We start from the raw sequence: 115,343 nt of genomic DNA, 5'->3' as shown, positions 1-115,343 counted from the left end.
CGGCGGCCTCGGCCTCGCCGGCGGCCTCGAGGGCGGCGATGCGCGCCCGCCCGAGCAGCGCCGACTGGGGCAGCCGCTCCGCGGCGCGCTCGAGGAGCGACGCGAAGCCGCCCGTCCCCGCGCGCTGCGTCAGCTCGGCGGCGCGGAGCCACGCGTCGGCCGCGTACTCCGGCTTGCGCATGTACCGCGGGACGCCGTTGGCCTCGCCGCTCGCCTCGTCGTCGAGCGCGTCGGCGATGAGCTCCGCCTGGCCCTCGAGGGCGCGCGCGAGCGCGCCGAGGTCCTCCTCGCGCCGCGCGATCGCCTCGAGCGCGAGCTGCGACCGGAAGCGCGCCCGCCCCTCCAGGGCGGCGGCCGCGTCGAGCAGCTCGTAGGCGCGCTCCACGTTCTCGGTCGCGGCGGCGAGGTCGGCGAGCTCGATGAAGAGCAGCCCCTTCCACGTCGCGTCGGTCGCGAGCTCGGCGCGGGCCTCGATCGCGCGCATGCGGCCGGCGAGGTCCCCCTCCTTGGCCGCGATGAGCTCGAGCTCGAGCCACGGCGTCGCGTCCTCCGGGTTGCTGAGCGCCGCCTCCTCGAGCGCCTCCTTGGACGCCGCGAGGTTCTGCTCGTGGTCCTGGAGGTACGCCGCGCGCTCCCAGAACGCGCGCGCCCGCTCCTCGGGCGTGGCCGCGGCGCGCGTGAGCGCGTCGAGCAGCTTGCCGAGGTTCTTGATCGACTTGCGGCGGGTGAGGATGCGGACCAGCGCCTCGAGCGGCTCGCGGAACTGGGGGTCGGCGTTGAACGCGGCGAGGTAGTCGCGCGCGGCCGTGGGCTCTTCGCCGAGCGCCTCCTCGAGCGCGCCGAGCTCGTGCAACAGGAGCGCCTGGAGCTGTCGCTCCGGTTGGTCGCCTTGCTCTGCGCGGAGCCGCGCGATCAGGGCCGTCATGCTCTCCACGTGCCCCTCGGGTACCTGAACCGTCATCTCGCTCGCGTCGCCTCCGCAGGGGGTCTCATGTGTGCGCAACGCATGACGATGGCGGAGAGTAGCGAACCGAACGTCGCGGAGTAAAGCTCGCTGGGCAGGGGGTGGGTTCGGTTGGCGCGGCGCGCACGGCGCGCGCGGCGCGCGCGGCCGCGCCTCGGGCATGGCCGCGCCGCGCGCGGCCGCGACCGCCGCGCGCGCGCCCCTGGAAAGCGAGGTGCTCGCGGGCGCTGCCACGCGCGACCTGCGCGGCGCTTCGGGTGGAGGTCGCTCGCCGGCGCGGGCCTGCGCGGGCGATGGAGCTGGAGAGGAGGAGGCGAGGACGGCGGAGCGCGGGGCGACGATGCGCCTCGGGCAGCCGCGCGGCCCGGCGGGCGATCGAGGCGCCGGGGCCGCCCTCCGGGTCGAGCCCGGCCGCCGCGGCTAGGCCTTGGAGAGCACGGCGTCGAGCTTCTCGTTGACCTTCGACTCGACCATGCCCTTCATCGCCTTCAGCAGGAACGGGAGATCGATGTCCACCTGGACGGCGGAGGCCTCGACGCGCACGAGGCCCGTCGTGCCCTTCGCGGCGCCGCCCGGGGCTTCGAACCGGATGAGATCGCCGTCCCATCGCCACCGGATGCCGAGCTTGTCCTCCATGCCCCGCGCGAGCTCTTCCGCGCGCTTCTTGGCCTCGTCCTTGGTGAGCGCGTGCTGTCGGCGGATCTCGATGGTCGCCATACGGTATCTCCACTCGTTCGCGCGCGCGGCGACGCGCCGCGCGGTAGGCCCTACTTACTCGATCCGCCGCGCGATCCAAAAGCCGCGCGGCGTGTCGACCGGGCCGCTCACGCCCCCCTTGGGGAGGCTGAACAGCTCGTACTCCGGGGCGGGCTCGAGCACGCCGCGCGGGATGTAGCCGAGATCGTCGGTCGAGCCCTTGTCCCCCTTGTCGATGGCGGCCTTGAAGTCCGTCTTGGCGACCTCGGCGAGCTCCCTGGCGAGCGCCAGCGCGGCGTCCTTGGAGCGCGCGCTCTGCGGCGCGCCCTGCGCCCCGCGGTACTGGACCAGCACCACGCCGAAGCGCACCTTCTTCGGCGCCTCGGCCGCCAGCGCGGGCGGCGCCTCGCCCGAGAGGAGCGTGACGCCCGCGTCGGATCGCACGGCCAGCTCCGGGCCGCTCTCCTGGACGGGCCCCTCTGCGCCGGCGTCGGTCCCGGCGTCGCCGTCGCCGGCCGCCGTCGCCGCGGGCGAGCCCGCGTCGGCGTCGGCGTCGGCGCCCGCGTCGGCGGGAGCGCTGGCCGCGCCGCGCGCCTTCGGACCGCCGTTCGCGATGACGAACGCCAGCGCGCCCGCAAAGAAGAGCGTGTAGAGGACCGCGGTCGAGCGCTGCATGGGCGGCAGCGCGTTAGCACAGGTGGAGGACGCTTGGCGAGGCCTTCACGCCGGTGCCGTCCCGGGTCCACGACGGCGCCGTCCCGGCTTCACGCCGGAGACAAGCACGCGATATGCCCGAGGAAATCGCCGATTTGAGGACGGCCCGTAGAAGAGGCGATCCAAGGACCACAAGCCCTGCTAGTAAGGAGAGCGGATGTCGGGGCATCCCGGCCTTTCGCAGGCCGAATGAGCGTGAAGGCGCGCCTGCGGAAGCCCTCGCAGCGCCGGCATTGGGTCGGGGAGCATGATCAAGGTCGAGTGCGACGGATGCAAATCGCCGTACCAGGTCGACGAAAAGCGCGTTCCCCCTGCGGGGCTCAGGATGCGCTGTCCGAAGTGCGGTACGAGCCTGCTGGTGACCAAGGGGGGCGCGACCGCTGCGCCGACGCCCGCGCCTGCGCCGCCGCCCGCGCCTGCGCCGCGGGCTGGAGCGGGAGGCTTGCAGCTCTCGGAGCGGAGCGCGCCGACGCCGCACGACGACGCCGATCTGCCGGTGGCGGCCCCGGACGACGTCGCGTTCCCCGCGGTCGCACCGCCTCGGCGTCCGGCGCCGGTGGCCACGCCGCCGCGCCGCACGGCGACCACGGTCCCCCAGCGGCCCGCGCCGCCGGCGCCGCCCGCGCCGGCTCCTGAGCCGCCGGGCCCCGAGGTCTTCGGCGAGATCGGCCTGCCCGACGTCCCCGATCGCCCCGCCCCGTCCGATCGGCGCAACGCCAAGACCGTGCCGCAGCGGCGCGGCTTCGGCGAGATCGACCTCATGGTCGAGCTCCCGAGCCCGACGGACGCCGAGGTGCAGGGGCTCGATCCCGACGACCTGCCGGTCGTCTACGGCAACGCGCCCGCCGCCCCGGCGCCGCTCTCGGCGCGGTCGCGCGCGCAGTCGCGCACCGCACCGGCGACGCCCACCGCGTTCGCCGACGCCGACCTGCCGGCGCGGGTCGATCCGCTTCCTCCGAGCAGCCGGCGCACCCTCGGGTTCGGCCTGCGGGACTCGCGGCCGAGCGCTCCTTCAGCGCCCGGCGTGCCCACCGCGCGCGACGCCGGGGCCGCCTCGCAGCCGCTCGGCCGCGGGCGCACCCGCGGGATGGGCGACGTCGCGCCCCCGCGCGTGGCCCCGGAGTACGACTTCGGAGACCTCGACGACGACGCGCCCCCGGCGCCTCCGGCGCGCTCCAGCGGCGGCTCCATGTCGTTCGGCTTCGGCGAGCTCGAGCTGCCGCTCGAGGGCGACGGCGAGGCCGAGCTGCCCTCGTCGGGCGACCTGCCCGTCGTCGCCGGCGATCTGCCGAGCTCGGTCCCGGGTGTCATCGGCATGCCCGCCCCGTTCCCGGACGCGGGCCTGCCCATGCCGGCCTCTGCCCCGCTCCCCTCCCCGGTCCGCGCGGGGCTCCCGGCCACGGCGTCCGCGGGCTACCCCGCCCCCGCGCACGCAGGCTTCCCCGCCCCGGCGCCCGCGGGCTACCCCGCCCCCGCGCACGCAGGCTTCCCCGCCCCGGCGCCCGCGGGCTTCCCGGCCGCGGCCCCCGCGGGCTTCCCCACGAAGGCCACCGGCGCCGCCCTCCCCACGAAGGCCACCGGCCCCGGCTTGCCCGCCGGGCCGGGCACCATCGTCGGCGCCGAGCTCTTCGACGAGGCCCCGCCGGACTACGACGACTCGCGCGTCGGCGCCGCGTTCCAGGCGCCCGGCCCGCGCCCGCTCCCGCCGGCGCCGCCCGAGCCGCCGAGCAGCGGCGCGATGCCGCCGGCCGACTTCGGCCCGAGCGCCGGCGCGATGCCGCCGGCCGACTTCGGCCGGAGCACCGGCGCGATGCCGCCGGCCGACTTCGGCCGGAGCACCGGCGCGATGCCGCCGGCCGGCTTCGGCCGGAGCACCGGCGCGATGCCGGCCGATTTCGGCGACGAGATCGCGCTCGGCGAGGGCGCGACGCACCTCGCCGCCGGCGCCGCGCCCACCGCCTACGATCCGTCCGATCGCTCCGCGAACTTCACGCAGACGCCGATGGACGCCGACGATCGGGGCATCGAGCTCAGCGCGCCGCACCCCAGCGTCGGCGACGAGGTCGATCTCACGGGCGCGGGCACCGAGATCGGCGACCTGAGCGCCGGGACGGAGGCGCAGGTCGAGAAGCCCGCGCCGGCCCAGGAAGCCCCGCAGCAGAAGTCGAAGGTCAAGCGCTACGTCGTCGCGGCGCTCGCCGTCGCCGCCGTCGGCGGCGGCGCGCTCGCGCTCGTCCCGGACGTCGGCGCCTTCGGCGTGAACCTCATCAGCGATCGGCTCAACGCCTTCGCGTACGAGGGGGCGCTCGCCGATCTCCGGCAGCGGACCCAGTCCGCCCTCGCCAAGGACACCGCCTCGGCCGCGAACGGCGCGCTGAGCGACGCGAAATCCACGCGCGCGAACGCGCCGCGCCACCGGCCGACCATGGCCTACGCCGCGTACGTCGCCTTCGCGCGCAGCATCCGCTTCGGGCACCGGACCGTCGACGACGCCTTCGGCAAGGAGATGGTCGCGCTCGCGAGCTCCCGCCCGAGCGACCTGCTCACCCTCGCCGTCGCGGCGCAGGACGCGGCCACGGGCCAGCTCCCTCGCGCGCGACAGGCCGCGCAGGCGCTCGGCGCCCAGCTCAAGGACGACATCGACGTCGCCGTCCTCGCCGCCGAGATCGAGCTGCTCGCCAAGGACGCGCCCAAGGCGGCCGCGGCGTGGCAGCGCGCGCGCGAGCTGCAGAAGAGCGCGCGCACGCTGTTCGGCACGGCCCGGGCGCAGCTGCTCGCCGGCGACGCGTCCGGCGCCGAGGCGAGCGCCAGGGGCGCGCTCGAGGCGTCGCCGGACCACGTGGGGGCCCGCACCCTCATCGCGTCGCTCGTCTGGCAGACGCCGGGCCGCGACCAGGAGGCGCTCGACCTGCTCGGCAAGGTCACCGGCGACGGCCCGGTCCGGGCCGCCGCGAGCGACCCCGAGATCGTCGAGGCGTACACGCTGCTCGGCACCATCCACCTCGCGCGGTCGCGCATGAGCGCGGCCGAGCAGGCCTTCGCCGCCGCGGTGAAGATCGACCCGCAGGCGGTGCGCGCGCTCATCGGCAACGGCGAGGTCCTCTACCGGTCCGGCCGCTACTCCGAGGCGCAGGCGCGCTTCGAGGCCGCGGCCCGCGCCGACGCGCAGAACCTCGCCGCGCACATCGGCAAGGCGAAGACGTGGCTCGCGCAGGAGCGCATGAAGGAGGCGAAGGACCTCCTGAAGGGGCTGCAGAAGACCCACGCCGCGGATCCGCAGGTCGCCTACTGGCTCGGGCGCACCGAGCTCGCGCTCGGCAACAAGAAGGAGGCCGAGCAGGCGTACCTCGACGCGGTGAAGTCGAGCGAGAACCGCCCGGAGGTGGTCGACGCTTACGTGGCGCTGTCGTCGCTCCTGTCGAGCCTGGGCCGCAACGAGGCGGCGGCGGCGAAGCTGTCGGAGGCGACGGCGAAGTTCCCGGACCTGCCCGCGCTCCACAAGGCGAAGGCCGAGGTCGCGCTCCAGACCGGGAGGAACGAGGAGGCGCGGCAGGAGCTCGAGCTCGCGCTCGCCAAGGAGGACGACCTCGGCAGCCAGTTCAAGCTGGGGGTGGCCTACCGCCGCCTGCGCCGGTTCGAGGACGCGGCGCGGCTCTTCGACAAGGTCACGGCGGCGGACAAGGACTACCCCGGCCTGGCGCTGGAGCGAGGGCTCCTGTTCGAGGAGACCGGGCAGAGCGAGCGCGCGCTGGAGATGTACGCCGACGCGCTCCGCAAGGCGCCGAACGACGTCGATCTGAAGCTGCGCGTCGGCTCGACCCAGGTGATGGCGGGGCACGCGAGCCAGGCCGAGCCCATCCTGCGCGAGGTGATCCAGAACCGCCCGAACTCCGCGGAGGCGAACCATTTCCTCGGCCGCGCGCTCCTCGGGCGCGGCACGAACATGGCCGAGGCGCTGCGGTTCCTGGAGCGCGCCGCGGAGATCGACCCGAACCGCGCCGAGTACCACCTCTACGTCGGCTGGGGCGCCAACGAGACGGGCCAGACCGCGCGCGCGGAGATAGCGCTCAAGCGGGCGCTGGAGCTCGACGCGGAGCTCGGCGACGCGTACTGGCAGCGCGGCGTCCTCTTGCAGAAGCAGGGGGCGAGCCGCGACGCGCTGGCGGATCTGCAGATCGCGCTCGAGAAGCGGCCGTCGCGCTACGAGGCCTACGCCACGATGGCGCTCTGCTACCAGGATCAGGGCAACTGGGCGGCCGCGGAGGAGGCGTGGCGCAAGGCGATCGCGGCCAACGACAAGGTCCCCGAGTGGCACTACCGGCTCGGCAAGATCTACGCGTCGCGCGGCAACCGGGCCGGGGCCGCGGCCGAGATGGAGCGGGCGGTCACGCTGGCCGAGGCGCCGGAGCGCTCGACCCCGCCGTGGCTGTTCGACGCGCACTTCCTCCTGGCCGAGGCGCTCCGCGCGACGAACGACCGCGAGAAGGCCATCCGCCACTACCAGCGCTTCCTGGAGACGGCGCCGACCGACAACGCCTACCGGCGCGACGCGCAGCAGGCGCTGGAGAGCCTGGGCGCGGGCAAGGGGCGGTGAGCGAGGGAGACCTGGGCGCCTGCGCCGCGGGTCAGGCCCCCAGGCAAGTCGGCCAGGCGCAGCTGCCTCGCGCGTCACGCCCCCGGGGATGTCGCGACATGCGCAGGTGCGTCGCCGCGCAGGCGGCGGGCATGTCGCGACATGGGCGGCAGCCTCGCCGCGCAGGCGGCGGGCATGTCGCGACATGGGCGGCAGCCTCGCCGCGCAGGCGGCGGGCATGTCGCGACATGGGCGGCAGCCTCGCCGCGCAGGCAGCGGGCATGTCGCGACATGGGCGGCAGCCTCGCCGAGCAGGCGGCGGGCATCTTGAGATAGGGTGTAGCGCTCCTACTGACAGCCGAAGCACCTCCGGTGGTCGCTGAGCGCGACGTCGAGCGCCACCACTTTTCCGAGCGCAGCCGCCGCGACTTCGCGGGCCCTCAGTCCGCCTGCTCCGCAAAATCAAATTTCTCCTATCTCGGCATGCGAGCAGGCGGGTGGCGTGGGCAGCGCCAAGCCGCAGTGGTACGACCGACTTCCGGTGCCGAGCCTCTACCTCTGACTATAATCGAATTCGCTGGTTTCACGGGCGAGCGAGCAAGGTGGTCGATGATCCTCGGGAAAGGCTATTCGATCCTTGAGAAGGCCGAGGAAACTGTCGATTTCAGTCTGATCCGCGCGTGCCGCAAAGGTGACGACGTCCCGATCTTGCTGAAGGTCCTGCGTACGGAAGAGGCGACTCGCGCCGAGGTCGCGCGCTTCAAGCACCAGTGCGAGCGCATCGCGCAGCTCGCCTCGCCCCGCCTCGTCGCGCTGCACGGCGTCGAGGAGCTCGCCGGCGCCCTCATCGTCGTTCTCGAGGACTTCCCGGGCCGCGATCTCGCGCGCACCCTCGCCGAGCGTCCGCGGCACAGAATGCCCCTCAGCGAGGCGCTCGCTCTCGCGGTTGCGATCGCCGAAGGCCTCGCCGCCGTGCACGCGGCGGGGCTCATCCACCGCGATCTGCGCCCGCACAACGTGCTCGTCGGCGCGTGCGGCGCGGTCAAGCTCACGAGCTTCGGCGTCGACGCCGAGATCACCCGCGCGCACGAACGGCTCTACGCGCCGGCGGTGATCGCCGACGTGCTGCCCTACGTCTCCCCCGAGCAGACAGGCCGCATGAACCGCGGCGTCGACTACCGGACGGACCTCTACGCGCTCGGCGTCATCCTTTACCAGACGCTCACGGGGGAGCGCCCCTTCGAGGCCCTGGACCCGATGGAGCTCATCCACGCGCACCTCGCCCTCGCTCCCGCGCCGCCGTCCCGCGTCGACCCGACGATCCCCGAGGCCGTCTCCGGCGTGGTGCTCAAGCTGCTCGCGAAGAACGCCGAGGACCGCTACCAGAGCGCCGAGGGCCTGCTCGCCGACCTCGAGCGCTGTCGCGAGGCTCTGCGCGGCACGGGGACGATCGAGCCCTTCGTCGCGGGCCAGCACGATCGCCAGGACCTGTTCCGGATCCACCAGAAGCTCTACGGCCGCGAGCAGGACATCGAGGCGCTGACTGCCGCGTTCGGGCGCGCGCTCGAGGGCAGCCGCGAGATCGTCCTCGTCTCCGGCTACTCGGGCATCGGCAAGTCCTCGCTCGTGCACGAGATCTTGAAGCCGCTCGCGCGGCAGAAGGGCTATTTCACGAGCGGCAAGTACGACCAGTACAACCGCGACGCGCCCTACAGCGCGGTGATCCAGGCGTTCGACGGCCTCGTGCGGCAGATCCTCACCGAGAGCGAGGCGCGCATCCACCGCTTTCGGAGCGCGATCCTCGAGGCGCTCGGGCCGAACGCGCAGGTCGTCTGCGACGTCATCCCCTCGCTCTGCCATGTGCTCGGCGCGCAGCCGCCCGTGCCGGCGCTCGACCCGCTCGAGGCGCAGAACCGCCTGAACCGGTGCTTCTTGCTGTTCGTCTCGGTGTTCGCGCGCGGCGCGCACCCGCTCGTCCTGTTCCTCGACGATCTTCAGTGGATCGACCCCGCGAGCCTGGGGCTGCTCCGCACGCTCCTCGCCGACGACTCGCTCGAGGCGCTCTTCTTCTGCGGCGCCTACCGCGACAACGAGGTGTCGCCCGGGCACCCGCTCGTCCGTGCCATCGAGGAGCTCAAGCACGCGGGGCTCGTCGTGCGCGACATCGTCCTCGCCCCGCTCGCGCGCCGGCACCTGCTCCAGATGCTCTCGGACAGCCTCACGTGCGACGACTGCGGGCCGCTCGTCGATGCGGTGCAGAAGAAGGCCGGTGGGAACCCGTTCTTCGTCAAGGAGTTCGTCCGGTCGCTGCACGACCACGGCGCGCTCACGTTCGCAGCCGGGTCAGGCTGGAGATGGGACCTCGCCAGGATCGACGCGCTCGCGTACACGGACAACGTCGTCGACCTCATGGTGCGCACCATCGCGCGCCTGCCGCCGGACGCGGTGGAGGCGCTCAAGCTCGCCGCGGCGATCGGCAACCGGTTCGACCTCGACGTGCTCGCCACCGTGAGCGAGTGCTCGCTGGAAGAAGCGTACAGCCGCCTCGATCCCGCCGTGCGCGAGGGGCTCGTGACGCCCGGGCGCGCGGTATACCGCTTCGCTCACGACAAGGTCCAGGAGGGCGCCTACGCGATGATCCCGGCGGCGGACCGGCCGGCCTTCCACCTCCGGATCGGCCGGCTGCTCGCGGGCAAGGTGGACCTGTCCGAGAGCCAGAGCCTCTTCGACGTCGTCGGCCACCTGAACAGCGCGGGCGACCTCGTGTCGCACCCCGCGGAGCGCCTGCGCCTCGCCCACATGAGCCTCGAGGCCGCCTGCCGCGCCGAGGACGCGGCCGCCTTCGGTGCCGCCCTGCGCTACCTGGAGCTCGGCCTCCTGCGCCTTCCAGAGGACGCATGGACGTCGCAGTACCCGCTCCGCCTCAGGTACGCGATGAAGACCGCCCTCATGCTCTCGCTCTGCGGCCGGCACGACGACGCCCTCGCGCTCCTCTCCGATTGCCTGGAGCGGGCCGCGAGCCGGCTCGATCGCACCGAGGTGTTGCGGCTCAAGCTGAGCGTGCAGGTGCTCAGGAACGACCTGCCCGCCGCGCTCGCGGAGGGGCTCGCGGCCCTGCGCCCGTTCGGGCTCGACCTGCCCGCGTTCCCCGACGAAGCCATGGCCGACGCCCAGATCCGAGCGACGATGGACCTCGTCCGGGAAAAGACGATCGAGGCGCTGCCGGCGCTGCCGCAGCTCGAGGACCCGGAGATCCGTGCCATGCAGGACGTGCTCGTTGAGCTCTTCCTCCCCTGCTGGTTCTTGAGCCTCAACAATCTCAGCATCACGCTCGCGAAGCTCGTCGAGAACACGCTGCGCCACGGGGTGTCGAAGCACGCGATCTTCGGTTACATCCAATTCGGGGCGTTCCTCTGCGGCCGTGGCGACATCGCGCTCGGCTACCGCTTCGGCCGCGCCGCCATCGACCTCTCGGAGCGCTTCACGGACAAGAAGTCCGAAGCGGTGCTCCGCGACATGTGGGGCACCTTCGTGCAGCACTGGAGAGAGGGCTATCCCGCCTGCAAGGATTCGTTGCTCGCGGGGATGCACGCCGGGCTCGAGACGGGCCAGTACATCTGGGCGTTCTACAGCGCGGTAAATGGCATGACAAACAGCGTCCTCCGCGGCCTCCCGCTCTCCGACCTCCTCGCCGAGGCGCAGAGCTACCAGCCGATACGGAAGCTCGACAAGTTCAACGCCATCACCTGGATCATCGCCGCGGCCGGGCAGCTCGCGCACCAGCTCTCGGTCGAGACCGCGTGCCCGGCCAAGCTCGCGGGCGCGTGGATCGACATCGACGAGGTGATCGAGGAGGCACGCCGGATCGACAGCCAGGGCTCGCTCGTCTTCGCCAACTTCTACGTCGTTCTCCTCGGCGTCTTCCAGGGCGCGTTCGAGGAAGCGGCGCGAGCGGCTCTCCCGCTGAACGTCGAGACCCCGACCGTGGCGGCCTGGCACGGCGTCCCCGCGTTCCATTTCTACGCCGGTGTCGCGTTCACGCGGGCGGCGGACGTGGTCTCCCCGGACGAGCGCGCGCTCTTCCTCGAACGCGCGGAGATTTTTGCTGAAAAACTCTCGCGCTGGGCGGACCTCTTCCCGGAGAACCTGGCGCACCGCAGCGCCCTGCTCTGCGCCGAGCTCGCGCGCGTCCGCGGTGACGCTCGCGCCGCGGCGGGAGATCGCTACGACGAGGCGATCGCCCTCGCGCAGCGCGGCGGCTACCTCCACGACGAGGCGCTCGCCAACGAGCTCGCCGGCCTCTTCTTCCGCGCGCTCGGCAAGACCACCATCGCCCGCGCCTACCTCTCCGAGGCGCACAGGGCCTACGGCCGATGGGGCGCGACGGAGGCGATGCGGCGCCTCGAGCGCGCGTACCCCGACCTCGTCCCCAGCGAGATCCTCCGCGGCGCGAGGTGCCCGGAGGCCGCCGCGCCCGCCAGCGCCGCGCTCGACCTCGGCTCGGTGCTCAAGGCCTCCCAGGCCATCTCGGGCGAGATCGTCCTCGACCGCCTGCTCGACGCGCTCATGCGCATCCTGGTGAAGAACGCCGGCGCGAGGCGGGGCTGCCTGCTCCTCGCCCGCGCCGAGACCCTGTTCTTGGCTGCCGAGGCGAGGGCGGAGGGGCCCGAGATCGAGGTGCGTATTCCTCACGAGCCCGAAGCCTCCCCTTCGGATCTGCCGGCGTCCCTGCTCAACTACGTCCGGCGGAGCCGGGAGAAGGTGATCCTGGACGACGGGACGGCACGGAACCCCATCATCGCCGGCGACGACCTCTATCGGTACGCCAGATCCGCCCTCTGCCTGCCCATCCTGCGGCAGGCGGAGCTCGTGGGGTTGCTCTACCTGGAGAACGACCTCATCGCCGGCGCGTTCACGCCGGACCGGCTTTCGGTGCTGGAGCTGCTCTCGGCTCAGGCCGCCATCTCTATCGCCAATGCCACGCTCTACGCCGACCTGCTCCAGGAGAACAGCGAACGCCGGCGAGCGGAGCAGGCCGTGCGGGACAGCAAGGAGCTGCTGCAGTCGATCGTCGACAACTCGACAGCGATCATCTACCTCAAGGATGTCGAGGGGCGCTACCTGATGGTCAACCGGCGCTACGCCGAGCTGTTCCACGTCGGTGAGCAAGCGATCGTCGGCCGGACCGACTACGATGTCTTCCCCAGGGAGCGGGCCGATGCCTTCCGCGCCCTCGACCAAGAGGTGCTGGCCACCGGAACGGCGCTGCAAGTCGAGGAAGAGGCTCCCCAGGACGATGGGCTGCACACCTACATCTCCCTCAAATACCCCCTGCGCAATGCGGCGGGGCAGCCCTATGCCCTCTGCGGCATTTCCACCGACATCACCGAGCGCAAGCAGGCCGAAGCGGAACGCCAGGCCCGCAAGACGGCCGAAGCCGAGAGCCGTGCGAAGACCGAGTTCCTCAGGAACATGAGTCACGAGCTGCGCACGCCGCTCAATGCCATCCTTGGCTACGCCCAGATCCTCAAGCGCTCCCCGGGGCTCGACGACCGCCAGGCGACGGGACTGAACACCATCCAGCAGAGCGGTCAGCACCTCTTGACCCTCATCAACGACCTGTTGGACCTGGCCAAGATCGAGGCGGGCAAGCTCGATCTCTACCCCGAGCCGATCCACCTCTCGACCTTCCTGAGGGGCGTCGCCGACATCATCCGCGTCAGGGCGGAGCAGAAGAGCCTTTACTTCGACTACGAGGTCACGCCCCACCTGCCCCAGGCGGTGCTGGCCGACGAGAAGCGCCTGCGCCAGGTGCTGCTCAACCTGCTGGGCAACGCGGTGAAATTCACCGACCGGGGGCGGGTGAGCTTCGGGGTGCAGCCCCTTTCCCAAGACGGGGCCTCGGCGCGGCTGCGCTTCGAGGTGGAGGATACCGGCGTGGGAATGGCGCCGGAGCAGCTGGCCAAGCTCTTCCAGCCTTTCGGGCGGGTGGGGGACGTGCGGCGCCGCGCGGGCAGCGGCCTGGGGCTCATGATAAGCCACCAGCTGGTGCACCTCATGGGCAGCGAGATCCAGGTGGAGAGCCGGCCCGACGAGGGCAGCCGGTTCTGGTTCGAGGTGATCCTGCCGATGACCCAGCTCGCAGCCCCCCTCCGGCCCTCCGAGCGGGCCCCCATCGGCTACGAGGGGCCGCGCCGGAAGGTGCTGGTGGCCGACGACGTGGTGGGCAATCGGGCGGTGCTCTTGGACCTGCTGAGCGGCCTGGGCTTCGAAGTGTGCGAAGCGGCCAACGGCCAGGAGGCCGTCGAGCAGGAGATGGCGGCGTCGCCGGATCTGGCGGTGATGGATCTGGTCATGCCGGTGATGGACGGCCTGGAGGCCATCCATTGCATTCGTCGCAATCGCCGGGCTCGGGGGCTCGCGCGGCTGCCGTCCATCACGGTCTCCGCGAGCGCCAACGAGGAAGACCAGGCTGGGAGCATGGCGGTCGGCGCCGACGCCTTCCTCGCCAAGCCGATCGACCAGGAGAGCCTTCTGCGGATCATCGGGGCCCAGCTGGGGCTCACCTGGGTCTATGCCAGATCGGCTGAGGAGCGAGCCGGGGGCGGGGAGGCCGCGGAGCTCGTGGCGCCGCCCCCAGAGGAGATGGACGTCCTGCATGCCCTGGCCCTGGAGGGCAACATGCGCGACATCCGAAAGCGGGCGGACTATCTGATCACGCTCGACGAACGCTATCGTCCCTTCGCCGACCGCCTGCATCGCCTGGCGCAGGACTATCAGTCCCAGGCGATCCTCAGCCTGGTCGAGGAGCACCTGCAGGGGGTCGAGCCGAGGGCGATGGTGGCGCTGGAGCCGCCGCGGCGCAGGGAGGGCGGGCAGCGACCATGAGCGGAGCCACAGCAGCCGGTGCGCGCACCGGCACCATCCTGATCGTGGATGACATGCCAGCCAATCTCGGCGTGCTGGTGGATAGTCTGGAATGCATAGGTCATCGAGTGCTCGTCGCTCAGGGCGGTGAAGAGGCTTTGAAGCGGGCCAGCTTCACGAGCCCCGACCTGATCCTGCTGGACGTGGTGATGCCTGGCATCGACGGGTTCGAGACGTGCCGGCGCCTGAAAGCGGATGAAGGAACCCGAGACATCCCGGTGCTCTTCATGACCTGTGTGACCGATGCGGCTGACAAGCTCGCGGGGTTCAAGCTGGGGGGCGTCGATTACATCACCAAACCATTCGACACTGGAGAGGTGATAGCGCGCGTCACGACGCACCTGAGCCTGCGCGAGGCGCAAAAGGAGCTCGAAGCGAAGAACGCGCAGCTGCAGTGCGAGATGGCGATACGCCAGCAAAAGGAGGCGGCGCTGCAGCGCGCCCATCAAGAGCTGGAACAGCGGGTGCGAGAACGCACGACCGAGCTGGGCAGCTCGAACGCCGCTCTCCGCGAGAGCCAGCAGCTGCTTCAAGCCATCGTCGACAATACGGCCGCCGTCATCTTCGCCAAGGACCTCGAGGGGCGCTACATGCTCGTCAACCGCGGGTTCGAAGAGCTCTTCCACATGGGTCGCGAGCAGGTCCTCGGCAAGACCGACCACGACGTCTTCCCACGCGAGCAGGCCGACGTGTACCGCGCCAACGATTTGCTCGTCCTGCAGCAGAATCGGGCCATCGAGCTCGACGAGCTGGCTCCCCAGCGCAACGGCGCGCGCACGTACATGTCCCTCAAGTTCCCGCTCCGCGGTCCCGCCGGAAGACCTGAGGGCATTTGCGGCATCTCGACCGAGATCACCTCCCGCAAGCACGCCGAGGACGTGCTGCGCCATTCCTACTCGCTCCTCGAGGCCACGCTCGAATCGACAGCGGACGGCATCGTGGTCGTCGACGGCGCGAGGCGCGTCGTGCTCCATAACCACAAGCTCGCGCAGATGTGGCGCATCCCCGAGGACGTCCTCGCCAGCAGATCGGCCGACACCTTCTTCGCGTTCGCCGGCGGCCGGCTCCGCGAGCCCGACCTCTTCCTGCGAAGCGTCGATGAGCTCTACGCCGAGCCCGAGGCGAGCGCCGTCGATACGTTCCCGCTCCTGGACGGGCGGGTCTTCGAGCGTTATTCGCAGCCCCAGCGCCTCGGCGGGCGCGTGGTCGGTCGGGTCTTCAGCTTCCGCGACATCACCGCGCGCGTGGACGCCGAACAGCAACGGAATCGGGTCCTCCTGGAGGAGCGGCGCGCGCGTGCGGCGGCGGAGGAGGCCATCGGTCTGCGGGACGAGTTCCTCCTCGTCGCCTCGCACGAGCTCCGCACCCCGCTCACCAGCCTGCAGCTCTCCATTCAAGCGCTGGGGCGAAGGCTCTCGCAGGGCATGGACGTCGGGCGCGTGCGATCCGCGGTCGCCGTCTCCGGCCGCCAGATCACGCGCCTCGCCACCCTCATCGATATGCTCCTCGACGCCTCCCGGATCCAGGCGGGGAGGCTCGATCTGAACAGGGCGTCCGTCGATCTACGCGAGCTGGTCGCCGAGATCGTCGCCCACCTCGGCGACCAGGTCGCGCAGTCGGGCAGCACGCTCGCCATGCGCACGGAGCAGCCCGTCATCGGCTGGTGGGACCCGTACCGCCTGGAGCAGGTCGTGACCAACCTCCTCACCAATGCAATCAAGTTCGGGGGAGGCTCACCGATCGAGATCGCCATCACCGGGGAAGATCGGGTCGCACGGCTCTCGGTGACGGACCACGGGATCGGGATCCCGGCCGAGGTGCAGGAGCAGCTCTTCGAGCGGTTTCGCCGCGGCGTCTCGTCGCGGAATTACGGAGGGCTCGGGCTCGGCCTCTATATCACGCGCACCATCGTCGAGGCGCACGGCGGGCGAATCCGCGTATCGAGCGAGGTCGGCCGGGGCTCGACCTTCTTTGTCGAGCTGCCGCTCTCGGCCGAGAGCGCGGCGCGCCACCACGGCGAGCCAAGGCAGCCGGAGCCCGCAGGCTGTGGAGTCGAGGTGGCCCGTTCGACGGGCAGATGAGTCGTGGACAGGGCGTCGACGAGCGAAGGCTCCGCGACGCGCTCACGACCTGCGCCCTGTCCCTAGTGTCACGCCCACGCCGGCGAGCTTCCGGGCCGGCTATCTCCGGGACCCAGTTCGGGTCCAATTTCCGCGGATCTGGGTGGCCGCTCACAGCCGGGCGCCGGGCGGGCGGCCCTCGCTCGGCTATCCTGGGGGATGACCTCCGCCCTTACGGTCCGCGCGGCGGTGCGCGCCGACATGCCCGAGGTGGCGCGCTTCGCGGCGCAGCTCGTCCGCCTCCACCACGCCCTGGATCCCCACCGCTTCCTGTGTCTTGAGCCGCTCGAGCCGGGCTACGAGCGATGGCTCACCCGCGAGCTCGCCGACCCCGGCGCCGCGATCGTCGTGGCCGAGCGAGGTGGCGCCGAGCCGGCGCTGGTCGGCTACGCCTACGGCCGCCGGGAGCCACGCGACTGGAACAGCCTGCTCGACGCCTGCGGCGCGCTCCACGACCTCTACGTCGACGAGCCCGCGCGCCGGCTCGGCGCGGGCGCGCTCCTGCTGGAGGCCGTGATCGCGCGCCTCCGCGCCCTCGGTGCGCCGCGCGTCGTGCTCCACACCGCGACGCAGAACGCCGCCGCGCAGCGCCTGTTCGAGCGGTTCGGCTTCCGCCGCACGATGATCGAGATGACGCTCGAGCTCTGATCGCCGCAGCGCGCCCCGGGCTCCTCGCTCCGAAGGCGATGGTGCCTGCGGTGCGCTGGCCGAGCGCGGTGGTCTCCTGGACGTTGGCCTTCCTCCGGGCAACGGTGCTGTCACTCGCCCGGAGCGATGTCCCATGAAGACGGGTGCGCGGCAAGATCATGGGTATTCTCCATGACTCCCCGCCTTCATGCTCAGGGGGCTTGCTCCCGGCTTGGCCCCAGGCCCGCGGCGGTCTGCTCCCATACCATGGTGTCGCGCGGCTCGCCCGCCGGCGTCAGGGCGTTCGCCTCGAGCGTCGTCACGTGCCGATACCCGAGCCGCCGGGGCACGGCGGCGCTCGCGGTGTTCCGCGGGTCGCACCGGATCTCGACGCGGCTCCACCCGACCTCCTCGAGCGCGACCCGGGTCAGCCGCGCCACGGCCTCGGTCGCATAGCCGCGGCCCGTCGCGGCCTCGCGGAGCCAATAGCCGATCTCGATCGCGCCCGGACCGATCCGCGGGTGGAGCCCCGTACCCCCGAGCACCTCGCGCTCGTCGCGCGTGAAGATGCCGTAATGAAAGTCGCGTCCTGCCGTGAAGTCGTCCCGGAACTTCTCCAGCAGCGCGGTCGTCGCCTCCAGGGAGGCCGGCTCGTTCACGGCCCACGGCATCCAGGGCCGCAGGTGCGCAAGGCTTGAGTCGATCGCTGCCCTGATCGACGGGGCATCCTCGGGACGCCACGCGCGCAGCGTCAGCCGCGCGGTCAGGATGCACGCCGGCGGGCGCTCACCGGCCATCGCCCCGCTCCGTACCCGCGCTCGTCGCGCCCCCGACGCCGGTGGCTCCCCCCTGTCGAACGCGGCAGGCCCCGCGAAGGACAGGTCCCCCACCGCAGATCGCTCCAGCAAGGAGGCGAGCCGTCATCATGCCACGGAGCTTACAACGATGACCTCCCCCGCACAGCCCCGCACGTCCGCACCTGCCCCCCCGCGGCGCCATTCCCACCACCGCACACCGTCCCGGGCGCTTCCGACGGGCGCATCGACCTCCTGACGGGCGCATCGAGCCCCTCGCGGCGCGGCTTGACACTTCCGTTATAGCGGACTAACTTCCGTCCCAGAAGAGTAAGGCGGAAAACAGCAACGCTCCCTCCGTTGCGCCGGTGAGGAGGTCCTGCGTCCATGCCCGCGCGTGGATGACCCGCTCGAGCAGAGACGCCACCCACGCGGTGGCGCCGACTGCGCCTCTCTCTGTGTCGCATCCGCGACCAGCAAGACACGAGGAGGAAGGATGAAGATCTGAACCCGCGCCCCCCGAGAGGCCCAGCGCCTCCCGGGCGTTTGACGTCATTCGCCCCTTCCCTCACGGCGATCCATCCCTGCGCCCGGCGCTCCGCGGAGCGCCGGACGAGCAAGCCGACCCCCGATCACCTCGAACGCGCCGCCCCGGCGGTCCCTGAAGCCCTCTCGGCATCCCAGGATGCCGCCAACACGACCCCCACCGCGCGCCGCATCGACTGCTGCCGCAGCAGCACATCACCAGCATCGCCTTGCTCCTGTCGCAGCAAGTCCATGTCCACCATGACGGATTGCGATCCGTTCCTGCGACAGCGCTCTGGCACGTTACCTGCTCTTCCGCCGGCTCGTGAGATGACGCGTACGCAATCGACGATCGCCGCCGACGCCGGCGCGCGCTCCGAGCGTGGAGCCGCGCGGCGCACCTGGAACGAGGTCCGATGGGCCAGGATCCTGGTGCTCCTGTTCCTGCTCTTCGCATGGCAGGCCGTGACGTCGCTCGGCCTCGTGTCGCCGCGCGTGCTCGCGTCGCCGACCACGGTGGCGCAGACGGGGCTCGCGCTCCTCGCCAGCGGGGAGCTGCCGCGCCACCTCTGGGTGTCGCTCGGCCGGGTCAGCCGGGGGCTCGCCCTCGGCGTGAGCGCCGGCGTGACGCTCGCGCTCGTCGCGGGGCTGTTCCGGCTCGGCGAAGACCTGCTCGACGCTCCCATCCAGATGCTCAGGACCCTCCCCGTCCTGGCGCTCGTGCCGCTCTTCATCCTCTGGTTCGGTATCGGCGAGACGCCGAAGATCGCGCTGGTCTCGCTGGGCACGTTCTTCCCCGTGTACCTGAACACGTACGCGGGCATCCGCAGCGTCGACAACAAGCTCGTCGAGGCCGCGACCACGCTCGGGCTCGGCCGCATCGGGCTCGTCGCCCACGTGGTGCTCCCCGGCGCCCTCCCGAACGCCCTCGTCGGGCTGCGCCATTCGATGGGCGTCGCCTGGCTCGTGCTGGTCATCAGCGAGCAGATCAACGCGACGGCCGGCATCGGCTACCTCATGACGAACGCGCGAGAGTTCCTGCGGACCGACATCATCGTCCTCGGCCTCGCGATCTACGCCCTGCTCGGGCTCAGCACCGACCTGTTCGTCCGATGGCTCGAGCGCAACGTCCTCGCCTGGCGCGCGGCGTTCGCCGGCCGGTGAGGACGAGAATCCCATGGAGCGCATCGTGGAGGCTTCTCGGATGAGCACGATCCCTGGTCCCGCCGTGCGCCTCCGCGACGTCCGGCGGGCGTTCGGGGCCCGCCCGGTGCTCGGCGGCGTCGACCTCACCGTCCGCGCCGGCGAGTTCGTCGCGCTGCTCGGCGCGAGCGGCTCCGGGAAGAGCACGCTGCTGCGGGTGCTCGCCGGGCTCGACGCGCACGCGAGCGGCGACGTCGCGGTCCCGGACCGGCGCGCCGTCGTCTTCCAGGAGCCGCGGCTCTTCCCGTGGAAGCGGGTCTGGCGGAACGTCGCGCTGGGGCTCCCCTGCCCGCCCGACGAGGCGAAGCGGCGCGCGCTCCTCGCGCTCGCCGAGGTGGGGCTCTCGGCCCACGCGGACGCCTGGCCGCTCACGCTCTCGGGCGGAGAGGCCCAGCGCGCGGCGTTGGCCCGCTCGCTCGTGCGCGCGCCGGAGCTCCTGCTCCTCGACGAGCCGTTCGGCGCGCTCGACGCGCTCACGCGGCTCCGCATGCACGGCCTCCTGGCCGAGCTCTGCGCCCGGCACCGGCCCGCCGTGCTGCTCGTCACGCACGACATCGACGAGGCGCTCCTCCTGGCCGATCGCGCGCTCGTCCTCGCCAGGCCGTCGCCCGAGGCCGGCAGCGTGATCACCGCGGACCTCGCCCTCGATCTTCCGGCGCCGCGGCGGCGCAGCGGCCCCCGGTTCGCGGCGCTGCGCGGCGCGCTCCTCGGCCACCTCGGCGTCGAGGGCGACGAGCCGGACGACGCGCCCATCCCCCGATCGGCCCCGCGCGCCCAGCGATCGGCCTCGCCCCCCCCTGCTCCCGCCGAAGCGCGGGCCCTACCGTCTGTCGTCTCCTGAAGGAAGGCCCATGTCCATCGCCGCCGCTCTCCTCGACGCGCTCGCCCCGCTCCGCCACGCCGCGGCGGCGCTGCTCGCCCTGTCCGTCGCCGCGTGCTCGAAGGCGGGGGACGCGCCCGCTCCCCCCGCGGCGGGCGAGCCGGCCGCGGTCGACCTCGCGACGGTGACGCTCCGGATCGGCGAGCAGACGGGCATCGTGAAGAGCGGGCTGGAGGCCGCGGGCCAGCTCGAAGGGATCCCCTACACGATCGAGTGGGCGACGTTCACCGCCGGCCCCCCGCTGCTCGAGGCCATCAACGCCGACGCGGTGGACATCGGCGCCGTCGGGGATACACCGCCGATCTTCGCGCAGGCCGCCGGGGCCCCGATCCGGATCGTCGCGGTCACCCGCAATCGCCCCGAATACAAGGCGATCCTCGTCCCGAAGGGGTCGAGCGTCCGGGCCCTCCGCGAGCTCAAGGGCAAGAAGGTGGCGGTGGCCAAGGGCTCCTCGGCCCATTACCTGCTGCTGGCGGCGCTCCGCCGGGACGGCCTCGGCATCGCGGACATCGTGCCCGTGTACATGAACCCGAACGACGCCCAGCCGGCCTTCGCCAGCGGAGACGTCGACGCCTGGGCGGTCTGGGAGCCCTATGTGGCGAGCAACGTGCGGCAAGGGGCGGTGAAGCTCCTCGACGGCGCCGGGCTCACCGACGCGCTCTCGTTCCAGGTGAGCAGCGACAAGGCCCTCGCCGATCCGGGCAAGGCCGCCGCGATCGCGGACTACCTGGCCCGCTCGCACAAGGCCCACGAGTGGTCGAACGGCCACAAGGACGTGTGGGCGCGCAAGTTCGCCGAGGTCACAAAGCTGCCGCTCGAGGTGGCTCAGGACATGTTCGAGCACCACGAGCCGAGGTACGTCCCGCTCGACGACGAGATCGCGAGAGCGCAGCAAACGATGGCGGACGCCTTCTTCCAGGAGGGGCTCTTGCCGCAGAAGATCGAGGTCTCGCGGGTGTTCGACGGGCGATTCAACGACCGCGTCCCGCCCCGTTGAGGGCGCCCGCGGGCACGGACGACAGGAGCGCTTTTCGCGTGGCAGACGCCACGAAGGAGGACAGGATGACGAAGCTGCGACTCTACAGCGCGAAGGCGTGCCCCTTCGCCCACCGCACCCGGCTCGTGCTCAAGGAGAAGGCGATCGACGCCGAGCTGATCGAGGTCGATCTGCAGAACAAGCCGCGGGCGTTCGTCGACGCCTCGCTCTACGGAAAGGTCCCGGCGATCGAGCACGAGGGCCACCGCATCTGGGAATCGGCGATCATCAACGAGTACCTCGACGAGGCGTTCCCCGATCCGCCGCTCCTGCCGAGGGAGCCGGGCAGGCGCGCCCTGGCGAGGATCTGGATCGATTACGCGAACACGCGCCTCGTGCCGGCGTTCGCCCAGCTGCTCCGGGCCGAGACGCCGGACCAGGAGGCCGAGGGGCGCAAGGCGCTCGGCGACGTGCTCGCGTTCATCGAGCGGGAGGCGCTGGAGAGGTCGTCGGGCCCCGGGCCCTACTGGCTCGGCGCCGACGTCAGCCTCGTCGATCTCGCGTTCTATCCGTGGTTCGAGCGGCTGCCCGCGGTGGATCGGCTCCGCGGGTTCTCCATCCCGGCAGAGCTCACGCGGCTCCGGGCGTGGATCGACGCCGTGGCGGCGCGCGACGCGGTCCGCGCCGCCGCGAGCCCGGTCGATTTCTACGTGGAGCGTTACGCGAAGTTCGTGAAGCCGGCGAAGGCGACGGCCGCCTGAGCGGCGCCGGGAGACAGGAGACATCATGTTGAAACTCTGGGGTCACAAGAATTCTTCGAACGTGCAGAAGGTCCTCTGGGCGCTCGACGAGCTGAGGCTCGATTTCGAGCGCATCGACGCCGGCGGGCCGTTCGGCCGCGTGAAGGACGCCGACTATCTCACCCTCAACCCCAACGGGCTGGTGCCGACGCTCGAGGACGGGCCGCTGGTGCTCTGGGAGTCGCACGCGATCGTGCGTTACCTGTTCTCGCGGTACGGCTCGCCGCCCCTCCAGCCGAGCGATCTCGCGGACAGGGCGCGCGCCGACGCGTGGACGGACTGGCAGTTCGGGACCCTGTGGCCCCCGGTGCGGACGCTCCTCGTGCAGCTCCTGCGCACGCCGGAGGAGCGCCGCGATCAGGGCGCGATCGACGGCGCGCGCAAGGCGGCGCTCGCCGCCCTCGAGATCCTCGATCGGCAGCTGTCGAAGCAACCGTGGGTCGCCGGAGAGTACTTCACGTTCGCCGACATCCCCCTCGGGGTGGCGGCGCAGCGGTGGTACAACCTGCCGACCGAGCGGCCCGCGCTCCAGCACGTCGACGCGTGGTACGGCCGCGTCAAGCGCCGGCCGGGCTTCGAGCGCTGGGTGGATCTCCCGCTCACGTGAGGCGCGCGCCGGCCGCGGGCGCGCGACGGCTCGCCCGCTCCGGCCGCTCGTCTCCGCCTCTCCCCTCTCGGAGACGGCCCTTCAGAACATCGGTACTTCGGTGTCCAGGCCGAGGAGAACGCGGCCCTGGACATCGCGCGTGTGCGGGGCGACGAGGGCGTGCTGCGTGACGGCGTGAACGTCGCGGAAGCAGCGCTGGAGCGGGCTCTCCGCGTAGAGCGCCGCGGCGCCGCCCGCCGTGAAGGCCAGATCGACCGCGCGGGCCGCGCCGAGGGCGGCGTTCGTCGCGGCCAGCCGGACGCGCGCCCGATCCCGGATCGAGATCGGCTTGCCGGACAGGGCGGCATCCCAGAGGGCAGAGGCCGCCTCGACGAGGTACGCCCTGGCCGCGCCGAGCGTGGCCTCGGCCTCGGCCACGGCGAGCGCCGTCGACGGCCGCGCCGCGAGCGGCACCGCGGCGCCGACCGGCCGCTTCGCCGCCGCGAGCCGGAGGAGCTCGTCGAGGGCCGCGCGCGCGATCCCGAGCGCGGTCGCCGCGACCGCGCTCGCGAGCAGGCCGAAGAGGGGGAACGCGAACAGGGGCGCCGGATGGGTCGGCGCCGCCATCGGAAGGCGGATGCACCGGCGGCTCGGCACGAAGACGTCCGCGACCGCGAAATCGTGGCTCCCGGTGCCCGCGAGCCCGGAGGCGCTCCACGTATCCAATATCGTGCACTCCGAGGCGCGAAACATGGGCACGACGGCCTCCGGCACGCCCGCCGGCGACAGGCGCGGCGCCAGCCCGTCGAAGACCACCGCGGTGCCGCCCAGCCAGTCGCAGTGCTGACAGGCGCTCGCCATCGCCCACCTCCCCGTGACGCGAACCCCTCCCTCGACCTCGACGGCGCGGCCGCCCGGCGCGAAGACCCCGGCCGTGACGACATCCGGGCGCGCATACATCTCTTTGCCCCCCTCTGCGGGGAGATACGCGTCGAAGGCGCCGGTCGCGCCGCAGATCATGGCGCACCATCCCGCCGCGCCGTCGGCGCGCGAGAGCTCCTCGATGGCCTGCATCGCCGTGAGGGGGTCGGCCTCGAGCCCGCCGAGCGCGGCCGGGCGAAACATGCGAAAGAACCCCGCCTCCCGGAGCGCCCGCGCGACCGGATCCGGCAAACGGCGCTCGCGCTCCCCCTGCTGCGCGTGCTTCTGGACGAGCGGGACGAGGGTGCGCGCCGCGTCGAGGAGCGACGCGGGCTCGGCGGAGGACGTCGTGGCCATGGTCAAAGGCTCATCCCTTCCTGGGCGGCTGCGCGTAGCGCCCCTCTTCGGCATAGTACTCGGGGAATCCGACGATCTCCTGGAGCGCCTCGAAGCGCGTCCGGGGGTCCGGGTGCCGGCCGGCGCGCAACGCGGCGAGCGCCTCGCGCATGGCGGCGGCGGCGACCGAGAGCAGGGTGAGCGGATACGCCGCGATCTTGTAGCCGATCACCTCGAGCTCGGCCGGCGGCAGCACCGGAGTCCTGCCGTGATCCACCATGTTCGCCATGGCCGGCGCGCGCACTTCCCGGCAGAACGTGCGCATCTCCTCGACGCTCTCGGGCGCCTCCAGGAACACGATGTCGGCCCCGAGATCGGCGAACGCCTGGGCGCGGGCCAGCGCCTCGTCGAAGCCGTGCGTCTGCCGGGCGTCGGTGCGCGCCAGGATGAGCACCCCGGCGCCCTCGTCGCGCGCGTCCACGGCGGCCTGGATGCGGGTGAGCGCCTCGTCGCGGGGCACGACCTGCTTGCCGCGCGTGTGGCCGCAGCGCTTCGGCGCGACCTGGTCCTCGATCATGACGCACGCGAGCCCGGCCTGCGCGTAGCCGCGCACCGTGCGCTTCACGTTCATCGCGTTGCCGTAGCCCGTGTCGCCGTCGCCGAGCACCGGGATCGACACCGCGGCGCAGATCGCCCGCGCCTGGTCGACCATCTCGCCATACGAGATGAGCCCCGTGTCCGGGGCGCCGAGGCGCGCGGCCGAGACCGCGAAGCCGCTCATGAACGTGAGCGGGAAGCCCGCCTGCTCGATGAGCCGCGCCGACAGCGCGTCGAAGCAGCAAGGCATCACGAGGAGGCCGGGCGTCGCGAGGAGCTCGCGGAGCGTGTGAGCGGAGGACACGGCGCAGACGATACCGCGCCCGGCGGCCCTCCGGGCAAGCGCGATCGCCCCCGAGGCGCGCCGGCGCGGAGGGCGCGCAGGCGGCGCGCTCGCCGCAGCAGGGCGCGCCGGGGTTTCTATCGCCGGCGCGCGCCGCGGGGAGGCGACTCGCCTCTTGCCAGATCGCCAGAGCGCCTGATCCCGGCGCTCACACCCCTGTCGGGTACGTCTCCGCCTCGGGCTCGCGCCGCTCGGCGGTCCACTCCAGCGGCCTCACCGCGGTCGTCTCGTCGACGTGGATGACCGCGTCGAACTGCTCGCCGAGCCTCGCGTGGAAGTAATGGCTCGCCCGCTCGGTCTCCGGGAGATAGAGCACGCCGATCGCGCGCTCGAGCGAGCGCTCGCGCAGCGCCTCGACGAGCTCGCGGCGCGCGCCCGCCTCGGGCCGCAGGTCGAGCCAGAAGCGCGAGAGCTCCGTGTCGTGGAAGAGCCGCTCGTAGCTGTTCGGCAGCGACGGCCGGACGCGCTTGATCTCCGCGGGATCGCCCCACTCGGAGGCGGCCATCACGGTGCCGGTGTGCGTCGAGAAGCCGACGAGGAACGTGGCTTCGCCGAAGCGCTCGCGCAGGAGCTGGCCGACGTTCCACTCGCCCGCCTCGCCCATCTGCGTCGCGCGCGCGTCGCCCAGGTGCGAGTTGTGCGCCCAGAGGACGGCCCGCGTCGGCGCGTGGAACCGGTCGAGGTGCGCGACGAGCGCCTCGACGGTCTCGGCCATGTACCGGTCGCGGAGGTTCCACGACGACACGGGGCCGCGGAACATGGTGCGATAATACTCCTCGGCGCTCTGCACGAGCCGCGCGTTCTGCTCGACCTGGAAGTACTCGTCCTCGGCGACGCGCCCGTCGAGCCTCGCGTACTCGGCCTGCTTCTTCATCAGCTCCATCAGCTGCTCGACGACCTCGCGCTCGCACGACCCGCTGAGCTCGAAGCCGGCCGCGTACCCGTACACCTGCGGATCCTCGCTGAACCGGTCGAAACAGCCGTAGCGGCGCCGCGCCCGCTCGGCGGCCTCCGGATCGACGCGGTCGAGGTACTCGAGGACGGCCTCCATCGAGGCGTGCAGGCTGTAGAGGTCCATGCCGTAGAAGCCCGCCTTCGCCTGCCCGCGCGGCACGCCGGCGTTGTGCTCGCGGAGCCAGCGGACGAGGCCGAGGACGTCCTCGTTGCGCCACATCCACTGCGGGAACCGCTTGAAGCCGGAGAGCGCCTCCTCGGCGCTGCCGTCGTCGTCCGTCCCGCGGACATAGCGGTTCACGCGGTACGCGTCCGGCCAGTCGGCCTCGACGATGACCGCGGTGAAGCCCTTCTCGGCGATGAGCCGCCGCGTGATCTGGGCGCGCGCCTGGTAGAACTCGTGGGTGCCGTGCGTGGCCTCGCCGAGCAGGACGAAGCGGCGATCGCCGATCGCGTCGAGCAGCGCGTCGTAGTCGCGCGCGCCGCCGCGCAGCGGCCGGGCGGCGTCGCGGACGAGGGCGGTCACGGGTTCTCGAGAGCTGGGCATGGTGTCACTCCTTGGTCCGTGGCGGCCGCGGCGGCCTCGGGACACGGCAGCTCCTCTCCAGCCCGCCGGATCGACGCCTCCGGCGAACGGCAGAGGATGCCCGTGAATTGCCGCTGTGCTCGCTGTTCCGTGGATCCGATTCGGTGTCTGGACAGGCGCCATGAGTTGCAAAACCCGCGCCGGGACAGACCACGACCTCAGGAGCCGCCCGACTCCCAGAGACTCCGGAGCTCGGCTCGGCGCGCCAGCTCCGCGCCGGTGCGTCCGATCGAGCCGATACCGCTCACGGCAGGGTGTCGCTCACGGCATGGTGGAGACGCGCGCGCGCTTTCCGAGCTGGACCGAGGCGTAGAGGAGATAGAGGCCGGCGAGCCCGACGAGCACGTAGACGATGCGGCTGATCGTGCTGAGCCTGCCGAAGATCGCCGCGACCAGGTCGAACTCGAACAGCCCAACGAGCCCCCAGTTGACGGCGCCGATCACGGCCAGCACGATCGCGGCCCACGTTAGCCCTGAAATCCCACGGTTGACCTGTTCCATGCCCCCGGGAGAAGCACGAGCCGCGCCGCGCGCGACGTGCACCGCGCGCCCGCTGCGGCGCTGACGCCGCCGGTTCGCTCGGCGGGCGCTGGGCGGTCATGCGTGCGCCGGCGCGACGTCGAGCAGCGAGGGGAGGATCTCTCCCGCGCCGCCGGTGAACACGAAATCGCAGAGGCTGGTGACCGCGCTGGGCTCGACGTTGACCTCGGCGATGAGGGCGCCGTGGCGCTTGGCCAAGGGGACGAACCCCGCGGCCGGGTACACCACGGCCGAGGTGCCGACCACGAGCAGGAGATCGCAGCCGTCGACGCCGGCGGCCGCCGCGGCGAGGTCGCTCTCCTTCAGCGCTTCGCCGAACCAGACGACGTGCGGGCGCTGCACGCCGCCGCAGGGGCAGTGGGGCAGCTCCGCGGCGGTGAAGCGGCGAGCGCGGGTCTCCGGATCGGGGGAGCCGCTCCCCGCGAAGGCGGGGGTGATGGGCACGTCGCGGTTCTCGGTCACGCTCCCGCACGAGAGGCAGCGCACCTGCCACAGCGAGCCGTGGAGCCGCACCGGATCCTGCGAGCCCGCCTGCTCGTGCAGGCCGTCGATGTTCTGGGTGATCAGGGTGAAGGCGCCGCCGGCCTCCCGGAACCGCGCCTCCAGCCGCGCCAGCGCGTGGTGGCCCGGGTTCGGCTGGCAGCCGCGCGCGCGCTCGCGCCGGTGGTTGTAGAACTCCCACACGAGGCCCGGATCGCGCTGCCACGCCTCCGGCGAGGCGAGGCTCGTCGCCTCGTAGCGCCGCCACAGCCCCCCGGCGCCGCGGAACGTGGGGATGCCCGACTCCGCCGAGACGCCGGCGCCGGTCAGGACGGCGATCTTCCTGGCGCGGCGCAGGCTGGACTGGAAACGCTCGCGGCTCGTTGCGCTCATGGCGGACCTCCTGAGAATCGAGCAGGGAGGGCGATCGCGCCTGCCGGTGCTCCCCGCGTTCCAGCGCACTCTAGCGCACGCCGCGGGGCGACGTCTGCGCCGCGGCCGGCGCGCGCCGCGCCGCGCCGCGGCCGCGCCCCTGATTGCCGGCCGCGCCCCTGATTGCCGGCCGCGCCCCTGATTGCCGGCCGCGCCCCTGATTGCCGGCCGCGCCCCCGATCCAGGCCGCGGCGGACGCGCCGTCGACGCGCCCTCGATTTCGGGTGTAAGCCGCCGGAGGCGACCGCGTTTTCCTGGCACTCGGACGCGCCGGGGCCCGCCACCGCGGGCCCCGGCCGCGCCGGTCCCTCCGTCGACCGCCGGACGATCAGCGGCTCGCGGCTCTCGCGGGCGAGAGCGGCGGAGGGATCCGTCTCGCCCCTGAACGGGGGCCGCGCGTGCGGCCCTCGCGAGGACGTGTGTCGGGGTCGGCGATGGCCGCCCCGCGAGAACGCACTGCGGGGATCCGCGCTCGCGATCCCCTTCAAGGAGGACACCTCATGCGCATCCGGCCCCTCGATCTCGTCGCCCCTGCTCTCCTCGCCGCGCTGCTCGTCGGCTGCGGCGGCGCCGCGCCTGTCGCCAGGGAGCCGGCAGCGCCGGCGGGGGCGGCAGCGCCGGTGGACACCGCCACCGCGCCGTCGATGCAGCCGGAGTTCGATGCTCCGCGAGAGGAGGGCCGCGCGTCGGCCGCCGCGGAGAAGGCCGAGGAGGCGGACGCCTCCGGCGCCCCGGCCGTCGCGGCGGCGCCGCCCCCGCCTGCCTCGCCGTCGCCGGCGGCCCCGTCGGCCGGCGTGACCGCGGCTGGCAAGCCGGAGGCGCGCCGCAGCGTGGCGGGCGCCGCGTCGGCGCCGAAGAAGGTCTCCGCCCCGGCGCCGGCCGCCGCGCCGCGTCCCGCCGCCCCGCCCGCGGCGGTCGCCGTGACGGCGCCCGAGCCCCAGGGCAGCGAGTCGTACCGGGACTACGGCGTCAACCCGGTGGAGGACCCCGCGAAGGACAGGCTCTCGACGTTCGCGATCGACGTGGACACGGCCTCTTACGCGATCGCGCGCCGCAAGATCCTGGACGGCGCGCTGCCTCCCTATCAAGCCGTGCGCGCCGAGGAGTTCCTCAACTACTTCGATTATGGCTATGCGTCTCCCACGGCCGGCCCGTTCGCGGTGCACCTCGCGGCCGCGCCCTCGCCGTTCACGGTGGGCCATCACCTCGTGCGCGTGGCGGTCCAGGGCAAGCGCGTGCCGGCCAAGGAGCGGACCCCGGTGCACCTCGTGTACCTGGTCGACACGAGCGGCTCGATGCACGCGCCGGACCGGATCGAGCTCGCGAAGAAGAGCTTGAGAATGCTCACCGAGTCGCTCAAGCCGGGGGATACGGTCGCGCTCTGCACCTATGCGGGCAGCGTGCGGGAGGTGCTGGCGCCGACCGGCATCGAGAGCAAGGGGAAGATCCTCGCGGCGATCGCGGACCTCACGGCCGGCGGCTCCACCGCCATGGCGAGCGGGATCGATCTCGCCTACAGCCTGGCGGAGCGGACGCTCGTGAAGGGGCACATCAACCGTGTCGTCGTGCTCTCCGACGGCGACGCGAACGTCGGTCCGACCTCTCACGAGGAGATCCTGAAGACCATCAAGCGCGCGCGGGACAAGGGGATCACGCTGTCCACGGTCGGCTTCGGCCAGGGCAACTACAAGGATGTCATGATGGAGCAGCTCGCCAACCAGGGCGACGGGAATTACGCGTACATCGACAGCGAGGCGCAGGCGCGGCGGGTCTTCTCCGAGCAGGTGGGCGGGATGCTCCAGGTCATTGCGCGCGACGTGAAGATCCAGGTCGAGTTCGATCCGAGCTTCGTGAAGAGCTATCGGCTGATTGGCTACGAGAACCGCGACGTGGCCGACCGGGATTTCCGGAACGACAAGGTGGATGCGGGCGAGATCGGCGCCGGTCACAGCGTGACGGCCATCTACGATGTCGAGCTCAAGGACGCCGCGCCGAGGGGCGCGGGCGCGGCGCCGCTCGTCGTGCGCCTCCGCCACAAGGCGCCGCTCGGCTCGGACGTGGCCGAGGAGACGCTGGTCAAGATGGCTCCGGGCGCCATCGCCCCTACCTTCGACGCGGCGCCGGCCGATCTTCGCTTTGCGTCCGCGGTGGCCGGCTTCTCCGAGATCTTGCGCCACAGCCCGCATGCGCGCTCCTGGAGGCTCTCCGACGTCGAGAAGATCGCGAGGGCGTCGGCCTCCAGCAAGGGAGATCAGCAGGAGTTCATCGGCATCGTCCGCCGCGCCGGCGCGCTCGCCGGCGGCAAGACGGACACGGTGGCTGCGAGGGGCGGCGACTGACCGGCCGGGGAGGCGGCGGTGCTCGCCGGGGGGGACGCCATCGCTGAAGCAGCGGTGGCTCGAAGGGCGAGCTGTCTGGATGCCAGGAGAGGGAGATAGAGAGAAGAGAATTTAAAGCAAAGGCGCAAAGGCGCAAGGGGAGAGAGAGAGCTCGCACCTTCTCTCTCTTTCTTTTTTGCGCCTTTGCGCCTTTGCTTTGAATTCTTCGAATCTTTACCTGCCTCCGGAGCATCCAGGCACGCCGCAGGACGCAGGCGATCCCTCGTCGGCAACCGGCACACCGATCCGTGACAGGAAACGACACGCCAGAGCTCGGCCGTATTTCGAAGCGCACTCTATTGTACACGCGCTCACCGCGGATCACAGCGCCGGCTCTCCCCAGCGGCCCCCTCGCGGCACCGAAACCGCGATATCGCAGACCCGCGCCGCGTGGAAGCGCAACGCACGCCACCCGCGACGAATGCCGACGAATGCCGACGAGCGCGGACGAGCGCGGACGAAAACCGACCGACGAGAGCAACCGGCAGACTGGATTCCAGCGCGGCGCAGATCCAATGCAGTTTCTCGACTGGAATCCGCGGAACTGTGACTTGACATCTCGTCACCGATGTCGCTTTTATCATTCACCGTCCTCGGGCGTGTCGCGCGGGACGAAGGCGGGAAGCGAGGACGCTGCCGTGGAAGCGCTGTGCGTAACGATGCGGGGGCGGTGCCAGTATTGCCAGGCGATGCTGCCCATCAACCGGGTCGACACGAAGATCTTCTGCTCGGGGTGCGGCACGTTCACCGAGATCGCCAACCGCGTGTGGCATCGCATGCTACGCGAGCCGCTCTACCGCGCTCCGCGCCTGCTGCCAGGCGAGGTGCAGCGCGTGCAGGAAATGTCGCTGTCACTCGAATTTTCTCGGTCGAAGCCCGCGTGCCGCTCTTGCCGGACGCCGCTCGCCGTGGATTCGAGCGCGCTCACCCCCCTCTCGTGCTCGAGCTGCGGGGCGCAGCACGCCCGCCGCCGCTGGCCGGCGGACATCCCGATCGCCGGGCTCGATCCCGAGGCGGTCCTCGTCGGAGAGGAGCCCGAAATCGCGCCCCCGGACGAGCGCCCGGACGCCCCAGGGCTCGATCCGTCGCCTTGCGCCCTTTGCGGCGACGCGCGCGACTCCAGCGCTCCCGCGGAGGGCTGCGAGCGCTGCGCCGCGGCCCCGCACGTTTCCGAAACATCCTCGCGACGACCCCGTGACCGCGCGCCGATAACGTGGCTCATCGCGTCCGGGCGGTTCGCCCCGATCAGCGGGCACGCCGCGCCCGTGCAAGAAGGGCTCTTCGACTGGCGAGAGGCGCCCAGGGTCGCTCCGCTCGACGACGGAGGGTTCGTCCTGCTCTCGCTCTCCAGCGGAGAGTGGACCGGGCCGCGGCGGAGCCTCGACGAGGTGCACGAGCGCGTCGTCATGGCGCTCGACCCGGACCTCCGGGTGCGGTGGCTCCGGCGCGAGCGCGTCCCCGGCAGGCTCGGCAAGCAGGCGCTCGGCCTCGCGTCCGACGGCGAGCGCATCGTCCTCTATTCCTCCCGAGAAGGGCACGAGGTGCTCGACGGCAGGACGGGCGCCTCGCTCGGAAAACATGCGACGAGCGACGCGATGATCGCGTCGCTCCACGGGCGGGAGGCGCGCGCCCTCGGCCTCCACCTGCGGATCGACAGGGGACGCCTCGCCGTGGTGCACGGCGACGCCGCCGCGCTCCCCGGAGCGGTCCTCGGCCGGCGCGGCGTGAAGGTCATCCGGCGCCTGCCCGGCGGCGGGCTCGGCGTCCTCTCCCGCCACCGCGGGGTGCGGCTCGACGTGGTCGATCCGCGCGGCGGGCTCAGGACGTTCCTTGTCAATCCGAAGGACGGCTCGCTCGACGGGCTCTCGTTCTCGGTCAGCCGGAGCGGGCTCGTCGGCGTGCTCAACCACCGCCGCCTCTGGGTGGCCCGGCCCGGGGACGAGGAGCTCCGCACCTGCCTCGACGGCCCGGCCGATCGCGTGTGGCGCGACTCCGTGCTCCTCGCCGCCGACGACGGCGTCTGGCTCTTCGAGAACGGCTCGGGCGCGCGCCGCTACGCCCCAGACGGCGCCTTGCTCTTCGACGCCGAGATCTGCCCGCGGCCCAAGGCGCGCGCGCCGGCGCAGCTCGCCAGCGAGTCGACGCAGAAGCGAATGGAGAGGGCCCGGAGACACCGGCTCTCGCGCGCCGGCAAGGCGGAGCACGAGCTCGGCGAGGGCACGCGGAGCGAGGCGGCGCGCCAGACGAAATGGCCGCTGCGCGCGCTCGCATGGCTGCTCGGCCGCACGACGCTGCTCGCCCTCGGGCTCGCGCTGGGCTCCAGCGGCGCGCTCGGCGGCTGATCTCGAGCGATCGGTCGCCTCATCGGCGCAAGGGCCCGCCCCGCGCCGCCGCGCCGCGCCGCGCCGCCGCGTTCGTGGTATGCGGCGGACATGGGGTTGCTCGCGATCTGCGGCTCGATCACCGCCGATCTCCTCGGTTACGGCCCGCGGCTGCCGCGCCCGGGCGAGTCGGTGCTGGGCCGCCGCTTCCTCGTCGCGCCGGGCGGCAAGGGCGCGAACCAGGCGGTCGCGGCGGCGCGCTCCGGCGCCCGCGTGCGGCTCGCGGGCGCGCGCGGCGACGACGCCCACGGCGAGCTCTGCGCCGCCGCGCTCGCCACCGACGGCGTGGACCTCTCCGCCGTGGCGATCCACCGCGGCGCGACGACCGGCGTGGCCCTCATCTGCGTCGACGACGCCGGGGAGAACCAGATCCTCGCGATCCCCGGCGCCAACGCGCTCGTCGCGCCGCCCGCGCCGTGCGGGGCCTCCGTCTGGCTGTGCCAGGGCGAGATCCCGGCCGAGGCCATCGCCGGCGTGCTGTCGGCCGCGCGGGCGGACGGCGCGCTGTCGATCTGCAATCCATCGCCCGTCAACGCCATCGACCCCGCGCTCGTCGGCCGGTTCGATCTCGCCGTGGTCAACGAGCTCGAGCACGAGGCGCTGCGAGGCCACCTGCCGGAACGCGTGGTGCTCACCCGCGGCGCCCGCGGCGCCGTGCTGCTGCCCTCGGGCGAGGAGCTCCCCGCCCTCCCCGCGCGCGCCGTCGACACGACCGGCGCAGGGGACGCGCTCGCGGGCGTGCTCGCCGGCGGGCTCGCCGCCGGGATGGCCATCGAGGCCGCGCTGCGCCTCGCGATCGCGGCGGCGGGCATCTCGGTCGAGCGCGAGGGGTGCCAGCCCTCCTATCCGACCCGCGCCGAGGTGGAGCGCCGCCTCGGCGCCTCTCCGGGCCCGTGATCGCCGCTCCGCCCGACCTTCCCGGCGGGGGGCGCCCCCCTCACGCCGGATGAACGCTCGCCTCCGCCCGGGCCGGGTGCTCCGCGATCCATCGATTCAGGAACGCCGCGCTGTCGTCCCAGCCCGCGCGCATCTCCTTCTCCATGATGCCCTCGAGCATCCTGCCGAACCCGAAGATCTTCGCCTCGATCGTCGCCCTCGCCACGCGCGTCACCTGGCCGGGGCCCGACGGCTCGACCCGCAAGGTGCCCGAGTTGCGCAGCCGATCGGAGAGCAGGCTCGGCGCCATGGTCCAGCTCCACGTCCGCGCGGCCTTGTCGAAGACGCTCTCCTCGACGTAGCGGAAGTTCGGCCCGAGCATCGATTGAATGGCGGCGGGCAGCGCGTGGATACGGGGCTGCCCGACCGCCTTGCGCACCCGCGTGCGCTCGTCCTCCCGCTGCTCCAGCACCTCGAACGAGGGGAATTTGAGGACGTCGCGGTACATCTGTTCGTTGACCTCACCGCTGAAGAACAGCTCCCAGAAGGTGTCCTCGTCGCAGCGGATCACGTGCCTCGCCTCGATGTGGATCATGCGTTTTCCCTCTCCTGCGCACACCTTGGAGCCGGACGAGCCGACTGACAACCGGCGCGAGGAAGCTCGGCGCAGATGTTTTGACGCCGCCCGCGCGCGGACGCCGCGTGCGCGCGGATGCCCGCGCGCCGCGAGAGAGGCAGAGGACACGAGGGCACGCCGTCGATCCGCCGAGGTGCGGTTTCTGCTGGCGACACATCTCAAGGCCGCCTGCGCTCAGCGGCGCGGCGCTCCGGGCTCATCGGTAGAGGCCGCTTGACCGAGGTCGGGCGCCGGCCAATGATGGATTGATGATGATGCGAGAGAGGCTCTCCTCCTCTGCGAGCTCTGCGAGGAGAGGCGAGCGCGGCGAGGCCCGGCGCCGCCCTTCACCGCGGCAGGTCGAGCGCTGGTGATGCGGGTGAAGCGCGCTCGTGGGGGTGCCGCCCTCGCGCTCTCGATCTCCCTCTCCCTCGCCGCAGGCGCGCTCGCGGCATCCGGCTGCGCCGAGCCCGCCGCGGTCCGCGCGGCGCCGGCCTCGGCCCACGGCGCGGCGCCGGCCTCGGCGCACAGCGCGGCGCCGGCCGGAGGCGCCGCCGGCGGGCCTTCGCCCGCGGAGCCGGCTCGCCCGGCGGCGCCGGCGCCGGCGAGCGCCGGGGGGCGCCGCGCGAGCCTCCAGTTCGAGCTCAACGAACGCCCGTTCCCCTCGCCGCTCATCGATGCCGTCGTCGCCGGCCAGCCGACCGCGCTGCTCGTCGACACCGGCGCCTCCCACCACGTGCTCGCCCGCTGGCTGGCCGACGAGCTCGCGCTGCCGCTCTCGACGGCCGGCGACGTCGCGGTCGATCACGCGGGCAGGCCCCTGCCGGTCTCCCGCATCGAGCGCGCGACCATCGCGCTCGCCGGGTGGGGCTCGGTGGACGCGCCCGCGCTGCTCGTCGTGCCCGTCCCCGACGCGCTGCAGCGGCTCGGGATCGGCGGCGTCCTCGCGCCGCAGGCGCTGGCGGGGCCGGGCCGCGCGGTCGTGCTCGACCTGCGCGAGGGCCGGATGATCGAGGCGCCCCGCGACGAGGCCGCCCGCGCGCTCCGGGCGCGGTTCGGCGAGGCCGCGGTCGCGGAGCTCGGCCACTGCGGCGGCCCGAACCAGGGCCACGAGATCACCGCCGCGGCGACGGTCGACGGGATCGCCGTGACGCTGAAGGTCGACTCGGGCGCGTCGCAGACCTCCCTCTTCGCCGCCTCGCCCGCGGGGAGGCGGCTGTCGCACCGGGCGGCCGGCGGCCGGAGCGCCTACGCCGCCTCCGGCAAGCACACCGTTCCCGTGCTGTCAGGCGCTCGCCTCCACCTGGCGGGGTTCGACGCCGCCGCGGAACTCGATCTCTTGCCCGGCGAGCGGCGGGGGGCCTGCCCGTCGGACGGATTTGCCGGCATGGATGTGCTCCGCAGCTGTGTGCTGCTGCTCGCCGAGGACGGCGGCCTCGCGGCCTGCGCCCCGCGGTGAGCGGAGCGCGCGCGCTGGCGCGTTGAGGGCCGCGGCCCTGGCCGGGGCCGAGCCGCCGAGGGGCGCGCCATGCCCCAGCGAGGTCGCGATGCGTCGTGGTAGAAGAGGCGCACGCGTGGACGTCCGGTCGCCGCGGCGGGGGAGGGATCCAGCTCGCCGCGGCGCGGAGGCGTCGCGCGGTGGTCGGGAGGCATCATGTCGACAGGTTTCGAGTTCTTGACCCAGGATGACGAGCGGCTGCTGCTGGAGAAGTCGACCTGCGTCACCTACCGACCGGGCGAGCAGATCCTCGAGGAGGGCTCGCGCAGGCAGGGCATCTTCATCGTGCGCAGCGGCCTGGTCGGCGTCGAGGTCGCCCACCTCGGGCGCGGCGTGGCCCTCCGCCAGCTCGGCCCCGGCGCGATCTTCGGCGAGATGTCGTTCCTCGAGAGCGCCGCCGCGAGCGCCTCCGTCGTCGCCCGCGAGGAGTGCACCCTCGACGTGATCGAGGGCCCGTATGTCCACTCGCTGCTTGCCTCCGTCCCCGGCCTCGCGGCGCGCTTCTACCAGTCGCTCGCGATCATGCTCGCCCAGCGCCTCCGCGAGAACACCGCGATGCTCCCCCCGCTCCTCGTCGAGGACGTGCCCCAGGTCAACCGCTTTCACGCGGCGAGGACGGGCCAGGCCGGCACCAACAACATCCCTCCGAAGCTCATCGACACGGTCGAACAGTTCAAGTTCGAGATGATGATCGCCGACAGGATGGTCAAGGAGGCCAAGCACCCCGAGGCGGAGATCCAGGAGAAGGTGAGCGCCGCGTGCCAGACGATCGTGTCCGCGCTGCGCGAGCACATCGAGCGCGAGCGCCACCTCGAGAAGGGCATCGGCGCCTACGTCTTCCGCGAGACCTTCTCGCTCTTCATGCTGAGCCGCACCGTCGACCGCTGCTACACGAAGCCGCGCGGCTACGCGGGCGATTTCTATACGATCGAGATGATGTACAACGACGAGCCCGCGGGCGACGGCCGCCTCGGCCGCTTCATCGACCATTGGGGGCTCGAGCTCGAGGCCTGCCGCGCCGTCAAGAACAGGCGCGGCGTGCTGAGCCGCGCGCTCCGGGAGGCCTGCCGCGTCCACGGGCCCGGCCAGGTCCTCGTGACCAGCCTGGCGAGCGGCCCCGCCCGCGAGCTGTTCGACCTCTTCGCCGAGGGGGGCGAGCCGCCCGACATCAAGGCGACGTGCATCGATATCGACAACCAGGCCCTCGCCTACGCCGCCGGCATCGCCGAGGAGCTCGGCGTCATGGACCGCTTCAGCTTCGCCCAGGACAACGTGGTGCGGCTCGCCCACGGCCGCGGCAGGACGGTGCTCAAGCCCCAGCACATGATCTACAGCATCGGGCTCACCGACTACCTCCGCGACGACCTCGTCGTGAGCCTCCTCAACTGCATGCACGACAAGCTCCTCCCCGGGGGCATCGCGGTCGTGGGCAACTTCGGGGTGAACAACCCGAGCAAGGCCTTCATGGACCACGTCCTCGAGTGGGAGCTCATCCATCGCAGCGCCGATGATCTCAAGACGCTGTTCACCCGCTCCAAGTTCGGCAGCACCCCCGTCGAGGTGCGCGCCGAGGAGGCGCAGGTCAACCTGTTCGCGTTCTGCACCAAGACGTGACGCGCCCGCGGCGGCGCAGCGCGCCTCGCGCGGCGGCGCGCCCGCGCCGCCGCGGCCTCAGCGGAGCCAGCGCACCTCGTACTCGCAGGTGGGGTGTCCCTCGAAACGGCACCTCGTGTGGAGGCTCTGCCCGCCCCGCGCGCCCGAGAGCCGGAGCGCGTTCTCCTGCCACGCCGGCACGGCGTCTCTGCAGATCTGGCGCCCCGGATCGGACTGAGGATCGACGCCGAGGTAGAGGATCAGGCGGAAGAACCGCTCGCCCTCCGCGAGCGGGGCGAGCCGGCCCCCGTTGAAATACATGCCCCACATCACGCCGGCCTGCCGCATGACGAGCGCGGGCGTGCCGAGCTTGATGAGCACCTTGTGCGCCAGCGTCAGGTCCTGCTCGGCGACGTAGGCCGCGAGATCGCGGATGACACCGGTCTTGTTGGGCCACCTCGAGATCTCGTCCGCGATGGCGTTCCAGACCGCGACAGGGTACCAGCTGTGCGCCACGAGATCGGGCGAGGAGAAGACCGCGCGGGCGGCGGCGGGCAGCTTGGCGTCGAGGACCGACATGGCCTGGCTCCCCCACCGCGTCTGCAGGTAGGTCCTCGTATGCATGAGCGCTGAGCCCCGGATCTTCATCGAGACGGCCGCCCGTCCAGGATAGATGCTCCCCGGCCGCTCGGGCCAGCGCGGAGCGGTGGCGCCGGAGCGCGTCGCGGCGCGCGCGCGGACACACGCGCGCACACGCGGCGCCCTCCGGCGCCGCCGCTCCGGCGTGTGTGCGCGTGTGTCCGCGCGCGCGCGCTCACTGCAGGCGCTCGGCGGCCGCCGGCGGCGGCGCGTCGCCCGGGCCCTTCGCCCGCCGCGCCTGCGCGGACGCGTCGAGCACGGCGCGCACCGCCTTCGCGAGCTGCGTGGGCGTGTACGGCTTGGAGAGGAAGTGGACGGACCCGTCGAGCAGATCGCCCGGGAAGAGGGAGTCCTCGGTGTAGCCCGACGCGTACAGGACGGGCAGCGGCGCGCGCGCGCGGGCGAGCGCCGCCGCGAGCGCGGGGCCGCGCGCGTCGGGCAGGACCACGTCGCTCACGAGCAGGTGGATGGCGCCCGCGTACGTGGCCGCGAGCGCGACCGCCTCCTTGCCGTTCCGCGCCGCGAGGACCGAGTAGCCGAACGAGCGCAGCGCGGTGACGCAGAGGTCGCGCACCTGCGCCTCGTCCTCCACGACGAGCACCGTCTCCCCGCCCCCCGAGACGGCGCAGGGCGCCCTCGCGGGCTGCTCGGACGGCGCGCCGCGCACGCGCGGGAAGCAGATCGTGAAGCGCGTCCCCTGGCCGGGGGCGCTCGAGAACCAGATGTGGCCGCCGTGCTGCTTCACGATGCCGTGGCACGTCGCGAGCCCGAGCCCCGACCCCTTGCCCGGCTCCTTCGTCGTGAAGAACGGCTCGAACACGTAGTGCCGGATGGCGTCGTCGATGCCCTGCCCGGTGTCCGTGACCGTGAGCTCCACGTAGTCGCCGGGCTCGATCTCGGGCCTCGACGCCGCGTCGCCCGCCTCGATCGTCGTGTTCGCGGTCTCGATGGTCAGGCGCCCCCCGGCGGGCATCGCGTCGCGCGCGTTCACGGCGAGGTTCATGAGCAGCTGCTCGAACTGGCCGCGATCGATGTGGATCGCCCAGATCTCGCTCCCCGGCAGCACGGCGAGCTCCACGTCCTCGCCGACGAGCGGGCGGAGGAGCGGCTCGACGCCGAGGATGAGCGCGTTCGGGTCGACCACGGTCGGCTGGATGAGCTGCTTGCGCGCGAACGCGAGCAGCTGCCGCGTGAGCGCCGCGGCGCGCTCCGCGGCGGTGCCGATCTGCGTGAGGTGATCGACCACGGGCGACGACGGCGGCACCTTGCGCACCGCGAGCTCCCTGTGCCCGAAGATCGCGGTGAGCATGTTGTTGAAGTCGTGCGCGACCCCGCCGGCGAGGCGCCCGATCGCCTCGAGCTTCTGGCTGTGCAGGAGCTGCTCTTCGAGGCGCCGGCGCTCGGTGATGTCGAGGCTCGTGCCGACGAGCCCCGTGATCGCCCCGGCGTCGTCCGTGAGCAGCTGCGCCGCCATCTGCACGTGCCGCAGCTCCCCGGTCGACGGGCGCACGACGCGGCACTCGACGGGGCTCGCGATGCCGAGCGGCGACGCGCTCTCCGCGCCGCCGAAGACGCGGTGGCGGTCCTCCGGGTGGATGAGGCTCGCGAAGAGCTCGAACGTCGGGCGCACCGACGGGTCGACGCCGAGGATGTGGAAGAGCTCCTCGGACCAGCGGACGGTCCGCGACGCGAGGTCGTAGGACCAGCTGCCCACGTGCGCGATGCGCTGCGCCTCGTTGAGCATGCGCTCGCTGCGGCGGAGCTCCTGCTCGGCGCGGCGGCGCTCGGTGAGGTCGACGACCGCGCCGAAGAACCGGGTGGGCGGGCCCGCCCCCTCGACGACGGGCAGGCTGCTCAGGAGGCACTCCCGCACCGCGCCGTCCCGGTGGCGCACGCGGAACGCGCTCGCGCCCGTTCCCTCGCCGGTCTCGATCGCCAGCTCCAGGCCGGCGCGCATCTGCTCCCGGTCGTCGGGGTGGACGGCCGCGAGAAACGCCTCCGTCGACGGCTTGTCCGTCGCGGGATCGCAGCCCAGGATCCGGAACAGCTGCCGCGACCACGTGACGTGGTTCGAGCCGATATCCCAGAGCCAGTTGCCCATCTGGGCCGCCTGCTCGGCCTCGTCGAGCTGCGCCTCCGACCCGATGGCGACGGCGCCCCGCGCGCTGCCCGGCTCCGCGGGCCGGTCCGGGCTGGAGCCGCGCTGGCGTGACGCCTCGGCGCGGGACAGCGCCTGCTCCAGCTCGGCGACGCGCGCGCGGAGCGCGTCGAGCTCACGGCTCGCAGCCGCGCTCATGGCCGTTCTGTCCCTCGTCGCGGAGCGCCGGTGCTCATGACGCGCATTGTATGCCGCGGCGCGCCCCGCGGGGGATCCCTCTTCTGCGGCGCGCCCCGCGGTCGCGGCGCGCGAGCGCGCCTAGCCCCTTCGCCGCACGAGCAGCGTTCGCGTGATCTCCACGACCTTTTCCTTGACCCTGCCGTCGGCCTTGCCGAGCTCGGGGGTGAACAGATCGGCCCCCTGCTCGAGCAGCGCGCGCGGCGGCGTGTTCTTCACGCCGACGATCCGGAACGTGACGCTCCCCGCGCCCGCGCCGGCCTCTTCCCGGGCGATCACCTTGGACGCGGCGAAGAGCGTGTCGCCCGCGAGGACGCCGCTCGGGTGGGCGCCGTCGTCGAGGCCGAGGTCCCACACGCCGCACCCGGCCGTGTCCCGGCTCGAGAGCGCGAGCACCCACGACAGCACGAGCCCGCCGTGGACGACGCGCGTCTTCGCGAAGGAGCTCGCCCTGCAGTACTGCTCGTCGAGGTGCAGCGGGTGGGAGTTGCGCAGGAGGGTCGCGAGCTGCATGTGCTCGCTGTCGCCGACCGTCCGGCCGACCTCGTGGGTGAGCACGTCGCCCACCTCGAAGTCTTCCCAGGAGCAGGCGAAGCCGCCGTGGCGCGCCGGCGGCGCGAGCGGGCCGCCGAGCTCTCTCGGCAGGCGCCCCGGGGGCTCGTCCGGCTGCACGACCGCGTGCGGCGCGTCCGCGGGGCGCTCCGCGACGCGGCCGGGGGGCACGAGCGCCTTGCGCTCGAACGAGCAGACGAGCTGCCCGTCCTGGTTCACCACCTGCGTCCGGACGTGCACGACGCCCTTGTCGCCCGTCGACACCGGCTTCTTGCCGATGACCATCGAGCTCGCGCGCAGCGTGTCCCCTGGGTAGCAGGCCTCCGGGAACCGCACGTCGATGTACGCGAGGTGCGCGATCGCCTGCTCGCTCACATCGTGGACGCTGAAGGAGATCCCGAGGTTGAGGAGCAGCAGCGGGCTCACCGGCCTGTCCCTGAGCCCCACCGCGCGGGCGGCGACGCGGCTCGAGTAGGTCGGGATCGCGTCCTGGAACGAGGCCGCGAAGAGCGCGAGCATCCCCTCGTCGACGGTGACGTCCCAGGGGTGGGCGTACACCGCGCCGACCGTGAAATCGTCGAGCTTGCGGCCGTAGCGGGGAGAGCGGACGCGGACCATCGGTCCGCGCGATCATGGCACAGGCGCGCACCGCTGACGACGGCGCCGCCCGCGCGCGCTGGCCCGGCGGGGCGCGGGCGCCCACGGCCGCGTGCGCCCGCGCGCTCCTCCGCGCCGGCGCGGGCCCGCTCAGGGCAGCGATCCTTCGAGCAGGGCGCGCGCGATGCCCTGCGCGAGCACCTCGCGCGTGCCGAGGTGGAACGCGAGGCTGCGCGCGTCGAGCAGGAGCCGCGCCGGGACCGAGCTCTCGGCATAGCCGTTCGCCCCGTGGATCTGCATGCAGGCGTCGGCCGCGTCCCACGCGGCGCGGCTCGAGAACAGCTTCGCCATGGCGGACGTGAGCTCGCACGGCTGCCCCGTGTCCGCGGCCTGCGCCGCGGCGCGCGTGAGCTGGCGCGCGGCCGCGACGCGGGCGATGAGCCCGCCGATCCGGTGCGCCACGCGCGGGAAGGAGATGAGCTGCGACCCGAACTGCACGCGCGTCCTGGCCCGCTCGAGCGCGAGCTCCAGCGCGGCCTGCGCCACGCCCACGCCGCACGCCGCCGCGTAGACGCGGCCGATCGCGAGCGACCGCTGGACCTGGGCGATGCCCTCGCCCTCGCGCTCGCCGAGCAGCGCCTCGCGGCCCACCTGGAGCCCATCGATCCGGAGCTCGTAGTGGCCCATGCCGCGCTGCCCGAGCGCCCGCAGCTCGGCCCCGGCGATCCCCGCGTCCGGGAAGTCGGCGCCGGGCGCGCCGCGCCGCTTGGCGATGGCGAAGAGGCTCGGCCCGAGCGGCTGCTGCCCCTGTCCGCCGGGCGCCGTCGTCCTCGCGAGGGTGAGCACGAGGTCGGCGCGCGACGCGCCGGTGACCCAGGTCTTCTTGCCGGTGATGAGGTAGCTGCCGTCGGCCTGGCGCTCGGCGCGCGTGGCGACGCGCGCGAGGTCCGACCCGTAGGCGGGCTCCGAGAGCGCGAGGGCGCAGCGCGCCTCGCCGCCCGCGATGCGCGGCAGCCAGGTCCTGCGCTGGAGGTCCGTGCCGGATCGGGCGAGGAGATCCGCCGCGATGGAGGCGGTCATGGTGAGCACGCCGAAGCCGAGCGACCCGCGCGCGAGCTCCTCGACGGCGGCGGCCATGGCGGCCGCGCCGAGCCCATCGCCGCCGTGCTCCGGCGCGGTGGCCAGCCGGAACACCCCGAACTCCCCCATGCGGCGGACGATCGACTCCGGGATGAGCCCGTTGCGCCGGTGGATCTCCGGGGCGAGCGGCTCGACGAGGCGCTCCACGAAGTCGCGCATGTTGTGCCGTATCCAGCCGACGCGCTCGTCCTCGGCGCCGCCGCAGCCGGGGATCCCTTGCTCCGCGGCCGTGCGCGCGAGCGCCGCCACGGCCGCGCCCGACCCCGCGTCGCGCGCCCACGCCGTGACCGCGGGGTGCCCGATCGCCTTGGCGACCTCGTCGTCGCGGAGCTCGAGCTCGCCGAGCGGCGCGATCTCTCCGCCTCCCAGGTCGACGCCTCCGCGCAGCGAGAGCAGCAGCGCTCCGGCGTGCGCCTCGGCGACGGCCCTGGCCTCGCCGCCCGCCTCGCACGCCCAGCTGGCGAGCGATCTGCAGGCCTCGATCTCCGCGTAGAGGTGGGCGAGCGCGTGGGCTGCGAGCTGGTGTCGATCGAGCAGCATGCGCGACACGTGCAGCGGCACGGCGGCGCTCGGCCGGACGAAGCTCGCGCTCCTCGGCGCGCCCCGGAGGCCTGCGTTGGTCGGGCTCCCGACGTCCACCACCCGGTCCCGGAGCCGCCCTCGCGCGACGCGCGCGAGCTGCTCGACGGAGGTGATCGCCTCGCGCATGCCCCCTGGGCTGTCGGCCTCGAGCTTGCGAGAAACGATGGTGGCGTGCTGCTCCCGAATCGCCCTCATCCCCAATCCCCCCGATCGCGGACTACGACCCACCCCTTGCTTCACGAGGCGCAGGGCATACCCCCTCTGCGCCGCCCCACGCTCATGCCCGCCGCGGCAGGCGCGGAAAGGTCTGCCGAGGATGGCACTCCAAACACCGTTCGTCGAGCCGGCCCGCACGCCCTCTGTCTCGAATCGACGTCGCATTAAGGCCTTTCCCGAAGCCCGTTGTTCGCTTCCGTCCGGCGACGCGCAGACAGCCCTGTTCCTCCGCAACCCCTAAGTCTCGGACGGCCCGCGAGCTCCCTCTTTCAAACCATCGTAGGCCCCTCGGTGTGTGTTCGCGCCGGGCGCGGACGGGCTGATGTCTGGAGCCCGGCCATAAGCCTCGGACGGCCCCCCTTTGAACAGCCGTAGGCCCCCTCGGTATGTGTAGTCGCGCCGGGCGCGGACGGGCTGATGTCCGGAGCCCGGCCATAAGCCTCGGACGGCCCCCCTTTGAACAGCCGTGGGCCCTCCGGTCGAGGCCGGCTACGCCGAGCTCACGTTCGGAACTGCCGCCCGCACAGCGCACGCCCGGAGGAGCCTATCCCCCAGCTCGACCGCCCACGACCGCACGTCGTCGGCCCGCGGGCACTGCGGCACCGACTCGACCGCGTCCTGGATGAGCCGCTGGAGCAGCCGCGTCGTCCCCGAGAGCCCGAGCTCCAGCGCCGTGTTCGGCCGCCCCAGCGCCTCGTCCCGCCCCGCCGGCTTGCCCATGTCCTCCGGCTGGCCGATCAGGTCGAGCACGTCGTCCGCGACCTGGTACGCCTCGCCGATGCGCTGCCCGAGGTCCCGCCAGGCCGCCCCATCCTGGCCCGCCGAGAGCGCGCCCAGCGTCGCCGCCGCCTCGAACAGCGCCCCCGTCTTCGCGCGCCGGTACGCCGACAGCGCGACCTTCCCCTCCGACTCCCACGCCTGCCCGGCGATGATCCCCTGGGGCATCCCGACGCCGCCCGCGAGCACCTCGAAGAACCGGATCGCCCGCCGCGCGTCCGACACGCCGCTCGCCACCGCGTGGAAGGCGCCGCGCGCCAGCGCCTCGAAGGCGAGCACGATCAGCTGATCGCCGGCGAGCACCGCGATCGGCTCGCCGAAGGCCCGGTGGACCGAGGGCTGGCCGCGCCGGATCGGCGCGTCGTCGAAGCAGGGGAGGTCGTCATGGACCAGCGACGCGCAGTGGATGAGCTCGACCGCCGCCGCCGCCGCGTCGGCGACCTCCGGCGCCGGATCGCCGTACGCCGAGGCGACGGCCAGGCAGAGCCGTGGCCGGATGCGCGCGCCCCCAGGGAAGACGGCGTGGTGGGTCGCCGCGAGGAGCCCGGGAGGCGACGCGGGCGAGGAGAGCGACTCGATGGCGACTAGAAGGACGCGCTCGATCCGGCGATCGAAATCCATATCGGCCGAGTTTTGGGCGATGATCGAGGGATTGTCAATAGTTTGAACACTAGTTAAACAAAGTATAGACAAACCACCCGCGCCGGGTACACTGCGGCTCCATGGTGGACACAAGAGATCGCGTCGTGGTGATCGGCGGGGGCATCGGCGGGCTGACCGCGGCCGCGCTCCTGGCGTCGAACGGGCTCGACGTCGTGCTACTCGAGCGGGCGCCGCGCGTCGGCGGAAAGATGCGCGAGCTGGCCATCGGCGATCGCCGCCTCGACGTCGGCCCGACGACGCTCACGATGCGGTGGGTCTTCGACGAGATCTTCGCGTCGCTCGGGCTCCGCTTCGTGGACTGCGTGCCGCTCCGCCCGGTCGAGACGCTCGCGCGCCACGCCTGGCAGGACGGCTCGACGCTCGATCTCTTCGCGGACCTCGAGCGCAGCGCGGACGCGATCGGCGCGCTCGCGGGGGCGCGGGAGGCGGACGGGTACCGCCGGTTCTGCCGGTACGCGCGCGAGATCTTCGACGTGGTGGAGGCGCCGTTCCTGCGCGCGGAGCGGCCCACGCTCAAGACGATCCTGAGCACGGCGGGCAGCTTGGGCCTCGGTGGGATGATGAAGATCGACGGGCACCGCACCCTCCACCGCGCGCTCACCGACTTCTTCGCGGATGCGCGCCTGCTCCAGCTGTTCGGGCGGTACGCCACCTACTGCGGCTCGTCGCCATACCTCGCGCCGGCCACGCTGAGCTTGATCGCGCACGTGGAGCGCGAGGGCGTCTGGTCCCCCGAGGGCGGGATGTACCGGGTGGCCGAGGCGCTCGCCGCGGCCGCGACCCGCGCCGGGGCGACCCTGCGCTGCGGCGCGCACGTCGCCGCCATCGAGGACGGCCGCGGCCGCGCGACGGGCGTCGTGCTCGAGGGCGGCGAGCGCATCGAGGCCGACGCGATCGTGATGAACGCCGACCCGGCGGCGCTCCGGAGCGGCCTCTTCGGCCAGCGCGCAGGCCGCAAGGCCCCGGCCGAGGCGCCGCGGTCGCTCTCGGCGCGCACCTTGGCGCTCGTCGCCGAGGTGAGCGGCTTTCCCCTGCTCCGGCACAACGTCTTCTTCTCGAGGGACTACGAGGCCGAGTTCCGCGACCTCTTCGATCGCGCCGAGACCCCGCGCGACCCCACCATCTACATCTGCGCCGAGGACCGCTGGAACCAGCCGTCCCCCGAGCTCGACGCGGCGACCGCGCCTGCGCCCGCACCTACAGAAGAGCGCCTGTTTTTCATCGTCAACGCCCCTGCGACCGGTGATATGCACACCCCCTCATCCACGGAGATCCACGAATGGGAACAGCGCGTGTTCCAGCAACTGCAGCGGTGCGGCCTCTCGCTGAGGAGCACCAGCCCCTCCCCGGTGTCGACGACGCCGGCGGACTTCGAGCGCATGTTCCCGGCGACGGGGGGCGCGCTGTACGGGCCGGTGTCCCACGGGTGGAACTCCACCTTCGCGCGCCCGGCCTCGCGCTCGAAGCTCCCGGGCCTGTACTTCGCCGGCGGGAGCGCGCACCCGGGGGCGGGCGTGCCGATGGCGGCGCTGAGCGGCCATCTCGCGGCGCGGAGCGTGATGGAGGACCTCGCTTCGACCTCGAGATCCCGAGCGGCGGCTACGCCTGGTGGTACCTGGACGCGGTGAGCGACGACGGCCGGAGCGCGATCACGATCATCGCGATGCTCGGGAGCGTCTTCTCGCCGTACTACGCCAGGGCCCGCGCGCGCGGCGCCGCGGACCCGCTCATGCACTGCGCGATGAACGTCGCGCTGTACGGCCCGCGCGCCGATCGCTGGGCGCTGACCGAACGGCCGCGGGGCGCCGTCGTCAGGGCGCCGCGGTCGCTCGCCATCGGCCCGAGCGTGATGGAGTGGTCCGGGGGCGAGCTCCGCGTCGCCTTCGACGAGGTCACGGCGCCGGTCCCCTCGCGCCTCGCCGGGACGGTGCGCCTCCGCCCGTCCGTGCCCGAGCCCGCGGCGCTGGGCGCGCGCGCCGGGGTCGCGCTGGACCGGTGGGGGCGGCACCGCTGGTCGCCGCTCGCGCCGATCGCGCGCGCCGAGGTCGAGCTCGCGCACCCGTCGCTGCGCTTCTCCGGCAGCGCCTACCTCGACACGAACGCCGGCGACGAGCCGCTCGACCACGCCTTCGAGCGCTGGACCTGGTCGCGCGCGGTCGGCTCGGACGGCATCGCCCTCACCTACGACGTCCGGCGCCGCGACGGCACGCGCATGCTCCTCTCGCCCGCGTTCGACGCGAGGGGCGGCGCGCGCGAGCTCCCGCCGCTCGCCCCGCGGCCGCTCGGCGACACGCGCTGGGGCATGGCGCGGGACATCGCCGCCGACCCGGGCTCCGCGCCGCGGCTCCTCCGCACCTACGAGGACACGCCGTTCTACGCGCGTTCCCTCGCGGCCGCGACGTTCGGCGGCAAGCCGGCGACGGTCGTCCACGAGGCCCTCTCGCTCGACCGCTTCGTCAGCCCTTGGGTGCAGCTCCTCCTGCCGTTCCGCATGCGGAGGGCGCGATGACGCTCTCGCTCGCGATCTGGATCGCCACGGCGCTCGCCGCCTTCGCGATCATGGAGGTGTGGGCCGCGCTCCTCCACGGCAGGGTCTGGCATCACGCCCTCTGGAGCATCCATCGCTCCCACCACACGAAGCGGCGCGGCGCCTTCGAGCAGAACGACGCGCTCGCGTTCCTCCACGCCCCGATCGCCGCCGGGCTCATCATCTACGGCGTCGACGGCGCGCCTGGGCCGCTGCGCGAGGCCGCGTTCGGCTTCGGCCTCGGCATGACCGCCTTCGGCCTCGCGTACGTCCTCGTCCACGACGGCCTCGTCCACCGGCGGCTCCCGGTCTCGGGCCTCGCGCGCATCCCCTACCTCGCGCGCGTCCGCGACGCGCACCGCGTCCACCACAGCACCGGCGGCCCGCCGTACGGCCTGTTCCTCGGGCCCCTCGTCCTCGCGCGCCGGGCAGCGACGGGCGCCGCGGAGGACGCGCCCCCTCAGCGCGCGCGGTAGAGCTCCCGCGCGAGCCCCGCGCCCCAGCGGCCGATGGCCCGGAGCGGCAGCGCGCTCACGACCTCGCGGTACACCTCGGGCCGCCGCGCCGCCGTCTCCCGCAAAAAGCGAATGAAGTCGGCCGGTTGCATCTCGTCGCGCAGCAGCGCCGCGTAGGCGTCGTCGCCCATCGCGTGGAGCACGGCGAACGCCGTGTTGAGGAGCGCGTTCATCTCCCCTGCCCTCGCCCCGCCGGCCGGCCTCGCCATGAGGGCCGCGAGCGCGCCCGTGCCCGCGTGCACCGGCGCGTCGCGCGCCGCGCTCGGCGCGCTCGGGTCCGCCACCGCGCGCGCCAGGTCGGCCGCCGTGGTCGCGAGTTCGCGGACGTTCGCGCCGAAGCCGCAGAACGTCAGCGGCGAGTGCCGCGCCGCCGCGTCCCCCACGAGCCGCACCCGCCGCCCCGGCGCGCGCGGCGCGGGCGACAGCCGCGACCAGCCGGGGATGAACCCGAACGTCGGCCGGACGAGCCGCGCGTCGCCCTCCTTGTACCGCGAGAGGAGCCGGAAGAACCGCGCGTACAGCGACAGCAGCGCGCCCGGCCCGACGTCCCCGGAGCGCGCGTAATAGAAGAGGTAGACCGTCGTCTCGCCCGGCCGCCCCGGGAACGCCTCCCAGAGGTGCTGCCGGCCCTCCTCGACGTCCTCCGTGGTGGCGAGGATCTCGCCGACGTCCGGCCGGATCCGCCGCTCGCCGTCGCCCTCGGCGAGCCCCGCGAGCACGCCGCCCACCGTCGGACAGACGAGGTCCGCGGTCGCGTACGGGCTCGCCGCGCCGCGCGCGTCGACGAGGAGCCGCGCGGACAGGCCGCGCGGCGCGGCGCCCGGCCGCGCCTCGGCCACCGCGAGCGCGACCGCGTCCGGCCCCTCCGCGTGCCCCAGCAGCGCGTGCCCGTCGAGCAGCGTCACCCCGAGCGCCTCGGCCCGGGCCCGCGCCGCGGCGAGCAGGCCCCCCGCGTCGATGGCGTGATCGAGCACGCCGCGCACCGGGTACGTCCCGCCGCCGTGCCAGCGGCACAGCCCCTCGACGTAGCGGGCGATCACGAGCCGCTCCACCTCGCCCGGCGCGAAGATCCTCGACGCCTGGAGCGCGGCCACCTCGGCCGTCCCGGCGTTCCACTCGCGGTGCGCCGCGCCGATCCGCGCCCGGTCGAGCACCGCGACCCGCAGCCCGGCCGACGCGAGCATCGGCGCGAGCAGGAGCGACAGCCCGCCGCCCGCGATGACGACGTCGAAATCGACGGCGGCGCCCCGGCCCGGCGGCCGCGGCGCCGCCGCCGGCCGCGAGGGCTCGGCCCGCGCCGCGTCGAGGTGCTCGAGGCGCGCGAGCAGCGCCTCGCCGCCCGCCTCGCGCACGCGCGCCCGCGCCGCGTCGAGCTCCCGCGCCGCCGCGCCGCCCGCCCCGGCGCTCATCGCGCCGCCTCCAGGAGGAAGCGGACCTCGTCGAGCGGCGGGGCCGCGCCGTGCTCGCGCTCCTCCGCCGGCGCGACCGGCCTGCGGACGAGCGCCTGCAGCACGAGCCACAGCTTGCGGCCGGGCGACACCACGGCCCGCGCCGACACCGAGTCGAAGCCGCGGCGCGCGATGGCGCGCCCGATGTCCGCGTAGATCAGCCGCGCCGCCTGGATCGCGGCGCGGCAGTCGCGCGGCAGCATCGGGATCCCGGCGCCCGCGCGGCGGTAGAGCACCTCCGCCTCGTCGAGCAGCCGCGCGACGATCCGCCCCAGCCGGTCGTCGAAGGCGGGCCGCAGGAGCCACGCGTCCGGCTCGATCCCGGCCTCCCGCATCCACGCGAGCGGCAGGTAGATCCGCCCGCGCCGGGCGTCCTCTCCCACGTCGCGCGCGATGTTCGTGAGCTGCATGGCGACGCCCAGATCGCACGCCCGCGCGAGCGCGTCGGGCCCGCGCGCCCCCATGAGCGTCGACATCGTCGCGCCCACGGCGCCCGCCACGCGCGCCGCGTAGGCGTTCAGCTCCGAGAGCGTCTCGTAGCGGCGCCCCTCCGCGTCCCACGCGAACCCCTCGAGCAGCGCCTCGATGAACGCGCGCGGCAGCGCGTGCGCCGCCATGACGTGGGCGAGCGCCCGGTCGACGGGGCCGTCGTCGGGGTTGCCCATCGCCGCGCGCGCGAGCCGCTCGCGCAGGGCCGCGACCGCCGCCGCGGCCGCGGACGGCGGGGCGTGCTCGCCGAGCTCGTCGACCGCGTCGTCGGCGACGCGGCAGAACGCGTAGAACGCCGCCGCCGGCTCCCTCACCCGCGCGGGCAGGAGGAGCGCCGCGGCGGCGAAGCTCTTCGACCCCTTGCGCAGGAGCGCCCTGCACGCGGCGAAGTCCGCCGCCGACGCCTCAACCGAAGGTCGATGCATCCGGCACCACCCGATCCAGCACGCGCGCCGACGAGAGCACCCCGGGCAGGCCGGCCCCCGGGTGCGTCCCTGCCCCGACGAGGTAGAGGTGCTCGACGTCCTCGCTCGCGTTGTGGGGCCGGAAGAAGGCGCTCTGCGTGAGCACCGGCTCCGGCCCGAACGCCGCGCCCCGGAACGACAGCAGCCGGTCCTGAAAATCCTGCGGCGTGAGCAGCCGCGAGCTCGCGAGCGCGCCCTCGAGCCCCGGCAGGAGCGTCGCCTCGAGCAGCGCCGCGATCGAGCGCCGGTAGCGCTCCTGGGTCGCGGGCCAGTCCGTGCCGCTGAGCAGGTTCGGCACCGGCGACAGCACGTAGAACGCGTCGCACCCGGGCGGCGCGAGGGCCGGGTCCGTGGCGGTCGGCCGGTGCAGGTACAGGCTGAAGTCGTCTGCGAGCACGTGCCTCTGGAAGATGTCCTCGAGCAGCGGCTTGTACCGCGGGCCGAGGAGGATGGTGTGGTGCGCGACGTCCGGGTACTGCCGGCGCGTGCCGAAGTACCACACGAAGAGGCTCATCGAGTAGCGCTGCCGCTCGATGCGGCGGTCGGTCCAGCGCCTCCGCGCCTCGGGCGCCACGAGGTGCCGGTACGTCCACGCCGAGTCCGCGTTCGAGACCACGACGTCGGCCGCGAGCCGCTCCCCCGACGCGAGCTCGACGCCCCGCGCGCGGCCGCCCTCGACCGAGATGCGCCGCACCTCGGCGCCGCACCGCACCGACCCGCCGAGCCCCTCGATGAGGGACACGAGCCCGCGCACGAGGGCGCCCGTGCCGCCGATCGGGAAGTGCACGCCCCAGTTGCGCTCGAGGAACGCGATCAGGCTGTAGATCGAGGTCGTCGAGAACGGGTTCCCGCCGACGAGCAGCGGGTGGAAGCTCAACACCTGGCGCAGGCGGTCGTCCTTCACGTGCTTCGCGACGAGCCCGTAGACCGTGCGGTAGCTCTCGAGCCGCATCATGTCGGGCACGATGCGCGCCATGTCCGTCCACGACCCGAACGGCACGTGCGCGAGCTCCTCGAACCCGACGCGGAAGATCGCCTCGCTCGTCTTGACGAAGCGCTCGTAGCCCGCGACGTCGCCGGGTGACAGGCGCGCGACCTCGGCGCGCATCGCGGCGGCGTCGCCCGTGTAGTCGAAGGTCACGCCGTCGTGGAAGCGGATCCGGTAGAACGGCGTCACCGGCCTGAGATCGATGTCGTCGGCCATCTTCCGGCCGCAGAGCTGCCAGAGCTCCTCGAAGAGGAACGGCGCCGTGATGACGGTCGGCCCCGCGTCGAAGGTGAAGCCGTCCTGCCGGTGGACGTACGCGCGTCCGCCCGGCGCGTCGAGCTTCTCGACGACCGTGACCTCGTAGCCCCGCACCCCGAGCCGCACGGCCGCCGCGAGCCCCCCGAAGCCGCTGCCGATCACGACGGCGCGCGGCCTCGGACCCCGGCGGCCCGCCGCGCGCGGCGCTCGCGCCGGTGCAGCCCCGTCCTCGCCTGGCGAGGCGCCAGGCCGCTCTTCCTGCGCCGACGAAGCGCTGGTGTTTTGCATGGCGGCGAGTATAATGTTTGTCCCAGCCTTTGACAAAGGCGAAAACATCTGCACAAGATGGCCTTCCTGGGCCTCGCTGCCCGTCGGCTCGGCGCGTCGAGCCGGCGCAGGCGGCTGGGGTCCGGCGGGTTGACCAGGGTTGTCCACGTGAGCCGCTACAGAATCCATGCCGTCTCCAAGATGTGTGGCGTGTCGTCGGCGACGCTGCGCGCGTGGGAGCGCCGGTACGGCGTGCCGTCCCCTGCGCGCACGGCGTCGGCGTACCGCCTGTACAGCGATGACGACGTCGCGGTGGTCAAGAAGATGCGCGACTACGTGAACGGCGGGATGGCGGCCGCCGAGGCGGCGCGCATGGTGCTCGAGACGGAGGCGCCGCGCGCGCCGGCGCCCTCGAACGGCGGCGACGCGTTCGCGGGCGCGAGCGAGCGCATCGTCGACGCCGCGATCCGGTTCGATCCCGACGGCCTCGAGGCCGAGGTGAACCGGGCCCTCTCGCTCGGCCCTGCGGTGACGATCTTCGAGCGCGCGCTCGGCCCTGCGCTCGAGCGCATCGGCGATCTCTGGCACGAGGGGAAGATCACGGTCGCGCAGGAGCACCTCGCCTCGCAGGTCCTCGGCGCGACGCTGCTGCACCTGCTGCGGCTCGCGCAGCCGGGCGAGAGCGGGCGGCGCGTGCTGCTCGCCGCCTTCGCCGACGAGGATCACGTGCTCGGGCTGTTCGGCATCGGCCTGCGCTTCTGCGCGTGGGGTTTCCGCTCGATCGTGCTGGGCCCGCGCACGCCGCCCGCCGCGATCGCGCGCGCGGTCGAGTCGCTCGCGCCGGACATGGTCGCGCTGACGGTCGCGATCCCGCCGCCGCCGCCGACCGCGCGCGAGCTCATCGACGCCTACGCCGACGCCTGCCGGGACGCGGCGTGGATCGTGGGCGGCGCGGGCTCCGAGGCGCTCCGGCCGTTCATCGAGGCGCGCGGCGGCATCGTGGCGGCCCCGGACGTCGGGGAGATCCGCGCGCAGGTCGAGTCCGCGCTGCTCTCGCGCCGGCGCCGCAAGGACGCGAGCTGAAGGCGCGCCGCGGCCGGCCCTCGATCTGACGGAGCGCGCGCCGCGGTCAGCCCTCGACCTCTTTGCGGAGCAGGTCGAGGAGCTTCGCCTGCGCCTCGGGCTTGAGCTTGCCCTCGGCCGCGAAGAGCACCTGGCCGTTCTTGCCGACGAGGATGACGTTGCTGATGCCGCGGCGGAGGCGGTAGGCCTCGCGGAAGGTGCCGTCCCAGTCGCAGTAGATGGTCGCGCCGACCTTCCGCGACTCCTCGCGGATGGCGTCCTTCACGAACCCCTTCGCCGGCCAGAAGTCGTAGGAGCTCACGTCGGCGACCGCGGCGACGGCGATGGCTCGCCGGTAGCGGTCGCCCTTCGCGAGCTTCGCCACCGCGTCCTTGAGCGCCTGGTTCTGCGTCGCCGAGTCCTTGTCCTCGTACATGATGAGGACCGGCTTGCCCCACAGCGCCTTGAGCTGGAGCTCGCGGCCGTCGGCGTCCTCGACGCGCGCGTTCGGCGCCCGGTCGCCCACGGGCGGCAGCGCCAGCGCGGCGCCCGCGATCAGCGCGAGGGCCAGCGCCGCGGCGGACGCGGCCGAGAGGAGGCGGGCGGTCCGCGAGCGGCGGGCGGCGGGCGGGCGGTTCGGCATGTCCATGGTTTGTAGCATTTCCGGGAACGTGCTCCCAGGGTTGTTCAAGTTGGTCGATGGGCCGGGCGGGCGCGGCAGGAGCGTCGTGCTGGAGTTTGCCCGGAGGCGTCTTGCGGGTGTCCTGGAGGTCCTTTGCCGGGAGGCGGGCCGCGGCTGTTGTGTCCGCTTTTCCTGCCGGTCTGGTGCGGACACGGGCGGCTGGCCCGGCTCTTGACACCCCCGGCGGCGTGCGAAGATTGGGCGGTGCGAAGAGACCGGCTCTCGGAGCCAAGGTCCCGTAACGCTACAACAAAACGGCCGTCGCGAGCAGGGTGACGGCGCCGCGGGCGAGGCCCCGGCGCGCGCCGCGCGCGGGGGTCACGGAGGAGTCGTCATGCTGAACCGTTACACGGATTTCGATCGCACGTTTGCCATGATGGATGAGCTTCGCCGGCGGATGGATCGGGTGTTCGAGGAGTACGACGCGCCCCGCTCGTCGCTCCGCGGCGAGTTCGACCAGTCGCCCCGGTACACGGCTGGGCCGCGCATCCACCTCTACGACACGGGCAGCGCGCTGGTCGTCAAGGCGGACCTTCCTGGGCTGACGGAGAAGGACGTGCAGATCTCGCTCAACCAGGACGTCTTGACGGTGAGCGGCGAGCGCAAGCCGGACGCGCCCGAGGGGTATCTGGTCCACCGCAAGGAGCGGGGCGGGGTGCGTTTCAGCCGGAGCTTCACGCTGCCGAGCAAGGTCGATCCCGAGAAGACGACGGCGGTGCTGAGGAACGGCGTGCTGACGCTGACGCTGAACAAGGCCGCCGAGGCGCAGCCGCGGCAGATCACGGTGACGGCGCGCTGAGGCGGGCGGGAGCCGACGGAGAGGGAGGCTCCCGCGAGCAGCGGATTTGGAATGCGTTGAAGGAGAGAAAGCGAGGAAGGAGTGAAGAAGATGAGCACCGATCGCAACTTGACGAACCGCGCTGAGACCAGCCCTGAGAAGATCCAGCAGCGCCCTGCGGTGGCCCCGGCGGTGGACATCTACGAGAACGCCGAGGAGCTCCTGGTCGTGGCGGATCTCCCGGGTGTGACGCAGGATCATCTGGCCATCCGCCTGGAGAAGGGGGAGCTGAGCTTCGAGGGCCGGCGGACCGACGCGGCCGAGCGCGAGCAGAGCGCGGACAACCTGCCGGACTTTCGTCGCAGCTTCGTGGTCCCGCAGGGCATCGACTCGGACAAGATCTGCGCGGAGCTTCAGGCGGGCGTCCTGCGGATCCACCTGCCGAAGAGCGCGTCGCTCAAGCCCCGTCAGATCCCGATCAGCGCGAGCTGATGTGGCGTGTGAGCGGTCGAGGCACCGCGTCGCCGGCGACCGGCGGGCCCCTCGGGGCGCGTCGGGGCGGCGCGCGGTGCCTTTCGCGCGCGCGACATACCCTCTGGGCTGGAGGGGTTCGCTTCGGTTACTGTTCCCGTGTGCCCCTCCTGCGTCAACGTCATCCCCTTCCCTCCCGTCCCCTCCTCGCCTTGATCACGCTGCTCGCCTCCGGGTGCAGCACGATCCTCGGCCTCGACGACTTCACCGACGCCACGACGACCGGGGCCGGGGGCGACGACACGGCGCCTTGCAAGCTGGGCGACGCGCGGGCGTGTTATGGCGGCGCGGACGAGACCGAGGGCGTCGGCCTCTGCGTGCCCGGCACGCAGACCTGCGGCGCGGACGGGACGTGGGGGGCCTGCGAGAAGCAGGTGCTCCCGAGCGAGGAGGACTGCAATCGTCGAGGTGACGAGGACTGCGATGGCGTGGGCTGCAGCGACGTCCTGTGGGCGAGGGTGTCCAGCGGGGGGGCCTTCCGGTTGGCGACATCGGTGGCGATCAGCCCCAAGGGCGATCGCATCGCGATGGCGGGCATCTACAGAGGCGAGATCAACTTCGGCCCGGATGCCACGAAGGCCTTGCCAGAGCATCCTCGCGGTGGCGCCTTCCTCGCCGTGTTCGACGGCGACGGCAACCATGTGTACAGCCGTGGGGTGCCGGTCCCGGGGGACAGCAATGCCGTGGTGGCGCTGGATGCGGAGAGCAACGTGCTGTTCGCGACCAAGTACGCCGGGACCGTGAACCTCGGTGGCTACGATCTCACGGCCAGCGGTAGCAGCGATCTGCTGGTCGCCAAGCTGGACGCGGACGGCGGACACGTGTGGAGCGAGCAGTTCGGCGACCTGGAAGGCGAGATCGGACCGTGGGACATGGCCGCGGCGCCGAACGGTGACGCCGTGATCACGGGGGCCTTCAGTCAGACCGTGACCTTCGGTGGCTCGGCGCTCGAGGCCGCAGAGAGTCCGGACAGGGACGGCTTTCTGGTGCGCTTGAGCGGAAAGGACGGCGGACACGTTTATAGCGTCCAGATCGGCGATAACGAGCTCTACCCCCCGGGCAACCAATATGCCACAGGGGTCGGGGTGGATGAGAAGGGACGTGCAGTCGTCGCCGGCACGTTCGTGACATCCGTCGATTTCGGCGCTGACCGCACCCGCTATTCCGACAGCATAGAAGCGTCCGGCTGGGTGGCCCAGTACGATCCGGAGGGAACGCTGCTCTGGAATACGTTCTTCGACCATCGAGACGGCAGCACGTTCGAGATCGGCGGCGTCGGCGTCGACTCTGCGGGCAATGCTGGTATTGTCGGACTCTTCTCCGGCAAGGTCACATTCCACGGCACAAGCAATTCGGTGAGTGTAACACGCGAGACGACCGGCACGGACGACGACGATCTGTTCGTCGTCCGCCTCTCAGCGACCGGCAACCACTCGTGGTCGAAGCGGCTCGGAGACGCGAACAAGCAGAACTGGGCCTTGCCGATGCAGGGTGTAGCGTTCGACAGCGAGGGCGAGCTCGTCTTCACCGGCAGCTTTCTCGGGAAGGTGGATTTCGGCGGCGGGGAGCTGATCGCAGACGACGCCGACTGGTTCATCGCCAAGTTCGACGCTACGGGAGCGCATCGATGGAGCCATCGCTACGGCAGCGGCGCGGCCGCCCAGACGGCGACCTCCGCGGCGATACATCCGGAGACGCGCGAGATCGTCGTGGCGGGCGTGAGCGACGGCGCGATCGACCTGGTGGACCCGCCGCTGATGTTGGATAGTCTCAGCGTGGTAATAGCGCGGATGGCTCCCTGAGCGCGGCGCTCAAGGAGGAGCGGAGTTCCATAAAACGCAAGTTGGAACCGAGCGGCCTCGCGGCGTCGTGCCGCTGGCAACCGGTCTGTGCGGCGCGGTGCGACGTCTCGTCCTGCATCGCTTCGCGTGCAGGCTTAAGGGTCCGGTGACGGCGGCTCCCTACCTTCCATCGTCAGCGTCCACTTCGCCCCCTCGCCGCACGCGGTGCCTTCCACATGACGCACCTCGAGGATGAACCAGAGATGGTCATCCGGGCCAATGCGATCATTCCAGGTTATCATGAACGACTCAGGCGTTCCTTGCCCCCTCACGCCGGACGCGAAACAATCCGGCGCATTCACTTCGATATCCCCTTGGTAGACAATCAGATCGAAATTCATCCCCGGCGGAGAAGTGAGCGTCGCCTTGAAGCGCTCGGAGGTGGGCCAGTTCGCCTCATCCACGACACGGACCTTGAACCACTTCGATGTGGTTCCCGTCGCTGTTTTCATCGCCCAGTCGGCGCCGTCATCGCCCGGAACCGTTCCGAGGTCCTCTGCCCCAACGCACGTGTTCGGCGAACCATAGTCGCATTCGCCCGCCGTTCCCCCGTCCCCGCCCTCGCCCCCGCCTCCATCGCTGCTCCCGCCCTCGCCTCCGGCGCCGCCGACCCCAGCGGAGCTCGAGCTTGAGCTTGAGCTCGCTCTCGAGCTCGAGGACGCGTCCACCCCTCCGGCGCCGCCCTCGCCTCCCCCGCCGCCGCTTCCGCCTCCGCCGGCTTGCTCCTCGTAGTACCCGGGCATCAACTCATCGGTGCCGTTGGCGCACGCAGCGAGCATGACGAGGAGCGCAGGAACGACCAGCTGCCGGTGGGGCGTGAGCATTGAGAGCATTCTATCTGCTCTCGCGAGAGCGGTCCAAGGAAGCCACCCGGTCGAATGCGATACCGTGACGATGCGCACCACGGGCCCGTAACGCTGGCGACCCGCCGAGTTGCATCCATTACCATAGACCTGAATTTCCCAGGAGATGACGAAGGCGCACCGCACCGCAGCACGGACGGCCACAGCAACGTCCTCGATACACACCTGGAACTCGGCACCTGGCACGCTGAACGGGACCGCCGCCTGGCGCACTGCGTGGGCCGGGAGGACATCGCCCCCTCCCGCCCCGTCCAGCGTCGAGTAGGCCCGTCCAGACGAGCGCCAGATCCCCGGACCCACGCTCTCCCCCGGACCCCGCTCGCACCGCGCTCGCCCCGTCCCACCGGCGCGCGTCCGCCTCGGCCCCCAGCATCGGCCCAGCCCGCCTCCGCCCCGTCCGCCGCCCCATCCGCCCTCCGTCCGCCGCGCTTCCGCGCCGGCGCGCATTTCGATAGGCTCGGCGTCGCTGACGCTGAAGCCCGCCCTCGACGCCCTGCTCTCGCTGCGCGCGAAGACGCTGCTGGCGATCGCCGCCACGCTGCTCGGGCTCAGCTTTGCCCTGTACGGCGTCTCGTCGCGGGCGCTCCTCGCCAACTCCATGGCCGCCGAGGCGCAGGACACGCGCCGCACCGTCCAGGTCGCCCTCAACCTGATGAGCCAGGCCGTCCACGACTTCAACGCCCGCTGGACCGACTGGAGCCAGTGGGACGACGCCCACGGGTTCGTGCAGGACGGCAATCAAGAGTTCGTCCGCTCGAACCTGGTCGCCGAGCTCTTCGACATCGCCCGCATCGATCTCGCCGTCTTCGCTGACGCGGACGGAATCCCCGTCTACAGCACCGGCTACGATCGCGCCGGGAAGCGCTGGGCCCCGCTCCCTCGAGGCATCGCCGAGCGGCTCCGCGTCGGCGATCTCCTGTTCGGGCCCGATGCGCCGCCGAGCGCGGTCCGGGGCGGCATCGTCCTCCTGCCGGACGGGCCCATGCTCGTCTGCTCCCAGCCGAGCGTCGGCAGCTCGGGTCGTGGACCCGTCGCCGGCACCGTCACGTTCGGCCGCTTCCTCACCGACGCCGAGATCAAGCGCCTCACCGAGCCCGCCGGCCTCTCGCTCGCCGTGCGCCGCCTCGACGACCCCGACCTGCCCGCCGACTTCCGCGAGGCCAGCGCCGCCATGGCCGGCCCCGAGGCGATCCTCGTCCACCCGCTCGGCGAGGACCGGATCGCCGGGTACACCGTCCTCGACGACATCGACGGCCGGCCGGCGCTGCTCCTGCGCGTGGACAACGACCGGGCGATCCTCAGGATGGGCCACGACACCCTGCGCTATCTCGTCCTGGTGACGGTGCTCGTCGGCCTCGTCTTCGGCGGCGTCACCCTGCTGCTCCTGGAGAGGCTCGTCCTCTCCCGGCTCGCCCGGCTCAGCCGGGAGGTCACCGACATCGGCGGCGTCGGCGACCTCTCGGCGCGGGTCGCCATGCCGGGCACCGACGAGCTGTCGCGCCTCACCGGCTCGATCAACGGCATGCTCTCGGCCCTCGACGCGAACGCCCGGCGCCAGAGCCAGCAGAAGACCGCGCTCGAGCAGGCGAAGGCGGCGGCCGAGCGGGCCCACGAGCGCTCGGACCGGCTCCTCCTCAACATCCTGCCGCGATCGATCGCCGAGCAGCTCAAGGAGCACGAGCAGCTCATCGCCGAGCACTTCGAGGACGTGACCATCCTCTTCGCGGACATCGCCGGCTTCACCTCCCTCGCCGCGCGGCTCAACCCGACCGAGCTCGTCGGCCTCCTCAACCGCATGTTCTCGTCGTTCGATCAGCTCGCCGACCAGCACGGCCTGGAGAAGATCAAGACCATCGGAGACGCCTACATGGTCGTCGGCGGCCTGCCCGCGCAGCGCCCCGACCACGCGAGGGCGATAGCGCGGATGGCCCTCGCGATGACGCGCGCCATGAGCCAGTTCCTGGCCGACGACGGCGAGCCGTTCCGGCTCCGGATCGGCATCAACACCGGGCCTGTCATCGCCGGCGTGATCGGCAGGAAGAAGTTCAGCTACGATCTCTGGGGCGACGCGGTGAACGTGGCGAGCCGCATGGAGTCGAGCGGAGAGCCCGGGCGCGTCCAGGTGAGCGAGGCGAGCTATGCCCTGCTCCGGGGGGACTTCCTCCTCGAGGAGCGTGGCCTCGTGGCGATCAAGGGCAAGGGCGCGATGAAGACCTATTGGCTCCTCGGCGAGAAGACACCGCAGTAGCGCGGCGGCCGCGCGACGCGCGACGCGCGACAGGCGATGCGGGGCGCGCTTCGCCCGGCGCGGCCGCGCGGACCGCAGCGTCCGCGCCCGAGGCCGCGATTGACAAGGCCTGGCGGGCGTGCAATGGCTGCCCCCCGCCCGATGTCAGACCTGGAGCGACGCGCCCTCATGGACAAGCAGGCACTGAACGAGACGACGCTTCCCGTCACCGTCCGCGAGCCGGGCCCCGGAGAGGACCGCGACGAGCTCGTGCGCCTCCTGTTCGGCGATGCCGCCGCGTCGGCCAAGCGGCCCGAGGAGTACGAGGCGCGCTATCCCCGCCGCCCCCTGCCCAAGGGCGCGATGGTCACCCGCTACGCGCCGAGCCCGACCGGGTTCATGCACATTGGCGGCATCTTCGTGTCGCTCATCAACAAGCGGCTCTCGCTCCAGAGCGAGGGAGTCTTCTTCCTCCGCCTCGAGGACACCGACGTGAAGCGCGCCATCCCCGGCGCGCTCGACACCATCGTCGACTCGCTCGCGCGCTTCGATCTCTCGCCCCAGGAGGGCGTGCTCCGCGCGCCGGCGAAGGAGGGCGGCGGGCCAGAGGCGCGGGGCGAGTTCATCCAGCAGGGCAGCTACGGCCCCTACATCCAGACGGAGCGGGTCGAGATCTACCGGGATTACGCGATCGACCTCATCCGCCGCGGCTTCGCCTACCCCTGCTTCTGCACGGTCGAGGAGCTCGACGCCATCCGGCAGGAGCAGATGGCGCTCACGGTGAAGCCCGGATACCACGGCCGGTGGGCGAAGTGGCGCGACGCGCCGCTCGCCCGGGTGAAGGAGGCGCTCGCGAGCGGCACCCCGTTCGTGCTCCGGCTGCGCGCCCCGGACGACGTCTCGGGCCGGGTCGAGTGGAAGGACGGCGTGAAGGGCGTCATCTCGATGCCGGTCAACGATCTCGACACCATCCTCCTCAAGTCGGACGGCATCCCGACCTACCACTTCGCCCACGCCGTCGACGATCACCTGATGCGGACCACGCACGTGATCCGCGGCGACGAGTGGATCTCGTCGATGCCCCTCCACCTGCAGCTCTTCCGCGTGCTCGGGTTCAAGCCGGTCGAGTACGCCCACGTCCCGCCGATCCAGAAGCTCGATCGCGTGGAGGAGACCGACCCGGAGACGGGCGAGCAGAAGGTCTCGGACGCGCGGCGCAAGCTGAGCAAGCGCAAGGACCCCGAGGCGAACATCGAGTATTACCGGGAGATCGGCGTCCCGGAGACGGCCACGATCGAGTACCTGCTCAACATCGCCAACTCCGCGTTCGAGGACTGGCGCAAGGCGAACCCCGACAAGCCCTATTCCGCCTTCCCCCTCAAGCTGAACAAGCTCGCCCCCGGCGGCGCCCTGAGCGACCTGGTCAAGCTGAAGAGCGTCAGCCAGGCGGTCGTGAGCCGGATGAGCGCCGAGGACGTCTATGCCCAGGGGCTCGACTGGGCGAGGACGTACGACAAGGAGCTCGCGGCCCTGATGGAGCGAGATCCGGAGTACACGAGGCGCGCGCTCGGCATCGAGCGCGGCGGCAAGAAGTCGAACAAGCGCATCGTCACCTGGCCCGACCTGCGCCCTCAGCTCTCCTTCTTCTACGACGAGCTCTATGACGGCCTGACGTCGTTCGATTTCCCCGAGAACGTCCCGGAGGCAGACCGCTCGGAGGTGCTCAAGCAGATGCTCGACGCCTTCGATCCGGCCGACTCGAAGGAGGCGTGGTTCGAGAAGGTCCGGCAGATCGGGGTGACCCTGGGCTACGCCGGCGAGGTGAAGCAGTACAAGGCCTCTCCCGAGTCGTGGAAGGGCCATGTCGGCGACGTCTCGATGGTGATCCGGGTCGCGATCTGCGGGACGCGCAACAGCCCCGATCTGGCCGAGGTCATGGCGGTGCTGGGCGAGCAGCGCGTGCGGGCACGCATCGCGCGCTTCCTCTGAGGCGCGGGGGGGGTGGCGAGCCCGCGGGCGGCGCGCCCAGGGCGCGGGCGGCCGCTGCGCCGCGGGCGGCGGCGGCAGGAGGAACGATGAGCGAGGTGTGCCGGTTCGCCCCGTCGACCACCGGGCCGGCCCACCTCGGGACGCTCGCCGCGGCGCTGCTCGCGTGGCTCGACGCGCGGTCGCGGGGCGCGCGGCTGCTGCTCCGGCTGGAGGACCTCGATCCCGACCGATGCCGGGCCGAGTTCGCGCGCTCCCTGGAGGAGGATCTCGCGTGGCTAGGGCTCGATTTCGACGAGCGCGTCGAGCAGCACACCCGGCAGGCGCACCACGAGGCGGCGATGGACCGGCTGGAGGCGCTCGGCGCGCTGTACCCCTGCTCCGCGACGCGCGAGGAGGTGCGCGCGATCGGCCGGCGCGCGCCCGACGGCGGCTGGGCCTACGACAACCGCGGTCGCGGCCGCGCTCTGCCGCCCGGCGGGTGGCGCGCGAGCGCGGAGCCGATCCGGGCACGGCTGCCGGACGGGGTGTTCCGGCCCGTCGACGAGGGCGGGCTCGATCTGTCGCAGGAGCCCGCGCTGGCGATGGGCGATCCGGTGGTGCGCCGGCGCGACGGGGCGTTCTCGTACCAGCTCGCGGTGGTGGTCGACGACGGGTCGGCGGGCGTGACGCGCGTCGTCCGGGGGCGCGACATCGCGCCGAGCACCGCGACGCAGGCGGCGCTCCAGGCGCTGCTCGGGCTGCCGGCGCCGGTCTACCGCCACCACCTGCTCCTCCTGGAGGAGCGCGGCGGCAAGCTCGCCAAGACGCACGGCGCGGCGCGCGGCGCGGCGCTCGCCCGGAGCGCGCCCGCGCTCTCTGGCGCGCTCGCGTGGTGCGTCGGCCTGCGAGATCGGCCGGAGCCGTGCACGCCGGCGGAGCTGCTGCGGGAGTTCAGCTGGGCGCGGGTCGCGACCGCGGACCGGGTCGTGGCGTGGCGGGACGGGGAGCTCGAGGTGCGTTCCTGACGAGGTCGCGTCGAGGAACGGCGCCGCCGTCTCAGGCGCTCGATGGCCGGGCGGGCGGAGGTCAGCCCGGCAGCGGCGAGACGGCGAAGCTCAGCAGCGGAAACAGGGCGACGATCGCGTTCGGACGCGGCAGATCGTCGTCGTCGTCGTCATCGCGCCGGCCATCGCGCCCGCGGCGGGAGCGGCTCCCGAACAGCATCCAGGCACGCCGCGCCTGCGCGGCCAGGTCGCGCGCTAGGCCCGATGAGGTGTCGTCTCCGTGGGGCATCATGTCGGGCAGCCGCTTACCACGATTCCGGGCCGACGCGCCAGGTTTCTGCGCGCAGGCTCGACCGCTGCGCCCTCCGAACGGCGGACCGCCCCGAACCGAGGATCGCCGAGACACAACGCGCTCTCCGTTGAGGAGAACAGCCGCACTGATTTTTGATGAGGTGGGCGCAGGGCGTCCCTGGCGGCACGTGCTCGAATGCGCCATGAACGTCGCCCGGACTTTTCATGGCCGCCGATCTCACCGCCCTGAAGCCTTCGTCGCCTTTCGCCGCCTTCGAATCGCACGATTTCCGCGTGTACGCGGCGGCTCGCCTGCTCGCCACCATGGCTTACCAGATGCAGTCGGTGGCCGTGGGGTTTCAGATTTACGACCTCACGCGCGATCCGCTCGCGCTCGGCTACGTGGGTCTCGCCCAGTTCCTCCCCATCGCGGGGTTGTCCCTCGCCTCCGGGCACGCGGCGGATCGCTTCGATCGGCGAGGGATCCTCCTCCTTTGCTACCTCACCTCGTCGCTCGCGGCGCTCGCGCTCTTCGTCCTCGCGCGCTCGCCGACCCCGAACGTGTCGGCCATCTATGGCGTCCTCGTGCTCCTCGGCACGGTGCGCGCCTTCCAGGGGCCGGCCGGCGCGTCGCTCCTGCCGTCCCTCGTGCCCGCGGCGCACTTCCAGAACGCCGCGACGTGGCAGTCGACGCTCTGGCAGGTCGGGGCCATCGGCGGACCGAGCGTGGGCGGGGTGCTCTACGGCGTCTGGAAGGCGCCCGCGCCCGTCTACCTGACCGCGAGCCTCGCGCTCGGCGCGGCGTCCGCGGGCCTCCTGGCCGTGCGGGCGCGCACGGGGCGCATGGAGAAGAAGCCGCCGTCGCTCGCCACGGCGCTCGCCGGGCTGCGCTACGTCTACCGGAAGAAGGTCCTGCTCGCGTCGATCTCGCTCGACTTCGTGGCGGTCTTCCTGGGCGGCGCCGTCGCGCTCCTGCCCATCTTCGCGACCGACGTGCTCCGCGTCGGCCCCCAGGGGTTCGGCCTGCTGCGCGCCGCGCCCGCGGTGGGGGCCGGGCTCATGGCCGTGCTCCTCGCGTTCCGGCCGATCCGGCGCCACGCCGGGACGAAGATGCTCCTCTGCGTGGGGGTGTTCGGGCTCGCCACGGTCGTGTTCGGCCTGTCGCACAGCTTCCTGCTCTCGCTCGTCGCGCTGACCGTGATCGGCGCCGCCGACATGGTGAGCGTCGTCGTGCGGATGACCCTGGAGCAGCTCGCGACGCCGCCCGAGATGCGCGGCCGCGTGAGCGCGGTCAACATGGTGTTCGTCGGCGCCTCGAACGAGCTCGGAGAGCTCGAGTCGGGCACGCTCGCGAGGCTCATCGGGACGGTCCCTACCGTGATCGTCGGCGGCCTTGGGACGATCGCCGTCGTGCTGCTCTGGGGATGGCTGTTCCCCGAGCTGCGCGCGGTGGACAGGCTCGAGGACACGCGCGCGACCTCCGAAGAAGACGCCGCCGCGAAGGCGTGATGAGCGCCGCGCGCGACGTGCGCCGCGCGCCCGCGCGGGCTCACGTTCGGCAGAGCGCAGCGCACCGCCGATGCCGCGCTCGCGCCGCTAGATGAAAGATGAAAGATGAAAGATGAACGATGGGCGCGAGTCGCCCTCGCGGAGGACCGAAGGGAGCCAATCCACGCTTCGGCCCCGCGATAAACGCGCGGAATGACTCTGCTGCGAAAACACTTGCGCACCGCGTACTGCCGTCCACACGATTGGCAATTTGACAAGGACGGTATAAATGCACGCTGGGCGGCACGCAATCATACAATGCCTGGCGATAATCCCAGCCAGGCTGTCCTAATTGCTTGACACAGAGGGACAACAGGACCTTACATATGTCATGGACTCGATTATCGCGTGGGCGGTCGGTATCATGATCACATGGGCCCCGCCCGGGACGAGCCACATCAAGGACGCGGTCGAGACGCCCGAGGACGGCCGCGCGCGCTATCACGAGATCGCGCGCGCGGCGGCGAAGGTGGCGTATGATCCCGAGTTGAAGCCGCTCTTCGGCGGCCCGCGCGGGCGAGCCGATACGATGGCGCTGCTCCTGTCGATCGCATATTTCGAGAGCGGCTACCGCCGGGACGTGGACCTCGGCCTCGGGAAGCTCGCGCGCGGCTCGGGGGTCGACTCCTGTCTGCTCCAGATCCGCGTCGGCGCCGGCAAGACCCGGGAGGGGTGGTCGCACGAGGACCTCGTGTCGGACCGTGAGAAGTGCTTTCGCTCGGGGCTCGCGCTGATCCGGAGGTCCTTCGGGGCGTGCCGCAAACAGGAGGCGCTCGACCGGCTCAGCGCATACACGCGCGGCAGGTGTATCGCCAACGACAAACACTCGAGAGCACGTATCGGACGCGCGCAGCACGTGCCGCGCGCTCCGATGACGGACGAGGCGGTGCTCGCCTCCATGCTGGGGGGCAAGGCCAAACCCGCTCCGCGGCCGGCGCCGGCGGCGGCGGCGGCGGCCGGAAACGATAGCTAGCTCGGAAGATCGGCAGATCGAGCGATCCTCGTCCAGCAACGTCCGACGCTGCGCGAAGCAGAGTCGGGCTCAGGCCGGTCCGATGCCCGTTGGCTCGGGGAGCCGAGTTGCTGTAGAGTCCCTCGCCAACACCGGAGGACGAGGATGAAGCTCACCTATTTTGCAGTGCGCGGACGCGTGGAAGTCGCCAGGCTCATGATGGAGCTGCGCGGCGTGCCTTACGAGAACGAGCTCATCCCTCTGGAGCGATGGATGCAGCCAGACACCAAGGAGCGATTCCAGAGCTGTACCCCGTTCGGGCAGTTGCCCGTGCTGCAGGACGGCCGGCTCACCCTCTGCCAGTCCCAGGCGATCAACCGCTATCTGGCGCGCAAGCTGGGGCTCTACGGCGACACGCTCGAGGAGAGCGCGCGCGTCGACGAGGTGACCGAGACCGCGCTCGAGGTGGTCCTGGACGTCGGCGCGCTCTTCTGGAACCCGCGCTTCCATGAGGTCCGCGCCGATCACCGCGCCGCCACCGGGAAGAAGCTCGAGCGGCTGGAGGACTATTTCGTGCGCACGCGCGCCGACGCCGAGCACTGGATCCAGCCGGGCCGCACCACCCTGGCCGACGTCGCCATGGCCTTCGCCGTGGAGACCATCATGCCCGTCCATACCGGCCTCGTGAAGGAGTTCCCGGAGCTGCTCCGCGCGACGACCGCCTTCTTCTCGGCCGACCGCGTCCGCGAGTACGTGCGCAGCGAGCGACGGCCCCGCACGTGGACCATCCCCATGGCCACCTTCGGCGGGAAGCCGGAAGAGACCCACCAGTGGACCGACTGAGGTCCGGCGGGGCGGAGACGCCGCCGGCGCCCTCGACCAGCCCGGCAGCGACGGCTCGCCGCGGCGCGCGGCTCAGCCGCGGAGCAGGGCCATGGCCGCGTCGGCGGTGAGATAGCTCTTGCTCTTCATGCCGAGGCGGATCGACGACAGGCTCACCTCGGACTCGCCCTGGAGCGCCGCGAGCGTCAGCGCGTTGTGGCAATAGATGTTGATGAGCTTCGGGCTGCCGCCGCTCCTCGCGTGCAAGAGCTGCTGCGACGCGAGGTCCAGCTTGAGCCCCCGCCCGCTCCCGCCGACCGACCGCATCCTGAAGTCGATGTACTCGATCATCTCCTGCTGCGTCATGCCGGGCAAAAGGAGCGATTGCGCGCCGGTGTAGAGCTCGCGCGGCACGCCGTTCGACGCGAGCGTCGCAGGCAGATCGGGGGCGCCCACCAGGATCATCGACAGCCGGCCCAGGGGGGCGCAGCGGAGGATGTCATGGAGCTCCATCAGGAGGTCGTGATCCTCCGGATCGACGCCGTCGATGACCAGGACCGCGATCGCGTCCGGCCCGGCGCGGAGGAGCGCCTGACCGAGGAACGCGTCGACGAGGAACTGCTGGCTCAGGGTCGGAGAGATGGCCGTCGCCCCCACCTGCCTGCACAGCGACACGAGGGGCCGCGTCCCGAAGAGCAGCTGCGGCTCGATCGTGAAGACCTGGATGCGAGGGACCTTGTTCTTGATCATCTCGCACACGAACGTCCGGCCGCTCCCGGGCTCGCCCACGAGGATCGCAGGGCGCTGCCCGGCCACGATCTGCGACGCCAGGGTCCTCAGGATCCAGGCATACGGGCCCGCATCCCAGAAGAAGCTCGGCTGCCGGATGTCGCTGAACGGATACCCGGTCAGCCCGAAATGGTCGCGGTAGCTGTACTGGCCGGTGAAATGCCCGAGCGCGGTCGAGCTGCTCACCAGGATCGTGCCCGTCGGCGTCGCGACCGAGCCCTTGGGCGCCGGCGGCAGCTCGCTCACCCGCGTGTCGGAGAGCTCCATCGTGGAGAGCAGGCTCGGGCGCTTGGGCTCCGGCAGCTCCCGCGGCCGCACGCTGCTGCGCCGGAGCATCAGCATGTCCTCGAGGAACGCCACGATGTGCCCGGCGGACGGCCGCTCCTGGGGCCGCTTCGCCATGCAGCGGCGCAGGAGCTCCGCGAGGAGCGGATCGATGTCCGGCATCGACAGCTTCGGATCCGGGACCGGAGCGTGGCAGTGCGCCTGGAAGCAGCCGGCGAGATCCCGCGCCGAGTACGGCGTCCGGCCGACCAGCAGATGGTAAAAGGTGCAGCCGAGGCTGTAGATGTCGGACGGGGGCGCGATCTCCTGCCCGGTCCACTGCTCCGGGCTCATGTAGAACGGCGTGCCCTCCAGCGTTCGGGAGGCGCTGGCGCTGCCGAGCGGGCCGCTCTCCGGGTGCGACGCGAGGCCGAAGTCCGCGATCTTGAGCGTCCCCGACGCGTTGAGGAGGAGGTTCGCGGGCTTGATGTCGCGGTGGGAGATGCCGAACGAGGCCGCGAGCTCGAGCGCCGCCGCGGCCTCGCGCATCTTCTCGATCCCGAACTGCTCCGGCAAGCGTCCGCCTTGCTGCTTGGCCGCCTGCGCCATGGTCAGGCCGTGGACGTACTCCATGGCGATGTAACGGACGTCCTCGTCCTCGCCGACCTGGAAGATCTGCACCACGTTCGGGTGGAGGAGGCGCGCCGCCGCCCGCGCCTCGCGCAGGAAGCGGTCGCGCCGGTCGGGATCCGTGTCCGCGCTCCCCTTCGCGATGATCTTCACCGCCACGTCGCGCTGGAGGACGGTGTCCCGGGCCAGGTAGACGGCGCCCATCGCGCCGATGCCGAGCAGCTGGATCAGCTGGAAGGGGCCCAGCCACTGTCCCGCCAGGTGGGTCAGCGTCATCGCAGGATCCGCGATCATCGGAGAGTTATTCCCATCTTGACATCAAACCCCTGCGCTCGCCCGGCGCATGCGTCGGCCCGAGGTCACCGGTGATCACCCGCGCGCGGGCTCACAGCCGGCCCCCGCCCGGCCCCGCGTCGCTCCGCGCCCGGCCCCGCCCCAGGAGGTGGCCCATCGTGAAGGCGGAGAGGACCAGGACCGTGACGATGATCGGCACGGCGTAGGTCGCGAGGGACGCGATGTTGGTCGACGCCCGGTCCGCCGCGGCGCCCGCGCCGGCCGCGGCCCGGTCGGGCCCGCCCACCGTGAGCAGGATGGCCGTGGCCATCGAGGCGGCGATCGAGAGCAACCCGATCGCGAGGCCGGCGACGAGGCCGCTCGGCCCGGTCGGCTCCTGCGCGACCGAAGCGGCGGGGGCCATGACCGGCGCAGCGGCGGGGACCGTCACGAGCGGGCCGTCCAGCTTGACCTGGACCTGGAGGACCATGTCCTGCCCCGACAACGGGACGACGAGCCCCTGCGGGCTCGCCGGCACGCCGGCGGCGGGCCTCGGGCCCCGGGGCGCCTCGTGGTCGATGCCGCTGCTGGCCAGGGCCTCGTGGGCCGGGTTCGTCTGGTAGTGCAGCGTGTCGGCGTCCTCGTCGATCGGGCTCCGCGGGCGCTTCTTCTGCGGCATCACCTCCGTCACGCTCTGCGGCGCGGGCGCCCGCGGCTCCGACATCGGCGGCCGCTGCGGGCGCTCGCGGGCCGGCGCCGCGTCGGCCTTGCCCGGGGCCCCGCCGCCGGCGACGTGCTCGGCGGCCGCCTTCTTCATGACGTCGGCGATGACACCGTAGACGTCCTTCCACGCCGTCTCGACGTCGCGCGTGAAGCCGTCGCCGAGCCCCTCGCGCAGCGTCCAGAGCAGCGCCTCGCCCACCAGGTCGTAGTGGCGATCGACGACCATGTACCCGTGGTGCCGGACGCCGAGCGCCTGGAGCACGGGCACGAGCCTGTTGAGGTTGCTCAGCCCGTCGACGGCCACCGCGAGCGTCTGCATGAGCTTCTTCTTCTGCTCGGCCATGTCGTTCTTGAAGAGCGGCCGCACCGACGGATCGAGCTCGAAGAGGCGGTCGTAGAAGAGCGCCGACGCCGCGTCCGAGATCGGCATCACCTTCGCCCACGAGCGCTGCACGAGCTCGATGGTGCGCGGGGTGATCGGCGCGCCCGCGCTCGGGCCCGCTGCCGCCGGCGCGGCTGCCGGTGGAACCGGGGGCGGCTCGCCCTGCCACGGCGGGACGACCCCGACCAGCGTCCGCGCGGCCTGGGCCGACGAGGGCGGCGGCACCGACTTCGGCCGATGCACCGGGTCCGCGGCGCCCAGGCGCGCCGCGGGACCCGGCGCCGGCGGGGCGTTGCCCCGGGCGGCGTCCCTCCCGCCCGGCGCGGGCGTCGGCGGGAGCGCCTGCGTGGTGCCCACGGCCGCGTGCGCCGCGGCGGCCTTCTTCATGACGTCGGCGACGACGCCGTAGACCTCTTTCCACGCCGCCTCGACGTCGCTCGAGAAGGCGTCGCCGAGCCCCTCGCGCAGCGTCCAGAGCAGCGCCTCGCCCACGACATCGTAATGGCGCTCGGCCACCATATAGCCCTGGTGGCGGACGCCGAGCGCCTGGAGCACGGTCACGAGCTTCGGCAGGTTGTTCAGCCCGTCCACGGCCACCGCGAGCATCTGCATGAGCTTCTTCTTCTGCTCGGCCATGTCGTTCTTGAAGAGCGGCCGCACGGACGGATCCAGCGTGAACAGCCGCTCATAGAACAGGGACGCCGCGGCATCGGAGATGGGCATCACCTTCGCCCAGGACCACTGCACGAGCTCGATGGTGCGCGCGCTCAGGAGCTCGGCTGGCGGCGCGGTGCGGGCGGCCTTGTTCAGGAAATCCGGGGCGCCGTAGGCCCCCGGCCCTCGCTGGGTGGCGGGCCCGGCCGACGCTGCGGGCAACGCGCGCGCCGCGGGCGCGGGCGCGCTGACCCCGCGTTGCGGCTTCGCGGCATCCCCCGGCGTCGCGGAGCCGCGCGTGTTGGTCGGGGGTGCGAAGGGATCGTTCGGTTTGGCCATCGTGAGTTGTCCGCTGGGGGTTACCGGGATTGCATCGGTGGGTTGCGCGCTGTGGCGCGCGCATTCAGAGCGCAGGAGCTGCCGCTACCGCCATCCTACATCAGGGAGCCGGCGCCTGCCTACGGCGCGACGAGGACCGCGGGGCGACGAGGACCGTGACGCGACGAGGCCGTGGCGCGACGGCGGCGCGGCGCCGGCGGGGGTGCGCGATGCGGCGCCCGGTCGCGCGCGTCGCGCCGACGAGGGGAGCGGAGGTGACGTGCCGCCCGGCCGGCCAGCGCGCGGCAGTCCGCTGTCCCGGCGCAGATCCGCGGTGGACTGCCGGCCGGGCCTGCCGGCGGCGGACGGAACGTCGCCGGCGGCGCCGCTGGGCCCTCGCGCGACGGTGCCGCACCTCACGCGGGCCGTTGCCGCGTGCTGGACCAGAGGCGAGCTCGGACCTAGCGAGCAGGGCGACGGCCTGCAACCGCTCGCCGGCGAGGCCTGGGCTCCAGAAGGCGCGAGGTGCTGCGCGGCGCCCGAGAGCCCCCGTGCGGGCGCGAACAACGCCTCGAGTTGCGCCCGACGGGCGATAACGAATGAGGAGAGAAAACCCTGGCGGGCACGCAGGTGGCCGATGAAAAGCTACCCCATCGCCTGGTGCGGCGAGCGAGCGCGCATACGACACGTCGTGGGCGCCGAGGGAGAGCTGACCTGGGAACCGAGCTCATTGCGAGCAGCGTGTGGTCGCGCATCACCACGCTCGCGCGGCGCGCGCCGGGAGATGTCGCCGTCGCCTGAGGTGACGGCTCTCAAGCCCGATCTCGAAGCCGATGCCCTAGGCGAGCGGTCCTCCCCCGCTTCCGCGGACCGTTTCACGATGCCGCGGCCGCAGTCACGGGTGCTCTCGACGGCAGCGTCCCAGAAACGGCGAAGCCCCAGTCTTTCGACCGAGGCTCCGTTCCATCGCTTCGCGATGGTATCGCGTGGTTCACGCGACCAGTTGCGCGGGCGGGATTTGAACCCACGACCTTCGGGTTATGAGCCCGACGAGCTACCAGGCTGCTCCACCGCGCGGGAGGGAATGTACTCACGGCTCTGCGCAGGTCAAGGATTCTCTCACGGCACACGTCGCGGCCCCTGCCGTGGCGATCGCGCAGCAGCCCCTCAGGCTGGCTGACGGTGCGCCGGGCAGGCTCATCGTTGGGGTATCGCGGGCACCGCGGGCGTGCTCGACGCCGAAGCAGCGCTCGCCTGGACTCGTGGAACGCGCCCGGGTCGAGGGACGAGCGCTCGATCCCGACGGCTCCTGCTGGCCGGACGCGCCCTCGCAGGCGGGACTCACGGCACGAGCGAGCTCAGATACTCCTCGAGGTTCGTGTAGCCGTCGCCGTCGCGGTCTCCGTTCCGATCGTCCGCGTTCGCCGGGTCGAGATCTCGTGCGCTCTCCCAGGCGTCTGGCATGCCGTCCCGGTCGGCGTCGCGCGGAGCGCTGCCGCCGGGCAGGGCGCCGACACCGTTCGCGAAGCCGAGGCTCGATTCGTTGCTGATCGTCGCGCCCCGCTCGCCGAGCGACGCCAGCTCGTCGAGCACGTAGCGATCCGCCTCGTCGCGGTGGATCGACGCTCCGGCGTGCGCGCTGACGTACGCGTACGCCTCTTGCGCGGTCATGGCGGGCACGTCGGGGAACTCGACGGAAGGCGCGTCGAGCCAGGTGACCGTGCCGAAGTCGCCCTTGCCGAGGAGCCTGCCGTCGAGCGTGCCGTCCTTGTCGCTGTCGTAGTAATTGCCGTCGGCGTGGAGATTGTACGCGGGAGTGGGGCTATCCAGCGTGCCGCCTCTCGTCTCCGGGCCGGCGATGAAGTAGTTGCCCAGCATCGAGCCGTCCGAGCGGCCGCTGGTGTCGCCCAGGATGTAGCCGGACACGACCCAGTTGTAGACAACGTTGTTGACGAACTGCAGCGTGCCGCGCGCCTTCGGGTTGCGCGAGTTGTTGTCGATGTAGAGCGACCGGATGATCGACGTGCCGGCGGTGTTCACCAGGCCGCCGGTGCTGTGCGACTGGAGCCCTTGCGCGACGATCGAGTCCTGAAGGGTCAAGTTGTAGAGCTCGGCGCCGCTCTCCTTGTTGAGATCGAACGTGCCGTCGCGCCCCCAGCTGAGCGAGCAGTGGTCCCAGATCACGTCGTGCCCGTTCGCCATGGTCACGGTGTCCTTGCCCGAATCGCCCCCGGCGCCCATGCGGAAGCGGACGAAGCGTACGACGGTGTTCGACGCGCCGGAGAACGAGGTGCCATTGCCGTAGATGGTGATACCGCCGCCCGGGGCCGTTTGACCCGCGATCGTCTGGTTGCTCTTGAACACCAGGCGCGACGAGATCTCGATCACGCCGCCGACGTCGAACACGACCGTTCGGTTCGGCTGGCTGATCGCGTCACGCAGCGAGCCCGCGCCGGAGTCGTTCAGGTTCGTGACGTGCACGACGTCGCCGCCGCGCCCGCCGACCGCGTGTCGTCCGAACCCCTGAGCCCCCGGAAACGCGAGCACTTCGCCGCTCGGCGGCGCCCCGCCGCTGCCGGCACCGGAAGCCGCAGGGCTCCCGCCGGCAGAGGCGCCGTCGCCTGACGAGCCGCCGCTGCCGGCGACGGTCGCCCCGCCATCCCCCGCGGCACCACCGCCCGACGCGACGCCGGCGCTCGCGCTCGATCTGCCTCCGCCGCCCACCGATCCTGCACCGCCGTCCCCCGGCGCTCCAGCCGCGCCCGAGCCCGGGGGGCTGCCACCGCTGTCGCCGCACGCGGGCGTGACGAGCGCCGCGAGCACGAGGAGAACAGCTGGGGTCGTGCTCGAGGCTCGGAGCATGACCCCACGCGAACGATCGCTGAGTCGCTTCATCGGCACCCTCCACGTGTCAGAGCCACGGGTCCGCCGCCGGTCGTTCGTGGTGAGAACGGTCCGCCCCCGACCAGCGCACCATACGGCACGGGGGTGAGGAGCGCGCGGGCAGCGGCAGAGGCGCCGTGGTCCATGTCGGACCTAGTTGCGCGAGGGAGCGTGCACCCGTCACGAATCGTCAGGTCCCAAGGACGATTGACGCGCCGCCGCGCCACGACGGCGGCAACCGCAAGGTGCGGCCAGCGCGGTACGAGGCGACCGCGCGCCGAGCCCCCGGATGCCCTCGACGCGAGTTCGCGAAGAATCGCGGAGCGCGGACAGCAAAAAGCCCCGGGGGATAACCACCGGGGCTGCTTGGGTTGGTCCTCGAGACCGTTTGGTTGCGCGGGCGGGATTTGAACCCACGACCTTCGGGTTATGAGCCCGACGAGCTACCAGGCTGCTCCACCGCGCGAGAGGGAATCTACTCGCGGCCCCCTGAAGGTCAAGGATTCTCTCACAGCGCCATGTCGATTGTGTCGAGCTCGCCTCCGAGCCGGTTAGTCCCGGCTCCGCGGCGCCGGTTAGTCCCGGCTCCGCGGCGCCGGCCGGCCTCAGCCCAGCCAGTCCGGCAGGAGCGGCGACGGCGCCGCCGTCGACACCACCCAGAGCTGGTGCGCCGCGCGCGTCGCGCCGATGTGGAGCAGGTGCCGCGACTCGTCGTCCGCCGGGTAGGTCGACGCGTTCACGTCGACGAGCACCACGTAGTCGTACTCCAGCCCCTTCACCTGCCGGATCTCCGTCACCTCGACGCCGGGGCGGAACGCGAACTCGTAGGCGCGCACGCGCCGGAGGTTCGGGATCTCCGCCATCCTGAGGGCGTCGTAATAGACGTCCGCCTGCTCGGGGTGGCGCGCCAGGATCGCCAGCGTCGCGCGGGGCTCGCGGGCGAACAGCGGGCGGATCGCGTCGGCCAGGAACGCGACGGCGGCGCCGGCGCTCGGGAAATGGTGGTGCTCGACCGGCGCGCCGCTGCGCGGCGCGAGCGGCGGCGTCGGATCCGCGAGCGGGCCGAGCACCGCGCGGGCGAACGCGAGCACCTCGCGCGTGGAGCGGTACGCGATGCGCAGCGGCTCGACGTCGACCCGCGACAGGCCGAGGTCGTCGAGCGTCGCGCGCCAGTCGCGGAAGCCCGAGTCCATGAAGAGCCGCTGCGCCGTGTCGCCCGCCAGCGTCACGCTGCGCGGCTCGGCCACCACGCCGAGCAGCACCGCGAGGTCGATCGGCGCGAGATCCTGCGCCTCGTCCACGAAGAGGTGCTCGTAGGTGAGCACGTTCTTGCCCTTGCGGAGCTCGCCCCGGAGCAGCTGGTACGCCCGCAGGAGGAGCGCGTCGTCCTCGGGGTCGAGCACCGCGCGGTCGTCGCTCGAGACCTCGCGCGCGTCGGCGCCGCGCTCGTCGTCGCCGTCGTCCGCGGGCTCGTCGGCCATCGCCGCCTTGCGCTCGGCGCGATCGCCGGGGTCGAGATCGAGCACGGCAGGGCAGCGATCCGCGCACCAGCGCCACGCGCGCTTCACCTGCTCCGGGCCGAACTCCGGGTCCCCCGCCGCCTCGAAGGCGGCCAGCGCCCGGTCGAGATCGGTGAGCAGGTCGGCCCAGAACGCGAGGGTGCCGCGCGAGTCGCGGCGCGCCCGCGCGTCGTCCTTGAGCTCCGACGCGCGCTGCTCGAGGAGGTGCAGCATCGCCGGGTGGGTCTTGTACCGGGTCACGACCGAGGGCGTGTTCTCCTCGACCGGCGCCTCGAGCCACGGGAACGCGCGCTTCCTGGCCGCGCGCGCCCACTCGGAGAACGTCTCCACCGCGATGCCGCCCAGGCCGAGCGCGGGGAGCGCCTCGCTGATGTACGCGCGGAGCGCCGGGCTGCCGACGATGACGAGCATCTTGTCGGCGGTGAAGCGGCGGCCGCCGTTGTACGCGAGGAAGGCGAGGCGGTGGACGCCGATCGTCGTCTTGCCGCTGCCGGCGCCGCCCTGGATGACCACGATGCCGCCGTCCGGCTTCGAGATGAGCTCGAACTGCCGCGGGTCGAGGAGCGCGGCGATCTCCGGCAGGTGCCGGTCCTCGCGCGCGTGGAACGCCGCCCCGGTCCCGAGCCCGCCGCGCGCGCCGGCCGCGAGCGCGATGTCGCGCATGTCCTCGGGGCGCACCGCGCTGCCCTGGCCGCCGGCGAGCTCGGTCGCCCGCGTCGCGATCTCGCGGAAGCCCGAGGGCCCCCGCACGAACGTCCCCTGCGGCGCCGCGATGCGGTAGAGCTCGCCGTCGTCGATGGTCACGGTGCGCCGCACGAGCACAGTGCCCTCGACCTCGCGCTCGCCGAAGGTCTCCTCGTACTCCGCGCCCTCCTCGTAGCGGTAGTAGATCTGGCTGACCGGGGCGTGGCGCCAGTCGACGATCCGCACGCCCGCGCTCGCGTCGACGAGCGTCGTGCGCCCGATGAGCACGTCGCGCTCGGGACGGCCCTTCTCCCGCAGGCGCAGGTGGCCGAAGTAGGGCGACTTCGGATCGACGGGCTCGACGACGTTCTCGTTCCGCCGCGCGGCGATCCCTTGCAGGCGCTCCATCTGCTGCACCAGCGCCGGCACGTCCTCGAGCCGCGCCGCCGCGATCTGATCGCGCAGCGAGAGGAGCTGCTCCTCGTAGTTCTCGACGGGCGGCGGCCGCGACGGCTTGGCCGCGACGGTGGCGAGGTGCGCGGTCACGCGGGCGAGCAGGGCCTCCTCCTCGCGCACGATCGCCTCGCCCTTCGCGCTCAGCCCGGCGCCGGGCGCGCCGGCTGCGGGCTGGGCGGACGTGGTCACGACGGTGGCCGAGGTCGGCGCGGTGGACTGCTCTTCGGTGGGCGTGGGGCTCGTAGAACGATTCGCGGTCACGGGAATGCCGGTGCGGTGAGGATCAGGTGACAGGCTGAGCGACAGCGCCAGCGCGCCGGACATCCGTCGAGGCCCGCTGGCGCAGGAGGGTCGGACCTATTGACCGATCCGGCCCAGCTCCGCAACCGCCGCGTGGGGCCCCCCACCGGGGCGGCGCTCCGGCGCGCCGGCGGCGGCCGTGCAAGCGCCTTCGCGGCGTAACGCGCCCTGCGTCCGCGGGTGGATCCACCGAGGGCGGTGGCGTTCTGGATTGAGGTCGCGTGGGTGAACACCGTAAAAGGCAGCGATGCAAAACTGCGCGACCCGGTCCGACCGGCTCCTCGAGCTGATCCTCTTCTCGCTGCGCGATCGCGGGGCGCTCTGCGCGCTGGTCCTCGCCGCCTACCGCGCCGAGCTGACCAGCCTGCTCGATCGCGTCTCCGCGAGCTCGATCGGGGACGATGAGGAGCGGGACGTCGCGTCGTCGTTCGTCCAGAAGGGTCGCGCAGGCGGCGCCGGGGCGCGCGGGCGCGCCGGGGCGCGCCGCGCGGAGCCCCGGATCAGCGAGGAGGACGCGTTCCTCGTCTACGATCTCGCCGGGTGCATCGCCGAGGCGGCGTCCGCGGCCCGCCTCCCGGTCGTCCGCCGCGACGCGCTCGCGCTGCGCGAGAAGGCGGCCGAGGTGCACGCCGGGGGCGAGCGCGCTGAGCGGGAGATGTTCGCGGCCGGCCTCAGGGTCATCGAGCGGATCCTCGACGCGGCGCGCGCGCAGCCCGCGCCCCGGGACGAGCCGGCGAGCAAGGACCTGAACTGAGCGCGGCCGGCGGGCGGCGGCGCGCCGCTCCTGCGATCTCCGTCCACGACCGAGCCGCACCAGGGCCGCGCGGGCGCGTGCCCCTCTGGACGACGGCGCTCGAGGGCCGCGGCTCGCTCCCTGCTCGGGCGCGGGCGTGCGTGCACGCCGGGCGCTCCATCGCTGGCTCGCTCCCTGCACCGGGAGCCGCCGCGGGGCGCTCCACCTCGGTCCCTGGGCTCCTCTCGCGTCCCGTCGGGTCGCTCCCGCGCCGAGGCGTTGCGCGTTGAAGCGTTGAAGCGTTGAAGACGACATGAGCACCCCCTGCGCCGGCTCCCTCCTCGCGCCGCGAGCGCTGCGAACCCCGCTCTGGCGCGCGGCCGCGAGCGCCCCGATGCGCGTCTCCTTCGCCGGAGGCGGCAGCGATCTGCCCGGCGTCGCCCTGCTGGACGGCGGGCGCGTCGTGGGCGCGGCGATCGATCTGCGCGTCCGCGTGGTCGTGGAGCCGTTCGATCGGGGCTGGGTGCGGATGGAGCTCGCCTCGCGCGGCCAGAGGCCGCCTGGTTGGGGCGCCGAGGCCGCCGAGGCCGGCGCGCCGCGCGTGCTCACGCGGCGCCGCACGGATCCTCCGCGCGACGATCTCGCGTTCCGGCTGATCGAGGCGACGCTCGCCGCGACGGGCGTGGGCGACGGGGTCGCGCTCCGGGTCGAGACCGAGATGTCGCCCGGCGCCGGGCTCGGAGGCAGCGCGTCCGCGGCGGTGGCGGCGCTGTTCGCGCTGCGCGCCTCGGTGGGCGAGGTCGCCTCGCCGGAGGAGCTCTCGCGCGAGGCGGTCGCGATCGAGCGCGAGCGCCTGGGCAACGCGTGCGGCGCGCAGGATCAGGTGTTCGCGGCGTTCGGCGGGCTGCTCGATCTCGCCTTCGACGCCCGGGGCTGCTCGGCCGTGCGGCGGCTCGCGATCGGCAGCCCGGAGCTCGTGCCGGCGCTCTCGGCCGGGCTCTTGCTGGTGGACACGGCGGTGCGGCGCGTGTCCGGCGAGGTGCTGGATCGGGTGGACGCCGGCGCGGCGTGCGGGGCCAAGGGCGAGCTCGTCGCGGCGGCCGGCGACGTCGCGCGCGGGTTCGAGATCGGCTCGCTCGCGCTGGTGCTCTCGGGCATGCGCCGCGGGGCGGCGGCCAAGGTGCGGCTGTCGGAGGCGGCGAGCGCCATCGCGGTCGCCATGCAGAAGCGGCTCGACGGGCTGGGGGTCGAGGTGCTCCGGATGTGCGGCGCGGGCGGGGGCGGGCACATTCTGATCTGGGCGCCGGCGGAGCGGCACGCGCGGATCCTGGAGGAGCTCGGGCCGTGTCTGGTGCGGCGGCCTGCGCTGGGGGCGGCGGGGGTGCGGCTCGATCCCGAACCCGCGGCGTGAGCTGCCGAGCTGCCCGGCCGCTCGCGCGTTGCCTCTATCGATCCAGCTCCGCGGCGGAGAGCTCCGCCACGCGCAGGTCGATGTCGGGCGAGTCGCCGTCCCCCAGGAACCACGCCGCGGACAGGCCGGTCCACGCGAGGATCCAGCGCAGCAGGCGCGTTCGTTCGAGGTTGGCCGCATGGGCCACGATCTCCAGCCGTCGGGCGAACCGGCCGGGCTCCGTCGCGACCGGGCGGGTGGGATCGGCCAGGTCCGGATTGGTGAAGATGTTGGCGAAGTCGAAGCTTCGCTCGCCCACGAGGTGCTTGGGGTCGATCGCCAGGAAGCCGCGGTCGCCGAAGTCCAGCACGTTGTCGTGGTGCAGATCGCCGTGCAGCACGACGACCTCGCGAGGCTCCGCGAGCAGGGCGCGGGCAGCTTCCAGGCAGCGCACCAGGATGCCGCCGTGGGCCGCGGCGGCGGGCGCGAGCGCCTGGAACCAGCGCGTGAGCGGGACCAGCTCCGGGAGGGGCCGGGCCCTCGGCGCGTGCAGCCGAGCCGCCACGGCGCACAGGATCCGGCATGCCTCGTCGTCCTCTCCGTTGCGCGACATCTCGGCCAGGGATCTCGGCCCCTCGGCGCGCTCGAGCAGGATGGCGTCGCCCTCGCGGGCCAGCACGCGGGCGGCGCCGTCGCCGTCCCACCACTCCATCACGAGGCCCCCGCGGCGCTCTTCCTCGTGCACGGCCAGCTTGAGCATGGCCGGCTCGCCCGCGCGCCGGACCGGCAGCAAGCGTGCGTTCCGGGTGACGATCGGCTCGCCGTCGGGGATGAGGCTCCATCGGCGCAGGTGCGTGTCGAACATCCGCCTCCGTGTGCGCACGAGCGGGCCGCCGCCTCAAGGACGCGGCGCTAGGCGCTCGTCCTCAGGCGGGCCTTCCGCGCGCCGCGCTCGAGCGCGAGGGCGATGAGGCGCTCGATCAGCGCGCGCGGCGGGATGCCGCTCGCCTCCCAGAGCTTCGGGTACATCGAGATCGCCGTGAAGCCGGGGATGGTGTTGATCTCGTTCACGTAGAGCGAGCGGTCCGGGGCGAGGAAGAGGTCGACGCGGGCCATGCCCGACGCCTCCAGCGCGCGGAAGGTGCGGAGCGCCAGCAGCTGGACGGCGTTCGCCTCGGCCGGCGAGAGGTCGGCCGGGATGCGGATCGTGGCGCCGTCGGCGTCGATGTACTTCGCGGCGTAGGAGTAGAAGCCGTCGGCGTGGCCGACGACGATCTCGCCGGGCACCGAGGCGATCGGGTCGTCGTCGCCGAGCACGGAGCACTCGACCTCGCGCACGCCCTCGATGCCCCGCTCGCAGACGATCTTCAGGTCGAACTCGAAGGCGTGCTCGACGGCCGCCTCGAGCTCGGCGCGCGCCGTGACGCGCCGGACGCCGACGGACGACCCGAGGTTCGCCGGCTTGACGAAGATCGGCCCGAAGCCGCCGCTCCCGGCGGGGGACAGGCCGGCGATCTGCTCGAGGCACGCGCCGCGATCGCGCTCCCACGCGGCGCGGCGGAGCGCGACGTGAGGCACGATCGGGATCTCGGCGTCGCGGAGCAGGCGCTTCATCACGTCCTTGTCCATCCCCACGGCGGAGCCGAGCACGCCGGAGCCGACGTACGGGACGCCGGCGAGCTCGAGGAGGCCCTGGACGCACCCGTCCTCGCCCGTGGGCCCGTGCAGGACGGGGAAGACCACGTCGATCGGCGAGCGCCCGCCGCCCGGCACGGCCAGCGTCGCCTCGCCGGCGGGCCCCGGGTGGGCGGCGAGCGCGATCTCCGGCATCGCCTCGTTCAGCCGGGCGAGGCGGGGGTCGCGCGCGGCGCCGAGGAGCAGCGCCTCGTCCTGGAGCAGCCAGCGGCCGGACTTGTCGATGCCGACGAGCACCGGCTCGAAGCGTTCGCGGTCGAGCGCCTCGACGACGAAGCGGGCAGACAGGAGGGAGATCTCGTGCTCGGCCGAGCGACCGCCGAACAGGACGGCGACGCGCACCTTGGCGGGGTTCCGCATGGCGGCACCCTAGCCGCGATCGGGCGCGGGGGTGAAGAAGGCGGGGTCGGGGTGGCCCGGGGGGCGCGGCCGCTACTCGGAGAGGACGCGGAACGACGCGCGGACCGTCGCCATCGCCACGCGCGCGATGTGACCGTCGGCGAGCTCGACGTCGACCGCGGTGAGCTGCCCCTGACGCTCGATGAGCCTGGCCACGCTCACCCTGGAGCCCCGGGCGACCTCGGCGCGCGCGACCTTGACGTCCGCGAGCGCCTCCAGCTGAACGCCGACGGCGATGCCGCTCGCCACCTTGGCCGGCGCCTCCTCGCCCGCGCCCGCCGCTCCGCCGGGGACGACCACGGCGAGCGCCGCGACGACCGCGACGATGAGGCTGCCCGCCACGCTCCTTCGACCGCGGATGAGCATCGGGGGTGATTCTACGCGGAAGGTGGGCGATGTCACCTGCGATGTCGCCGGATCCGACGCTCCGTCCAGGGGCGCATCGCGACGACACCGAGCGCGGCGGTCGGCACAAGGCCACAGCGGCGCATCGCGCACGGGGGGCGCGGCCGCCGAGCGGGCGCCTGAGCGAGGAGATCCGCGGCGGCGGCATGGCCGCCGGCGTGCCTCGCGGCGCGACATCGAGCTCGGCCAAAAGGGTCCCAATCCGTGGTCGTCGCTCGTGTCCGATAGAAGCAAGGAGTCATGATGAAGCCGCGATCGCTCTTTTCGGCCACAGCCGCGCTGTTGTTTCTCTGCGCCTCGATCCCCGAAGCCGCCGCGCAGGACAAGGCGCCGACCCAGCAAGAGAATTACAGCTACACATTCACGGACGACCTTCTCGATGCCTCGAACAGCGCCGCGACAGGCGCCATGCTCCAGGTCCGGCAGCCCGGGCGCCGCGACAGGCTGCTCCGGCCGAGGCTCCACTTCATCCCGGAGATGCTCAAGTCGGTCGAGTCGATGTGATTCGACGTAACTCGACGTAACTCGACGTGACTCGACGTGACTCGACGTGACTCGACGTGACTCGACGTGACTCGACGTGACTCGACGTGACTCGACGTGACTCGACGTGACGACGTCCGGCGGGCAGAGCTCGTCGGGCCCGGCGGGTACGGCCCCGGACGCACCTGGGATTGACGCGTCCGTCGCGATGTGGTGCCATGACGGCTCTGCTCAGCTCGAGCCGATCCGCCGATGAGTCACCGCTTTCGTATCGATTCCTTTCCTGAGGTCGTGTGGATTGCACGAAGCTCCGACGTGCCGGCGCACGCGGGCGTTCAGCGGCTCTCGGCGCTGGAAGCGACCTGGTGGCTCGACGCGCGCGCCGCCGACCCGATCTACGGCCGGCTGGCGCTCGCCGACATCTGCGATGCGCTCGGCCACACGCCCTCCACGGGACCGTGGCTCGATCCGAGCGGGCTCCGGGCGCGGGTGCGGGAGGCGCTCCTCGACGGCCGTCTGGTCGCGTACCGCACGACGCGCGTCTCCCCCGGCGCGCCCGTCCTGTCGCCGGAGCTCCCCGAGCCCAGCGGGCCTGAGCCGCCCGCCCGGGAAGAGAAGACCTGGATCGCAGTTCAGCTCATGGACGACGCGGATCCGCCGCAGCCCGTGCCTTTCAAGAAATACCGCCTGGAGGTGCCCGGTCAGCTGCCCCGCGAGGGCTTGCTCGATCAAAACGGTCGGATCTTCGTCGAGGGGATCGACCCCGGGACGTGCAAGATCTCGTTCCCTGAGCTCGACGCCGACGACTGGCGGCCCGCTTAGCTCCGGCTCACGGCAGACACCCCTGAGCGCACGCCTCCTCCTCGAGCTTCCGCGCCGCCTCGATGACCCGCTTCGCCTTCGGGATCTCGTCCCACTTCCTGTCGGGCAGCTCGACGGTGCACGTCACGTCGGGAAAGCCCGCCTTGATCACGATGTAGCCCGGCGCGCTCTCCCGCTCCTTCGGCGCGAGCCCGCAGAACCCGACGTCGAGCAGGAGCTCGTGAAAGGCCTCCAGGCTCTCGGGCTTCACCTGCCCATGCCCCACCACATCCGGCCGGAACCCCGTGCTGCGCCGGCGCATGGCCGCCCCAGAGGCCGCGATCGAGAACCGCTTCCGCAGGGCCGAGGTGTGGACCTCCACGACCGGCGGCGGAGGCGGCGTCTCGCTCGCCGACGCGACGGCGGAGGCTGGCGCGCTGGACGCGGGCGCCGACGCGGGCGCCGACGCGGCGGCGAGGGCCGGCGCGCTGGACGCGGACGGCGGCGCCGCTGCCACGGCCGTGGACGCGGGCGCGCGCGGCGGCGCGGCCGGCTCCCCGGAGGAGCAGGCGGCCACGAGCGCCAAGATCGAGCAGAGACAGCCACGCATCGTCATTGCGCTTAGACTCCATAATAGACGAGGCCGCGGGCCTTCGCGTCGTGCCGCTGATCGACGAGGCCGTCGCCGGTCGCGTGTACCCGCGGCCACAGGTAGGAGTGATGGCCCTCGAGGCCGCTCGCGTGGAGGCCCTTCGCGTCTCTCGCCGTGAAGGTGACCACGACCTTGCTCGCGGGGGTCGCGAGGTCGGCGACGAGCACCTTGGGGTCCTTGGTGCTCACGGACGCGCCGGCGCCGAGGGCGGAGTAGCTGCTGAAGATGGTCTTGAGGTCGAACTGCTTGAAGGTGTCGCGTATGTGGATCCACTGCAGCTTCACCTGGCTGATCTTCCCGCCGGCCAGGTGCGAGATCTCCACGCGGTACTCGCTCTCGTCGAACAGCCCGGCGTCGATGCGGTCGAGCACGTCGGGCCTGATCTCGAACGTGCCGCCGCCGTTCGCGGCGCTGAGTTTGTGGAAGACCTGGACGCGGTAGGGGGGCGGCGGATCGGCGACCTTGACCTGCTTCGTGGCCTTCGAGGCGGAGCCCAGGTAATTGGACAGGTCTTTCCCGCCGAGCGCCTTGCGCGCCGCCCACCCGTCGAGGGTGTCGCCCATGGCGTCCTCGTGGACCAGCGCCGCCCAGTTCTGCCCCGGGTTGGCGGCCTTCCACGCCTCGTAGAACGTCTTCTTGTTCTTCAGGTGCGTGAAGAACGAGGTCGCGATCGGGATCGACGCGACCGCCGAGGGCGAGGCCTCCTCGTACCCGAGGATGCCGCGCACCTGGGGCGAGCTGCGGGCCATGACTCGCGCCCACATCGCCCACGTCGTGTTGTTGAGCGTCGAGCACTGGGCGAGGATGATCCACTGCGGCCCGCTGAACGCGCGGCCCGCCATGTCGTACTTGCCGGCCACGAAATAGGCGCTGAAGGGAATGTACGCCTCGCGCGGGTCGTCGGCGACGCCCGCCCTGGGGTGCGGGAGCGCCGCCGGGTGCTCGGGGTTCAGGTCGCCCCGGGCGAAGCCGCCGAGCCAGCCGTGAGAGCTCATGTACAGCAGGCTGGCGCGGAAGAGGGTGCCCTTGGCGCCGGCCGACGCGCCGCTGACGATCTGCTTCTTGGCGCCGTCGACCTCGACCACGGGATCGAGCATGAACTCGCTCAGGAACTTCGCGGAGAGCTCGGCGCCGGCGTGGCGCCCGACGAGCTTCTCCCAGTTCGTGCCCTTGAGCTCCGGGAAATCCACGGCCGCGCCGCCGCGGAAGTTCTGCCACATGCCGTCCTGACCGAGCCCGTTGAGCCCGCCCGGGCAGATGCAGGCGATGCCCTTCGGATCCTTCGCGGCGAGGGAGCCGGCGCGCTTCAGCTTGTAGATGGGCAGGAAATCGTGCTTGGGGTCGACGAGGCGCCCGGGCTCGGCCGGGTCCTGGTCGAGCAGGTCGAGCAGGTTGCGCCAGCCCGTGGCGCCCCCCTTGGCGTCGAGGAGCTTGCCGAACGCCTCGCTGTCGACGGCCGAGGTGCCGTCGGCCATGGCGTAATAGAAGAAGCTGGGGGCCGCCTTGACGACGCTCATGCCGTCTCCTCCCGCAGGCTCTCTTGCATGGAGTCATCGCCTCCCTCGACGATCCGCCGGATCGCGTCGCGCGTCGGCCCGTCGAGCTCCCCCGAGCGCTCGAGGCCCTTCGCCGCCTGGAAGCGCAGGATCGCGCCGCGGTCGCTGTCATCGTCGTGGGTGAAGCCGAAGTTGCGCAGGTGGCAGAGCATGGCCTCGTCCGAGCTCGGGTCGGCGTCGGTGACGAGGACGCGCAACGAGATCTCGTGATCGCTCCCCTCGGGCGTGTAGGTGACGACGATCCTCTGGCGGCCCTTGGGCACGGCGTTCTTGATCCAGCCCTTCGCGTCGGTCTTGCCATGAATCCGCGCCTGAGAGGGCAGCGTGAGGCGATACTCGACGTCGCCGGACGGGCGGTAGAGCTCGTCGTGGATCTGGAGCTCGAACGGCTGGAGCTCGACGCCGGGGCCACAGGGGCAGCGCTCGGCGATGCCGCGGTAGACCTCACAGCGGAAATGAGGGGTCTTGTCGTCCGGGGGCGGGGCGCGTCCTTGCCGCGGAGGTTGCCCTTGCACGGCCCCACATCGCCCAGGCGGCACGGGAGGCCGCTCGGCCTTGTCGAGGGGCTGAAGAGGATGACGACCACGCGGCGGCTGGCGTCGTCGGCGACGCCCTGGGTGAAGGGGTTGTACTCGCCACAGCCCATGAACTTGGAGCCGCCGACGTCGAGGACCTGCGCCGCGTCGATGGGCTCCGGGATCGAGCGCTGGAAATACGCCTTGAAGAGGGCTTTGCGGGTGTCGGGGCCGGCGTCGCCGTCGGCGCCGAGGCCGGAGCGCTCCTGAAAGCGCTCGATCGCGGCCTTGGTCTTGGGGCCGAGCACGCCGTCCTCGGCGAGGCGAGGGCTCCTGTCCTCGGGGGGCTGAACGGCGTTGAGCATCACCTGGATCGCGCTCGGGCCCCAGTGCTCGGCGCGATAACGCTCTTCCCATGGCTCCGGGTCATGGGTGAGCGCCGCGTGGGCCAGGCGGGCGCGCTGCTCGGAGAGCCCCTTGTTGTACGCCTCGTCGCCGACCGTGTCGGTGTGGCCGAAGATCGCCGCCTGTTTGCTGGGCTTGGCCTTGACCGTCGCGGCGATGGAGCCGAGAGAGTCCATCCCGCCGGGGCGAATGAACGTACGATCGAAATCGAAGTGGGGGCCGGAGAGCTCACTGCACTCGATCTTCGGGCTGAAAATGAAGCGGTGGGCCTTCCCGGTCGAGATCGCCACGCCTTTTGCCTCGTCGCTCTCGGCCATGTCCCGCGCTCACCACCTCCGGAGCCGGCACTACATCGCGAGCCTACCGCGGCTGTCAAGGCGCGCGCTCGGCGCAGCGCGAGCGCCCGCGCTTCACCGGCCCGGATCGCCTGTCCCACCTCGGGGAGGGTGCGGCGCAGGAGCGGTGGGCGAGGACGGAGGGCCAACCGGAGGCGCGGAGCTAAAGCACCCAGACCCCGACGCCGCGGAGCGACACGAGCGCGCCGACCGGCGGCGAGCTGTACGCGACGCCCACGCCATCCACCGAGAAATCGTTGCGACGGAGCGGCAGCAGCGCGGCGGCGCCGACGTCGAAGCCGAGCGGACCCGAGAGGCGCGAGAGCGACAGCTCGAGCGGCACCGCCAGCCACGCCTTCGCCGCGACGTCGTTCCGCGTATAGCCGCTCGCCGCCGCCTGGAGCCGGCCGGCGTGAACGCCGGAGCAGACATCGAAGCGCAGCGCCGCCGAGCCGGCGGCCGCGAAGCAGGCGCGCGCGACGCCGCCGAGCAGCGTTTCGCGGAGCTCGCCCGGTCCGTGTCTCAGCGTCTGCGGGACGAGCCAGAGGGCCCCCATCGTCGCTCGCCATCGCGCGCCGCCGATGCCGACCTCCGCGGAGAGCGCCGGCGCGAAGGGGCGCACCACGCCGAACAGGCCGGCGGCGCCGGCCGCCAGGGTGAGCCGCGTCGCGTCGCCCTCCGGGCTCGGCGCCTCGCGCTCCCGCGCGCCGCCACCGGCTCCCGGGGGCTCGGGCCGCGCGGGCAGCGCCGCCGCCGAAGCCTGGGAAGGTGCCGGCGCTCCAGGGGCAGTCGCCGGCGCTCGCGCCTGGAGCGCCGGCGCCGGCGCCGGCGCCCCGGGCTCGCCGCCCGCGTCGGCGTCGGGCTCTCGCAAGGGCGGCTCCCGCGCGTCGGAGTCGAGCAGCAGCGCGAGCGTCACCGCCGTCGCCTGCTCGAGCGCCGCGCAGCTGCCGCCGCGATCGCGCAGCTCGCGCGCGCCGCTCCCGCTCCGGATGGACGCGCGGAAGCCGTCGTCGCCGCGGGTGAAGCTGACGGCGTACGCCCCGCTCGCCCCCGTCTCCGGTCGCCCCCGGAGCTGCTCGACGCGCGCGATGAGGCGCGGCGCGTCCGGACAGCTCTCGGCGCCGGCACCGCGCGTCACGCTCAGAAACGGCTCGGCGCGCGCCCTGGCGGTCCCCGCGGCGGCCAGCATCGCACAAAAACCCACGCAAAGAGCGCGAATCCTCCGCATCGGGACGACGCGAGCGTAGCCGCAGCGCGGAACACGCGCGATTTTTTGTGATCGGGTCGGGCCCGTCTCCCCACGAGGGGGCCGAGTGGTATCGTTTCCGTTCGATTCTCCGTACAATTCCGCGCCCGAGCTCGCGGGCTCGGCTCATTGCGCTCGCTGAGCAGGTCACCCGGACGTCACGGGCATGAGCACACCGGACCCCAGCTTTCGAGCCCTCTATGACGCGCACTTCAATTTCGTCTGGTGCTCGCTCAGGCGCCTCGGCGTTCGCGAGGCGGACGTGCTCGATCTGGCGCAAAAGGTGTTCTTGACCGCGCACCTCAAGCTCCCCGAGTTCGAGGGCCGGTCGCTCGTCACGACCTGGCTCTTCGCCATCTGCCAGCGGGTGGCGAGCGACTACCGGCGCTCGGCGCGTTTCCGGCGCGAGGTCACGACGGACGCCGCGGCGATGGACCTCTACGGCGGCGCGTCCGAGGAGCTCGCGCAGAGCGCGGAGTCGCGGCAGCGCGCGCAGGCGGCAGAGACCCTCTTGAACAAGCTGCCGGAGCCGCAGCGCCTCGTGTTCGTCCTGTTCGAGCTCGAGGAGATGTCCGGCCAGGACATCGCAGATCTGCTGGGGATCTCGGTCGGCACCGTACGCTCGCGCCTGCGCCTGGCGCGCGAGGCGTTCTCGCGCGAGGTCAAGCGCCTCGCCGTCGCACAAGGCACGGGCCGAAAGGAGGCGGTGTGATGGGGGATCCGGAACGGTTGCTGAGCGCCAAGAGCGGCGCGGATCCGCTCGAGCGGGAGCTCCTCGGGAGCGTGCGCCACGTGGGTCCGCCCGAGGGCGCGAAGGAGCGCGCGTGGAGCGGCATCGCGAGCGAGCTCGCGGCGGCGGCGGCCGTCGGCGTCACGGCGGGCTCCGGCGCGGCGGCCGCCAAGAAGGCGGCCGCCGGTTCGCTCCTGTCGTCGGCGCTGTCGATCAAGGCAGCGGCGGTGCTCGTGGGCGGCGGCCTGGCGCTCGGCGCGGGGTACTGGGCGCTCTCGTCGTCGGCCGAGCCGCCGCCGAGCCGCTCGGCGGGCCCGGAGCAGGCGCAGGCGGTGGCGCCGCAAGCGTCGGCGGCGGCGCCGCAGGAGCCGCAGGAGCCGCAAGCGCCGCAGGAGCCGCAGGCGCCGGTCGCAACGGCGGCCGAGCCGGCGCCGCGCCCCGGGCCGCGGCCGGAGAATCCGATCGAGGGGGAGCCGAGCCGGAGGCCGAGCGGACCGAAGCAGACTGAGACCGATCTGCTGCGCGCGGAGAGCGCGCTGCTCACGGAGGCGCGCGCCAAGCTGCGCTCCGGGGACGCGGCGGCGGCCGCGGCGACCCTCGAGCGCTTGCGCGCGCAGTTCCCGAACGGCGTGCTCCGGCAGGAGCGCGAGGTGCTCGCCATCGAGGTGCTGGCCTCGCGCGGCAACATGCAGGAAGCGAAGCGGCGCGCTCAGGCCTTCGTCAAGCAGTATCCCGGGAGCCCCCACAGCGCGAAGCTCAAGCGGCTCCTGGACGCGCCGTGAAGCGCTGGTCGGCCGCTCGCATGGCGGCGCTCGGCTGCCTCGCCGCCTCCGGGTGCGACGCGGAGATCACCTCGGTCGGCGCCTGGGCGCCTGTCGTCTCCGGATCTTCGTACGTCGAGGCGGAGCTCGGAGAGCTGACCGGCGGCTTCACCGTGGGCGAGGACAGCCGCGCTTCCGGGGGCCGTTTCCTCTCGCCCCCCGGCGGGATGAGCTCGGGCGAGGCGCCGGGGCCCGCGCGCGCTCGCTACCGCTTCGAGGCGCCGAGCGCGGCAGACTACGTGATCTGGGGGCGGATCTACGCGCCGAACGCGATCGACAACCGCTTCTGGTTCCAGGTGGACGGCGGCGCGTGGACCCTCTGGCGCATCAGCGTCGGCGAGATCTGGTTCTGGGACGATCTCCACGACGACACCCGCTACGGCGAGCCGCTCCGCTTCTCCCTCGCGGCCGGGGCTCACGAGCTCGTCCTCGCGAACGCCGCCGACGGCGTCCGGCTGGATCGGCTGTACTTCACGCCGGACGGCGATGAGCCGCCGGGCAACGACACGCCGTGCGATCCCCCGCATTCGATCGAGGTCGGCGGCGAATGCCTCCCGAGCTGCGGCGCCTTGCAGGGCACCGAATGCGGCGAAGCCCAGTGCGCCGGGCGCGAATTGCTCGACGCCTACGACTGCGGGGTGTGCTGTCGCCTCGAAGGACCGTGAGCCGAGCCGCGCCCCGGGATCGGTCGGAGCTCGTCGACCGAAGACACACCTCTTCGCACCCGATCGAGGCGTCTTCACGTCTCGATGACGAAAAAGGTGATCGCTCCCTCGCTGGACTGCCACCCACCCGGAGTCGCCAGCAGCCCCGAGCGGAGCCCTGAATGACTACGTTATCCATCGATAAATCCACGGCCCACGGAAGCGTGGGAGTGCTCGCCCTGGCGTTCGCGCTGTCGGCGTGCCTCGGCAACCTGGGAGGCGTCGACGGCGCGCCGCCCGGGGAAGGCACGAGCGGCACGAGCGGCAGCTCGAGCGGCGGCGGCCCGGGGACGGTGACCCCCGGGGAGGCGCTCGAGTGCGACGCGAGCGTCGTCGATCCGGGGCCGTCGCCGATGCGCCTGCTCTCGCGGGAGCAGTACCTGAATACCGTGCGCGACCTCGTCGGCGACGTGCCCGGCCTGGAGGCGGCGCTCGGCCCCGCGAACGAGGCGTCGGCGTTCGGCCTCGTGCAGCCCGACGTGACGCAGGTCGAGCTCGAGCATTTCCAGGCCGCGGCGGACGTCATCGCCGCGGCGATCGCCTCCGACCCGGTGCGGCTCGGCGACATCGCGCTTTGCGAGGCCGGCGCCGAGCCGCGCGCGTGCGCGCGCCAGGTGGTCGTGCGCTTCGGCGCCCGCGCCTACCGCGCGCCGATCACGGACGCGGCGGACATCGAGCGACACCTCGGGCTGTTCGGCGCCGGCGCGGAGACGAGCTACGAGCACGGGATCGAGATGCTCCTCCGCGGCATGCTGCAGTCGCCGCGCTTCCTCTACCGCGTCGAGATCGGCACCTCGGAGAAGGTGAGCGAGCGCGCCGTGAGGCTCTCTCCGCACGAGGTGGCCGCGCGCCTCTCCTACACGCTGTGGGGCACGCTGCCGGACGCCCGGCTGAACGAGGCCATCGAGGACGGCGGCCTGACCACCCGGGAGGGCGTCGCGGCGCAGGTCGGCTGGATGCTCGAGGACGAGCGCGGCAAAAAGCTCCTCCATCGCTTCCTCGGCAGCTGGACGCACCTGAACGGCCTTTACGGCGTGGTGAAGGACGAGAGCGCCTTCCCCGAGTGGCAATCGCGGTCGTTCCGCGAGTCGCTGCGCGGGCAGGCCGACGCCTTCTTCGACCACGTGCTCCACGAGCAGGGCGGCGCGCTGCGCGCGCTCTTCACCTCGACGACGGTCTTCTACAACAAGGACCTGGGCGGGTATTACGGCGTCACCGGCGGCGACGCCTTCCAGGCGCTCGAGCGCGCGGACGGCACCGCGTCTGGCATCCTGACGCTCCCGGCGCTGCTCGCGGTCCAGGCGAAGCCCGCCGAGAGCTCGCCGATCTACCGCGGGAGGTTCGTGCGCGAGGCCCTGCTCTGCCAGCAGCTGCCGGCCCCGCCGGCCAACATCCCCAAGCCGCCCGAGGTCGACGCGAGCAGCTCGACCCGCGAGCGGCTGGCGCAGCACGAGGTGGACCCGAGCTGCTCCGGCTGCCACCAGCTGCTCGACCCGATCGGCTTCGGCTTCGAGCACTACGACGCGCTCGGCCGCTACCGCGAGCTCGACGGCGGCAAGCCGGTCGACGCGAGCGGCAAGGTGGTCGTCACCCGCGACATGAACGGCGAATTCGTGGGCGTTGCGGAGCTCGGCGAGAGGCTCGCGGGCAGCGCCGAGGTGGAAGAGTGCGTGGCGCGCCAGTGGTTCCGCTTCGCGATCGCCCGCTTCGAGCAGGACATGGATGGCTGCTCGATGGAGCGGTTGCTCGAGACGTTCAGGGCCGCCGGTCAGGACCTGAACGCGCTGCCCCGCGCCGTCGTGGAGACGGACGCTTTCCTCTACCGCCGTCCGATCGATCAGCACGCGAAGGAGATGCCATGAACCGCAAAGGCCCGATCGACCTCCGGACCCAGATCAGCCGCCGCAAGCTGCTCGGCGGGCTGGGCGCCCTGACCGTCGCGCTGACGAGCCCCATCTGGCGGAGCGCCACCGTGTTCGGACAGGACGCGAACCAGCCGGGCGCAAAGCGCTTCATCGGCATCTTCTCGGCGAACGGCACGGTGCCGTCGGCGTTCTTCCCGCCGGGGGACGCGCACGACGCGCCGCTGTCGCTCGGCCCGATCCTCCAGCCCCTCGAGGCGCACAAGCAGAAGATGCTGGTGCTCAAGGGCGTGCACATGAACTCGACGGTCGAGGACGAGCTCGGGGTGCCGAGCGCGAACAAGCCCGGCGGCCCGCACATGAAGGGCCCCGGCGCGATGTTGACGGGCGGCTCGCTGCTCGCCGGCAGCTTCACCGGCGCGGGCGGGCCTGCCGGCTGGGCGGATCGGATCTCGGTGGATCAATACATCGCCAGTCGGATCGGCGGCAGCAGCCAGTTCCCGTCGCTCGAGTTCGGCGTGCGCATCGAGGGGCAGGAGCCGCTCCGCGTCATCTCGTACCGCGGCGCGAACCAGCCGAACATCGCGGTCGACGACCCGTTCCAGATGTACGCGCGGATCTTCGCCAACGCGGACCTGTCCGACACGGAGCTCCAGCGGCTGATGGCCGAGCGCCAGAGCGTGCTGGACTTTTTGAAGGACGATATCGGCCGGCTGCAGGCGCGCGTCAGCTCCGAGGACAAGGCGCGGCTCGAGGCGCACCTCGGCGGCATTCGCAACATCGAGCAGCGGCTGCAGAGCTCGGGGGTCTCGTGCACGCCGCTCGAGATGCCGGAGAAGTTCGACACGCGCGCCATGGAGAACTACCCGAAGGTCGGCCGGCTGCAGATGGATCTCATGCTGCTCGCGCACATCTGCGGGATGACCCGCGTGTCCACGTTCATGTGGGCCAACGCCGATAGCTGGCAATACTATCCCTGGATCGGCGTGAACGAGGAGCACCACGAGCTGTCCCACGCCGGCGACGACGACGCGGTCGCGAACGAGAAGCTCGTGAAGATCAACCGGTGGCACAGCGAGCAGGTGAACTACGTGCTGGACCAGCTGGCGCTCGCCAAGGAGGTGGACGGCAGCTCGATGCTCGATAGTACGCTATTGCTGTGGGGGAACGAGCTCGGCGTCGGCAATACGCACACGTACAGGGACATCCCGTGGGTGCTCGCGGGCGGCGTGGGGGGCTATTTCAAGATGGGCAGGTACATCAAGTATGCGGACCTGCCGCACAACAACCTGCTCGTGTCGGTGTGCAATGCGATGGGGCTGGAGGACGTGACCACGTTCGGGATCCCCGGCGTGTGCACCGGGGCGCTGCCGGGACTGGTGGCGTGAGGCGGGGGTGGCGGCGGGGCGTGAGGGAGGTGGGGCGCGGCGCTCGTGAGCAGCGTCCCCGACGAGCCTGCACCCGCCCGAGTTCGGGGCTGGCCCGATCGCGCCGCCGATCGCCCCAGCCCTCGACCCGCACGGCCGCCTGCACATCGAGACGTCGACGCTACGGATCGATCCTTACCGGCCTTGCTCGGCGCGGTCCATCAGCGAGCTCGATGGCAAGCTCGGATCAAGGATCTTGCGAGCGCTCTCCACGCCCACGACCGGCAACGCGCCGGGTTCGAGCAGCCCGATCTGGACGAGCACGCTCGCCTGATCCCAGTAGATATGCTCATGGGCGAGCTTGCCCTCCCGAAACTGCACGATGGCGACCAAGGGCACCTCGACCCGCCTCCCCGTCGGGGCGATGCCGGGCAGCATCCAATCCATCTCGATCGTATGGGTGAACCTGAAGACCATCTCTTCAACCAGCCGGTCTTCGCCGAGGGTCCGCGACACAGGGATCATCTCCGTGTCCAGAGGCATCTGCGGGATGAAGCGCCTGGAGTAGAACTCCCTCAGCTCATCCCGCCCCTTCCCTCCGGTCAGCACAGGGACGTGATTGACATAGGCGTCCTCGACCATCGTCTTCAGCGTGATCTCAGGATCTTTGGCGACAAACTCGCCGCGGAGGTGCTCCTCCCAGACGTCGACGAGCACATCCCTGGATTCATCCTGGAGCATCCCCTGCGGATTTGCTGTCGTGTTCATCTTGCGATTCCTGTGTTGGCGACGGGACCTCGTCCAACGTGGCCAGCGGCCGCCGGTCGGCCAGCACCACAATGCATCATCCGGGCCGAGCGTCATGTGCATCGAGCGCTCGCTGGCGGACGGGCGTAGCCCCTGTCGCCGCTGCCTCCTCCACGGCGGAGAAGCGGCTCTGGCCGCCAGCCGCCCCGGCGCCTCAGCGCCTCGACGCCCGCATGCAGACCTGGAGCGCCTGCCGCAGGTTCCCGAGCGTCTTGATGCGCGTGAGATCCACGCCGGCCGACACGATCGTCTGAGCCACCTCGGCCCGGAGCCCGACCACCATGCCTCGGGCGCCCAGCAGCTCGACCGCGCGGATCACCGAGATCACATGGTGCGCCGTGACCGTGTCGACGACCTCGACGCCCGTGAGATCCAGGATCGCGAACCTGCACCGCTTGCGCGTGATCGTCGTGAGCAGCACATCCATGATCTGCGCCGCGCGCTGCCCGTCGATGGCCCCGAAGATCGGCATCGTCACGACGCCGTCCCACACCTCGATGATCGGCGTCGACAGCGCCCGTATCGCGTCCTCCTGGCGCACGACGATCTCGAGCTGCTCGCGCAGCTCCTCCTCCACCCGCTTCCGCTCGCCGTTCTCGCGGGCGAGCCCCTCGTAAAGGAGCGCGTTCTCCACGGAGATGGCCGCCTGCTTCGCCACGAGATCCAGCAGCGCGAGCCGGTCCGCCTTGAACGCGCCGCTCGTGAGATCGTTCTCCAGATAAAGGATGCCCGTCAGCGCCTTCTGCCTCGTGATCGGCACGCAGCACGCCGACTTGGTCCGGCGGCGCGCGACGTACTCGTCGGTCGCGAAATGGCCGCCCTCGGACGCGTCGTCCAGGATCACGTGCTCTCCCGTCCGCTTCACGTAGCTGACGATGGACATCGGCACGCAGCCCGCGGGCAGCGAGCCCCCCGCCGCGAGGCGCTGGATCTTTACCGGCTGCTCGGCGCAGGCGCTCGCGAGCAGCGTGAACTGGCCATCCTGGACGAGGAGCAGGCGGCAGCGCTCCGCCGCCGCGTGCTCGATGACGACGCGGAGCAGGTTCGAGAGGAGCTTGTCGAGGACGATCTCGCTGGAGATAGCCTGAAGCGCCCTGACGACGGCGAGCGTGTCCAGCTGCCGGCTGCGATCGCCCGCGGCGCGCTGGGGCGCGCCGATCGCCGCCTGACGCAGCTCCGGGTACCGCGCATCGAGCCGATCGACGAGGAGCGCCGCGCCCCAGCGGGCGTAACACGACCGCGCCACGCCGAGGTAGCCGAGCCCCGCGGTCGTGGCCCCGCGGGCCATGTAAAAGCGCGCGGCGATCTCCGCGCAGAGGCCCTCGTCGTGCACGAAGCCGCCCTCCCGGGCCGCGCCGATGGCGCGCTCGTAAAGCCCCATCGCGTCGAGCGCGCGGTCCTCGATCCTGGCGATCTCGGCCTGGATCAGCGCGTGTTTGTGCGCGAAGTTCTCGGGGCAATTCTCCGCGAAGCCGCGGAGGCGCGCCTCGTGCGTCGCGAGGGCCTCGCGCCTCCTCCGCGGGTCCTCGGGATCGGCGGGGCTCGCCGCGAGGGTGAGGGCGGCATAGCAGTGATAATCCGGCACCAGGATCTGGAGCACGCTCGCCCAGTACATCTCCTGCGCCGCCGCCGCGGCCCGGGAAGCCTCGTCCAGCTCGCCGACGAGGAAGCGGGCCTGGAGCCGCGCGACATGATACCAGAGCGCCGCGAGCGGCGAGCTCCCGTCGGCGAGCCGCTCCACGAACTCCGCCTCGTCGAAGCCGTCGCCGCTGAACGTCAGCGGGCCGCTCGTCTGGCCCATCATGTTCTTGATGAAGCGCTGGAGGACGACGAGGCAGCGCTCGGCCATGGCGAAGTTCGCCGCTCGCACGGTCTCCATCCGCGCCTCGCTCGCGCGATAGAGCTCCTCCAGCGGCTCCCCTCGCGCGAGGCCGTGCGTCACCGTGCCGAGGGCGAGGAAGGCCGAGAAGATGAGGTTTCCGGACTCGACGGCCGCGCCAAGGCCCCTCCGGATGACCTCGAGGCTCACCGGCAACGGGCGGACCCAGGGCGAGATCATGACCCCGTGGAGATCCGCAGCGACGCCCAGGAAATAGATCGATCCGCGGCGCTCGGCGAAATCGTAGGCGAGCTCGCTGAAGCGAACCGCGTTCTTGTAGTCGCCGAACCGCTGCACGAGCGACATCCCGAAGCCGCCGTACGCGAGCGCCGACGCGTCCGCATTGCCGCGCGTCATGCTGAGGTGCACCATCCAGCTGGCCGTCAGGTGCGCGACGTTCTCGTCCATGAACCACGTCGCGACGTAGGTCACGGCCAGCGTGCTCATCACCGCCTGGCTCTCCGGGTCGGCCATCGGCGGCAGCTCGATCAGCGACGCGACGGGGCGATCCCCGAGCGCGCGCCACACCTTGTCGAACGCGGCCTGGACGTCGGCGTCGCTCGGGCGCTCGGGCACGCCCACGCCAAAGGCGCTCAGGCACTCGAGGATGCAAGGCATCGTGTCGGGGCTGAACCGGCTCGTGCAGATCTCGATCTTCACCCGATAAACGGGCGCCTTGTGCAGGAGCGTCTTCGCGTGCGAGAGGAGCAGGGCGCAGAGCCGCTCCGCCTCGTCGAGGTCGCCGTTCTGCTGCGCGCACTCCGCACGCTCGAGGTGCAGGGCGAAGGCGAGCTCGTGCTGCGTCTCCCAGCAATCCTCGGCGAGCATGGCAATCCCGGCGGCGAGGTAGTCCGCGGCCGGCCGGTAGGCGGCGGAAGACTTGGCCTTTCGCCCCGCGTCGAGGTTCAGCGCGGCGACCCGCGCCCGCTCCCCCCGCTCGCGGATCAGGGCCGCGCCCAGGTTCATCTGGCTGGCGACGGCGAAGACGCTCTGTCCGGGCGCCTCCGCCGAGAGAAGGAGCCGCCCGATGCGGAGGTGCTCCGCCGCGCGCATCTCCTCGGGGATCAGCGCGTAGGCCGCCTGCCTCACCCGATCGTGCACGAACGCGCACGTGCGCTGTCCGAGCGTCACGAGCTCCTCCCGGGCCGCCTCCCGGAGGTGCTCGCGGAGCGCCTCCTCCGGCCCCCCGGCGAGCAGCGCCAGCGTCGCGATCTCGAGCTCGTCGCCAATGCACGCGCCGAGCCGCAGCGCTGCCCTCGCCTCGTTCGACAGCCGCTCGAGCGCGCTCTCCGACAGGTCCGCGGCGCCGCCGAGCTGCCCCTCTGCGTCGATCTCGGCGAGATCCCACCGCCACGCGCCCTCGCCGCCGTCGAACCGCACGAGCCCGCGCTTGTGCAGCGCGGTGAGCGCCTGCGCCGAGAGGAACGGGTTGCCGCCCGACGCGAGGTGCACGCGCTCGGCGAGGGGCTCGGCGGCCTCCGGATCGCAGGAGAGCGTGGCCGCCACCAGCGCGCGCACGTCGACGGCGGTGAGCGGCCCCAGGGGGACGCGGCGCACCGACGCGCCCGCGGCGGTCAGCTCCTCCACGATCGCCGTCAGGGGATGCGAGCGGCCGACCTCGCCGTCGCGGTAGGCGCCGAGGATGAGCAGGGGGCGCGACGGCGCCGGATCGAGCAGGCGCCGCAGCAGCCGGAGGCTGGCGGCGTCCGCCCACTGCAGGTCGTCCAGGAACAGGACGAACGGGTGATCGGGGGCGGCGAAGACGCCGACGAACTGCTGGAACGTCCTGACGAAGCGGTTCTCCGCCTCGCTCATCGGCAGCCGCTCCACGGGCGGCTGTGGCCCGAGGATGAGCTCGACCCGCGGGATGACGTCGATGATGAGCTGACCGTGTCGGCCGAGCGCCTCGAGCAAGCGCGCCCTCCACGCGTCGAGGCGAGCCTCGCTCTCGGTCAGGAGGCGGCGGACGAGCTCTCCGAACGCCTGCGTGAACGTGGAATACGGGATACCCCGCTTGTACTGGTCGAACTTGCCGGAAGCGAACGCCCCGTGGGCCCTCACGACGTGGTGGAGCAGCTCGCGCACGAGCGATGATTTGCCGATCCCCGAGGGGCCGGTGACCAGCGCGAGCGCCGGCGTTCCCGTCGAGACGACGTGCTCGAACGCGCCTGTCAGCGCGGCGATCTCGCGATCACGCCCGAGGAGGGTCCTCGGGATCTGGAACCGATCCGGCGTGTCGCGCGCGCCGAGCGCGAACGGCGCGACGTCGCCCGCCTCGCGCAGGGCGGCGGCGCACCGCTCGAGATCGTGCGCGAGCCCGCGCGCCGTCCTGTAACGCTCGTCGGGCATCTTGGCCAGGAGCTTCAAGACGATCTCGGACACGAGAGGCGGTGTCGCCGGCGCCACCTCCGTGAGCGGGCGTGGCCGCCGGGCGACGTGGCAATGGGTCCACTCGAGCAGGTCGTTGGCCTGAAAAGGCGGCGCGCCCGAGATCATCTCGTAGAAGAGGGCCCCCAGCGAATACAGGTCGGCGCGGTGATCGATCGGCCGGTTGATCCGCCCGGTGATCTCGGGCGATATGTACGGAAATAGCTCCGGCTGGGCGAGCACGTAGGCCACGAGCTGCTCTCGCTCGGGAGCGCCGGCCGGAGGGGCGGCGATGCGGAGCGGGTCGCCGCCCTCCCCGACGAGCAGGCTGCGAGGCGACAGCCGTCCATGGATCGAGCCGTCCTTGTGCAGCTCCGCGAGCGACAGGGACAGGCGCACCGCCGCGGCGAGGAAGCGCGGCATGTCCATCGGTGCGGCCAGCAAGGTGCCGGCAGGGGGGGCTTGCGAGTCCAGGAACGGCTGCATGGCGCGACTCTCCAGATGAGCCTGCCTTCTATCGCAGGACGGCCGTCGGTGGCCACGCTTACGTCACGGACGTGGTCGATCTCCGTCGCATCGAGGTATGCGCAGCGACTCAGGAGATGGGCCGGAGCCTCCGGCGGCGCGGGTGATGGGCCGGTAGGCGGCGACAGGCGACGATGTGCGCGTCCCCGCGCGGGTCAGGGCGTGTCCGAGGGATCGGCGGGATCGCTGCCGGCGTCTTCTTCGTCGCCGTCGAGGAAGCCGTCGAGATCGCGGTCGATCCCGGCGCGCTCTCCGGAGCCGGGCGGCATGCAGGTATACGTCAGCTCCCGGCCGGTCACGACGGCCAGATACCGGAGCAGCGGTTCGCTGAGCGGCGGGGCGGCGCTGCGATTGGCGGAGAAGTAGCCGCCGCCCAGGTAATGATAGCCGAGCGATCGGCCGAGCAGGGTTGTCCTCGCGACGAGGTCGCACTCGCCGGCGTCGGCGCGCGAGCGCAGCAGGTGGATGCGCGGCGCCGCGACGAGCGCGTTGTGGCGGGTCAGCGTGATCTGCTGGCCCACGATGGGCGCCATGTTGGTCGGGAACGCGAGGATGAGCGACTCGAGCCCGCGGCGGAGCGCGTCGCCCTCCGGCGTGACCGGGATACCGGTCGGGTTCTCGGCGAACGGCGTCACGAACTCATCCGAGAAATCCGAGACCCGGAGGAACCTGAAGATCGTATCGAACGTCCCGTCGTGGATGTAGCCGAACCCCCGCACCTGGTCTCCCATGAACGGGAACTCGTCGAAGGTGTTCGAGAGCGGGAGCTCCGCGCCGAACATCCCCACCTTCTGGTAAGCGTTGCGCAGGTGCGGGATTTTGAGCACCATCGGCTGGAACTCGAAGGTCGTGAACGCCGTCGTGCCGAAGAACCCCGGGGCGTCGGACTCCGGGTTTGCGGCGGGGTCGACGGCGTGGCAGTCGCCGCACCGCTCGGTGATGTCGACGACGACGTTGTTGAAGAAATCCTCGGCTTGCTGCTGGGCGGGGGTCAGCGAGTTGTCGAGGTTCCGGACGGGGTTCGGCGGGTAGGTCACCTTGAGGATGAAATCGGTGAAGGCCTCCATGTCGGCCTCCGGGATGAGCTCGTGCCGCCCGAGCAGGTCCGTGAAGGAGGGCCGGAACTTCTTGAAGGCCGCGCGCTCGTCGAACGTGCCGGTGTCGGGCTGCGCGGAGGGCGCGTCGGGGGTGCCGCCCGTCCGATCGCCGCGCCAGTGCATGGGCCCGTGGTTGGCCATGCCGCGCAGGCTCTGCGTCGTCATCGGGCCCTTCATGGGGTGGAAGTCGGTCGGCATCGGCTCGCCGGTGAAGAAATTCGTGATGTTCCCGAACGGACCCGGGTTCGGCTCCACCGGGGCGTCCGGATTGCCGAGGTCCCACGCCAGGCTGTCGAAATCGCCGAAGATATGGCAGCTCGCGCACGACGAGTCGCCGTGGCTCGAGGAGAACGCCGCGTCGTAGAGGAAACGCCGGCCGTTCACGATGGCGGGCGGCTCGGGGGTGAACATCGTGACGTGCGCCACCTCCTTGCGCTTCTTGGTGTCGAGGATCGAGATGCCGTTGTCGAACCGCGTCATCACGTAGAGCTGGCGCCGCGCGTGGTCGAGCACGAGCCCCGTCGGGCCGCCGCCGCTCACCGGGATGTGGCTCTTCGCGTCGGGGACGAACGTGTCGTCCTCCAGCTCTTCCGTGCTGAAGACGCCGACCTTGCTCGAGCCCAGCGCCGCCACATAGAGCGTCTCGCCGTCGGGGGAGACGGCCATGCCCGTGGGCTGGGCGAGGCTCTTCTTGCTCTCCGCGTTGGGCGCCGGCGCGCAGCAGCTCGCGTAGTCGATGTGCTTGTTCAGGTGCCGCGGCGCGACCGAGCCGCCCCCGAGGACGGTGATCCGGCTCTCGTGGAGGTGCCCGCGCAGGCTGCTGCCGGCGAAGATGCCGGGCCCCTCGAAGCGCTGCAGGTTGAGCGCCTCGGTGTTCGAGACGTAGACCTTCCCGTTCACGGGGTTCACCGCCATGTTGAACAGGATGGTGCCGACGCCGGTGAAGAAGCCGGCGGGGCCGCTGACCTGCTTTGGCGGGCTCGCCATCGCGTCGATCGCGAACACGTCCTTGTCGGGCAGCGAGAGCTTGATGACGTCGTCCCAGTCGCGCCCGGCCTCGTCCTTCCAGTGCGCGCCGTCGTGCTGGACGATGAGGGAGACCTCCGGCGCCTGGAAGCCTTGCGCGTTGGTCGCCGGGCCGAGCGTCCCGCCGGGCCCGAAGCCGTCGGGGATGACCTGCTCGTTGACGACGGTCGTCCGGTTGCCTGAATGGAAGCCCGCCGCGTAGACGCGCTTGCCGTCCGGCGTCGCGACGAGCGCCCTCGGGGTGTCGGTGAACAGGGTGACGATGGTGAGCGGGTCGCCGCCGAGCGACGCGCCGAGGTGGTTCGCGTCGAAGACCCACACGTCGGCGCGGCCGATGCCGGGCGTCGTGAGCTGCGGGTCGAAGGGGACGTTCTGGCCGCGATGCGCCGTGGTGATGAAGGCGCGGCGCCGCCCCGGCCCCGCAAAGACGATATCGCGCGGCTCGTCGCCGACGAGCAGCGTGCGCACCACGCGCCCGCCGGTGCCCCCGGGGTCGAGCTCGACGACGCTCACGCTATCGGAGAGGTGATTGACGACCCACACCTCGTCGTTGGTCCGGGCGGCGACCGCGACCGGCTCGACGCCCACCGGGATCGACGCGCGATGGGAGAGGCCGCCCTGGTGGGCCCGGAAGACCTCGAGGCGGCCGTCTGGCGTGTTGAGCGCGAGGAGCAAGTTGCCGTCGGGCGACATGGCGAGGGGGCGGACCTGGCCGCTCTCGAAGAGGGTGTACGACGGCGCGCCGCGCGCGAGATCGCTCGTCGCGAGCGTGCCCAGGGAAGCGGCCGCAGCGACGGCGAGGCGCGCATGGAAGCGCGCGAGCTTGACATTCGATTGCATGATTTCTCCCTCCCGTTCGTGGGATCCGGGGTGATGGCGGACGACGCTTTCAGGCTAACAGCATTTTCGAATCAATGGCTATCCCTGATCACGACCGACGCGCGCGGGCGGCCGACGCCGCGCGGCGAAGGGGGTCGAGTCGAGGGCGCGGAGCGCCACGGCATTGGCGCGGATCGCTGTGCGTGCGTGTCGGGAAGGAGTGCGGCGTGTGGGGGAGAATGGATCTCGCCCTGCATGCGCCTCAGCCCCGTCGCAGGTGGGCGGTCGCCGGCGTCGCTCCGCCGGCCAGGAGCTGCGATTGCATGAGGTCTAGATGGAGCGCGCCGCGCGCGCCCGCGCGCGGCTCATCGGCGCTTCGCGCCGGCGTCGGGCTTGAGGCACGCCTCCAGCGTGTCGCAGATCGCCGACAGCTCCTCGGTGGTGTGCGCCGCGAAGCCGAAGCGAAACGCGGGCAACGACCCGTCGGCGACGTGCGCAGACCCCGGCGTGAGGGTCAGGTCGCGCGCGTGCGCGCGTCGGGCCAGCTCTTCCGAGGTCACGCCGCGAAGGCGCAGCCAGAGCGCCAGCCCCCCGCCGGGCGGATCGCACGCGAGCGCGGCGCAGAGGGGCGGCCGCGACGCGAGCTGCTCCAGCAGGTGGTCACGGCGCTCGCGGTAGAGCTGCCGGGCGCGCCGCGCGTGGCGCTGGACCTCGCCGTCCTCGATGAGCTCCGCCACGGCGCGCTCGAGGACGACGTCTCCCTGACGATCGAGCAGCTCACGGACCGAGCTCAATCGCGCGACCACGGACTTGTCCGCGATGATGTATCCGAGCCGCAGGGCGGGGGCGATGAGCTTCGACAGCGAAGCGATGTAGACGCAGCGCGACGAGAGGTCCTTGGTCGCGGAGAGGGGCAAGAGCGGCGCGCCCTCGAAGTGGTACTCGTAGTCGTAGTCGTCCTCCACGATGTAGAGATGGTAAGTCTCGCAGATTCGCCGCAGGTGCATCCGGCGCTCCGCGGACATCGCCACGGTCGTGGGGTACTGGTGGTGCGGTGTCACGTACACGGCCTTGAGGCGCCCCTTGAGCCGCTTGGCGTGCGCCTCCAGCTCGTCCGTGCGGAGGCCCTCGGCGTCGACGGGCACATGGACGACCTCGGCCCGGGCGAGCCGGAAGGCGCGCCACGCCGGCGCGTAGCCGGGGTGCTCGACGGCGACGACCTCCCCGGGCTCCAGCATCGCCAGCGCGAACAGGCTCAGCGCGCCCTGGCTGCCGCGCGTCAGGACGACCTCCTCCGAGGAGCACGAGAGGCCGCGAGCGTGGTTGACGAAGCCCGCAAGGACATCCCTGAGCACGGGATCGCCCGCGGCGTCGCCGTAGCCGAGGCCCGTCCGGGTCAGCGCTCGGAGGGCGCGCCGCTGGGCGCGGGCGAGCTGGTCCACGGGCGCGATGCGGGCGTCCGGGACTCCGTCGCTCACCGCGATCACGGCGGCGCGCCGCTGGGCGGGCGCCGCCCCGACGGAGCGGCGGCCCTCGGCGTCGGCGACGGCGAGCGTCGGCAGGTTGAGCGCCACCCGGGTGCCGCGGGCGGGGAGCGCCTCGAGCCACCCTTGGGCCACCAGCTCGCCCACGGCGGCGACGACGACCTTCCTGTTGACCTTGAGCTGGGCCGCGAGCGTCCGGCTGCCCGGGAGCGTCGCCCCGGGCAGGAGCCGCCCGCGCTGAATCTCCTGGACGATCGCGCGGCTCAGCTGGGTTTGGCGCGGCACGGACGCGCCGCCGTCGAGCGCCAGGTCGAAGCGCCAGGGCCGACCAGCTGGACCCGTCGATATGTTGGTTCTGGAGCCTCCCATGGGTCCAGCATCGCGCTATTCCTGCTCCTGCGCAAGGCGCTCTTCGCGCCGACAAGGAGCAGATATGGGCGAACGGTTCCATTCAGCAGACTTCGACAAGACGCCGCCGCGGCCCCGCGTGGTGATGCCCGAGAGGCTCGCGCACCCCGCGGTCGAGTCGGACGGGCATCGCGACGCCTACTCGAGGGCGAGGAAGCACCCGGTCTTCTTCGTGGATCTCCCGTCACACGCGATCAGCGTGACCATCGGCTGGCTCGAGCCGGGGCAATCCTCGAATCGGCACCGGCATACCTACGAGACCATCCTCTACGTCCTTGAGGGAGAGGGTTACTCGTACGTGGGCGGGAAGCGCGTCGACTGGAAGCAGGGGGACGCGATCTACGTCCCGGTGTGGGCCTGGCACAACCACGTCAACACCGGAGAGGGGCGGGCGCGCTACCTCGCCTGCGAGAACGCGCCGGCGCTGCAGAACATGGGCGGGGTCGCGCTGCGCGAGGAGGTGCCAGGCCGGGCCGACCTGCTCTTCGACAAGCACCACGAGGCGGAAGGAGGCGCGCGATGACATCCCCTCTCCGTGGGATCGTCGCTTACCCCATCACGCCGTTCACCGAGGCCGGGCGCGTCGATGAGCAGCTCCTCGGGCGCATCGTCGACGACATGCTCGCCGCGGGCGTGCACGCGATCGCGCCGCTGGGCAGCACCGGGGTGCTGCCGTACCTCTCGGACGAGGAGCGCGAGGCCGTCACCGATCTCGTCGTCAAACGGGTGGCCGGCCGGGCGCCTACCCTTGTCGGCGTGTCGAGCCTCACCACCGAGCGGACCGTGCGCCACGCGAAGTACGCGGAGCGGGCGGGCGCCACCGCGGTGATGATCATCCCGATGAGCTACTGGAAGCTCTCGGACAAGGAGATCGTGGCGCACTTCGAGGCCGTCGCGAAGGCCGTATCCATCCCCATCGCCGTGTACAACAACCCGGCGACGGGCGGCATCGACCTGAGCCCCGACACCATCGCGCGGCTGCTGCGCATCCCGAACGTCACGATGGTGAAGGAGAGCACCGGGGACGTGAACCGGATGCATCGGCTCGTGCAGCTCTGCGGCGACCAGGTGGCCTTCTACAACGGTAGCAATCCGCTCGCGCTCGCCGCGTTCGTGGCCGGGGCCCGCGGCTGGTGCACGGCGGCCCCGCACGTGATCCCGCGCCTCACCGTCGAGCTCTACGACGCGGTGACGCGCGGCGACCTCGACGCCGCCCGGAGATGCTTTTACCGCCAGCTGCCTTTCCTTCAGTTCATCGTCGCGCACGGCCTGCCGCGCGCCATCTCGGCGGCCCTCGAGCTGATGGGCACTCGGGTCGGGCCGCTCCGGGCCCCGCTGCAGCCGCTCGAGAAAGAGCGGGTCGAGGAGCTCCGACGGATCCTGGTCGATCTCGCCGTGCTCCCGGCCGCGTGACGCGCTCTCCGCGTCGGCGCCGCGCGCCGGGGCGCGGCGCGCGGGCCCCTCCGCGGCGCGCGCGCTGCACGCGCGCGGCCGCTCGGCGGCGCCGCACGCGCAGCGCCCGTCCGCACGCGCAGCCGCGGCACGCAGCGCGCAGCGCGGCGAGGCGGCACGGAGTTCGCACGCCTCGCAGGGTCGAGCTCACGTTCCGGGCTCGAGGGGGAAGACTCATGGCGCAGACCGTCGGCGAGTTCCTGCTGAGGCGCCTCGTCGCGTGGGGTGTCCGGCGCGTGTACGCCTACCCAGGCGACGGCATCAACGGCATCGTGGGCGCGTTCCACCGCGTTCCGGACCTGCGGTTCATCCAGGTGCGGCACGAGGAGATGGGCGCGTTCATGGCGTGCGCTCACGCGAAGTTCGCCGGCGAGGTGGGCGTCTGCCTGGCGACCTCGGGGCCGGGCGCGATCCACCTCCTGAACGGGCTCTACGACGCGAAGCTGGACCACCAGCCGGTCGTGGCCATCGTCGGCCAGCAGGACCGCGCCGCGCTCGGCGGGCACTACCAGCAGGAGGTCGATCTCGTCTCGCTCTTCAAGGACGTCGCGCACGAATACGTGCAGATGGCGTCCTCGCCCGCGCAGATCCGGCACCTCATCGACCGCGCGATGCGCATCGCGCGGGCGGAGCGCACCGTCACGTGCGTCATCGTCCCGAAGGACGTCCAGGAGATGGACGCCGTGGAGGAGCCCCCGCACAAGCACGGCACCGTGCACACCGGCCTCGGCTACAGCTCGCCGCGCGTGCTGCCGAAGGAGGAGGATCTGCGGCGCGCGGCCGACGTGCTCAACGCCGGCAAGCGCGTCGCCATGCTCATCGGCCAGGGCGCCCTCGGGGCCGCGCCGGAGGTCGCGCGCGTCGCCGAGATCCTCGGGTGCGGCGTGGCCAAGGCGCTGCTCGGCAAGGCGGCGCTCCCCGACGACCTGCCCTGGGTCACCGGCGCGATCGGCCTGCTCGGCACCAAGCCGAGCTGGGAGATGATGGCGAATTGCGACACCCTCTTCATGGTCGGCTCGAGCTTCCCCTACCCGGAGTTCCTGCCGGAGGAGGGCCAGGCGCGCGGCGTCCAGATCGACATCGACGGCCGGATGCTCGGCCTGCGCTACCCGATGGAGGTCAACCTGATCGGCGACAGCGCCGAGACGCTGCGGGCGCTCATCCCCTACCTCAAGCTCAAGACCGACCGCTCGTGGCGGCGCCGGCTCGAGGAGAGCGTCGCCGACTGGTGGAAGGTGCTCGAGGCGCGGGCGATGAACGACGCCAATCCGCTGAACCCACAGCGCGTCTACTGGGAGCTGTCGCCCAGGCTGCCCGACCGGTGCATCCTGACCGCCGACTCCGGCTCGTCGGCCAACTGGTACGCGCGCGACATCAAGATCCGGGAGGGCATGATGGCCTCGCTCTCGGGGACGCTGGCGACGATGGGGCCCGGGATGCCGTATGCGGTCGCGGCCAAGTTCGCCTACCCCGACCGCCCGGTCGTCGCGCTGGTCGGCGACGGCGCGATGCAGATGAACGGCATCAACACGCTCATCACCGTCGCGAAGTACTGGCGCGAGTGGAAGGACCCGCGCCTCGTCGTGCTGGTGCTCAACAACCGCGACCTCAACCAGGTCACCTGGGAGCTCCGCGTGATGAGCGGCGACCCCAAGCTCGAGGCGTCCCAGGCGCTGCCGGACTTCCCGTACGCGGCCTACGCCGAGGCGCTCGGGCTCTCGGGCGTGCGGATCGACCGCCCGGACCAGGTCGCGCGCACCTGGGACGAGGCGTTCCGGGTCGACCGGCCGGTGGTGGTCGAGGCGGTCACCGACCCGGAGGTCCCGCCGCTGCCGCCGCACATCACGGTGAAGCAGGCGAGGATGCTCACGACGGCGCTGCTGCGGGGCGACCCGGGCGCGCGCGGGATCATCCGCCAGGCGTACCGGGACATGATCGAGAGCTGGATCCCGCACCGGGGGTGATCATGGCCGGCGAGAGGCACCCCGCGTCGGCCCCGGTCGAGCGGGTCGAGGTGGCCGCGTACACCATCCCGACCGACCGGCCGGAGTCCGACGGCACGCTCGAGTGGCGCGAGACGACGCTGGTCGTCGTGCACGCGTCCGCCGGCGGCGAGCGCGGGCTCGGCTACACCTATGCCGACGTCGCGGCGGCGCGGCTCGTGGCCGACAAGCTCGCCGGCGTCGTGCGCGGGCGCGACGCGATGGCGGTGCCGGGCGCGTGGGCCGCGATGGTGCGCAGCATCCGCAACCTCGGCCGGCCCGGGATCGCGCAGATGGCCATCGCCGCCGTCGACGCGGCGCTCTGGGACCTGAAGGCCCGCCTGCTCGCGCTGCCGCTCGCGACGCTGCTCGGCGTGGCGCGCGACCGCGTGCCGATCTACGGCAGCGGCGGGTTCACCTCGTACACCGAGGTCGAGCTCGCCGAGCAGCTCGGCGGCTGGGTCGCCGCGGGCATCCCGCGCGTGAAGATGAAGGTGGGGCGCGACCCCGCGGCCGACCTCGCGCGCGTGCGCGCGGCGCGCCGCGCCGTCGGCCCGGACGCCGCGCTGTTCGTCGACGCGAACGGCGCCTACGCGCGCAAGCAGGCGCTCGCCTTCGCCGAGCGGTACGCCGGCGAGGGCGTCCGCTGGTTCGAGGAGCCCGTGAGCTCGGACGATCTCGACGGGCTGCGGCTCCTGCGCGACCGGGCGCCCGCCGGCATGGACGTCGCGGCGGGCGAGTACGGCTACGACCTCGTCTATTTCCGCCGCATGCTCGACGCCGGCGCCGTGGACGTCCTGCAGGCGGACGCGAGCCGCTGCGGGATCACCGGCTTCCTCGCCGCGGCGGCGCTGTGCGAGGCGCGCTCGCTCGACCTGTCGGGCCACTGCGCGCCGTCGTTGCACCTGCACCCGGCGTGCGCGGTCCAGCGGCTCGCGCACCTCGAGTTCTTTCACGATCACGCCCGCATCGAGCGGATGCTCTTCGAGGGCGCGGCGGCGCCCGCGGGCGGCGCGCTCGCGCCGGATCTGGGGCGCCCCGGGATGGGGCTGTCGCTCCGGCGCGCCGACGCCGAGCGCTTCGCGGTGTGAAGGGGGGAATCATGCAGCACATCGAGCAGCAGGGGGAGCGCGCGGCGGCGGAGGACAGGCCCTCCGAGCCCGTCCAGCGCGAGATCGACCGCGGCGTGATCCGCCTGCCCGGCGAGCGGCGCGTGCGGCTCGCGCCCGCGGCCGGGCCCGAGGTGGAGGCGCTCGCCGACGAGCTCTCGCGCGCGGTCGAGGGCGAGGTCCGCTTCACCGCGGGCGACCGCGCGCTCTACGCGACCGACGGGTCGAACTACCGGCAGCTGCCCATCGGCGTCGTCGTGCCGCGCCACAAGGACGACGTGATCGCCGCCGTGGCCGCGTGCCGCCGCCACGGCGCGCCCATCCTCGCGCGCGGGGGCGGCACGAGCCTCGCCGGGCAGACGTGCAACGTCGCCGTCGTCCTCGATTTCTCGAAGTACATGCGCGGCGTCCTCTCGCTCGACGGGGCGAGCAAGCGCGCCCGGGTGCTGCCGGGCACCGTGCTCGACACCCTGCGCGACGCCGCGAACGAGCTCGACCTCACGTTCGCGCCGGATCCCTCGACCCACGAGTACTGCACGCTCGGCGGGATGATCGGCAACAACTCCTGCGGCACGCACTCGGTCCTCGGCGGGCGCACCGCCGACAACGTGCACGAGCTCGAGGTGCTGACCTACGACGGCCTGCGGCTGCGCGTGGGGCCGACGAGCGAGGAGGAGCTCGACGCCATCGTCCGCGAGGGGGGCCGGCGCGGTCGGCTGTACGCCGAGCTGCGGGCCATCCGCGACCGGTACGCGGATCTCATCCGCGCCCGCTACCCGCGCATCCCGCGCCGCGTGTCCGGCTACAACCTCGACGAGCTGCTGCCGGAGAACGGCTTCCACGTGGCGCGCGCCCTGGTCGGCACCGAGGGGACGTGCGTCACCGTGCTCGAGGCCACCCTGCGCCTCGTCGACTGGCCCAGGTTCCGCACGCTCCTCGTGCTCGGCTACCCGGACGTGTTCTCCGCGGGCGATCACGTCCCCGAGGTGATGCGCCTCGGGCCGATCGCGCTCGAGGGGATCGACGACCGGCTCATCGAGGACATGCACAAGAAGGGGCTCCACGAGCGTTACCTGCGCTATCTCCCGGAGGGCCGCGGCTTCTTGCTCGTCGAGTTCGGGGGCGGCAGCCGGGAGGAGGCCGACGCGCGGGCGCTCGACACCATGAGCGCCCTCGCGCGCGGGCCGAACCCGCCGACGATGAAGCTGTACGACGACCCCGAGCAGGAGCGCGCGCTCTGGGACGTGCGCAGATCCGGGCTCGGGGCGACCTCGCGCGTCCCGGGGGAGCCCGACACGTGGCCCGGCTGGGAGGACTCGGCCGTGCACCCGGACAACCTGGGCGGCTACCTGCGCGACCTGCGCGCGCTCTTCGATCGCCACGGCTATCAGCCCGCGCTCTACGGCCACTTCGGGCAGGCGTGCGTGCACTGTCGCGTGGACTTCGACGTGGTCACGGCCGAGGGCATCCGCAATTGGAAGCGCTTCCTCGACGAGGCGACCGACCTCGTGGTCCGCTACGGCGGCTCGTTCTCCGGCGAGCACGGCGACGGCCAGGCGCGCGCGCAGTACTTGCCGAAGATGTACGGCGAGGAGCTCATCGAGGCGTTCCGGCGCTTCAAGGCCGCCTGGGACCCGGACTTTCGCATGAACCCGGGCAAGGTCGTCGACCCGTACCGCGTCGACGAGAACCTCCGCCTCGGCGCCGGCTTCCGCTCCGCCGCCGTGGAGACGCACTTCCGCTTCCCGGACGACGACGGCGACTTCACGCGCGCAACCCTGCGCTGCGTGGGCGTCGGCAGGTGTCGCCGCCACGACGGCGGCACGATGTGCCCGAGCTACAGGGTGACGCACGAGGAGGAGCACACGACGCGCGGGCGGGCGCGCCTGCTCTTCGAGATGCTGGAGGGGAGCGAGCTCCGCGGCTTCCGCGACCGCGAGGTGCGCGAGTCGCTCGACCTGTGCCTCGCCTGCAAAGGGTGCAAGGGCGAGTGCCCGGTCCACGTCGATATGGCCACCTACAAGGCGGAGTTCCTGTCGCACCACTACGCGGGTCGGCTGCGGCCGCGCGCCGCATATGCGATGGGGCTCATCCACTGGTGGGCGCGCCTCGCGCAGCGCGCGCCGGGGCTCGCGAACCTCGTGACGCAGACGCCGGCCCTCGCCGCGATCGCCAAGAAGCTCGCCGGCATCGCGCCCGAGCGGAGCATCCCGCCGTTCGCGCGGACGTCGTTCCGGCAGTGGTTCCACGGCCGACCGCGGCGCAACGCCGGCGCGCCCCAGGTGCTGCTGTGGCCGGACACGTTCAACGATCACTTCTTCCCGGACACGGCGATCGCCGCGACCGAGGTGCTCGAGTGGGCGGGCTACGAGGTGATCATCCCGGAACAGGAGCTCTGCTGCGGCCGGCCGCTCTACGATTTCGGCTTCCTCACGACGGCCCGTCGCCTGCTGCGCGACGTGATGAGCGCGCTGCGCGACCCGATCGAGCGCGGCGTGCCGGTGGTCGGCCTCGAGCCGAGCTGCGTCTCGGTCTTCCACGACGAGCTCAACGGGCTCTTCCCCGACGACCCGGTGGCGTCGAAGCTCCGGCAGCAGACGCACATGTTCGGCGACTTCCTGAAGGGGGCGGCGGACGGCGATCCCGGCCGGCTCGTGCTCGGCCCGCGCGGGCGCGAGCTGCCGAGGCTCGACCGGCGGGCCGTGGTGCACGGCCACTGCCACCACAAGGCGATCCTGGGCATGGACGGCGAGCGCGACGTGCTCCGCGGCATGGGGCTCGACGCCGAGATCCTCGACTCGGGCTGCTGCGGGATGGCGGGCGCCTTCGGGTTCGAGGAAGGCGACAAGTACGACGTCTCGATCCGGTGCGGCGAGCGCGCGCTGCTGCCCGCGGTCCGGTCGGCGCCGAAGGACGCGCTCGTCGTGGCCGACGGCTTCAGCTGCCGCGAGCAGATCCAGCAGACGACCGACCGGAGGGCGCTGCACCTGGCCGAGGTCGTGCGCATGGCGACGCTGCACGGCCCCGAGGGGCCGGCGGGCGATTACCCCGAGCGCGCCTACCTGCCCGGGCCCGAGGAGGTGTACGTGATGCCGCGCGCGAAGGCGGCGGCGCTCGCGGCGGCGCCGGCGGGCGTGGCGGCGCTCCTCTGGGCGGGCAGTCAGCGTCTCGCGCGGCTCGCGGCGGAGCGGCGGCGGCAGCGGCGCGGCCGGTGGCTCCAGGCGGCGGGCGCGGCCGCCGTGGCGCTCGCCGCGGTGGGGCTGCTCGGGCGGAGGAAGCCGGGGCTCATCGCCGTCGGGCGCCCGTGCGCCCTCCGGTGACGCGGATCGGCAGGCGGAAGAGCCTCCCGTCCTCGTGCTCGCGCAGGGCCGTGACGAACTCGGCGTGCGCCCACCCGAGGGGCGCCGCCGCGCCGGTCGGCTGGCCGGCGCGAGGCCCGCGATCGAAGACCTGCTCCGGCAGCATCTGGGTCGCGCTCGCGAAGCGCGCCATCGCGTCGAGGTAGGGCCGCATCCGCTTCCGCGCCGCCGCCGAGGAGCCGGACGCCTCGAGCGCCCGCGCGAGCTCGTACTCGGCCCTCTCGCCCGTGAGGATCGGCCACAACATGCCTCGCGTCCGCTCTCCCGTGCGCGGATCGAAGCCATACGCATCGCCGACGTAGCGGCGGAACCCTGGGCCGAGCCCCGGGATATCGACGCGCAGCGCGGCGTCGCAGGCCGCCACCGAATCGACGATGTCCGCCGCGAGCGCCGGGCGCACGCCGAGCGCGACGAGCCTGAGGAAGCCGCAATCGACGACGTCGCGCTCCAGCCAGAAGCGCCCTCGCAAGACGTAGCCTCGATCGTCGTTCGGATCCCTCGGCGCGTCCGGGCCACCGGCCCCGTCGACGCGCTCGTAATACCGCCCCTTGCCGATGCTCCCTCGGGTCGTGAACGTCCAGCCGTCGACCTGCCTGGCCCACCGCTCGGCGGTCTCTCTGTATCGGATCTGACGGTCGGGGTGGCCCGTCGCGCCGGCGATCTCCGCCGCGTGGACGAGGGCGGCGCAGAGGAAGGCCAGGGTCGACGGCGAGATGCCCGACACCTCCTCCCATCGATCGAGCGGGGTCCAGGGACCGAAGGCCACGAGGAAGTCGGCGGCGCGGCGCACGAGGTCCCAGCATGCGTCGGCCGCGACGAGCTGCTCTTGATGGACGTGATAACAGAGGTCGATCGGCTGCGCGACCTGATCGAGCTCAAGGCCTTTCCAGTACGGCGCTCCGTCGGACCAGGTGTTCTGGTAAAATGACCCCTCCTTCGATACATGGAGTGATCCGAAATCCCAGGCGCCGTCGGACGCGGAGAGCTGGATACCGCTCAAAAACCGCGTCGCCGCGAGGGGGGAGCGCGCGTCGCCGGCGGCGAGCAACGCGAGCGCGATCTGGACGAGATCGCGCGGCCACACGAGGTGATAACCGCCCGTGATCCTGTCCGAGGTCCGCGGCGAGATCGCGCTCGCCCGGTCGAGCGTGACGTCGCCCCAGGGCACGGACGGCGACGCGATGAAGGCCCCTGGATGCGCCCGGTCCTCCAGGGACTTCATGACCGCCACGGAGCTGCGGTAAAGGCGCGCGAGGCCGGGCGAAGCGCTCCCGAGCGGGCGGAGGGACGCCTGATAGGCGCGCCACTGGGCGCGGTACCTGTCGAGGAGGGCGCCGGGCCCCGCGCGGAGCGACGCCCGGGCGGCGCGGTAGGCCTCGTCGATGTCGCGCCCGAACCCGAGCGCCAGCGTGAGCTCGGTGGCCCCGGGGGAGAGCGGGAGCTCCAGCTCCCCGGTGAGCACGACGTCCCCGTCCCGCGCGTCGCGGTAATGCGCGGTCAGCGTGCGATGCTCCGTCAGGTCCCGATAGCCATCGCTCGCGGTCCCTGAAAAGCCGGCCGTGGCGTCGCGCCATGGGACGGAGGCCACGAGGGCCTGCGCAAAGGGGCCTTGCCAGGCGAACAACCCGGCGCCCGGCGCATCTCCGGTGCTCGCCATGGCGCTGTCGCCGAGCGGCGTGTTCCCCGCGCCGGGGTTGTGAAGGACGAAGAACCTGAGCCCCCGGACCTTCCGGGTGATCTTCAGCCGCTGAAGGACCACGTCGCGATCGGGATCGGCGAAGATCGTCTTTTCGATCCTGAACCTGCCGCCCGGGTCTTCCGAGATCACCCGGAAGGCCGGTACGCCCTCCTCGATCCAGGAGATGCTCCGCCGCGCGTCTCGCCGCTCCTCGAAGAGGCCTCGACCGCCGCCCGTGACCAGGAGCTGGCTGTCCCGTGTTTGCGGGGTGTCGTTCGTCGGCCAGTACACCTCGGTCAGGACGCCGCTCGCTCCCGTGAACCACACGTTGCTAATCGGGGCCGTATCGGAGCGCGCCGAGACCTTCAGGTCATCATCGTAGCTCTCGTACGCGGCGCCGAAGAGATCCTTGGAGCCGTGAGACCAGCTCCCGGAGGACGAGGACCCGGGCGCCGCGCCGGTGGGCGCCGCGGCCCTCGCCGCGGCGGAGAGCGGGAGCGAGGCGCCCAGGATTGCCGCGAGCGCCGTTTTTCCGAGGATCCGCATAGGCATGCTCCGCGCCGCGACCATTGCACAGGCCGTCGGCTGCGAGGTGTGCAACGCATGGTCCATGGCCCGGGCGCGACGGCGCGGCGCGCTGGGCATGGGTCGCCCGTCCCCTCAGCGAGCGAGGTCGCGTCACCACCGGCGCCGGTCCCGCGGCGCCCGCCGAGCAGATCGAGCACAGCGAGGCGCGGCTCGCGCGCGACCTGGGGGTGACGCGGCGTCGCTCCCGGGGAGCCCGCCCTTCCGCTCAGCAGCCGCGGGCCTGGACTCCCCGGGTCACTCGTCTCGTGACCACGGCAGGAGCCCGGTCGCCAGGCTCTTCACCGCCGCCGCCAGCTCGATCGGCTCGATCGGCTTGGGCACGTGCATCTGGTAGCCGGCCGCGAGCGCCCGCACCCGGTCCTCGGTCCGCGCGTACGGCGTCAGCGCCAGCGCCGGCGTCCGCCCCACCTTGCGCGGCAGGAGGTCGCGCACCTTCCGGATCAGCGAGTACCCGTCTTCGCCCGGCATCCCGATGTCGACGACGAGCAGCGCCGGCTCCGACGTCTCCAGCAGCTTGAGCGCCTCGGCGCTCGACGTCGCCGTGCTGACCTCGGCCCCGCAGCGCCGCAGCACCGACGTCAGCATCGCGAGCGTGTCGGGATCGTCGTCCGCGATGAGCACGCGCACGCCCGAGAGCCGCGGGAACGGGTTGCGCGGGTCGGGCGCGATGCCGGCGCTCGTCAGCGCCGTCGCCGTGGCGCCCGTCGACAGCGGCAGCTGCACCGTGCACGTCGTCCCGCGCCCGGGGCCGGCGCTCGTGATGCGCACCGTGCCGCCGTGCAGCCCCACGACGTGCCGCACGATCGACAGCCCCAGGCCGAGGCCGCCGTGGCGGCGCGCGCCGCTGTTGTCCTCCTGCCGGAACCGCTCGAAGACGTGCGGCAGCGAGTCCGCCGAGATGCCCTCCCCGTCGTCGCTCACCCTGATCTCGGCGTTGCGCTCGTCCTGCGAGAGCTGCACCTGGACCAGCCCCCCGGGCCGCGCGAACTTCACCGCGTTCGACAGGAGGTGCCACACGACCTGCTGGAGCCGCGCCGGATCGCCCTCCACGAACACGCCCTCGGGGTCGAGCCTGGTCTCGATCGCCACGCCCTTGCCGGCGGCCGAGGGGAGGATCGACTCGACCGCCGTCTGCACCGGCAGCGTCAGCTCCACCGCGAGCCGCTCGATCTTCAGCGTGCCCGTCACGACCTGCGACGCGTCGAGCAGCTCGTCGATGAGCGTCACCTGGTGCTCGGCATTGCGCTCGATCGCCGACAGGGCCCGCGTCTCCGCCACCCGATCGAGCGAGCCCGCTTGCATCATCCGCGCCCAGCCGAGGATCGCGTTGAGCGGCGTGCGCAGCTCGTGCGACACCGTCCCGAGGAACTCGTCCTTCAGCCGGTTCGCGTCCTGCACCTCGCGGTACAGCCGCGCGTTGTCGAGCGCGAGCGCGGCGCGGTGCGCGACCTCCTCGGCGAAGGCGACGTCGGACCGCTCGAAGAACCGGCCGGACTCCGACGACACGAGCGAGATCGCGCCGAGGATCCGCCCGCGCGCCCGGAGCGCCACCACGAGGTACGAGAGCGGCGCGAGCGCCCGGTTCGCCGCCGCCTCCTCGCTCGTCATCGCGTCGTGCAGCAGCACGTCCCCGCGCACGTCGGCGTAGAGCTCCGACCGGCCCGTGCGCAGCACGCGCGCCACCGGGCCCGGCTCGCCGTCGACGCGGCTCGGGTGGAAGTACCGGAGGAGCGGCTCCTTCAGCGGGCTCACGTGCGCGACCGCGACGTGGCGCAGGCCGAGGCCGTCGTCGATGTCCACCAGGCAGAAATCGGCGAGCACCGGGAGGGCGAGCCGCGCGAGCGACTGGAGCGTGGCCGTGAAGTCGAGCGACGCGGCGAGCGCCGTGCTGAGCTCCGCCAGGAAGGCGAAGCGCCGCGCCGCCTCCTCGGCCTCGGCGCGCGCCGCCTGCACCCGGATGAGCCGCGCGCGCTCCTCCTCGGACCGCTTCCGATCGGTGATGTCGCGGTGGATGCCGACCAGGAACAGCGGGCGGCCCTCCTGGTCGTGCACCGCGTACGCCGTCACCTCGATCGGCACCTCGGAGCCGTCGCGCCGCACGCACGGGACCTCGCCGACGAAGGTGCGCGCGTCCTCGATCTGCTGGAGGATCCTCCGCGTGGTCTCGTCGCGGACGTCGTCGCGGTGCAGGAGCGCCATGCTCTTGCCGACGATCTCCTCGGAGAGGTAGCCGAAGATCGACTCGGCCTCGCCCATCCAGTACCGGATGTTGCCCTCGACGTCGGTCACGAGGATCGCCTCGGGCATCTGCTTGAGCACCTCGTGCGAGAGGTGCATCGCCTCCTCCGTCTGCAGCGCGGAGAGGCGCGCCCGCTCGAGCGCCTGCGCGCTCTGCTGGACCAGCGCGAGCATGAACGCCCGGTCGTCCTCGGAGAACGACTGCGGCGCCGAGAAGCCGAAGCCCACGGCGCCGAGCACGCGCCCCTCGAGGAAGAGCGGGATCGCGGCGTACGCGCGCTCGCCCGTGGCGGCGCAGCAGGACACGAAGCCCGGCTCGAACTCGACGAAGCGCTCGTCCGACTCGAGGAAGATCGGCTGCCGCTCGCGGACCGCCCGCGCGAGCGGCAGCTCCGCGCTCAGCTCGAACGTCTTGAAGCGCGCGATCTGCGCCTCCAGGTACCCCGTCGAGCGCACCGTCTCGAGCTCGCCGCCGAGCCCGGCGCGCAGCGCCACCATGCCCGTCACCGCGCCGGCGGCCGCGACGACGTCGCTCGCGAGCACGCGGAGCACCGCGGGCGGCGTGATCGCGTCGGACAGCGCGGCCGTGACCGCGAAGAGCCAGGCGG

Annotated in this window: 79 protein-coding genes, 2 tRNA genes and 1 pseudogene (2 of these 82 only partly in view); 41 read left to right on the top strand and 41 right to left on the bottom strand. The window is 72.4% G+C overall.

Going from position 1 to position 115,343, the window contains the following annotated elements; genetic code table 11:
* The 3 genes from WMF26_RS04180 to WMF26_RS04170 all read right to left on the bottom strand — a co-directional run.
* A protein-coding gene (locus tag WMF26_RS04180) for a tetratricopeptide repeat protein (RefSeq protein WP_437999231.1) crosses the window boundary here: on the bottom strand, positions 1 to 961 show its beginning. Its footprint begins 3,815 nt before the window's first position; the window shows 961 of its 4,776 coding nt (coding positions 1-961); its start codon is at positions 959 to 961; its stop codon lies beyond the left edge, outside the window.
* A 423-nt stretch (positions 962 to 1,384) separates the two neighbouring features.
* Positions 1,385 to 1,681 (bottom strand): polyhydroxyalkanoic acid system family protein, encoded by a 297-nt coding sequence (locus WMF26_RS04175; RefSeq protein WP_437944851.1) that lies wholly within the window; start codon positions 1,679 to 1,681, stop codon positions 1,385 to 1,387.
* Positions 1,682 to 1,735: 54 nt separating this feature from the next.
* Positions 1,736 to 2,335 carry a peptidyl-prolyl cis-trans isomerase gene (locus WMF26_RS04170; protein WP_061621301.1) on the bottom strand — a complete coding sequence of 200 codons (600 nt, stop codon included), beginning with the start codon at positions 2,333 to 2,335 and terminating at the stop codon, positions 1,736 to 1,738.
* 286 nt (positions 2,336 to 2,621) lie between these two features.
* Here WMF26_RS04170 and WMF26_RS04165 point away from each other — a divergent pair, with 286 nt between their 5' ends.
* The 4 genes from WMF26_RS04165 to WMF26_RS04150 all read left to right on the top strand — a co-directional run bounded on the left by WMF26_RS04165 (position 2,622) and on the right by WMF26_RS04150 (position 16,642).
* On the top strand, positions 2,622 to 6,968 hold the full coding sequence (locus tag WMF26_RS04165; protein WP_437999230.1) for a tetratricopeptide repeat protein: 4,347 nt from the start codon (positions 2,622 to 2,624) through the stop codon (positions 6,966 to 6,968).
* 588 nt (positions 6,969 to 7,556) lie between these two features.
* Positions 7,557 to 13,835, top strand: coding sequence for an AAA family ATPase (locus WMF26_RS04160; protein ID WP_437999229.1), 6,279 nt, complete (start codon positions 7,557 to 7,559; stop codon positions 13,833 to 13,835).
* The gene (locus WMF26_RS04155) at positions 13,832 to 15,955 is read left to right on the top strand and encodes an ATP-binding protein (RefSeq protein ID WP_437999228.1); all 2,124 of its coding nucleotides are present in this window, start codon (positions 13,832 to 13,834) and stop codon (positions 15,953 to 15,955) included. Before WMF26_RS04160 ends, WMF26_RS04155 begins: the two co-directional genes overlap by 4 nt.
* Positions 15,956 to 16,153: 198 nt before the next feature.
* Entirely contained in the window at positions 16,154 to 16,642 is a 489-nt protein-coding gene (locus WMF26_RS04150) for an N-acetyltransferase family protein (protein WP_437999227.1), read from the top strand.
* Positions 16,643 to 16,833: 191 nt separating this feature from the next.
* Here the strand turns inward: WMF26_RS04150 and WMF26_RS04145 are convergent, their stop codons facing one another.
* Entirely contained in the window at positions 16,834 to 17,418 is a 585-nt protein-coding gene (locus WMF26_RS04145) for a GNAT family N-acetyltransferase (RefSeq protein WP_437944839.1), read from the bottom strand.
* 852 nt (positions 17,419 to 18,270) lie between these two features.
* Here WMF26_RS04145 and WMF26_RS04140 point away from each other — a divergent pair.
* The 5 genes from WMF26_RS04140 to WMF26_RS04120 all read left to right on the top strand — a co-directional run bounded on the left by WMF26_RS04140 (position 18,271) and on the right by WMF26_RS04120 (position 22,406).
* Positions 18,271 to 19,104 carry an ABC transporter permease gene (locus WMF26_RS04140; protein ID WP_061625469.1) on the top strand — a complete coding sequence of 278 codons (834 nt, stop codon included), beginning with the start codon at positions 18,271 to 18,273 and terminating at the stop codon, positions 19,102 to 19,104.
* A 40-nt stretch (positions 19,105 to 19,144) separates the two neighbouring features.
* On the top strand, positions 19,145 to 19,984 hold the full coding sequence (locus tag WMF26_RS04135) for an ABC transporter ATP-binding protein (RefSeq protein ID WP_437999226.1): 840 nt from the start codon (positions 19,145 to 19,147) through the stop codon (positions 19,982 to 19,984).
* A gap of 10 nt (positions 19,985 to 19,994) precedes the next feature.
* Positions 19,995 to 21,020: an ABC transporter substrate-binding protein gene (locus WMF26_RS04130; protein WP_437999225.1), complete on the top strand. Its 1,026-nt coding sequence runs from the start codon at positions 19,995 to 19,997 to the stop codon at positions 21,018 to 21,020.
* 65 nt (positions 21,021 to 21,085) lie between these two features.
* On the top strand, positions 21,086 to 21,760 hold the full coding sequence (locus WMF26_RS04125) for a glutathione S-transferase family protein (protein WP_437999224.1): 675 nt from the start codon (positions 21,086 to 21,088) through the stop codon (positions 21,758 to 21,760).
* A gap of 25 nt (positions 21,761 to 21,785) precedes the next feature.
* A complete protein-coding gene (locus tag WMF26_RS04120; RefSeq protein ID WP_437999223.1) occupies positions 21,786 to 22,406 on the top strand; it encodes a glutathione S-transferase family protein in 621 nt (206 codons plus the stop codon).
* Positions 22,407 to 22,487: 81 nt separating this feature from the next.
* Here the strand turns inward: WMF26_RS04120 and WMF26_RS04115 are convergent, their stop codons facing one another.
* The 5 genes from WMF26_RS04115 to WMF26_RS04095 all read right to left on the bottom strand — a co-directional run bounded on the left by WMF26_RS04115 (position 22,488) and on the right by WMF26_RS04095 (position 27,535).
* Entirely contained in the window at positions 22,488 to 23,663 is a 1,176-nt protein-coding gene (locus WMF26_RS04115) for an acyl-CoA dehydrogenase family protein (protein WP_437999222.1), read from the bottom strand.
* Positions 23,664 to 23,673: 10 nt separating this feature from the next.
* Positions 23,674 to 24,543: an isocitrate lyase/PEP mutase family protein gene (locus WMF26_RS04110; protein WP_437999221.1), complete on the bottom strand. Its 870-nt coding sequence runs from the start codon at positions 24,541 to 24,543 to the stop codon at positions 23,674 to 23,676.
* Positions 24,544 to 24,730: 187 nt separating this feature from the next.
* Positions 24,731 to 26,083, bottom strand: coding sequence for an erythromycin esterase family protein (locus WMF26_RS04105; RefSeq protein WP_437999220.1), 1,353 nt, complete (start codon positions 26,081 to 26,083; stop codon positions 24,731 to 24,733).
* A 300-nt stretch (positions 26,084 to 26,383) separates the two neighbouring features.
* The gene (locus tag WMF26_RS04100; protein WP_044985492.1) at positions 26,384 to 26,623 is read right to left on the bottom strand and encodes a DUF378 domain-containing protein; all 240 of its coding nucleotides are present in this window, start codon (positions 26,621 to 26,623) and stop codon (positions 26,384 to 26,386) included.
* A 96-nt stretch (positions 26,624 to 26,719) separates the two neighbouring features.
* The gene (locus WMF26_RS04095) at positions 26,720 to 27,535 is read right to left on the bottom strand and encodes an SIR2 family NAD-dependent protein deacylase (RefSeq protein ID WP_020732820.1); all 816 of its coding nucleotides are present in this window, start codon (positions 27,533 to 27,535) and stop codon (positions 26,720 to 26,722) included.
* A 539-nt stretch (positions 27,536 to 28,074) separates the two neighbouring features.
* On the opposite strand from WMF26_RS04095, the gene WMF26_RS04090 reads away from it, so the two are divergent.
* The 3 genes from WMF26_RS04090 to WMF26_RS04080 all read left to right on the top strand — a co-directional run bounded on the left by WMF26_RS04090 (position 28,075) and on the right by WMF26_RS04080 (position 33,230).
* Positions 28,075 to 29,913, top strand: coding sequence for a vWA domain-containing protein (locus WMF26_RS04090; RefSeq protein WP_437999219.1), 1,839 nt, complete (start codon positions 28,075 to 28,077; stop codon positions 29,911 to 29,913).
* Between the two features lie 677 nt (positions 29,914 to 30,590).
* On the top strand, positions 30,591 to 32,294 hold the full coding sequence (locus WMF26_RS04085) for a hypothetical protein (protein WP_437999218.1): 1,704 nt from the start codon (positions 30,591 to 30,593) through the stop codon (positions 32,292 to 32,294).
* A 90-nt stretch (positions 32,295 to 32,384) separates the two neighbouring features.
* Positions 32,385 to 33,230: a ribokinase gene (locus WMF26_RS04080; protein WP_437999217.1), complete on the top strand. Its 846-nt coding sequence runs from the start codon at positions 32,385 to 32,387 to the stop codon at positions 33,228 to 33,230.
* 40 nt (positions 33,231 to 33,270) lie between these two features.
* Here the strand turns inward: WMF26_RS04080 and WMF26_RS04075 are convergent, their stop codons facing one another.
* Positions 33,271 to 33,804, bottom strand: a complete 534-nt coding sequence (locus tag WMF26_RS04075) for a DUF2505 family protein (protein ID WP_437999216.1) — start codon at positions 33,802 to 33,804, stop codon at positions 33,271 to 33,273.
* A gap of 394 nt (positions 33,805 to 34,198) precedes the next feature.
* Here WMF26_RS04075 and WMF26_RS04070 point away from each other — a divergent pair, with 394 nt between their 5' ends.
* Positions 34,199 to 35,284, top strand: coding sequence for a pepsin/retropepsin-like aspartic protease family protein (locus WMF26_RS04070; protein WP_437999215.1), 1,086 nt, complete (start codon positions 34,199 to 34,201; stop codon positions 35,282 to 35,284).
* A 195-nt stretch (positions 35,285 to 35,479) separates the two neighbouring features.
* On the top strand, positions 35,480 to 36,937 hold the full coding sequence (locus WMF26_RS04065) for a cyclic nucleotide-binding domain-containing protein (RefSeq protein WP_061621590.1): 1,458 nt from the start codon (positions 35,480 to 35,482) through the stop codon (positions 36,935 to 36,937).
* Between the two features lie 57 nt (positions 36,938 to 36,994).
* On the opposite strand, the gene WMF26_RS04060 is transcribed toward WMF26_RS04065, so the two are convergent.
* From WMF26_RS04060 to WMF26_RS04040, 5 genes are all read right to left on the bottom strand, one after another.
* Complete coding sequence (locus WMF26_RS04060) at positions 36,995 to 37,540, bottom strand: hypothetical protein (RefSeq protein WP_148313296.1); 546 nt, start codon at positions 37,538 to 37,540, stop codon at positions 36,995 to 36,997.
* 190 nt (positions 37,541 to 37,730) lie between these two features.
* Positions 37,731 to 39,851 (bottom strand): ATP-binding protein, encoded by a 2,121-nt coding sequence (locus WMF26_RS04055; RefSeq protein ID WP_437999214.1) that lies wholly within the window; start codon positions 39,849 to 39,851, stop codon positions 37,731 to 37,733.
* Between the two features lie 120 nt (positions 39,852 to 39,971).
* A complete protein-coding gene (locus tag WMF26_RS04050; protein WP_437999213.1) occupies positions 39,972 to 41,060 on the bottom strand; it encodes a MaoC family dehydratase in 1,089 nt (362 codons plus the stop codon).
* Positions 41,061 to 41,189: 129 nt separating this feature from the next.
* Positions 41,190 to 42,956 (bottom strand): acyl-CoA dehydrogenase family protein, encoded by a 1,767-nt coding sequence (locus WMF26_RS04045; RefSeq protein WP_437999212.1) that lies wholly within the window; start codon positions 42,954 to 42,956, stop codon positions 41,190 to 41,192.
* 510 nt (positions 42,957 to 43,466) lie between these two features.
* Positions 43,467 to 44,375, bottom strand: a complete 909-nt coding sequence (locus WMF26_RS04040; RefSeq protein ID WP_437999211.1) for a polyprenyl synthetase family protein — start codon at positions 44,373 to 44,375, stop codon at positions 43,467 to 43,469.
* 101 nt (positions 44,376 to 44,476) lie between these two features.
* Here WMF26_RS04040 and crtD point away from each other — a divergent pair, with 101 nt between their 5' ends.
* From crtD to WMF26_RS04025, 3 genes are read left to right on the top strand one after another with little or no spacing between them, the layout of a single operon-like run.
* Positions 44,477 to 46,045, top strand: a complete 1,569-nt coding sequence (gene crtD, locus WMF26_RS04035; protein WP_437999210.1) for a 1-hydroxycarotenoid 3,4-desaturase CrtD — start codon at positions 44,477 to 44,479, stop codon at positions 46,043 to 46,045.
* The gene (locus tag WMF26_RS04030; RefSeq protein WP_437335884.1) at positions 46,042 to 46,926 is read left to right on the top strand and encodes a carotenoid 1,2-hydratase; all 885 of its coding nucleotides are present in this window, start codon (positions 46,042 to 46,044) and stop codon (positions 46,924 to 46,926) included. The genes crtD and WMF26_RS04030 overlap by 4 nt, the downstream gene beginning before the upstream one ends.
* A complete protein-coding gene (locus WMF26_RS04025) occupies positions 46,923 to 47,420 on the top strand; it encodes a beta-carotene hydroxylase (protein ID WP_437999209.1) in 498 nt (165 codons plus the stop codon). Before WMF26_RS04030 ends, WMF26_RS04025 begins: the two co-directional genes overlap by 4 nt.
* On the opposite strand, the gene WMF26_RS04020 is transcribed toward WMF26_RS04025, so the two are convergent.
* Genes WMF26_RS04020 through WMF26_RS04010 form a run of 3 tightly spaced genes read right to left on the bottom strand, consistent with a single transcriptional unit; the run spans position 47,405 to position 51,394 of the window.
* Positions 47,405 to 48,868, bottom strand: coding sequence for a lycopene cyclase (locus tag WMF26_RS04020; RefSeq protein ID WP_437999208.1), 1,464 nt, complete (start codon positions 48,866 to 48,868; stop codon positions 47,405 to 47,407). The genes WMF26_RS04025 and WMF26_RS04020 overlap by 16 nt on opposite strands.
* Positions 48,865 to 49,821: a phytoene/squalene synthase family protein gene (locus WMF26_RS04015; protein ID WP_437335881.1), complete on the bottom strand. Its 957-nt coding sequence runs from the start codon at positions 49,819 to 49,821 to the stop codon at positions 48,865 to 48,867. The genes WMF26_RS04020 and WMF26_RS04015 overlap by 4 nt, the downstream gene beginning before the upstream one ends.
* On the bottom strand, positions 49,802 to 51,394 hold the full coding sequence (locus tag WMF26_RS04010) for a phytoene desaturase (RefSeq protein WP_061626664.1): 1,593 nt from the start codon (positions 51,392 to 51,394) through the stop codon (positions 49,802 to 49,804). The genes WMF26_RS04015 and WMF26_RS04010 overlap by 20 nt, the downstream gene beginning before the upstream one ends.
* 57 nt (positions 51,395 to 51,451) lie before the next feature.
* On the opposite strand from WMF26_RS04010, the gene WMF26_RS04005 reads away from it, so the two are divergent.
* A complete protein-coding gene (locus WMF26_RS04005; protein ID WP_437999207.1) occupies positions 51,452 to 52,456 on the top strand; it encodes a MerR family transcriptional regulator in 1,005 nt (334 codons plus the stop codon).
* 46 nt (positions 52,457 to 52,502) lie between these two features.
* Here WMF26_RS04005 and WMF26_RS04000 read toward each other — a convergent pair whose 3' ends face one another.
* Positions 52,503 to 53,084: a YtfJ family protein gene (locus WMF26_RS04000; protein WP_437999206.1), complete on the bottom strand. Its 582-nt coding sequence runs from the start codon at positions 53,082 to 53,084 to the stop codon at positions 52,503 to 52,505.
* Positions 53,085 to 53,451: 367 nt separating this feature from the next.
* On the opposite strand from WMF26_RS04000, the gene WMF26_RS03995 reads away from it, so the two are divergent.
* The 3 genes from WMF26_RS03995 (at position 53,452) to WMF26_RS03985 (ending at position 56,228) form a co-directional block, all read left to right on the top strand.
* Complete coding sequence (locus tag WMF26_RS03995) at positions 53,452 to 53,916, top strand: Hsp20/alpha crystallin family protein (RefSeq protein WP_437944788.1); 465 nt, start codon at positions 53,452 to 53,454, stop codon at positions 53,914 to 53,916.
* 90 nt (positions 53,917 to 54,006) lie between these two features.
* Positions 54,007 to 54,387 (top strand): Hsp20/alpha crystallin family protein, encoded by a 381-nt coding sequence (locus tag WMF26_RS03990; protein WP_437999205.1) that lies wholly within the window; start codon positions 54,007 to 54,009, stop codon positions 54,385 to 54,387.
* A 191-nt stretch (positions 54,388 to 54,578) separates the two neighbouring features.
* Positions 54,579 to 56,228 carry a hypothetical protein gene (locus tag WMF26_RS03985; protein WP_437999204.1) on the top strand — a complete coding sequence of 550 codons (1,650 nt, stop codon included), beginning with the start codon at positions 54,579 to 54,581 and terminating at the stop codon, positions 56,226 to 56,228.
* 134 nt (positions 56,229 to 56,362) lie between these two features.
* On the opposite strand, the gene WMF26_RS03980 is transcribed toward WMF26_RS03985, so the two are convergent.
* A complete protein-coding gene (locus WMF26_RS03980; protein ID WP_437999203.1) occupies positions 56,363 to 56,719 on the bottom strand; it encodes a hypothetical protein in 357 nt (118 codons plus the stop codon).
* Between the two features lie 1,009 nt (positions 56,720 to 57,728).
* On the opposite strand from WMF26_RS03980, the gene WMF26_RS03975 reads away from it, so the two are divergent.
* The 3 genes from WMF26_RS03975 to WMF26_RS03965 all read left to right on the top strand — a co-directional run bounded on the left by WMF26_RS03975 (position 57,729) and on the right by WMF26_RS03965 (position 62,350).
* A complete protein-coding gene (locus WMF26_RS03975; RefSeq protein WP_437999202.1) occupies positions 57,729 to 59,378 on the top strand; it encodes an adenylate/guanylate cyclase domain-containing protein in 1,650 nt (549 codons plus the stop codon).
* Positions 59,379 to 59,546: 168 nt separating this feature from the next.
* On the top strand, positions 59,547 to 61,346 hold the full coding sequence (locus tag WMF26_RS03970) for a glutamate--tRNA ligase (RefSeq protein WP_437999201.1): 1,800 nt from the start codon (positions 59,547 to 59,549) through the stop codon (positions 61,344 to 61,346).
* 86 nt (positions 61,347 to 61,432) lie between these two features.
* Positions 61,433 to 62,350 carry a glutamate--tRNA ligase family protein gene (locus WMF26_RS03965; protein ID WP_437999200.1) on the top strand — a complete coding sequence of 306 codons (918 nt, stop codon included), beginning with the start codon at positions 61,433 to 61,435 and terminating at the stop codon, positions 62,348 to 62,350.
* Positions 62,351 to 62,411: 61 nt separating this feature from the next.
* On the opposite strand, the gene WMF26_RS03960 is transcribed toward WMF26_RS03965, so the two are convergent.
* The gene (locus WMF26_RS03960; protein ID WP_437999199.1) at positions 62,412 to 62,621 is read right to left on the bottom strand and encodes a hypothetical protein; all 210 of its coding nucleotides are present in this window, start codon (positions 62,619 to 62,621) and stop codon (positions 62,412 to 62,414) included.
* Positions 62,622 to 62,845: 224 nt separating this feature from the next.
* Here WMF26_RS03960 and WMF26_RS03955 point away from each other — a divergent pair, with 224 nt between their 5' ends.
* From WMF26_RS03955 to WMF26_RS03945, 3 genes are all read left to right on the top strand, one after another.
* A complete protein-coding gene (locus WMF26_RS03955; RefSeq protein WP_437999198.1) occupies positions 62,846 to 64,129 on the top strand; it encodes an MFS transporter in 1,284 nt (427 codons plus the stop codon).
* 370 nt (positions 64,130 to 64,499) lie between these two features.
* Positions 64,500 to 65,141, top strand: coding sequence for a hypothetical protein (locus WMF26_RS03950; RefSeq protein ID WP_437999197.1), 642 nt, complete (start codon positions 64,500 to 64,502; stop codon positions 65,139 to 65,141).
* 144 nt (positions 65,142 to 65,285) lie between these two features.
* Positions 65,286 to 65,963 carry a glutathione S-transferase family protein gene (locus WMF26_RS03945; protein WP_437999196.1) on the top strand — a complete coding sequence of 226 codons (678 nt, stop codon included), beginning with the start codon at positions 65,286 to 65,288 and terminating at the stop codon, positions 65,961 to 65,963.
* Between the two features lie 72 nt (positions 65,964 to 66,035).
* On the opposite strand, the gene WMF26_RS03940 is transcribed toward WMF26_RS03945, so the two are convergent.
* From WMF26_RS03940 to WMF26_RS03915, 6 genes are all read right to left on the bottom strand, one after another.
* Entirely contained in the window at positions 66,036 to 67,919 is a 1,884-nt protein-coding gene (locus tag WMF26_RS03940) for a protein kinase domain-containing protein (RefSeq protein ID WP_437999195.1), read from the bottom strand.
* A 91-nt stretch (positions 67,920 to 68,010) separates the two neighbouring features.
* On the bottom strand, positions 68,011 to 69,996 hold the full coding sequence (locus tag WMF26_RS03935; RefSeq protein WP_437999194.1) for a globin family protein: 1,986 nt from the start codon (positions 69,994 to 69,996) through the stop codon (positions 68,011 to 68,013).
* 982 nt (positions 69,997 to 70,978) lie between these two features.
* Positions 70,979 to 71,052: transfer RNA gene (locus WMF26_RS03930), tRNA-Met, on the bottom strand.
* Positions 71,053 to 71,316: 264 nt separating this feature from the next.
* On the bottom strand, positions 71,317 to 72,837 hold the full coding sequence (locus WMF26_RS03925) for a pectate lyase family protein (protein WP_437999193.1): 1,521 nt from the start codon (positions 72,835 to 72,837) through the stop codon (positions 71,317 to 71,319).
* A gap of 410 nt (positions 72,838 to 73,247) precedes the next feature.
* Positions 73,248 to 73,324, bottom strand: a tRNA-Met gene (locus WMF26_RS03920).
* Between the two features lie 139 nt (positions 73,325 to 73,463).
* The gene (locus tag WMF26_RS03915; RefSeq protein ID WP_437999192.1) at positions 73,464 to 75,707 is read right to left on the bottom strand and encodes an ATP-binding domain-containing protein; all 2,244 of its coding nucleotides are present in this window, start codon (positions 75,705 to 75,707) and stop codon (positions 73,464 to 73,466) included.
* A 358-nt stretch (positions 75,708 to 76,065) separates the two neighbouring features.
* Here WMF26_RS03915 and WMF26_RS03910 point away from each other — a divergent pair, with 358 nt between their 5' ends.
* Positions 76,066 to 76,572: a hypothetical protein gene (locus tag WMF26_RS03910; RefSeq protein WP_061624997.1), complete on the top strand. Its 507-nt coding sequence runs from the start codon at positions 76,066 to 76,068 to the stop codon at positions 76,570 to 76,572.
* Positions 76,573 to 76,864: 292 nt separating this feature from the next.
* Positions 76,865 to 77,962, top strand: coding sequence for a GHMP family kinase ATP-binding protein (locus WMF26_RS03905; protein WP_437999191.1), 1,098 nt, complete (start codon positions 76,865 to 76,867; stop codon positions 77,960 to 77,962).
* A gap of 34 nt (positions 77,963 to 77,996) precedes the next feature.
* Here WMF26_RS03905 and WMF26_RS03900 read toward each other — a convergent pair whose 3' ends face one another.
* From WMF26_RS03900 to WMF26_RS03890, 3 genes are all read right to left on the bottom strand, one after another.
* A complete protein-coding gene (locus WMF26_RS03900) occupies positions 77,997 to 78,806 on the bottom strand; it encodes an aminoglycoside phosphotransferase family protein (RefSeq protein ID WP_437999190.1) in 810 nt (269 codons plus the stop codon).
* A 47-nt stretch (positions 78,807 to 78,853) separates the two neighbouring features.
* Entirely contained in the window at positions 78,854 to 79,996 is a 1,143-nt protein-coding gene (locus tag WMF26_RS03895; RefSeq protein WP_437944734.1) for a D-alanine--D-alanine ligase family protein, read from the bottom strand.
* Between the two features lie 72 nt (positions 79,997 to 80,068).
* Positions 80,069 to 80,401: a hypothetical protein gene (locus WMF26_RS03890; RefSeq protein ID WP_437999189.1), complete on the bottom strand. Its 333-nt coding sequence runs from the start codon at positions 80,399 to 80,401 to the stop codon at positions 80,069 to 80,071.
* Between the two features lie 279 nt (positions 80,402 to 80,680).
* Here WMF26_RS03890 and WMF26_RS03885 point away from each other — a divergent pair, with 279 nt between their 5' ends.
* Entirely contained in the window at positions 80,681 to 80,944 is a 264-nt protein-coding gene (locus tag WMF26_RS03885; RefSeq protein WP_437999188.1) for a hypothetical protein, read from the top strand.
* A 294-nt stretch (positions 80,945 to 81,238) separates the two neighbouring features.
* Positions 81,239 to 81,745 (top strand): hypothetical protein, encoded by a 507-nt coding sequence (locus WMF26_RS03880; protein WP_437999187.1) that lies wholly within the window; start codon positions 81,239 to 81,241, stop codon positions 81,743 to 81,745.
* Positions 81,746 to 81,752: 7 nt separating this feature from the next.
* Here the strand turns inward: WMF26_RS03880 and WMF26_RS03875 are convergent, their stop codons facing one another.
* From WMF26_RS03875 to WMF26_RS03855, 5 genes and pseudogenes are all read right to left on the bottom strand, one after another.
* The gene (locus WMF26_RS03875) at positions 81,753 to 82,340 is read right to left on the bottom strand and encodes a hypothetical protein (RefSeq protein WP_438002517.1); all 588 of its coding nucleotides are present in this window, start codon (positions 82,338 to 82,340) and stop codon (positions 81,753 to 81,755) included.
* A 5-nt stretch (positions 82,341 to 82,345) separates the two neighbouring features.
* Complete coding sequence (locus tag WMF26_RS03870; RefSeq protein WP_437999186.1) at positions 82,346 to 83,893, bottom strand: hypothetical protein; 1,548 nt, start codon at positions 83,891 to 83,893, stop codon at positions 82,346 to 82,348.
* A complete protein-coding gene (locus WMF26_RS03865; protein WP_437999185.1) occupies positions 83,890 to 84,447 on the bottom strand; it encodes a hypothetical protein in 558 nt (185 codons plus the stop codon). The genes WMF26_RS03870 and WMF26_RS03865 overlap by 4 nt, the downstream gene beginning before the upstream one ends.
* 221 nt (positions 84,448 to 84,668) lie before the next feature.
* Positions 84,669 to 85,169: pseudogene (locus WMF26_RS03860) on the bottom strand (OmpA family protein); the annotation flags it as partial.
* Positions 85,170 to 85,350: 181 nt separating this feature from the next.
* Positions 85,351 to 86,391, bottom strand: coding sequence for a hypothetical protein (locus WMF26_RS03855; RefSeq protein WP_437999184.1), 1,041 nt, complete (start codon positions 86,389 to 86,391; stop codon positions 85,351 to 85,353).
* A 208-nt stretch (positions 86,392 to 86,599) separates the two neighbouring features.
* Between WMF26_RS03855 and WMF26_RS03850 the strand changes: the two genes are divergently transcribed.
* From WMF26_RS03850 to WMF26_RS03830, 5 genes are all read left to right on the top strand, one after another.
* On the top strand, positions 86,600 to 87,145 hold the full coding sequence (locus WMF26_RS03850; protein WP_437999183.1) for an RNA polymerase sigma factor: 546 nt from the start codon (positions 86,600 to 86,602) through the stop codon (positions 87,143 to 87,145).
* Positions 87,145 to 87,945 carry a tetratricopeptide repeat protein gene (locus WMF26_RS03845; RefSeq protein ID WP_437999182.1) on the top strand — a complete coding sequence of 267 codons (801 nt, stop codon included), beginning with the start codon at positions 87,145 to 87,147 and terminating at the stop codon, positions 87,943 to 87,945. The genes WMF26_RS03850 and WMF26_RS03845 overlap by 1 nt, the downstream gene beginning before the upstream one ends.
* On the top strand, positions 87,942 to 88,649 hold the full coding sequence (locus WMF26_RS03840) for a hypothetical protein (protein WP_437999181.1): 708 nt from the start codon (positions 87,942 to 87,944) through the stop codon (positions 88,647 to 88,649). Before WMF26_RS03845 ends, WMF26_RS03840 begins: the two co-directional genes overlap by 4 nt.
* Before the next feature lie 161 nt (positions 88,650 to 88,810).
* On the top strand, positions 88,811 to 90,550 hold the full coding sequence (locus WMF26_RS03835) for a DUF1592 domain-containing protein (protein WP_437999180.1): 1,740 nt from the start codon (positions 88,811 to 88,813) through the stop codon (positions 90,548 to 90,550).
* Positions 90,547 to 91,938, top strand: a complete 1,392-nt coding sequence (locus tag WMF26_RS03830; protein ID WP_437999179.1) for a DUF1552 domain-containing protein — start codon at positions 90,547 to 90,549, stop codon at positions 91,936 to 91,938. The genes WMF26_RS03835 and WMF26_RS03830 overlap by 4 nt, the downstream gene beginning before the upstream one ends.
* A 174-nt stretch (positions 91,939 to 92,112) precedes the next feature.
* Here WMF26_RS03830 and WMF26_RS03825 read toward each other — a convergent pair whose 3' ends face one another.
* The 4 genes from WMF26_RS03825 to WMF26_RS03810 all read right to left on the bottom strand — a co-directional run bounded on the left by WMF26_RS03825 (position 92,113) and on the right by WMF26_RS03810 (position 102,290).
* Positions 92,113 to 92,685 (bottom strand): ester cyclase, encoded by a 573-nt coding sequence (locus WMF26_RS03825; protein WP_437999178.1) that lies wholly within the window; start codon positions 92,683 to 92,685, stop codon positions 92,113 to 92,115.
* A 193-nt stretch (positions 92,686 to 92,878) separates the two neighbouring features.
* The gene (locus tag WMF26_RS03820; RefSeq protein WP_437999177.1) at positions 92,879 to 97,456 is read right to left on the bottom strand and encodes an AAA family ATPase; all 4,578 of its coding nucleotides are present in this window, start codon (positions 97,454 to 97,456) and stop codon (positions 92,879 to 92,881) included.
* 194 nt (positions 97,457 to 97,650) lie between these two features.
* Positions 97,651 to 100,458, bottom strand: coding sequence for a YncE family protein (locus WMF26_RS03815; RefSeq protein ID WP_437999176.1), 2,808 nt, complete (start codon positions 100,456 to 100,458; stop codon positions 97,651 to 97,653).
* A 344-nt stretch (positions 100,459 to 100,802) separates the two neighbouring features.
* Complete coding sequence (locus tag WMF26_RS03810) at positions 100,803 to 102,290, bottom strand: PLP-dependent aminotransferase family protein (protein WP_437999175.1); 1,488 nt, start codon at positions 102,288 to 102,290, stop codon at positions 100,803 to 100,805.
* 64 nt (positions 102,291 to 102,354) lie between these two features.
* Here WMF26_RS03810 and WMF26_RS03805 point away from each other — a divergent pair, with 64 nt between their 5' ends.
* The 5 genes from WMF26_RS03805 to WMF26_RS03785 all read left to right on the top strand — a co-directional run bounded on the left by WMF26_RS03805 (position 102,355) and on the right by WMF26_RS03785 (position 110,192).
* Entirely contained in the window at positions 102,355 to 102,852 is a 498-nt protein-coding gene (locus WMF26_RS03805) for a cupin domain-containing protein (protein WP_061628827.1), read from the top strand.
* Entirely contained in the window at positions 102,849 to 103,742 is an 894-nt protein-coding gene (locus WMF26_RS03800) for a dihydrodipicolinate synthase family protein (RefSeq protein ID WP_437999174.1), read from the top strand. The genes WMF26_RS03805 and WMF26_RS03800 overlap by 4 nt, the downstream gene beginning before the upstream one ends.
* Before the next feature lie 215 nt (positions 103,743 to 103,957).
* Positions 103,958 to 105,745, top strand: coding sequence for a thiamine pyrophosphate-requiring protein (locus WMF26_RS03795; RefSeq protein ID WP_437999173.1), 1,788 nt, complete (start codon positions 103,958 to 103,960; stop codon positions 105,743 to 105,745).
* 2 nt (positions 105,746 to 105,747) lie between these two features.
* Positions 105,748 to 106,854: an enolase C-terminal domain-like protein gene (locus tag WMF26_RS03790; protein WP_437999172.1), complete on the top strand. Its 1,107-nt coding sequence runs from the start codon at positions 105,748 to 105,750 to the stop codon at positions 106,852 to 106,854.
* Between the two features lie 11 nt (positions 106,855 to 106,865).
* Positions 106,866 to 110,192: an FAD-binding and (Fe-S)-binding domain-containing protein gene (locus WMF26_RS03785; RefSeq protein ID WP_437999171.1), complete on the top strand. Its 3,327-nt coding sequence runs from the start codon at positions 106,866 to 106,868 to the stop codon at positions 110,190 to 110,192.
* Here WMF26_RS03785 and WMF26_RS03780 read toward each other — a convergent pair.
* Positions 110,158 to 112,461 (bottom strand): glycoside hydrolase family 15 protein, encoded by a 2,304-nt coding sequence (locus WMF26_RS03780; RefSeq protein WP_437999170.1) that lies wholly within the window; start codon positions 112,459 to 112,461, stop codon positions 110,158 to 110,160. The two genes, WMF26_RS03785 and WMF26_RS03780, sit on opposite strands and share 35 nt — an antisense overlap.
* Positions 112,462 to 112,731: 270 nt before the next feature.
* Positions 112,732 to 115,343: the 3' portion of a GAF domain-containing protein gene (locus tag WMF26_RS03775; protein WP_437999169.1), read on the bottom strand. 829 nt of this gene lie beyond the right edge of the window; only the last 2,612 of its 3,441 coding nucleotides appear in the window; the start codon falls outside the window, past its right edge; it ends in the stop codon at positions 112,732 to 112,734.

The sequence above is a fragment of the Sorangium sp. So ce185 genome (genome assembly GCF_051526825.1).
GTDB lineage: Bacteria > Myxococcota_A > Polyangia > Polyangiales > Polyangiaceae > Sorangium > Sorangium cellulosum_D.
This window is presented reverse-complemented; position numbering and strand designations above follow the sequence as displayed.

Excerpts from the sequence above, each read along its gene's own strand:
- WMF26_RS04050 (WP_437999213.1), bottom strand. The coding sequence starts at position 41,060 with ATGGTCCGCGTCCGCTCTCCCCGCTACGGCCGCAAGCTCGACGATTTC.
- WMF26_RS03945 (WP_437999196.1), top strand. The coding sequence starts at position 65,286 with ATGAAGCTCACCTATTTTGCAGTGCGCGGACGCGTGGAAGTCGCCAGG.
- WMF26_RS03895 (WP_437944734.1), bottom strand. The coding sequence starts at position 79,996 with ATGCGGAACCCCGCCAAGGTGCGCGTCGCCGTCCTGTTCGGCGGTCGC.
- WMF26_RS03850 (WP_437999183.1), top strand. The coding sequence starts at position 86,600 with ATGAGCACACCGGACCCCAGCTTTCGAGCCCTCTATGACGCGCACTTC.
- WMF26_RS04140 (WP_061625469.1), top strand. The coding sequence starts at position 18,271 with ATGACGCGTACGCAATCGACGATCGCCGCCGACGCCGGCGCGCGCTCC.
- WMF26_RS04175 (WP_437944851.1), bottom strand. The coding sequence starts at position 1,681 with ATGGCGACCATCGAGATCCGCCGACAGCACGCGCTCACCAAGGACGAG.
- WMF26_RS04130 (WP_437999225.1), top strand. The coding sequence starts at position 19,995 with ATGTCCATCGCCGCCGCTCTCCTCGACGCGCTCGCCCCGCTCCGCCAC.
- WMF26_RS04105 (WP_437999220.1), bottom strand. The coding sequence starts at position 26,083 with ATGCCCAGCTCTCGAGAACCCGTGACCGCCCTCGTCCGCGACGCCGCC.
- WMF26_RS03890 (WP_437999189.1), bottom strand. The coding sequence starts at position 80,401 with ATGCTCATCCGCGGTCGAAGGAGCGTGGCGGGCAGCCTCATCGTCGCG.
- WMF26_RS04120 (WP_437999223.1), top strand. The coding sequence starts at position 21,786 with ATGTTGAAACTCTGGGGTCACAAGAATTCTTCGAACGTGCAGAAGGTC.
- WMF26_RS03820 (WP_437999177.1), bottom strand. The coding sequence starts at position 97,456 with ATGCAGCCGTTCCTGGACTCGCAAGCCCCCCCTGCCGGCACCTTGCTG.
- WMF26_RS03785 (WP_437999171.1), top strand. The coding sequence starts at position 106,866 with ATGCAGCACATCGAGCAGCAGGGGGAGCGCGCGGCGGCGGAGGACAGG.
- WMF26_RS03885 (WP_437999188.1), top strand. The coding sequence starts at position 80,681 with ATGATGAAGCCGCGATCGCTCTTTTCGGCCACAGCCGCGCTGTTGTTT.
- WMF26_RS04090 (WP_437999219.1), top strand. The coding sequence starts at position 28,075 with ATGCGCATCCGGCCCCTCGATCTCGTCGCCCCTGCTCTCCTCGCCGCG.
- WMF26_RS03800 (WP_437999174.1), top strand. The coding sequence starts at position 102,849 with ATGACATCCCCTCTCCGTGGGATCGTCGCTTACCCCATCACGCCGTTC.
- WMF26_RS04070 (WP_437999215.1), top strand. The coding sequence starts at position 34,199 with ATGCGGGTGAAGCGCGCTCGTGGGGGTGCCGCCCTCGCGCTCTCGATC.
- WMF26_RS03810 (WP_437999175.1), bottom strand. The coding sequence starts at position 102,290 with ATGGGAGGCTCCAGAACCAACATATCGACGGGTCCAGCTGGTCGGCCC.
- WMF26_RS04065 (WP_061621590.1), top strand. The coding sequence starts at position 35,480 with ATGTCGACAGGTTTCGAGTTCTTGACCCAGGATGACGAGCGGCTGCTG.
- WMF26_RS04060 (WP_148313296.1), bottom strand. The coding sequence starts at position 37,540 with ATGCATACGAGGACCTACCTGCAGACGCGGTGGGGGAGCCAGGCCATG.
- WMF26_RS04145 (WP_437944839.1), bottom strand. The coding sequence starts at position 17,418 with ATGGCCGGTGAGCGCCCGCCGGCGTGCATCCTGACCGCGCGGCTGACG.
- WMF26_RS04165 (WP_437999230.1), top strand. The coding sequence starts at position 2,622 with ATGATCAAGGTCGAGTGCGACGGATGCAAATCGCCGTACCAGGTCGAC.
- WMF26_RS04045 (WP_437999212.1), bottom strand. The coding sequence starts at position 42,956 with ATGAGGGCGATTCGGGAGCAGCACGCCACCATCGTTTCTCGCAAGCTC.
- WMF26_RS03975 (WP_437999202.1), top strand. The coding sequence starts at position 57,729 with ATGGCCGCCGAGGCGCAGGACACGCGCCGCACCGTCCAGGTCGCCCTC.
- WMF26_RS04000 (WP_437999206.1), bottom strand. The coding sequence starts at position 53,084 with ATGGACATGCCGAACCGCCCGCCCGCCGCCCGCCGCTCGCGGACCGCC.
- WMF26_RS04080 (WP_437999217.1), top strand. The coding sequence starts at position 32,385 with ATGGGGTTGCTCGCGATCTGCGGCTCGATCACCGCCGATCTCCTCGGT.
- WMF26_RS03905 (WP_437999191.1), top strand. The coding sequence starts at position 76,865 with ATGAGCACCCCCTGCGCCGGCTCCCTCCTCGCGCCGCGAGCGCTGCGA.
- WMF26_RS04135 (WP_437999226.1), top strand. The coding sequence starts at position 19,145 with ATGAGCACGATCCCTGGTCCCGCCGTGCGCCTCCGCGACGTCCGGCGG.
- WMF26_RS03875 (WP_438002517.1), bottom strand. The coding sequence starts at position 82,340 with ATGACGATGCGTGGCTGTCTCTGCTCGATCTTGGCGCTCGTGGCCGCC.
- WMF26_RS04115 (WP_437999222.1), bottom strand. The coding sequence starts at position 23,663 with ATGGCCACGACGTCCTCCGCCGAGCCCGCGTCGCTCCTCGACGCGGCG.
- WMF26_RS03950 (WP_437999197.1), top strand. The coding sequence starts at position 64,500 with ATGGACTCGATTATCGCGTGGGCGGTCGGTATCATGATCACATGGGCC.
- WMF26_RS04005 (WP_437999207.1), top strand. The coding sequence starts at position 51,452 with ATGGCCTTCCTGGGCCTCGCTGCCCGTCGGCTCGGCGCGTCGAGCCGG.
- WMF26_RS04010 (WP_061626664.1), bottom strand. The coding sequence starts at position 51,394 with ATGCAAAACACCAGCGCTTCGTCGGCGCAGGAAGAGCGGCCTGGCGCC.
- WMF26_RS04020 (WP_437999208.1), bottom strand. The coding sequence starts at position 48,868 with ATGAGCGCCGGGGCGGGCGGCGCGGCGGCGCGGGAGCTCGACGCGGCG.
- WMF26_RS03990 (WP_437999205.1), top strand. The coding sequence starts at position 54,007 with ATGAGCACCGATCGCAACTTGACGAACCGCGCTGAGACCAGCCCTGAG.
- WMF26_RS03960 (WP_437999199.1), bottom strand. The coding sequence starts at position 62,621 with ATGATGCCCCACGGAGACGACACCTCATCGGGCCTAGCGCGCGACCTG.
- WMF26_RS03940 (WP_437999195.1), bottom strand. The coding sequence starts at position 67,919 with ATGATCGCGGATCCTGCGATGACGCTGACCCACCTGGCGGGACAGTGG.
- WMF26_RS03830 (WP_437999179.1), top strand. The coding sequence starts at position 90,547 with ATGAACCGCAAAGGCCCGATCGACCTCCGGACCCAGATCAGCCGCCGC.
- WMF26_RS04155 (WP_437999228.1), top strand. The coding sequence starts at position 13,832 with ATGAGCGGAGCCACAGCAGCCGGTGCGCGCACCGGCACCATCCTGATC.
- WMF26_RS03910 (WP_061624997.1), top strand. The coding sequence starts at position 76,066 with ATGCAAAACTGCGCGACCCGGTCCGACCGGCTCCTCGAGCTGATCCTC.
- WMF26_RS04055 (WP_437999214.1), bottom strand. The coding sequence starts at position 39,851 with ATGAGCGCGGCTGCGAGCCGTGAGCTCGACGCGCTCCGCGCGCGCGTC.
- WMF26_RS03795 (WP_437999173.1), top strand. The coding sequence starts at position 103,958 with ATGGCGCAGACCGTCGGCGAGTTCCTGCTGAGGCGCCTCGTCGCGTGG.
- WMF26_RS03900 (WP_437999190.1), bottom strand. The coding sequence starts at position 78,806 with ATGTTCGACACGCACCTGCGCCGATGGAGCCTCATCCCCGACGGCGAG.
- WMF26_RS04170 (WP_061621301.1), bottom strand. The coding sequence starts at position 2,335 with ATGCAGCGCTCGACCGCGGTCCTCTACACGCTCTTCTTTGCGGGCGCG.
- WMF26_RS03955 (WP_437999198.1), top strand. The coding sequence starts at position 62,846 with ATGGCCGCCGATCTCACCGCCCTGAAGCCTTCGTCGCCTTTCGCCGCC.
- WMF26_RS04095 (WP_020732820.1), bottom strand. The coding sequence starts at position 27,535 with ATGAGCGCAACGAGCCGCGAGCGTTTCCAGTCCAGCCTGCGCCGCGCC.
- WMF26_RS03925 (WP_437999193.1), bottom strand. The coding sequence starts at position 72,837 with ATGCTCCGAGCCTCGAGCACGACCCCAGCTGTTCTCCTCGTGCTCGCG.
- WMF26_RS03825 (WP_437999178.1), bottom strand. The coding sequence starts at position 92,685 with ATGAACACGACAGCAAATCCGCAGGGGATGCTCCAGGATGAATCCAGG.
- WMF26_RS03845 (WP_437999182.1), top strand. The coding sequence starts at position 87,145 with ATGGGGGATCCGGAACGGTTGCTGAGCGCCAAGAGCGGCGCGGATCCG.
- WMF26_RS04075 (WP_437999216.1), bottom strand. The coding sequence starts at position 33,804 with ATGATCCACATCGAGGCGAGGCACGTGATCCGCTGCGACGAGGACACC.
- WMF26_RS03780 (WP_437999170.1), bottom strand. The coding sequence starts at position 112,461 with ATGCCTATGCGGATCCTCGGAAAAACGGCGCTCGCGGCAATCCTGGGC.
- WMF26_RS03805 (WP_061628827.1), top strand. The coding sequence starts at position 102,355 with ATGGGCGAACGGTTCCATTCAGCAGACTTCGACAAGACGCCGCCGCGG.
- WMF26_RS03870 (WP_437999186.1), bottom strand. The coding sequence starts at position 83,893 with ATGAGCGTCGTCAAGGCGGCCCCCAGCTTCTTCTATTACGCCATGGCC.
- WMF26_RS04025 (WP_437999209.1), top strand. The coding sequence starts at position 46,923 with ATGACGCTCTCGCTCGCGATCTGGATCGCCACGGCGCTCGCCGCCTTC.
- crtD (WP_437999210.1), top strand. The coding sequence starts at position 44,477 with ATGGTGGACACAAGAGATCGCGTCGTGGTGATCGGCGGGGGCATCGGC.
- WMF26_RS04015 (WP_437335881.1), bottom strand. The coding sequence starts at position 49,821 with ATGCATCGACCTTCGGTTGAGGCGTCGGCGGCGGACTTCGCCGCGTGC.
- WMF26_RS03935 (WP_437999194.1), bottom strand. The coding sequence starts at position 69,996 with ATGGCCAAACCGAACGATCCCTTCGCACCCCCGACCAACACGCGCGGC.
- WMF26_RS03980 (WP_437999203.1), bottom strand. The coding sequence starts at position 56,719 with ATGAAAACAGCGACGGGAACCACATCGAAGTGGTTCAAGGTCCGTGTC.
- WMF26_RS03970 (WP_437999201.1), top strand. The coding sequence starts at position 59,547 with ATGGACAAGCAGGCACTGAACGAGACGACGCTTCCCGTCACCGTCCGC.
- WMF26_RS04100 (WP_044985492.1), bottom strand. The coding sequence starts at position 26,623 with ATGGAACAGGTCAACCGTGGGATTTCAGGGCTAACGTGGGCCGCGATC.
- WMF26_RS03965 (WP_437999200.1), top strand. The coding sequence starts at position 61,433 with ATGAGCGAGGTGTGCCGGTTCGCCCCGTCGACCACCGGGCCGGCCCAC.
- WMF26_RS03835 (WP_437999180.1), top strand. The coding sequence starts at position 88,811 with ATGACTACGTTATCCATCGATAAATCCACGGCCCACGGAAGCGTGGGA.
- WMF26_RS04125 (WP_437999224.1), top strand. The coding sequence starts at position 21,086 with ATGACGAAGCTGCGACTCTACAGCGCGAAGGCGTGCCCCTTCGCCCAC.
- WMF26_RS03790 (WP_437999172.1), top strand. The coding sequence starts at position 105,748 with ATGGCCGGCGAGAGGCACCCCGCGTCGGCCCCGGTCGAGCGGGTCGAG.
- WMF26_RS04040 (WP_437999211.1), bottom strand. The coding sequence starts at position 44,375 with ATGGATTTCGATCGCCGGATCGAGCGCGTCCTTCTAGTCGCCATCGAG.
- WMF26_RS04160 (WP_437999229.1), top strand. The coding sequence starts at position 7,557 with ATGATCCTCGGGAAAGGCTATTCGATCCTTGAGAAGGCCGAGGAAACT.
- WMF26_RS03815 (WP_437999176.1), bottom strand. The coding sequence starts at position 100,458 with ATGCAATCGAATGTCAAGCTCGCGCGCTTCCATGCGCGCCTCGCCGTC.
- WMF26_RS04150 (WP_437999227.1), top strand. The coding sequence starts at position 16,154 with ATGACCTCCGCCCTTACGGTCCGCGCGGCGGTGCGCGCCGACATGCCC.
- WMF26_RS03995 (WP_437944788.1), top strand. The coding sequence starts at position 53,452 with ATGCTGAACCGTTACACGGATTTCGATCGCACGTTTGCCATGATGGAT.